The sequence below is a fragment of the Mycobacterium sp. DL592 genome (assembly GCF_011694515.1).
GTDB lineage: Bacteria > Actinomycetota > Actinomycetes > Mycobacteriales > Mycobacteriaceae > Mycobacterium.
This window is the reverse complement of sequence record NZ_CP050192.1, coordinates 94,050-183,439: the sequence shown is the minus strand read 5'-3', so window position 1 is coordinate 183,439 and position 89,390 is coordinate 94,050. Positions and strand designations below refer to the sequence as shown.

The 89,390-nt window shown below is 67.0% G+C and carries 83 protein-coding genes and 4 tRNA genes (1 of these 87 only partly in view); 52 read left to right on the top strand and 35 right to left on the bottom strand.

Features of this window, described 5'->3' with window-relative positions; translation table 11 throughout:
* Positions 1–56: 56 nt before the first annotated feature.
* Entirely contained in the window at positions 57–1,418 is a 1,362-nt protein-coding gene (locus HBE64_RS00830) for a wax ester/triacylglycerol synthase family O-acyltransferase (protein WP_167096877.1), read from the bottom strand.
* A 139-nt stretch (positions 1,419–1,557) separates the two neighbouring features.
* Here HBE64_RS00830 and HBE64_RS00825 point away from each other — a divergent pair, with 139 nt between their 5' ends.
* The gene (locus tag HBE64_RS00825) at positions 1,558–2,088 is read left to right on the top strand and encodes a hypothetical protein (protein ID WP_167096875.1); all 531 of its coding nucleotides are present in this window, start codon (positions 1,558–1,560) and stop codon (positions 2,086–2,088) included.
* Here the strand turns inward: HBE64_RS00825 and HBE64_RS00820 are convergent.
* Positions 2,079–2,354, bottom strand: a complete 276-nt coding sequence (locus tag HBE64_RS00820; RefSeq protein ID WP_167096873.1) for a hypothetical protein — start codon at positions 2,352–2,354, stop codon at positions 2,079–2,081. The two genes, HBE64_RS00825 and HBE64_RS00820, sit on opposite strands and share 10 nt — an antisense overlap.
* 163 nt (positions 2,355–2,517) lie before the next feature.
* On the opposite strand from HBE64_RS00820, the gene HBE64_RS00815 reads away from it, so the two are divergent.
* A complete protein-coding gene (locus tag HBE64_RS00815) occupies positions 2,518–3,471 on the top strand; it encodes a hypothetical protein (protein ID WP_167096871.1) in 954 nt (317 codons plus the stop codon).
* Positions 3,472–4,302: 831 nt separating this feature from the next.
* Here HBE64_RS00815 and HBE64_RS00810 read toward each other — a convergent pair.
* The 5 genes from HBE64_RS00810 to HBE64_RS00790 form a co-directional block, all read right to left on the bottom strand.
* Positions 4,303–4,662, bottom strand: coding sequence for a hypothetical protein (locus HBE64_RS00810; protein ID WP_167096869.1), 360 nt, complete (start codon positions 4,660–4,662; stop codon positions 4,303–4,305).
* Positions 4,659–5,060, bottom strand: coding sequence for a hypothetical protein (locus HBE64_RS00805; protein ID WP_167096867.1), 402 nt, complete (start codon positions 5,058–5,060; stop codon positions 4,659–4,661). The genes HBE64_RS00810 and HBE64_RS00805 overlap by 4 nt, the downstream gene beginning before the upstream one ends.
* Positions 5,061–5,424: 364 nt before the next feature.
* Positions 5,425–5,515 (bottom strand) — tRNA-Ser (locus HBE64_RS00800).
* Between the two features lie 28 nt (positions 5,516–5,543).
* Entirely contained in the window at positions 5,544–6,005 is a 462-nt protein-coding gene (locus tag HBE64_RS00795; RefSeq protein ID WP_167096865.1) for a nucleoside deaminase, read from the bottom strand.
* Positions 6,002–6,520: a tRNA adenosine deaminase-associated protein gene (locus HBE64_RS00790; RefSeq protein ID WP_167096863.1), complete on the bottom strand. Its 519-nt coding sequence runs from the start codon at positions 6,518–6,520 to the stop codon at positions 6,002–6,004. Before HBE64_RS00790 ends, HBE64_RS00795 begins: the two co-directional genes overlap by 4 nt.
* Before the next feature lie 96 nt (positions 6,521–6,616).
* On the opposite strand from HBE64_RS00790, the gene HBE64_RS00785 reads away from it, so the two are divergent.
* Entirely contained in the window at positions 6,617–7,561 is a 945-nt protein-coding gene (locus tag HBE64_RS00785) for a prephenate dehydrogenase (protein ID WP_243841591.1), read from the top strand.
* Here the strand turns inward: HBE64_RS00785 and HBE64_RS00780 are convergent.
* From HBE64_RS00780 to HBE64_RS00760, 5 genes are all read right to left on the bottom strand, one after another.
* On the bottom strand, positions 7,524–8,051 hold the full coding sequence (locus HBE64_RS00780) for a putative glycolipid-binding domain-containing protein (protein WP_243841457.1): 528 nt from the start codon (positions 8,049–8,051) through the stop codon (positions 7,524–7,526). The two genes, HBE64_RS00785 and HBE64_RS00780, sit on opposite strands and share 38 nt — an antisense overlap.
* 71 nt (positions 8,052–8,122) lie before the next feature.
* Positions 8,123–8,911, bottom strand: a complete 789-nt coding sequence (locus tag HBE64_RS00775) for an ABC transporter permease (protein WP_167096857.1) — start codon at positions 8,909–8,911, stop codon at positions 8,123–8,125.
* Positions 8,908–9,552, bottom strand: a complete 645-nt coding sequence (locus HBE64_RS00770) for an ABC transporter permease (RefSeq protein ID WP_167096855.1) — start codon at positions 9,550–9,552, stop codon at positions 8,908–8,910. Before HBE64_RS00770 ends, HBE64_RS00775 begins: the two co-directional genes overlap by 4 nt.
* Before the next feature lie 4 nt (positions 9,553–9,556).
* Entirely contained in the window at positions 9,557–10,648 is a 1,092-nt protein-coding gene (locus tag HBE64_RS00765; RefSeq protein WP_167096853.1) for an ABC transporter ATP-binding protein, read from the bottom strand.
* Positions 10,649–11,602, bottom strand: coding sequence for an ABC transporter substrate-binding protein (locus HBE64_RS00760; protein WP_167096851.1), 954 nt, complete (start codon positions 11,600–11,602; stop codon positions 10,649–10,651).
* Between the two features lie 142 nt (positions 11,603–11,744).
* Here HBE64_RS00760 and HBE64_RS00755 point away from each other — a divergent pair, with 142 nt between their 5' ends.
* Positions 11,745–12,116, top strand: a complete 372-nt coding sequence (locus HBE64_RS00755; protein WP_167096849.1) for a lipopolysaccharide assembly LapA domain-containing protein — start codon at positions 11,745–11,747, stop codon at positions 12,114–12,116.
* A gap of 3 nt (positions 12,117–12,119) precedes the next feature.
* Here the strand turns inward: HBE64_RS00755 and HBE64_RS00750 are convergent, their stop codons facing one another.
* Genes HBE64_RS00750 through HBE64_RS00740 form a run of 3 tightly spaced genes read right to left on the bottom strand, consistent with a single transcriptional unit; the run spans position 12,120 to position 15,093 of the window.
* A complete protein-coding gene (locus tag HBE64_RS00750; protein WP_167096847.1) occupies positions 12,120–13,166 on the bottom strand; it encodes a phosphotransferase family protein in 1,047 nt (348 codons plus the stop codon).
* 23 nt (positions 13,167–13,189) lie between these two features.
* The gene (locus HBE64_RS00745) at positions 13,190–13,795 is read right to left on the bottom strand and encodes a histidine phosphatase family protein (protein ID WP_167096845.1); all 606 of its coding nucleotides are present in this window, start codon (positions 13,793–13,795) and stop codon (positions 13,190–13,192) included.
* Between the two features lie 14 nt (positions 13,796–13,809).
* On the bottom strand, positions 13,810–15,093 hold the full coding sequence (locus HBE64_RS00740) for a wax ester/triacylglycerol synthase domain-containing protein (protein WP_167096843.1): 1,284 nt from the start codon (positions 15,091–15,093) through the stop codon (positions 13,810–13,812).
* A gap of 75 nt (positions 15,094–15,168) precedes the next feature.
* Between HBE64_RS00740 and HBE64_RS00735 the strand changes: the two genes are divergently transcribed.
* The gene (locus HBE64_RS00735) at positions 15,169–16,230 is read left to right on the top strand and encodes a putative zinc-binding metallopeptidase (protein ID WP_167108420.1); all 1,062 of its coding nucleotides are present in this window, start codon (positions 15,169–15,171) and stop codon (positions 16,228–16,230) included.
* Here the strand turns inward: HBE64_RS00735 and HBE64_RS00730 are convergent.
* The gene (locus HBE64_RS00730; RefSeq protein WP_167096841.1) at positions 16,216–17,376 is read right to left on the bottom strand and encodes a CaiB/BaiF CoA-transferase family protein; all 1,161 of its coding nucleotides are present in this window, start codon (positions 17,374–17,376) and stop codon (positions 16,216–16,218) included. The genes HBE64_RS00735 and HBE64_RS00730 overlap by 15 nt on opposite strands.
* 65 nt (positions 17,377–17,441) lie before the next feature.
* Here HBE64_RS00730 and HBE64_RS00725 point away from each other — a divergent pair, with 65 nt between their 5' ends.
* The 5 genes from HBE64_RS00725 to HBE64_RS00705 are packed head-to-tail and all read left to right on the top strand — an operon-like array spanning position 17,442 to position 22,188.
* A complete protein-coding gene (locus HBE64_RS00725) occupies positions 17,442–18,485 on the top strand; it encodes a phosphotransferase family protein (protein WP_167096839.1) in 1,044 nt (347 codons plus the stop codon).
* A 1-nt stretch (position 18,486) separates the two neighbouring features.
* Complete coding sequence (locus tag HBE64_RS00720) at positions 18,487–19,275, top strand: SDR family NAD(P)-dependent oxidoreductase (protein ID WP_167096837.1); 789 nt, start codon at positions 18,487–18,489, stop codon at positions 19,273–19,275.
* A gap of 11 nt (positions 19,276–19,286) precedes the next feature.
* The gene (locus HBE64_RS00715) at positions 19,287–20,594 is read left to right on the top strand and encodes an acyl-CoA dehydrogenase family protein (RefSeq protein WP_167096835.1); all 1,308 of its coding nucleotides are present in this window, start codon (positions 19,287–19,289) and stop codon (positions 20,592–20,594) included.
* A complete protein-coding gene (locus tag HBE64_RS00710) occupies positions 20,591–21,214 on the top strand; it encodes a TetR/AcrR family transcriptional regulator (RefSeq protein ID WP_167096833.1) in 624 nt (207 codons plus the stop codon). The genes HBE64_RS00715 and HBE64_RS00710 overlap by 4 nt, the downstream gene beginning before the upstream one ends.
* Positions 21,214–22,188 (top strand): NADPH:quinone oxidoreductase family protein, encoded by a 975-nt coding sequence (locus tag HBE64_RS00705; protein WP_167096831.1) that lies wholly within the window; start codon positions 21,214–21,216, stop codon positions 22,186–22,188. The genes HBE64_RS00710 and HBE64_RS00705 overlap by 1 nt, the downstream gene beginning before the upstream one ends.
* A 10-nt stretch (positions 22,189–22,198) precedes the next feature.
* Here HBE64_RS00705 and HBE64_RS00700 read toward each other — a convergent pair whose 3' ends face one another.
* The gene (locus HBE64_RS00700) at positions 22,199–24,076 is read right to left on the bottom strand and encodes an alkyl/aryl-sulfatase (RefSeq protein ID WP_167096829.1); all 1,878 of its coding nucleotides are present in this window, start codon (positions 24,074–24,076) and stop codon (positions 22,199–22,201) included.
* A 67-nt stretch (positions 24,077–24,143) separates the two neighbouring features.
* Here HBE64_RS00700 and HBE64_RS00695 point away from each other — a divergent pair, with 67 nt between their 5' ends.
* Both HBE64_RS00695 and HBE64_RS00690 read left to right on the top strand, forming a co-directional pair.
* Entirely contained in the window at positions 24,144–25,442 is a 1,299-nt protein-coding gene (locus HBE64_RS00695) for an APC family permease (RefSeq protein ID WP_167096827.1), read from the top strand.
* Positions 25,443–25,492: 50 nt separating this feature from the next.
* Complete coding sequence (locus HBE64_RS00690) at positions 25,493–27,127, top strand: SulP family inorganic anion transporter (protein WP_167096825.1); 1,635 nt, start codon at positions 25,493–25,495, stop codon at positions 27,125–27,127.
* 1 nt (position 27,128) lies between these two features.
* Here the strand turns inward: HBE64_RS00690 and HBE64_RS00685 are convergent, their stop codons facing one another.
* The 5 genes from HBE64_RS00685 to HBE64_RS00665 are packed head-to-tail and all read right to left on the bottom strand — an operon-like array spanning position 27,129 to position 34,347.
* Positions 27,129–29,024: a glycosyltransferase family 39 protein gene (locus tag HBE64_RS00685; protein ID WP_167096823.1), complete on the bottom strand. Its 1,896-nt coding sequence runs from the start codon at positions 29,022–29,024 to the stop codon at positions 27,129–27,131.
* On the bottom strand, positions 29,021–30,265 hold the full coding sequence (locus HBE64_RS00680; RefSeq protein WP_167096821.1) for a bifunctional glycosyltransferase family 2/GtrA family protein: 1,245 nt from the start codon (positions 30,263–30,265) through the stop codon (positions 29,021–29,023). The genes HBE64_RS00685 and HBE64_RS00680 overlap by 4 nt, the downstream gene beginning before the upstream one ends.
* A gap of 44 nt (positions 30,266–30,309) precedes the next feature.
* The gene (locus tag HBE64_RS00675; protein ID WP_167096819.1) at positions 30,310–32,112 is read right to left on the bottom strand and encodes a glycosyltransferase family 39 protein; all 1,803 of its coding nucleotides are present in this window, start codon (positions 32,110–32,112) and stop codon (positions 30,310–30,312) included.
* 41 nt (positions 32,113–32,153) lie between these two features.
* A complete protein-coding gene (locus HBE64_RS00670; protein ID WP_167096817.1) occupies positions 32,154–33,665 on the bottom strand; it encodes a cell wall metabolism sensor histidine kinase WalK in 1,512 nt (503 codons plus the stop codon).
* Positions 33,643–34,347, bottom strand: a complete 705-nt coding sequence (locus tag HBE64_RS00665) for a response regulator transcription factor (RefSeq protein ID WP_167108417.1) — start codon at positions 34,345–34,347, stop codon at positions 33,643–33,645. Before HBE64_RS00665 ends, HBE64_RS00670 begins: the two co-directional genes overlap by 23 nt.
* A gap of 161 nt (positions 34,348–34,508) precedes the next feature.
* Here HBE64_RS00665 and HBE64_RS00660 point away from each other — a divergent pair, with 161 nt between their 5' ends.
* From HBE64_RS00660 to HBE64_RS00625, 8 genes are all read left to right on the top strand, one after another.
* On the top strand, positions 34,509–34,997 hold the full coding sequence (locus HBE64_RS00660; RefSeq protein ID WP_167096814.1) for a hypothetical protein: 489 nt from the start codon (positions 34,509–34,511) through the stop codon (positions 34,995–34,997).
* 26 nt (positions 34,998–35,023) lie between these two features.
* Complete coding sequence (locus tag HBE64_RS00655; protein WP_167096812.1) at positions 35,024–35,404, top strand: DUF1622 domain-containing protein; 381 nt, start codon at positions 35,024–35,026, stop codon at positions 35,402–35,404.
* Complete coding sequence (locus HBE64_RS00650) at positions 35,401–36,720, top strand: threonine/serine exporter ThrE family protein (protein ID WP_167096810.1); 1,320 nt, start codon at positions 35,401–35,403, stop codon at positions 36,718–36,720. Before HBE64_RS00655 ends, HBE64_RS00650 begins: the two co-directional genes overlap by 4 nt.
* Before the next feature lie 40 nt (positions 36,721–36,760).
* Positions 36,761–37,759, top strand: a complete 999-nt coding sequence (locus HBE64_RS00645) for a phosphotransferase family protein (protein WP_167108414.1) — start codon at positions 36,761–36,763, stop codon at positions 37,757–37,759.
* Positions 37,756–38,934 (top strand): acyl-CoA dehydrogenase family protein, encoded by a 1,179-nt coding sequence (locus tag HBE64_RS00640; protein ID WP_167096808.1) that lies wholly within the window; start codon positions 37,756–37,758, stop codon positions 38,932–38,934. The genes HBE64_RS00645 and HBE64_RS00640 overlap by 4 nt, the downstream gene beginning before the upstream one ends.
* Entirely contained in the window at positions 38,931–39,692 is a 762-nt protein-coding gene (locus HBE64_RS00635; RefSeq protein WP_167096806.1) for an SDR family NAD(P)-dependent oxidoreductase, read from the top strand. Before HBE64_RS00640 ends, HBE64_RS00635 begins: the two co-directional genes overlap by 4 nt.
* A 138-nt stretch (positions 39,693–39,830) precedes the next feature.
* Positions 39,831–40,085: a hypothetical protein gene (locus HBE64_RS00630; protein ID WP_167096804.1), complete on the top strand. Its 255-nt coding sequence runs from the start codon at positions 39,831–39,833 to the stop codon at positions 40,083–40,085.
* Positions 40,086–40,152: 67 nt separating this feature from the next.
* Positions 40,153–40,425 (top strand): hypothetical protein, encoded by a 273-nt coding sequence (locus HBE64_RS00625; protein ID WP_167096802.1) that lies wholly within the window; start codon positions 40,153–40,155, stop codon positions 40,423–40,425.
* A 23-nt stretch (positions 40,426–40,448) separates the two neighbouring features.
* Here the strand turns inward: HBE64_RS00625 and HBE64_RS00620 are convergent.
* Positions 40,449–40,521, bottom strand: a tRNA-Arg gene (locus tag HBE64_RS00620).
* Between the two features lie 43 nt (positions 40,522–40,564).
* Positions 40,565–40,653 (bottom strand) — tRNA-Ser (locus HBE64_RS00615).
* A 117-nt stretch (positions 40,654–40,770) separates the two neighbouring features.
* Here HBE64_RS00615 and hisC point away from each other — a divergent pair.
* The gene (gene hisC, locus HBE64_RS00610; protein WP_167096800.1) at positions 40,771–41,829 is read left to right on the top strand and encodes a histidinol-phosphate transaminase; all 1,059 of its coding nucleotides are present in this window, start codon (positions 40,771–40,773) and stop codon (positions 41,827–41,829) included.
* Here the strand turns inward: hisC and HBE64_RS00605 are convergent.
* Together HBE64_RS00605 and HBE64_RS00600 are read right to left on the bottom strand one after the other, a co-directional pair.
* Positions 41,822–42,406, bottom strand: a complete 585-nt coding sequence (locus HBE64_RS00605) for a TIGR03086 family metal-binding protein (protein ID WP_167096798.1) — start codon at positions 42,404–42,406, stop codon at positions 41,822–41,824. The genes hisC and HBE64_RS00605 overlap by 8 nt on opposite strands.
* Before the next feature lie 41 nt (positions 42,407–42,447).
* Entirely contained in the window at positions 42,448–43,722 is a 1,275-nt protein-coding gene (locus HBE64_RS00600) for a TQXA domain-containing protein (RefSeq protein ID WP_167096796.1), read from the bottom strand.
* A gap of 288 nt (positions 43,723–44,010) precedes the next feature.
* Between HBE64_RS00600 and HBE64_RS00595 the strand changes: the two genes are divergently transcribed.
* Positions 44,011–45,594, top strand: a complete 1,584-nt coding sequence (locus HBE64_RS00595; protein ID WP_167096794.1) for a cytosine permease — start codon at positions 44,011–44,013, stop codon at positions 45,592–45,594.
* Between the two features lie 46 nt (positions 45,595–45,640).
* Entirely contained in the window at positions 45,641–46,945 is a 1,305-nt protein-coding gene (locus HBE64_RS00590) for an NtaA/DmoA family FMN-dependent monooxygenase (protein ID WP_167096792.1), read from the top strand.
* A gap of 72 nt (positions 46,946–47,017) precedes the next feature.
* Here HBE64_RS00590 and katG read toward each other — a convergent pair whose 3' ends face one another.
* Positions 47,018–49,225 carry a catalase/peroxidase HPI gene (gene katG / locus HBE64_RS00585; protein ID WP_167096790.1) on the bottom strand — a complete coding sequence of 736 codons (2,208 nt, stop codon included), beginning with the start codon at positions 49,223–49,225 and terminating at the stop codon, positions 47,018–47,020.
* Between the two features lie 45 nt (positions 49,226–49,270).
* Positions 49,271–49,711 carry a Fur family transcriptional regulator gene (locus tag HBE64_RS00580; protein WP_167096788.1) on the bottom strand — a complete coding sequence of 147 codons (441 nt, stop codon included), beginning with the start codon at positions 49,709–49,711 and terminating at the stop codon, positions 49,271–49,273.
* Positions 49,712–49,983: 272 nt separating this feature from the next.
* On the opposite strand from HBE64_RS00580, the gene HBE64_RS00575 reads away from it, so the two are divergent.
* Genes HBE64_RS00575 through HBE64_RS00560 form a run of 4 tightly spaced genes read left to right on the top strand, consistent with a single transcriptional unit; the run spans position 49,984 to position 52,941 of the window.
* The gene (locus HBE64_RS00575; protein ID WP_243841455.1) at positions 49,984–50,631 is read left to right on the top strand and encodes an amino acid ABC transporter permease; all 648 of its coding nucleotides are present in this window, start codon (positions 49,984–49,986) and stop codon (positions 50,629–50,631) included.
* A complete protein-coding gene (locus tag HBE64_RS00570) occupies positions 50,612–51,301 on the top strand; it encodes an amino acid ABC transporter permease (RefSeq protein WP_167096784.1) in 690 nt (229 codons plus the stop codon). The genes HBE64_RS00575 and HBE64_RS00570 overlap by 20 nt, the downstream gene beginning before the upstream one ends.
* On the top strand, positions 51,294–52,076 hold the full coding sequence (locus tag HBE64_RS00565; RefSeq protein WP_167096782.1) for an amino acid ABC transporter ATP-binding protein: 783 nt from the start codon (positions 51,294–51,296) through the stop codon (positions 52,074–52,076). Before HBE64_RS00570 ends, HBE64_RS00565 begins: the two co-directional genes overlap by 8 nt.
* A gap of 31 nt (positions 52,077–52,107) precedes the next feature.
* Positions 52,108–52,941 (top strand): transporter substrate-binding domain-containing protein, encoded by an 834-nt coding sequence (locus tag HBE64_RS00560; protein WP_167096780.1) that lies wholly within the window; start codon positions 52,108–52,110, stop codon positions 52,939–52,941.
* A 9-nt stretch (positions 52,942–52,950) separates the two neighbouring features.
* Here HBE64_RS00560 and HBE64_RS00555 read toward each other — a convergent pair whose 3' ends face one another.
* Positions 52,951–54,102 carry a glutamate--cysteine ligase gene (locus tag HBE64_RS00555; RefSeq protein ID WP_243841454.1) on the bottom strand — a complete coding sequence of 384 codons (1,152 nt, stop codon included), beginning with the start codon at positions 54,100–54,102 and terminating at the stop codon, positions 52,951–52,953.
* Between the two features lie 162 nt (positions 54,103–54,264).
* Here HBE64_RS00555 and HBE64_RS00550 point away from each other — a divergent pair, with 162 nt between their 5' ends.
* From HBE64_RS00550 to HBE64_RS00510, 9 genes are all read left to right on the top strand, one after another.
* Entirely contained in the window at positions 54,265–55,722 is a 1,458-nt protein-coding gene (locus HBE64_RS00550; protein WP_167096778.1) for an APC family permease, read from the top strand.
* Between the two features lies 1 nt (position 55,723).
* Positions 55,724–57,037 carry a glutamine synthetase family protein gene (locus tag HBE64_RS00545; protein WP_167096777.1) on the top strand — a complete coding sequence of 438 codons (1,314 nt, stop codon included), beginning with the start codon at positions 55,724–55,726 and terminating at the stop codon, positions 57,035–57,037.
* Positions 57,038–57,226: 189 nt separating this feature from the next.
* A complete protein-coding gene (locus tag HBE64_RS00540) occupies positions 57,227–58,189 on the top strand; it encodes a MetQ/NlpA family ABC transporter substrate-binding protein (protein ID WP_208300542.1) in 963 nt (320 codons plus the stop codon).
* 24 nt (positions 58,190–58,213) lie between these two features.
* Positions 58,214–59,242: a methionine ABC transporter ATP-binding protein gene (locus HBE64_RS00535; protein WP_167096775.1), complete on the top strand. Its 1,029-nt coding sequence runs from the start codon at positions 58,214–58,216 to the stop codon at positions 59,240–59,242.
* Positions 59,239–59,901, top strand: coding sequence for a methionine ABC transporter permease (locus HBE64_RS00530; protein WP_167096773.1), 663 nt, complete (start codon positions 59,239–59,241; stop codon positions 59,899–59,901). Before HBE64_RS00535 ends, HBE64_RS00530 begins: the two co-directional genes overlap by 4 nt.
* 15 nt (positions 59,902–59,916) lie before the next feature.
* The gene (locus tag HBE64_RS00525) at positions 59,917–61,059 is read left to right on the top strand and encodes a glutamate--cysteine ligase (protein WP_167096771.1); all 1,143 of its coding nucleotides are present in this window, start codon (positions 59,917–59,919) and stop codon (positions 61,057–61,059) included.
* A gap of 23 nt (positions 61,060–61,082) precedes the next feature.
* Positions 61,083–61,904: a crotonase/enoyl-CoA hydratase family protein gene (locus tag HBE64_RS00520; RefSeq protein WP_167096769.1), complete on the top strand. Its 822-nt coding sequence runs from the start codon at positions 61,083–61,085 to the stop codon at positions 61,902–61,904.
* 84 nt (positions 61,905–61,988) lie between these two features.
* Entirely contained in the window at positions 61,989–62,270 is a 282-nt protein-coding gene (locus HBE64_RS00515) for a hypothetical protein (protein WP_167096767.1), read from the top strand.
* A gap of 95 nt (positions 62,271–62,365) precedes the next feature.
* On the top strand, positions 62,366–62,707 hold the full coding sequence (locus tag HBE64_RS00510; protein ID WP_243841453.1) for a hypothetical protein: 342 nt from the start codon (positions 62,366–62,368) through the stop codon (positions 62,705–62,707).
* A 318-nt stretch (positions 62,708–63,025) separates the two neighbouring features.
* On the opposite strand, the gene HBE64_RS00505 is transcribed toward HBE64_RS00510, so the two are convergent.
* Together HBE64_RS00505 and HBE64_RS00500 are read right to left on the bottom strand one after the other, a co-directional pair.
* Positions 63,026–63,112: transfer RNA gene (locus HBE64_RS00505), tRNA-Ser, on the bottom strand.
* A gap of 47 nt (positions 63,113–63,159) precedes the next feature.
* Complete coding sequence (locus HBE64_RS00500) at positions 63,160–63,672, bottom strand: MarR family winged helix-turn-helix transcriptional regulator (protein ID WP_167096763.1); 513 nt, start codon at positions 63,670–63,672, stop codon at positions 63,160–63,162.
* Positions 63,673–63,753: 81 nt separating this feature from the next.
* On the opposite strand from HBE64_RS00500, the gene HBE64_RS00495 reads away from it, so the two are divergent.
* Positions 63,754–64,737: an NAD(P)H-quinone oxidoreductase gene (locus HBE64_RS00495; protein ID WP_167096761.1), complete on the top strand. Its 984-nt coding sequence runs from the start codon at positions 63,754–63,756 to the stop codon at positions 64,735–64,737.
* Between the two features lie 3 nt (positions 64,738–64,740).
* On the opposite strand, the gene HBE64_RS00490 is transcribed toward HBE64_RS00495, so the two are convergent.
* The gene (locus tag HBE64_RS00490; protein WP_167096759.1) at positions 64,741–65,937 is read right to left on the bottom strand and encodes a cysteine desulfurase-like protein; all 1,197 of its coding nucleotides are present in this window, start codon (positions 65,935–65,937) and stop codon (positions 64,741–64,743) included.
* A 108-nt stretch (positions 65,938–66,045) separates the two neighbouring features.
* Here HBE64_RS00490 and HBE64_RS00485 point away from each other — a divergent pair, with 108 nt between their 5' ends.
* From HBE64_RS00485 to HBE64_RS00465, 5 genes are read left to right on the top strand one after another with little or no spacing between them, the layout of a single operon-like run.
* Positions 66,046–68,022, top strand: a complete 1,977-nt coding sequence (locus tag HBE64_RS00485) for a DUF6541 family protein (protein WP_167096757.1) — start codon at positions 66,046–66,048, stop codon at positions 68,020–68,022.
* 29 nt (positions 68,023–68,051) lie between these two features.
* Positions 68,052–68,567 carry a bacterial proteasome activator family protein gene (locus tag HBE64_RS00480; RefSeq protein ID WP_167096755.1) on the top strand — a complete coding sequence of 172 codons (516 nt, stop codon included), beginning with the start codon at positions 68,052–68,054 and terminating at the stop codon, positions 68,565–68,567.
* Positions 68,568–68,571: 4 nt separating this feature from the next.
* Positions 68,572–69,384, top strand: coding sequence for an ABC transporter ATP-binding protein (locus HBE64_RS00475; RefSeq protein WP_167096753.1), 813 nt, complete (start codon positions 68,572–68,574; stop codon positions 69,382–69,384).
* Positions 69,381–70,274 carry a glycosyltransferase gene (locus HBE64_RS00470; protein WP_167096751.1) on the top strand — a complete coding sequence of 298 codons (894 nt, stop codon included), beginning with the start codon at positions 69,381–69,383 and terminating at the stop codon, positions 70,272–70,274. Before HBE64_RS00475 ends, HBE64_RS00470 begins: the two co-directional genes overlap by 4 nt.
* Positions 70,271–71,101, top strand: a complete 831-nt coding sequence (locus HBE64_RS00465; RefSeq protein WP_167096749.1) for an ABC transporter permease — start codon at positions 70,271–70,273, stop codon at positions 71,099–71,101. Before HBE64_RS00470 ends, HBE64_RS00465 begins: the two co-directional genes overlap by 4 nt.
* Before the next feature lie 203 nt (positions 71,102–71,304).
* On the opposite strand, the gene HBE64_RS00460 is transcribed toward HBE64_RS00465, so the two are convergent.
* Positions 71,305–71,847 (bottom strand): hypothetical protein, encoded by a 543-nt coding sequence (locus HBE64_RS00460; RefSeq protein ID WP_167096747.1) that lies wholly within the window; start codon positions 71,845–71,847, stop codon positions 71,305–71,307.
* A 10-nt stretch (positions 71,848–71,857) separates the two neighbouring features.
* Between HBE64_RS00460 and HBE64_RS24885 the strand changes: the two genes are divergently transcribed.
* The 3 genes from HBE64_RS24885 (at position 71,858) to HBE64_RS00445 (ending at position 77,497) form a co-directional block, all read left to right on the top strand.
* Positions 71,858–74,563 (top strand): PE family protein, encoded by a 2,706-nt coding sequence (locus HBE64_RS24885; protein ID WP_305792201.1) that lies wholly within the window; start codon positions 71,858–71,860, stop codon positions 74,561–74,563.
* Positions 74,564–74,962: 399 nt separating this feature from the next.
* Entirely contained in the window at positions 74,963–76,468 is a 1,506-nt protein-coding gene (locus HBE64_RS00450) for an HNH endonuclease signature motif containing protein (RefSeq protein ID WP_167096745.1), read from the top strand.
* A gap of 81 nt (positions 76,469–76,549) precedes the next feature.
* Positions 76,550–77,497, top strand: a complete 948-nt coding sequence (locus HBE64_RS00445; RefSeq protein ID WP_167096743.1) for a hypothetical protein — start codon at positions 76,550–76,552, stop codon at positions 77,495–77,497.
* Positions 77,498–77,503: 6 nt separating this feature from the next.
* On the opposite strand, the gene HBE64_RS00440 is transcribed toward HBE64_RS00445, so the two are convergent.
* Entirely contained in the window at positions 77,504–77,938 is a 435-nt protein-coding gene (locus HBE64_RS00440) for a pyridoxamine 5'-phosphate oxidase family protein (protein ID WP_167096741.1), read from the bottom strand.
* Between the two features lie 90 nt (positions 77,939–78,028).
* On the opposite strand from HBE64_RS00440, the gene HBE64_RS24515 reads away from it, so the two are divergent.
* Complete coding sequence (locus HBE64_RS24515) at positions 78,029–78,646, top strand: SHOCT domain-containing protein (protein ID WP_243841452.1); 618 nt, start codon at positions 78,029–78,031, stop codon at positions 78,644–78,646.
* A 6-nt stretch (positions 78,647–78,652) separates the two neighbouring features.
* Here HBE64_RS24515 and HBE64_RS00430 read toward each other — a convergent pair whose 3' ends face one another.
* Complete coding sequence (locus HBE64_RS00430) at positions 78,653–79,276, bottom strand: metal-dependent phosphohydrolase (protein WP_167096739.1); 624 nt, start codon at positions 79,274–79,276, stop codon at positions 78,653–78,655.
* 112 nt (positions 79,277–79,388) lie between these two features.
* Between HBE64_RS00430 and HBE64_RS00425 the strand changes: the two genes are divergently transcribed.
* From HBE64_RS00425 to HBE64_RS00400, 6 genes are all read left to right on the top strand, one after another.
* Positions 79,389–79,775 (top strand): GtrA family protein, encoded by a 387-nt coding sequence (locus tag HBE64_RS00425; RefSeq protein ID WP_167096737.1) that lies wholly within the window; start codon positions 79,389–79,391, stop codon positions 79,773–79,775.
* 45 nt (positions 79,776–79,820) lie between these two features.
* Positions 79,821–81,194 (top strand): FAD-binding oxidoreductase, encoded by a 1,374-nt coding sequence (locus HBE64_RS00420; protein WP_167096736.1) that lies wholly within the window; start codon positions 79,821–79,823, stop codon positions 81,192–81,194.
* Positions 81,195–81,977 carry a decaprenylphospho-beta-D-erythro-pentofuranosid-2-ulose 2-reductase gene (locus tag HBE64_RS00415; protein WP_167096734.1) on the top strand — a complete coding sequence of 261 codons (783 nt, stop codon included), beginning with the start codon at positions 81,195–81,197 and terminating at the stop codon, positions 81,975–81,977. It abuts the gene before it with no gap.
* Positions 81,978–81,983: 6 nt separating this feature from the next.
* Complete coding sequence (locus HBE64_RS00410) at positions 81,984–83,825, top strand: galactan 5-O-arabinofuranosyltransferase (protein ID WP_167096732.1); 1,842 nt, start codon at positions 81,984–81,986, stop codon at positions 83,823–83,825.
* Complete coding sequence (locus HBE64_RS00405; RefSeq protein WP_167096730.1) at positions 83,825–87,061, top strand: arabinosyltransferase domain-containing protein; 3,237 nt, start codon at positions 83,825–83,827, stop codon at positions 87,059–87,061. Before HBE64_RS00410 ends, HBE64_RS00405 begins: the two co-directional genes overlap by 1 nt.
* 87 nt (positions 87,062–87,148) lie before the next feature.
* Positions 87,149–89,390: the 5' portion of an arabinosyltransferase domain-containing protein gene (locus tag HBE64_RS00400; RefSeq protein ID WP_167096728.1), read on the top strand. The gene runs 1,016 nt beyond the window's last position; only the first 2,242 of its 3,258 coding nucleotides appear in the window; it begins with the start codon at positions 87,149–87,151; the stop codon falls past the right edge of the window.

The following is an 89,390-nucleotide window of genomic DNA, read 5'->3' as shown; positions in this document are numbered from 1 at the left end:
GCGGCGGCGACCTGAGGGGTCGTCGCCGCCTTCTCGTTTGACTAGAGATGACTCGGCTAAACGCCGTGCGCCCGTTCGAGTCCGGTCAGCGAGTCCTCCAGGTGGCCGAGCAAGCGCTGGAGATGCGGGACGCTGCGGCGGCAGCCGACGAGGCCGAAGTCGAGATTGTCGGCGTTGTTCGACAAGGTGATGTTGAGCGCCTGGCCGTCGAGCGCGATCGACATCGGGTAGTTGCCGTCGAGTTTTGCACCGCGCCAGTACAGCGGCTCGCGCGCGCCGGGCACGTTGGAGATGACGATGTTGAACGGTGGCTGCGCAGCCGATGCCAGCGCCGGCAGCAGGGACAGCGCCAACGGTGCGATGATGAACGCCGACAGGGCCAGTTGCTGCATTCTGGGCAGCTGCGCGAACACTTCTTTGTTGCCGCGTATCGACGCGTGGATGGTGTCGAGCCGGTGCGCCGGATCCTCGACGTCGGTGGCGAGGCTGCACAGGATGGTGCCGACCATGTTGCCGCCGCTGGAGGTGTCGTCCTCGGGGCGCAGGTTCACCGGCACCATGGCAATCAGCGGGCGGTCCGGCAGGGCATTCTGCTCGAGGAGGTAGGCCCGCAGCGCCCCTGCGCACATCGCCAGGACGACGTCGTTGACGGTGACCCCGGCGGCGTCCTTGACCGCGGTGACGCGTTTGAGTGGCCACGACTGTGCCGCGCACCGGCGCGCACCGCCGATCGCAACATTGAACATCGTCTTCGGCGCGCCGAACGGGAGGGTGAGCTGCTGCTCGATCAGCGCCGCCCGGGCCAGTGTGAACACTGAAGGACCCAGGGCCGCAACCGATCCCGCGGCTCTTGCCAGTCCACCCAACCGCGAGGACCGCGGTTGACTCCGGTCGCGCTGGCGCGGACCGATGCTCCACGGCGCGTGCAACTCCGGGTGCAACGGATCCTCCGACAGCGACCGGCGCATCAGCCGCATCGCCGAAACGCCGTCGAGGAGCGCGTGATGCACCTTGGTGTAGACCGCGAAGCGGCCGTCGTTGAGCCCCTCGACGAGGTGCGCCTCCCACAGCGGACGATGCCGGTCGAGCAGCGTGCCGTGTAGCCGCGACGTCAGCTCGAGCAGCTCACGGACACGGCCGGGCGACGGCAGCGCCGAGCGCCGCAGGTGGTATTCGAGGTCGATGTCACGGTCGAACGACCACGCCAGATTAGCGATCCCGCCGAACAGTTCGCCGGGATGTTTACGGAAGGTCGGCTGGACATCCTCGTAGGTCAGCAGCCTCGAGAAGATGTCCCGGATGAAGTCCGGGCCCGCGCCCTCGGGCGGCTCGAACAATTGCAACCCGCCGACGTGCATCGGATGCTCGCGGGACTCGGCCAGCAGGAACATCGAATCGGTCGGTGATATCAGTTCCATTGTTCTCCTCCGAGTCCGGTGCCACCGGTGTGCCCATTACACCGGTTCGCTATTCGGGATCGATCACATTGCTGCCGATACCGCTTTTCGGGCCGAAAGACCCTGTCTGCCCGGGCCGCGACGGCGCACCGTGAGTGCCATGGTGGCCAATCACCGCATGCGGGCAGCGGTGGCTGTGCTCGTCGGGGCGACGCTGGTCGGGGTGGGGCTTGTGGTGATCACGCTCATCGGCACGGCCCGCCACCCCGCCGACACGGCCGAGCCGCGGCCGACGACGCAGACGACGGGTGCGCCGTCGGACCTCGCGGTCGCGATGCGCGCGTGGGAAGCCCGTGCCGGTGACCACTTCAAGGAATCCGCCCGAGCCCTCGAGCAGGTGTCCGAGGCCACCGACCGCAATGACGAAGCGGGTGTCCGCTCCGGTTGCCAACGCCTGCACGACACCAACGCGGTCGGGTTGCAAGCCGATCTGCCCACACCGGATCCCGTGTTGACGGCCGAACTGCAGAGCATGATCGACGACGTCAACACAGCCGCCCACGGGTGCTTGCGGTTCACCGACTCGCGGCTGCCCGACGACGCCGCGACGTATCAGACCTACCTCGCCAAAGCGATCGATCACCTGACGACGGCCAAGGCAATCCTCAACGGGGATCTCGGTCAGCGATGACCGCCGCCACCGCCACCGCTCCCACCACCCCCGCCGTTGAAGCCGGGCTGGGCGACCTCGGCTTCGGTGAGCTGGTCGCTGGTGTCGGGGATGACCGTCGGGGCGCAGTTCATCGAGAAGCTGTCCTCGGTGTCGGTGTCCTGGCATTGCGCCAGGACGTGCGGCGCCTGCGGGGCTGATACGGCGAACGCTGCCGGGGCCAGCGCGATCGCGATGCCCGCGGCAACGTAGATCATGCGTCGGCCGCCCAGTGCAATGTTCGCCATGATCACTACCCCCCTTGTCGATGACGCCAGGGTAGGCCAGCTTCCTGGGAGCGCATTCAACACGAACGTCAATTTCTGCGGAAATGCGGCGAGTGTTGCTGGGCGCGGCGTTAGATTCGCGATGACGCGAGCCAACGGCGGCCCGCGAGCAAAGGGGGGTCAGATGTCCTCAATCACAGCAACCCACAACCGCGTTCGGTATGCAGGCGCGCTCGCCATGGGAGCGGCGGCCGCGCTGACCCTGGCAGTGAGCACTCCGGCACCGGCCAGGGCAGTCGACGCGTGCGTGTCGGCGGGTTCGCTCAATCTGCACACCGGTTCGGCGAGCTGCTCGTCGACGGGTCTGCTCGGGCTGGCGGTGGCGTTCGGGCCGGGAGCCACAGCCAGCAGCGCGGGCATCTTCGGGCTGGCCTTCGCGATCGGCACGGGAGCCAACGCCGTTGCCGGCAGCGGAGCGAACGACATCTTCAGCACCGCGATCGCGGTGGGTGATAGTTCGTCGGCCGGTGCCTTCACCGGTGTCGGCAACCTCGCGCTCGCGCAGAACGGCGGCGAGGCGCTGGCGTCGTTCGGCAACTTCAACATTGCCAGCGCGCGCGGCATCAACGCCACCGCAAACGCCCGCAACGGCAACTTCAACGTCGCCACCGCGATGGGTGACAAGAGCACGGCCTGGGCCGGCGGACAAACCGGAACGGGCAACTTCAACGTGGCGAGCTCCATCGGCGACAACAACTCCGCGTCGGCTGCCGACGGCGACTTCAACCGCTCCACCGCATTCGGTCGCAACAACATCGCCTACGCGGGTACCGGCAATCGCAATCAGTCCACCGCTTTCGGCAAGGGAAACACCGTGACGGTGACCTTCGGCGACGGCAACAACGCGATCGCCCTTGGCAGCACAAACACGGTCAACGTCGGTGGCGGACAAAGCAACCGCGGATTCGTCATCGGCGAGAACAACACCGTCCGGGTTGGCGATCCGACCAACCCCACCGGCACGTCGAACCACAACTCGGCAACAGTGACGGGCGAGAGCAACACGGTGACCGCGGGCCCGGGCAGCCGCAACCGCATCCAGATCTCGGGCACCGGCATCACCGCGCACAAGCCCTGAGCGTCGAGTGTGCGAAACAGAAGCGTGCGGTGGCAATGGACAAGCTTCAGCGCGACCTACAGGAGCACTTCGGTAGTGTTCAGGTGCCGCTGGCCACTATCGAAGAGGAGGCGATTGGAAGCGTGAACGATCAGCTTCGCCGCCTAGGGGCTGCGGCCAAAGAGGCTGAAGTGGGAAAGTCGTTTGGGAGACACGCAAGGGCGCGTGTGGAGGCTGAGAAGCCTCGATGGTCTCGAAACCCAGGATCAGGTCGCTAAGGCCAGGCGGGGTCCAGAGCTGCGGTTGACGTAACAGCAAGCTCAACAAACAGCACTTGGTATCCGATAACCGGTGAACTCGGGTCGGTAGTGCGAGCCGATGGGCAACGGCGATGGCGGCGGCACTATGAGCGTAGGTGCGGGGTTCTCCCTTGCAGCTCTTCCGATTCAGCGCCGACGATTCGGAAGGTCAACTCCCATTCGGGTCTGCGTTCGCCGTTGATCTCAAAGACCAGAGTGTAGGCGCCATGGGGCAATTCCCGTGGCGGGAGAGGTAGAGCGATTGGAGCATCGATTGGCAGACCCCTCGCAGCTGACATCGCTGGCGCTGAAACTAACTCAAACTCAGTACGAACAGATCCTTCGCCGTGAATCGCGGGGACCGGCACTCCCGCGTCGTCAACGAGCAACAGGCGACCTCTGACTGGCTTCTGTGCATATTCCCAGGGCAACTTCAGCATCCCTGCGAGGTATCCCTGCAACCGGTTGGCGTATGACCATCCGCCCCCAGCGATGTACAGCTTCCCCTCGGCCACCTGGGCGAAGTCGCACAGGAGTAGCGACGCTTGGATCATCAGGCGGAGATGAGGTAGTCGATACCTACTCGGCTCACGTTGAACCCGAGGTTTGATTCCTCGTGCGGCACCGGGCCGACGGTGGCTCGGACCACTGCCGACACGCTGGCTGAAGGCAACGGACGACTAAGCCGTGGGGCCAACGATGACCAATTGACGGTGAGGTAGATCAATTCCTTCTCGTAGTCAACCTCGTAGACGGTGGCATTGCCCACAACATCTGATTCCTCTTCGAGCACCACGACCGGCGCTCCTGGCACGAGGTCCTCCACGAAGCCGCCCAACACGTCTTCGAAGCCGCTATACGTACGGTTGTCAGCGACTCGAACATTCGGGTCGATGATGATCTCGATGCTCACGAATCCCACCTTCCCGGTCCAGTCAAATGGCCTGCGAGTTTCTCAGTGTCATGCAAGGACGGCGTGTTGCCAAGGTCTATCGACCAATGTTCCGGCACTTCGCCAGGATATCCGTCCTTTACGAACTTGAAGCCGTCGTCCAGCAGATCCCCTGCCCGCTGACAGAACCAGTACTTGGGATTATTCGCCCGAAGGATCCCACTCACCTCCGCTGCGTCTAGCAAGCGGTCGATCAACGCAGCCTCCTCCTCGCCTTCTCGAAGCTTGTCGGCAAAGACCGAGAGACGAAAATGTCCGTTGTGGCGGTGCGCCTTTTCGGCCTGTGCCAGCATCGCTTCAGGAGCGACGGGACGGAGCCGAACAACCAAGGCGTTTGGGTCGGGTCCGTCGTCGGGCACCGCTCGATGGTAGTGAACCCGACCCATGTCCTCAGCAGCTTGAGTCGCGTATTTGCCCGGCGCCGTCATTCCTGCAGCCGTTCTGAGGCCTTAGTGCCTTCTCGGAATCCAACAGGTGCTCGCTCACCTGGGACCTTGTGCTGTGTCGCCGACTTCCGCTCACCAATTTGCGTCGAACTGAATCGCTCCCTTGGCCGCTCTCTCGTATCTTGGGCTGCCAACCTCCTGGGGCATTGCCACCGTCGCGGTCGACTTCCCGTCGTAGTTGGCCGGCCCAGCAACGAATGTGGGCACAGGATGGGCAAGCCACCGCGCAGGCAAACATAGAAATAGCCCTTCACCTGCGCGAACAGGATCAGGACTATGGCGGTGGCGGAGGGATTTGAACCCTCGGACGGGGGTTACCCGTCACACGCTTTCGAGGCGTGCTCCTTAGGCCGCTCGGACACGCCACCGTCGGCAAGCTTACGGTCCCGGCCCGGGCTAACCCAAATCGCGTTGACGGGCGAAAAAGCCCTCCAGCAGCGCGGCGCACTCGTCGGCCAGCACTCCCCCGCGCACCTGCGGGCGGTGCGTCAGCCGCCGATCACGCACCACGTCCCACAGCGAGCCCACCGCGCCGGTCTTGGGCTCCCACGCCCCGAACACCACGGTGCCCACCCGCGCCATCACCAGCGCGCCCGCGCACATCGTGCACGGTTCCACCGTCACCGCGATCGTGGTGCCTTCCAGCCGCCACCCGTCGCCGTACACCCGGGCAGCGGCCCGCAGCGCCAGGATCTCGGCGTGCGCGGTCGGATCACCCAGTTCTTCGCGGGCATTGGCGGCCCGGGCCAGCTCACGACCGTCGGGGCCGAACACCACCGCACCGATCGGCACGTCATCGGGTCCGGCCGCGCCGGCAGCCGCGATCGCTGCGCGAATCAGCGACTCGTCGGAGCTCACCGATCGAGGCGGTCCAGAACTGCCGCCAACTCGTCGGCGAACCCCATCTCGCGGGCGATCCGGCCCAGCTGTTCGTCGGCGTAGAGGTCGGTCTCGGCGAGAATCACGCCCAGCACCGCCTCGGGCAGGCCGATATCGGCGAGCACCCCGAGATCGCCCTCCTCGAAGGGGTCGGAATCCTCGAGATCTTCGGCGGAAATGTCGGCGTCGAGGGTCTCCAGCGCCTCCGCGGCGATGTCATAGTCCAGTGCGGCGGTGGCGTCCGAGAGCAGCAGCCGGGTGCCCGACGGCGCCGGGCGCACGATCAGGAAGAATTCGTCGTCGATGTCGAGCAGCCCGAACACCGCTCCGGCACTGCGCAATTCACGCAACTCGGTTTCGGCGGCGTTCAAACTCGTCAACACCTTGGCGCTCAGCGGCGAACACCGCCACTTGCCTTCCTCGCGGACCACAGCCACGCCGAAGCCGTCCGGGGTGTCCGCCGACCCCGGTGCTGACGCTCGCTGTGCTCCCATGGCCGCATACGCTAGTCGCTGAGCAGGCCTTTTGACCAGGCAATCGGTAGCGGCCAGGGTCGATGTGCCAACCTGGAAGATGTGACGAAGACTCCCGTGTGCGTGCTCGGGCTGGGCCTGATCGGCGGATCAGTGATGCGCGCGACGGTGGCGGCCGGGCGCGAGACGTTCGGATACAACCGGTCGGTCGAGGGCGCCGACGCGGCCAAGGTGGACGGCTTCGGCGCCACCACCGACCTCACCGAGGCGTTGTCCTGGGCGGCCGAGCGTGAGGCTCTGATCCTCCTGGCCGTGCCGATGCCCGCGCTGTCGCTGATGCTCAGCCACGTCAAGGACGTCGCCCCCGAGTGCCCGCTGACCGATGTCATCAGCGTCAAGGGTGCGGTCCTGGCACAGGTGCGCAAGGCCGGCCTGGTGGACCGCTACGTCGGCGGGCATCCGATGGCAGGCACGGCGCACTCCGGCTGGGCCGCCGGGGACGCCCGGTTGTTCACCGGCGCCCCGTGGGTGTTGTCGGTCGACGAGCACGTCGACGCCGGGGTGTGGGCGCAGGTGATGCACCTGGCGCTGGACTGCGGTGCTGTCGTGGTTCCGGCCAAGTCCGACGAGCACGACGCCGCGGCGGCGAGTATCTCCCACCTGCCGCACCTGCTGGCCGAGGCGCTGGCGATCACCGCAGGCGAAGTGCCGCTGGCTTTCTCGCTGGCGGCCGGTTCTTTCCGGGACGGCACCCGGGTGGCGGCGACCTCGCCGGATTTGGTGCGGGCGATGTGCGAGGCCAACGCCGAGCAGCTGCTGCCCCTTCTCGACCGGGCGCTGGACCTGCTGACCCACACCAGGGCGTCGCTGGCCGACAAGGGCTCGGTGGCCGAACTGGTCGAGGCCGGGCACGCCGCACGCGCCCGCTATGACAGCTTCTCGCGCCCGCAGATCGTCACGACCGCCCTAGGCGGGGAGAACTGGCGCGAGGAACTCGCCGCCGCCGGCCGCGCCGGCGGGGTGATCAGATCCGCTCTGCCAGGCCCGGGTAGTCGAGGATGAACCCGTCGGCGTCGACGGTGATGGTGGTTTCGGCCACCGGCGAATGCAGTTTGATGCCCTCACTGCCGTCCGCCCCGGAACTGCTGTAGCTGATCGACGCCTGGCTGACGGTGAGGTCGGGCAGGTTCACGTAGACCACCGGCAGGGTCACCGAATCGGCCCGGCGGTAGAGGCCGGTGCGCCGGATCGGCAGTGCGTTGAAGAACGGGCTGAAGACGACGTCGACGTCGAGCGCACCCTCGTAGGAGCCGCGCGACTGGCCCTGGTGGTCGGTGATCAGCCACATGTTCTCGTCGTCGCGGGCGATCGACAGCTGGCGGTCGCGCTCGGCCAGTGTGATGCTCAGCGACAGCCGCTTTGTGGCGCCGCTCTCGTCGGTGACCAGGTCATATGAGGCGCTGAACGCGGGATGCGTCCCGGCTGCGGCGGCCACGATGCGGCCGTAGGCCTTGATCCGGTTTCCCGACAACTGGACGCGGGTGGATTCCATCCGCGAAGCGTCGTATGCGCGCCAGGTCAGGGTCGCCGGCCAAGCGCTTTCAGTCGCATCTTTGGCTGCACTCACCCGTCTACCGTAAGCGACGGGTCGCCGCGTTCGTAGCCAGGTCGCCAAGTGCGGCTCTTCTGTGATGTGGGTGCTTTCGAGTCGAAACTGATCTCATCGTCGAGCAGCGGTTGCGGCATCCGGCGGAACCGGCCGGCGCCGGGCACCGAGGACCACACCGCCAGGGCCAGCAACGCGTCGAGCGCCAGCGCCAGCACCGTGACAAGCAGCGCACCGACCAACGCGATGTGGAACTGGCGGATCTTGATGCCGTCGATCAGGTAGCGGCCCAGCCCGCCAAGGCTGGCGTAGGCGGCCACGGTGGCCGTGGCGACCACCTGCAGCGTCGCGGTGCGCAGCCCGCCCAGGATGAGCGGCAGCGCGTTGGGCACCTCGACGCGGGTGAGGACCTGCGTCTCGGTCATCCCCATCGAGCGGGCCGCGTCGACGATTTTCGGATCGACGTTGGCCACCCCGGCGTAGGTGCCTGCCAGCAGCGGCGGGATGCCCAGCAACATCAGCGCGATGGTCGGCGGCAGCAGACCCAGGCCCCAGAGCAGCACGCCGAGCAACAGCACACCCAGGGTCGGCAGGGCTCGCAGCGCGTTGACCCCGGTGACGACCAGGAAGGTGCCGCGCCCGGTGTGCCCGATCAGCAGGCCGATCGGGATGGCGATCAGCGCGGAGACGACGACCGCGATGGCGGTGTACTGCAGGTGTTCCAGGATGCGGGCGCCGATGCCGGACTTACCCTCCCAGTTGGCTGCGGTGAAGATGAAGCTCAGCGCTTGGTTGAGGAAGTTCATGCCGCCGCCTTCGCCCGCGCCCACGGCGTGATGGCCCGCCCGGCCAGCAGGATGAGGACGTCGATGACGATCGCGAGCACGAAGATCGCGATGATCCCGGCGACGATCTGGTCGCTCTTGTCGGCCTGATAGCCCTCGGTGAACCAGGTGCCCAGCCCGCCGATGCCGATCACCGAGCCGACCGAGACCATCGAGATATTGGTTACTGCGACGACTCTGAGTCCGGCGATGAGAACCGGAATCGACAGCGGCAGTTCAACTTTGAGCATCCGGGACAAACCGGTGTAGCCGACGGCGGTGGCGGCGTCGCGCACCTGACCCGGGACCGCATCCAGCGCTTCGGGCACCGCCCGAACCAGCAGCGCGGTGGTGTAGAGGGTGAGCGCGACGATGACGTTGGCCTCGTCGAGGATCCGGGTGGGAATGATCAGCGGCAGCACCACGAACAGTGCCAGCGACGGGATGGTGAAGATGATGCTGGCGGTTACCGTGGTGAGCCGGCGCAGCGCCGTGGTCCGCCACACGAAGGCACCCAGCGGCAACGCGATCAGCAGGCCGAGCACCACCGGGATCAGCGACAGCCGCAGATGGATGACCGTCAGCGCCCAGGCCTTGTCGAGATGGGTGAGCAGATAGTTCATCGGCTCACCCGTCGCCGTCCAGGGCGGCCAGCACATCGGCGGCCTTCACTCCGCCGATCACCTGCCCGTCGCCGTCGACGGCCACCCCGAGCCCGGACGGTGAGGACAGTGCCGCGTCCAGCGCCAGGCGCAGGGTGCCGTCCGGGCCGAACAGCGATCCGCCGGCGATCGTGCTGTCGTACAACGAACTTCCGCCGCGGTGCAGCTGCACCCCGTCGGCGTTGATCCACGCGTATGGCCGGCCGTCATCCCTGGTGACCAGCCGCCAGTCACCGGGTGCCAGCGACAGCGCGTCGATCCCGGCCTCGGTCACCGTGGCGACGTCGTGCAGGGGCAGGCCGGCGGCGGCCTTGAACTGCAGGCCTCGGTAGCCGCGGTCGGCGCCGATGAAGCCGGCCACGAAGTCGTTGGCCGGGTTGGACAGCAGCCGTGCGGGTGCGTCGTACTGCTGCAGCGTGCCGCCGGGCCCGAAGACCGCGACCCGGTCGCCGAGGGTGATCGCCTCGTCGATGTCGTGGGTGACGAAGACGATGGTTTTGCGCAATTCGTCTTGCAGACGCAGGATTTCGACCTGCAACTCGTCGCGCACCACCGGGTCGACCGCCGAGAACGGTTCGTCCATCAGCAGGATCGGGGGGTCGGCGGCCAGTGCCCTGGCCACACCGACACGCTGCTGCTGGCCACCGGAGAGCTGCGCGGGGTAGCGGTCGCCCAGTTTCGGGTCCAGCCCCACCCGCTCAAGCACGTCGTAGGCGGCCTTGCGGGCTTCCCTGCGGGACTGGCCCTTGAGCACCGGGACGGTCGCGACGTTGTCGATGACCCGTTGGTGCGGCATCAGCCCGCCGCTCTGAATGACGTAGCCGATCCCGAGGCGCAGTTTGACCGGGTTCACGCCGGCGATGTCGCGGCCGTCGACACTGATCGTCCCCGACGTCGGCTCGATCATCCGGTTGATCATCCGCATCGAGGTGGTCTTGCCGCAGCCCGACGGGCCGACGAACACGGTCAGCGTTCCGCTCGGCACCTCGAGGGTGAGGTCGTCGACGGCGACGGTTCCGTCGGGGTAGGTCTTGGTGACGTTGGCGAAGGTGATCATCTATTTCCCGATCGGCTTGTCGAACCCGTTGTCGCTGATCCACTTTCGTGCGGCCTGGTCGGGATCGACGCCGGAGTTGCCCGACACCGCGGTGTTGAGTTCGATCAGCCCCGCCGTGGTGAGCTTGGCCGAGACCGCGTCGAGCACCTTCTTCAGTTCCTCGGACTTCTTCTGCGAACTCACCAGGGGAACGACGTTGGCCGCCAGGAAGTTGTTCTTCGGGTCCTCGAGCACGACCAGCTTGTTCTGCGGTATCGCCGGGGAGGTGCTGAAGATGTCGGCCGCGGTGACAGTGCCGTCCAGCAGTGCGCGCACCGTGGCCGGGCCGCCGCCGTCGCTGATGGAGACGAAGTTGTCCGGCTTGATGTCCAGCCCGTACTTGGCCTTCAGACCGGGCAGTCCCTCGGTGCGGCTCTGGAATTCCGACGGCGCACCGAACTTCACCTCGGCTGAATGTGCGGCGAGGTCACCGATGGTCTTGAGGTTCCACTTCTGCGCAGTCTCCGAAGTGACCGCCACGGTGTCGGTGTCATTAGCCGGTGCGGGCGTCAGAATCGACAAGTCCCCCGGCAGAGCCCGGATCAGCGCCAGCTCGACCTGGTCCGGGGTGGTCACGTTGGCCTTGGGATTGAAGTACTGCAGCAGGTTTCCGGTGTACTCGGGCACCAGGTCGATCGAGTGGTCACGCACCGCTGGGACGTAGGTTTCCCGGCTGCCGATACCGAACTGCCTGCCCACGGTGAACCCGTTGGCCTCCAGGGCTTGTGCGTAGATCTCGGCGATGATCTTCGACTCGGGAAAGTCCGCGGAACCCACAACCAACGTCTTGAGATCGCCCGACGCCGAACCGCCGCCGAGCGGGTTCGAACTGCCACAGCCGGCGGCCAGCGGCACGACGAGCGCAACCAGCAGCACCGCCAACCGCATTCGCCTCGATCGACGCGACGCGATCATTGAGCGTCCTTTCCACCCCATCCCTTGACCGACACTAACGACCCCGAGCCGTCGGCGCCCAGATTTGAATCACTGTGGGTGTCAGCCTCTGGTTACCCCGTTGGTGGTTTCTTTCCCGCCTCGAAAGGGCAAAGATGGCGTTATGAGCAGCGAACCCGAGGTATCGCCTACCGATCCGACGCCGCCGGGGCCGGCGGTGCCCCCGCCGCCGCCCGAGCCGGCGAAAGTACCCGCTCAACCGGTATCGGAGGTGGGCTTCACCAGGGCAGCTGCACTGTGGACGTCGCTCATCTTCGGCTTCCTGATCCTTACCGTCCTGCTGATCTTCGTGGCGCAGAACACCGAGTCGGCCAAGTTCGCCTTCCTCGGCTGGCAGTGGACGCTGCCGCTGGGTGTCGCGATCCTGGCGGCGGCCGTCTGCGGGGGTCTGGTCGCGGTGCTGGTCGGTGCAGCCCGGATCTTCCAGCTGCGCCGCGCAGCCAAGAAGAACCTCAAGGCGGCACGGCAGAGCTGACGGCTACAGCGAACGGTCGGCCAGCGCCGCCAGTCCACCACTGATCAGTACGGAAACAGCCTGACCTAGCAAGACGCCGGCCTGGGAGTTCTCGTCGTCGGCGGCCGCCATCCGCCGCCGGAAGTCGATCCCGGCAACGATGATGCCCAACTTGAAGTAGCCCAGGGCCATCTGGAAGTTCCAGTGCGCCAGAGGATTACCCGAGACCACCGAGTACCGGTGAGCGAGTTCTTCCGGTGCCGGCATGGTCGGGGCCGACCACGCCATCTCCTCGCCGAAGATCAGGTTCAGCGCGGGGTCGCGGTGGACGCACATCAGCGCCGCGTCGGACAGCGGGTCGCCGAGCGTCGAGAGCTCCCAATCCAGCACGGCCCGAACAACTGTCGGGTCCTGGTTGTCGAGCATGGTGTTGTCGATCCGGTAGTCACCGTGGACGATCGACGTACGGCTTTGTACCGGAATGGATTCGGCGAGTTGGGTGTGCAACCGCCGCACATCGTCGTCACGCGGGTCATCCGGCAGCCGGACGAGGTCCCACTGGGACCCCCACCGTCGCACCTGGCGCTCGAGGTAGCCGGTGGGTTTGCCGAAGTCGGACAGGCCCACCGCGTCAGGGTCGACCTCGTGCAGGTCGACCAACACCTTGATCAGGCTGTCCACACTCGCGCTGACCACATCGGGTCCCCCGAGCGCCTCGAGCTCGGCGCGGGTGCGCACCACCCGTCCGTCGACGTACTCCACCATCTGAAACGGTGCGCCCAGCACCGAGTCGTCGTCGCGCATCGTCACCGCGGGGGCGACCGGGACCGGGCTGCCGGCCAATGCCGCCACCACCCGGTACTCACGGGCCATGTCGTGCGCCGACGGTGTCAGGCCGTGTAGCGGCGGGCGGCGCAGCACCCACTTGGTGGCGTCGTCGTAGACCAGGAACGTCAGATTGGACCGGCCGCCGGAGAGGAGTTCGCCCCGCAGTTCCCCGCTGCGCGGAATCCCCACCGAGCGCAGATGGGCGTCCAGTGCCGTCAGATCGAGGCCGTCGAGTCCAGTCACACGCTATGTATAACGGATCTGCCTCAACGCTTGTTGCGGGGCAGAAGATCCCAGACGTGCTCGGTGCCGTTGACCGAAGCCACCGTGGCCTGGCCGGTGCGCGCATACAAGATCCTGGTCACCGACACATAGTCGATCGGGAACGACAGCAGCCGGGCTGTGCCGAGCAGTTCGTGCAGCACCACGTTGATCACCCCGCCGTGGCTGAACACCGCCACGGTGTCGTCGTGCTCGCAGCCGGCGACCAGATCGGACACCGCCGCCATCACCCGTGCGGTGAACTCCCCCTCGTCGACGCTGCTGGGCAGGTGACCCGCGGCCATCCGGGCCCACTCCTCGGGACGTTCGGCACGCACCTGCTCGATGGGCACGTAGTGCGACAGGCCCCGGTCGTACTCGGCCAGCCGATCGTCGATGTCGAGGCTCAGGCCGCGGCTTTGCGCCACCGGCTCGGCGGTCTGCATCGCGCGGCGCTGGGGGCTGCTGACCAGCCGGGTCAGCGGAAAGCGGGCCAGCGCGTCGGGTAGTCGACGGGCTTGCTGCCAGCCCTCTTCGGACAGTTCGGGATCAGAACCCTCACCAGCCTCGGTGCGAAACGGCAAGGCGTGCCTGACGAACAGCAACTGCATGGGTGGGGTGGTCCTTAAGGGTCTGTCGCAGAGAGCAATTCAGCATACGATGCCTCGATCGCGTCAGCGAGACGGGCGATGTCGGGCAGCGCGGTGGGGTCGGTGCACAAGCCGATGCCCATCTCACCGGCACAGGAGATCGCGGTGATCCGCAGCGCGTGGTGGGCAGCAGGCTCGGACGAGGAGAACAGGTTCTGCACCCGCCGTCCGGATACGCTCACCGGCTCGCGCGGTCCGGGAACGTTCGATATCGACAGGCTGAACTCGCGTGCGCTGCCGGCCAGCCGTTGTGCGGCCGAGCGGATGTGGCCGATCCGGCCCAGCGCGTGGAACAGGTCGTACATTTCGTCGGCGTCATCGAGGCGCTTACGGCGGCGGGTCTCGGCGCTGATGCGGTCAAGGCGGATCAGCGGATCGGGCTCGTCGATCGGTAGGTCGATGTTGAGAAACGAATCCCGGTTGCCCGCGGCGGCCGCTGACTCGTCGCGGTGGTGCAGGCTCACCGGGATCTGCGCGCGAAGCTGGCGTGCCGTAGACGTGCCGACCCACATCCGCAGCCCACCGGCGATCGTGGCGAGCAGGACGTCGTTGACCGTCGCGGGGTGGGGCCGCGCGGCGCCGATGGTCTTGAACTGTGCCAGCGGGGCGACGACGAAGGCCAGTTCGCGGGCGATGGTGATCGGCCGGTCGAAGGGGGAATGCCCGCCGGGGTGGCCCAGCTCGCGCAGGACGGCGCCGGGCAGCCGCCGCGCTTCGGCCAGCCGGGTCGGCTTGGGTGCCTCACGGAGGCCGGGCTGGGCACCCGCGGCACCGGCTTCAGCTCGGGCATCGAAGAGCAGGGCATCGAGGAAGTGCACCCCGGCGATCCCGTCGGCCATCGCGTGATGGATACGCGCGGCGATCGCCTCCCGGCCGTCGGGCAGCGGGCCGATCACGTCGAAGGTCCACAGCGGCCTGCTGCGGTCGAGGTGTTCGGACATCAGCCCGCCGACGATCCGCCACAGGTCGGCGGTGGAGACGCACTGCGGGTCGCTGCGACGGCGGATGTGCTGGCGGATGTCGAACGCCTCCGCCGGAACCCAGCGCGGGACCGCACCGGAGCTGTCCACCCGATGCGTCGCGCGCGGCTGGGAGTCGAGCCGCGCGGCCACGGCGGCCTGCAGCGTCTCGAGATCGAGGGCACCGGCGCCGGGTTCGAGAATCATCAGCTTGAGGGTGTGCCCGGTGATCGAGGCCGACTCCAGATTGAGGATGCGGCCGTCGTCCTCGGAGAGGCGGTCGGCATCGTCGGGCGGCATCTGCCACAGCGTACGGCTCGGTGCCTGGCCTGAACACCGCTCTTTTAGCAGGGCCCACGTGCAACGATGAGCTCCATGCGCGCCTTTGCCTGCCCGGTGTGCCACAACTTCGTTCTGTTCGAGCGTGATCGCTGCCCGTCGTGTGGCACCGAGGTGGGCCTGCATCTGCCGAGCCGGACGATGGTCGCCCTGACCGACGGTGCCGCGCTCATCGACGGCGTCACGTGGGTGCGCTGCACACAGGCCGAACCGCTGGGGTGTAACTGGCTGGTGCCCGACAGCGTGCCCGCCGGGCAACGGGGCCGCTGCCTGGCGGACTCGTTGATCCGCCGCGAACCCGAATCCGACGACACGATCGCATTGGAGAAGCTGGCGCCCACCACGGTGGCGCTGCGCAGGCTGGTCTACCAACTCGACGATCTCGGACTGCCCATCGAGCCCTGGTGGCGCCGAGACGGCGGCCTGGCGTTCGATCTGCTGTCCAGCTACAGCACCGGCGAGCGCATCACGATCGGGCATGCCGGCGGCGTGATCACCATCGACTTGGTGGAATCCCTTGACGCATACCGGGAATCGCTGCGAGTACGCCTGGGTGAACCGTACCGAACCATGCTCGGCCACTTCCGCCACGAGGTCGGGCATTACTACCAGAGCATTCTCGTCGAGACCGGGTCCGGCGCAGCGCATTACCTGGACCGCTGCCGCGAACTGTTCGGCGACGAGCGCGCCAGCTATACCGACGCCATCAAGCGACACTACGAGTTCGGGGCGCCTGCGGACTGGACCGACTCGTTCATCTCCGAGTACGCGACCATGCACCCGTGGGAAGACTTCGCCGAGTGCTTCGCCCACTATCTGCACATCACCGACACCATCGACACCGCCCGCGAGGGCGGCCTGGTGCTGCACAAGGACCGGGTCAGGTTCGCCTGGCCGCGTGACATCGTCCCGCTGGAGTCCTACGCCGACGCCTCGATCGACCAGCTGCTCTTCGACTGGAAGTGGATCTCACTGTTCTTCAACCGGGTGAATACCGCGATGGGCAAGAACCCGCTGTACCCGTTCGAGATCAGCGAGCCGGTGGCCACCAAGCTGGGTTTCGTGCACACCGTCGTGCGGCAGTCAGCGCTCGCGTAGTTCGGCGAGGATCTCCTCGGTGTGCTCGCCGAGTTGCGGTGCCACTGATCTGGGTGCCCACGGGGTGCCATGGAAGTCGACCGGGGTGGCGATCATCGGGACCGACGAGTCGCCGTCGGGCACGTCGACGAGCCCGCCGCCTGCGTAGAACTGTTCGTCACCGAGGATGTCCTCCATCGAGTTCACCGGCGACCAGAACAGCTCGGGCTCGGCCTCGAAGATCTCCGCCCACTCGTCGAGGGTCTTGGTGGCGAAGATTTCATCGAGGGCGGCGATGAGGGAGCGGGCGTTCTTCGCGCGGTCGCGCGCCGTGCCGAATGTGCTGTCTTCCAACCACTCCGGCCGATTGACCGCGCGGCACAGCGGCGGCCAGTGCCGGTCGGCCTCCAACCCGACGAGCCAGAACCGCCGCCCGTCTGCGGCCAGGTAGTTGTTCATACAGGGGTTGCCCATCGACTCACGCTGACCGATGGAGATCGGCGAGCCGCTCAACAGGAACGTGTTGAGGTCGAAGCTGACGGTGTAGGTGCCCTGGCGGTAGAGCGAGGTGGTGACCAGTTGCCCCGACCCCGACCGCGACCGGGCCACCAGCGCGGCATTGACCGCGGCGGCCAGCGTCATGCCGGTCAGGTGGTCGCCCATGCCGCCGCGCTGGAAGGGCGGGGTGTCACCGGGTCGGGTCAGCAGGCCGGCCACCCCGCCGCGGGCCCAGAACGCGGCGATGTCGTAGGCGGGCCGGTTGGCGTCGGGGCCGGTCTCGCCATAGCCGGTGATCAACCCGTAGACCAGTCCCGGGTTGTGCTGCGCGACCGCCGGATAGTCCAGGCCGAGGCGAAGCAGCGCGTCCGGGCGGACATTGGTGATGAAAACGTCGGCGCGGGTGATCAATTCGTGGGCTATCGCCCGATGATCCTCGGTGGTCAGGTCCAGCACGATGCTGCGCTTGGAGCGGTTGTCCATCTCGAACGGCGGGCTGCTGCCGTCGTCGATGCCCAGCATCCGGCCGAACATCCGGGCGGGGTCACCGGCCGGCGGTTCGATCTTGACCACGTCGGCGCCCCAGTCCGCGAGGATGCCCCCGGCAGCCGGTCCGGCCACCCACACCCCGAGCTCGACAACTCTGATCCCGTCCAAAGGTCCTGGCATTCCCGGAACACTACTGGCGCGACGTCTGGAGAATGCTATTCTCCAGACGGAGATCAAGGAGTGCCATGGCGAGAACCGATAGTCACGAGCACCTGGACAGCACGGCGCTGGGCCGCTGGCTGGATACCCAGGACGCACCGGGGGACGGCGAGGAGCCGGTCGTCGAGATCCTCAAAGGCGGGTCTCAGAACCTGCTCTACCGGGTCAGCCGCGGCGGCCAGCGCATGGTGTTGCGGATGCCCGGACCACGCGCCGACGACCGGCGCCTGGGTGAGCTGCTGCGTGAGATCCGCCTGGAACGTGCGCTCAAAGGCACCGACGTCCCACACGCCGAGCTCGTGGCCTGCGACGAGAGCGGAGTGGTGCTGGGCAAACCGTTCTATCTGATGAAGGAGATCGACGGGTGGAGCCCGATGGACGGTGGGTGGGAGACGCCGTTCGACACCGATCTCGACGCGCGCCGCGGCCTGGCGTTCCAGCTCATCGAGGGGGCCGCCAAGCTCGGCAGGCTCGACTGGAAAGCACAGGGACTGGAGGGCTTCGGCAAGCCCGAGGGGTTCCACGATCGCCAGGTGGATCGCTGGCTGTCGTTCCTGTCGGCCTACCAGGTCCGCGAACTGCCCGGCCTGGACGTGGCCGCCGAGTGGTTACGCGACAACCGGCCCGCCCACTTCACGCCGGGCATCATGCACGGCGACTACCAGTTCGCCAACGTCATGTACGCCCACGGGGCGCCGGCCCGGCTGGCGGCGATCGTCGACTGGGAGATGACCACGATCGGTGACCCGCTACTCGACGTGGCCTGGGCGCTGCTGGGCTACGAGGGAGAGAAGCCGAAGGAGCAGGGCTTCTATCTATCCATGGACGGGATGCCCACCCGCAGTGAACTACTGGCCCACTACGAGACGGTCAGCGGACTCTCGACCGAGAACATCCACTACTACCTGGTGCTGGCGAACTGGAAGCTCGGCATCGTGCTGGAGAAGACCTACGCGGCGGCGGTGTCCGGCGGTAAGGCCGATCCAAAGGTCGTCGAAGCGTTCAAGACGATGGTTCCCGAGTTGATCGCCACCGCGGCCAGACTGGCCCAGTCCGGTAAGGATTCCTGAAATGGGCTATGCCGACGATCTTTTCGACCTGACCGACCGCGTCGTGCTGATCACCGGCGGCAGCCGAGGCCTGGGCCGGGAGATGGCCTTCGCCGCGGCGCGCTGCGGAGCCGACGTGGTCATCGCGAGCCGCAAGTACGACACCTGTGTTGAGACTGCCGCGGAGATCGAGGCCCAAACCGGCCGTACCGCAATGCCGTACGGCGTTCACGTGGGCCGCTGGGATGAGCTCGACGGCTTGGTCGAGGCCGTCTACGACCGGTTCGGCAAGGTCGACGTCCTGGTGAACAACGCCGGCATGTCGCCGACCTACGACAAGCTCACCGACGTCAGCGAGAGACTGTTCGACGCGGTGATGAACCTCAACCTCAAGGGGCCGTTCCGGCTGTCGGCACTCGTCGGCGAGCGGATGGTCGCCGACGGTGGCGGGGCGATCATCAACGTCAGCACGCACGGCTCGCTGCGCCCGCACCCGTCGTTCATCCCCTACGCGGCGTCCAAGGCCGGCCTCAATGCGATGACCGAGGGATTGGCTCAGGCGTTCGGGCCCACGGTGCGGGTCAACACGCTGATGCCCGGACCGTTCCTCACCGACATCAGCAAGGCCTGGGGCTTGAACGATCTCGGCCCGGCGGCCCGGGCCGGTGGCGACCACAACCCCTTCGTCCGGCATGCCCTGCAACGGGCCGGGCAGCCCGACGAAATCATCGGCGCCGCATTGTTTTTGATGTCGGACGCATCCAGCTTCACCACCGGCTCCATCCTGCGCGCCGACGGCGGCATTCCCTAAAGGAGACTGACATGGCCTTCGACTTCTCGGTCGAACCCGAATTCGAAGAGAAACTCGCCTGGATTCGCGAGTTCGTCCGTGAGGAGGTCGAACCCCTCGAGGTGCTCTTCCCCAGCTGCGAGTTCCTCCCGCTGGACGAGGAGCGCCGCCGGGTCGTCGACCCGCTCAAGCAGAAGGTCCGCGACCAGGGGCTGTGGGCGCCGCACCTGGGCCCCGACCTCGGCGGCCAGGGGTTCGGGGCGGTCAAGCTGACGCTGATCAACGAGATCCTCGGCCGGGCGACGTGGTCGTCGATCGTCTTCGGCACGCAGGCACCCGACACCGGCAACGCCGAGATCCTCGCCCGCTTCGGCACCCAGGAACAGAAGGACCGCTACCTCACCGGGTTGCTGTCCGGCGAGATCTTCTCCACGTTCTCGATGACCGAGCCGCAGGGCGGTTCGGATCCGCGGGTCTTCACCACCCGGGCGGTGCGCGACGGTGACCACTGGGTGATCAACGGCCTCAAGTACTGGTCGTCGAATGCGTCGGTGGCATCGTTCTTCATCGTCGTGGCCATCACGGACGCCGACGTTCCGGTCCACAAGGGCGCATCGACGTTCCTGGTCCCCAGCGACACTCCCGGCGTCACCATCGAGGCGACGCATCATCTGGTCGGTTCACACAAGCACGATCCCGGGCACTCGCTGGTGCGATACGACAACGTGCGGGTGCCGGCCTCGGCGATGCTCGGTGAGGAAGGGCAGGGCTTCGGAGTGGCGCAGTCCCGTCTGGCCGGTGGCCGGCTGCACCATGCAATGCGGTCCATCGGGATGGCGCAGCGGGCGATCGACATGATGGCCAGGCGGGCGAAGAGTCGCTTCACCCAGGGCAGCCTGCTCGCCGACAAGCAGCTGGTCCAGGAGTTCGTTGCCGACTCGTATGTCGAGTTGACGCAGTTCCGGCTGCTGGTCCTGTACGCGGCGTGGCTGGTGGACACCCAGGGCGAGCACGCCGCGCGGGAGGCGATCGCCGCGTGCAAGATCCAGACGGCAGCGGTGCTCAAGTCGATCGGGCTGCGGGCGATCCAGGTTCACGGCGGCCTCGGCCTGACCGACCAGATGCCGCTCACCAGCGTGCTGCTCGGTGGCCTGGCGCTCGGCCTGGCCGATGGCCCCACCGAGGCGCACAAGGTGAACCTGGCCCGGATGGTGCTCAAGGGATACGAGGCCGAGGATCCGTTGTGGCCCAGCGAGTTTTTGAGCAACCGCGTCGAGCGCGCCAGGGCGAAGTACGGCCATTTGGTCGATCGCATTCCGGCGCTGCCTGTTTCGCCGTGACCAGCCGCGCCGCGGCCGCCGTGGGGCGCGCCCTCGACGAGCGCCAGCGGGAGGCCACCGAAGAGGTCGAACGCATCCTGGCCGCGGCGGTGCGGGTGATGCAGCGGGTGTCTCCGGAGGCGCCGCGCGTCAGCGACATCGTCGCCGAGGCCGGGGTGTCGAACAAGGCGTTCTACCGCTACTTCGCGGGTAAGGACGACCTGATGCTGGCGGCCATGGAACGCGGTGTGGCGCTGGTGGTCTCATATCTGGAACACCAGATGGCCAAGGAGAAACGCCCCCAGGACAAGGTGGCGCGCTGGATCCGGGGTGCGCTGGCCCAGGTGGTGGACCCCGATCTGACGGCGATGAGCCGCGCGCTCGTCATTCAGTTCCCCGGCTCCGACAAGGGCCGGCTTGCCCAGGAGGAGATCCTGGACACCCTGCGCGCACTACTGATCGAACCGATCAGCCAACTCGGCCGGCGCGATCCCGGGCGTGATGCCGATGCCGTGTTCAACTGCACGATCGGTACGATGCGCCGGTACGTGGAGGCCAGCGGTCAACCGGGCCGCGCCGACATCGACCACCTCGTCCGCTTCTGTCTCGGCGGGCTGGGCGTGACAGAAGGAGAACGCTGATGCGCGCCGTCGTCTGCCGGGAGTACGGCACGCCGGAGGATCTGGTCCTCGACGAATTGCCCGATCTGACACCGGGACCCGGCCAGGTGGTGGTGAAGGTGCGCGCCGCGGCGGTGAACTATCCCGACGTGCTGCTGATCGCCGGTAAGTATCAGATCAAGGTTCCGCCGCCGTTCAGCCCGGGCAGCGAGATGGCCGGTGACGTGTTGGCCGTCGGTGACGGTGTGGACTACAAGCCCGGTGACCGGGTGTCGGCGACGACGTTCGTCGGCGCCTTCGCCGAGCTGGCGGTGCTCGACGCCCGCGGGCTGGCTCCGATCCCCGACGGGGTGGACTACGCCGACGCGGCGGCGTTCGGCGTCACCAACCGCACCGCCTACTACACCCTGCGCACAGTGGCTCCGGTGAAACCCGGCGACTGGGTGGTCGTCCTGGGTGCAGCGGGCGGCGTCGGCTTGGCGGCCCTCGATATCGCAGTGCTGATGGGCGCCAAGGTGATCGCTGCCGCCTCAGGTCCGGAGAAGCTCGACGTGTGCAGGCAGCGCGGGGCGGCGGCATGCATCGACTACGACCGCGAGGACCTCAAGGCGCGGCTCAAGGAGATCACCGGTCCGGCTGGTGCCCAGGTGGTGCTCGATCCGGTGGGCGGTAGGTACTCCGAGCCAGCACTGCGCGGCCTGGGCCGCGGTGGCCGGTTCGTCACGCTCGGCTATGCCGCTGGCGAGATCCCCGCGATCCCGCTGAACCTGGTGATGCTCAAGGGAATCACCTTGCTGGGCATGGAGATTCGCACGTTCGCCGACGACTATCCCGACCAGATCGGGCGCGACGACGCCGAACTCGCCGCGTTGTTCGCCGAAGGCAAGCTGCGGCCCTACATCGGGGCCCGCTTCCCGCTGGACCAGGCCGCGGCCGCGCTGCGCTACGTCGCAGACCGCAAGGCGGTGGGCAAGGTCGTCATCGACGTCTCCTGAGGTGTGGCACCTACGGCGTGATGATGTTGAAACCTGGGTCGGGCCGGTCGAGCGCACCGAGCAGCGCCTGCAGCGTCTGCGGATCGCCGCTTATCTCCAGCCCCGGCGAGGTGAAATCGCCTGCGGCGGCGGCCAGTAACCGCATCTTGGTGGCCAGCGTGACGGTGGTGTCGGCGGTCGAGGGGTCGGCGTCGCTCTTGCGGTAGACCAGCACACCGTTGCGCAGTGCCAGGCGGTAGTTGGTGGCGAGGTCGGTGAACGTGATGTCGATGGCGACGTCGAGATCCCAGGCTCGGGGCCCGTTCACATTGATCGCCAGAGTGTCGAAGATCTGCTGCGGCGTCAGTTGCGCCATCATCGCCTTCGAGTTGGCGCCGACCGGAGTGCCGAAGTTGCCGTCCCGCAACTCGGTCGCCCCGGACAGGAAGAAGTTGCGCCACGTTGCGCACTCGGCGCCGTAGCCCAGCTGCTCGAGGGTGTCGGCGTACAGGTCACGTGCCCCGGCGTGGTTCTGGTCGGTGAAGATGGCGTGGTCGAGAAGTGTTGCTGCCCAGCGGAAATCGCCTGAGTCGAAGGCCGAGCGGGCGATCTCGACGACTCGGTCGACGCCGCCCATCGCTTCGACGTAACGCGGCCCGATGGCCTCCGGCGGATGCGCCCAGAGCCGGCCGGGGTTGCCGTCGAACCAGCCCATGTAGCGCTGGTAGACGGCCTTGACGTTGTGGCTGACCGAACCGTAGTAGCCGTGTGCATGCCATGCCTTGTGCAGCGCGGGCGGCATCTGGAAGGTCTCGGCGATCTCGATGCCGGTGTAACCCTGGTTGAGCTGTCGCAACGTCTGGTCATGTAGGTATGCGTACAGATCGCGTTGCAGCGACAGGAATTCCACGATGTTGTCGTGGCCCCACGTGGGCCAGTGGTGGGAGGCGAAGACGACGTCGGTGCGGTCGGCGAAGCTGTCGATGGCTTCGGTGAGATACCCCGACCAGGCGTGCGGATCGCGAACCAGTGCGCCGCGCAGCGTCAGCAGGTTGTGCAGGTTGTGGGTGGCGTTCTCGGCCATGCACAGCGCACGGAACTGCGGAAAGTAGAAATGCATCTCGGCAGGGGCCTCGGTGCCGGGTGCCATCTGGAACTCGATCTCGACGCCGTCGATGGTGTGTGTCTCACCGGTGACACTGATGTCGATGGTGGGCACGATGATGGCCACCTCACCGGTGGACGTCTGCTGCCCGAGCCCGCAACCGACCTGGCCTTGCGGGCCGCGCTCGAGCAGGGTGCCGTACATGTACGAGGCGCGCCGCGCCATCGCGGTGCCGGCGTAGACGTTCTCCTGCACGGCGTGCTCGACGAAGCCCTCCGGGGCGATCACCGCGACCTTGCCGGCGTCGACGTCGGCCTGGGTCGTCACACCGAGCACGCCGCCGAAGTGGTCGACATGGCTGTGGGTATAGATGACCGCCACCACGGGGCGATCGCCGCGGTGGGCGCGGTAGAGCGCCAGCGCCGCGGCCGCGGTCTCGGTCGAGATCAACGGGTCGATGACGATGACGCCGGTGTCACCCTCGATGAAGCTGATGTTCGACAGGTCCAGACCACGGACCTGGTAGATACCTTCGACCACCTCGTAGAGGCCCTGCTTGGCCGCCAGGATGGACTGCCGCCACAGGCTGGGATGCACCGATGTCGGCGCGTCACCGCCGAGGAAGTCGTAGACGTCGTTGTCCCACACCACCCGGCCGTCGGCGGCGGTGACCACGCACGGCTGCAGTGCGGCGAGGAAGCCGCGGTCGGCGTCGTCAAAGTCGGCGGTGTCCTCGAACGGAAGGGACTGCAGATGCTCGGCGTGGGCGGCTTCGATGGCGGCTGCGGGCGGTTTGTGCTCCATGGCTCGAATCCTTCCAGAAGACAGGGTCCCGATAGTCGACCAGATCGGCGGCGGGTAGACATGCACGATGGCCAAAGCATCGATCACTGTCGCCGGGGCAACGGCGATCGGTGTCGGCGGCATGATGGGCGCCGGCCTGTACACACTGCTCGGCCTGGCCTCCACCACAGCGGGAGTCTGGCTGCCGGTCGCCTTCCTCATCGGTGGAGTGGTGTCGGTCTTCAGCGTGTACTCCTACGCCAAGCTCGGCGCGGTCTATCCCAGCCGCGGCGGCGCCGCACAGTTCCTGATCCGCTGTTTCGGCGACGGCATCGTCGCGGGTGGGCTCAACGTCTTCCAGTTCCTCGGCTGGATCATCGCGATGGCCCTCTACGCATCGGGATTCGCCGGCTACCTGCTGGCGCTGTTGCCCTGGCATACGCCGGACTGGGCGGGCAAGGCGGTCGGGATCGGGCTCATCGCCGCCGTCGTCGCGGTGAACCTGGTGGGCAACAAGCTCGTCGCACGTTCCGAAATCGTGGTCGTCGGCGTGGAGCTCGTCATCCTCGTCGTGTTCGTCGCCTTCGCCGCGGCGAAAGCGGATCCGGCCCGTTTCAGCCACAACACCGACCACTCGTTCATCGGGGTGCTGTTCGCCGCAGGCCTGCTCTACGTCACCTACGAGGGCTTCGGAGTGGTCACCAACTCCGCCGGAGACATGCGCGACCCGGCTCGCGAACTGCCGCGTGCGATGTTCACTGCGCTGGCCATCGTGGTCGCGGTCTACGTGGTGGTGGGCTCGCTGGTGGTGATGACGATGACGCTGCCCGCGATGGATGCCAGCCAGGGACACGTCCTGTCCGAGGCGGCGCGCGGGGTGCTCGGCCGAGCCGGTTTCATCGTCATCGGGCTTGCCGCGCTGTTGGCCACGGCGTCCGGTGTGAACGCCACCATGTTCGGTGATGCCAACCTCGCCTTCACGGTGGCGAAGACCGGTGAGATGCCGAGCAGTTTCGCTCGCGGGGTGTGGCACGGCGGCACCGCCGGTTTGTTCACCGCCGCGGGGTTGACCGCTCTGTTCGTGTTGTTCTTCCCGCTGGCCGCCGTCGGCCAGATGGCCAGCCTGGCGTTCCTGATCGTGTATGGCACGGTCAGCCTGGGACATCTGCGAGTGTGGCGACAGACCGGCGCCAAACCGGCATTGCTCGTCACCGCCGTGCTGCTCAATCTGGCGTTGTTCGTCCTTCTGCTCGCTTATACGGTCCGCACCGGACCGGCCAGCACCTGGATCACGTTGCTGGGCGTGCTGGCGGTCAGCTTCGCCTTCGAATACGTCTACCGACGGCGCACCGGCCGCCGGCTTCGGGTGGAACCGAGCGCCACATAGGTCGGCCAATTGCCGCGCGTCGGCTGCCCGGGTAGCTCATGATTGCGCCGATGAACGTGCTGCCCGGCCTCACCAGAGGCAACGTCGGAACCGAGGTTCTGGCCGGTGTCACGCTGCTGGCGATCGCGTTACCGCTCAACATCGGATACGCCCAGATCGCCGGGCTGCCGCCGACCGCCGGGCTCTACGCGCTGGTGCTGCCGTCGGTGGCCTTCGCCCTGCTGGCATCCTCACGCCATCTGGTCGCCGCTCCCGACGCCGCGGCGGCCGCACTGGTGGGCTCGGCGCTGACGGGGCTGGCGCCCGCAGGCAGCGGGCAGTACGCGGCGATGGCGGCCGCGCAGGCGATCGTCGGCGGGCTGTTGTTCCTCACCTGCGCGGTGTTCCGGCTGGGGTTCCTGGCGGACTTCTTGTCCAAACCGATCCTCATCGGATTCGTCGGCGGGTTGGCCACCGACATCCTGCTCAGCCAGATCGCCAAGATCATGGGGATCAAGGTGCCGAGCGGGGCGGAGTTCTTCGAACGCCTGGTGCAACTGGTCACCAAGCTCGGCACCGTGCACTGGTGGTCGCTGGCGCTGGGGACCGCTGCCGTCGCGGTGCTGGTGCCGGCCCGGCGGCGCTGGCCTGCGGTGCCGTGGGCGCTGATCGTGCTGGTGCTTGCCACTGTCGCCTCGACGCTGCTGCATCTGCCCGCCAAGGGCGTGTCGGTACTGGGCTCGGTGCCGTCCGGCCCACCGGTGCTCGCAGTTCCGCATCTGTCGTTCTCGCAATGGATCTCGGTGATTCTGCCCGCGATCGCGATCACCACCGTGACGGTCGGTGAGGGGCTGCTGCTGGCCCGTTCCTATGCCGACAAGTACGGCTATCGCACGTCGCCGGACCGCGACCTACTGGCCTTCGGTGCGGCCAACGTCGCCTCCGGATTGTCCTCAGGTTTCACCGTCGGATCGTCGACGTCGCGGGCTGCGGCCATGGATCAGGCCGGATCCCGCACGCAACTTCCGCTGCTGGTGATGGCCGGCGGAGCGTTGGCAATGTTGCTGTTCGGCGCCGGGCTCCTCGCCGACATTCCGTCGCCCGCAATCGGCGCTATTGTCGGGGTGTCGGTGGCCAAGCTGATCGGAATCCGCGAGTTCCGCCACCTGTGGGAGCTGTCGCAGTTCGAATTCCTCATCGGCGCAACATGTTTCCTTGGTGTGCTGCTCATCGGGCCGCTGGCAGGTATCGTCCTGGCCTTCCTCCTGTCGTTGATCAACTTGCTGCGCAAGGCTGCTCGCCCCGCCGTCGACGTGCTGCAGGGCTCCGATGATCCGCACGTGTCGCTCACCGTCGGCCACGACGACATCGGCGAAACCGTGCCGGGCTTGGTCGCGATGCGCTTCGCCGCGCCGATCTTCTTCGGTAACGCCCAGACTCTGAGTGCGGCGATCCGCCGCGCGGTCAAGGCCGCACCCCATCCGGTGAAGGCGTTCATCCTCGACATGGAGGGGGTGACCGACGTCGACGTCACCGGCGCGGAGGCGTTGGCCAAGGAACTGCAGTGGCTGCAGGGCCGATCGATCACCTTCGCCTACTCGCGGGTGCGTCCCGAACTGGCCGCCAATCTCGACCGCATGCATCTGCTGGACGGGCATCAGGTGTTCGACACCAACCGCGCCGCGGTGGCTGCGCTGCGACCGTAAGTCAGGCAGTCAGGTCGTAGACCTCGGTGCCGCCGATGTCTTGGGCGGTGTAATGCTCTTGCACCCACTGCGTGATCGCCGCACCAGTGCCCGAATGTTGCCCCGGTCCGCCGTGCCCGCCGGACCCGTCGACGATGAAGTACTGGACTTGCCCGGCACTGACGTAGGACTGGAACTGCTCGAGTGTGGGTGAGTTGTCCCCGCCGCTGAAGCCTCCGATCGACATCACCGAGGCACCGGTGGCCAGCTCGAGGCTGCCTGCGGTGTGCGAACCCACTGTCGCTGCAGCCCAACGCTTTTCGGACTTCTCCACCAGGGACTTCAGTTCGGAGTTGGCCGAGGGCGCAACGCCACCCCCTTGGCCACCGGGCCCACCTGGTCCACCCGGGCCGAAGGAGGTGCCTGCGCGGCTGGGACCCGAGACGGGGATGCCACCGCCGTGATTGTTCAGCACGGTCTCCACGGTGTAGGCGGAGGTGCCCGCGAGGCCGGCGAGCAGCCCCGCCGCGGCGAGGACGACAGCCCAGCGGCCGAGTCGGTTCGCACCGGCGGCCAGCACCGCGGCCACCGCGATGGCGCCCGCCAGGACCACCCATCGCAGCCAGGGCAGCCAGTCCGGCGTGCGGTCGAGCAGGACGAAGTTCCACATCCCGGTCGCTGCGACCATCACGGCCAGAGTCCAACGGGGGACGGCGAATTGCCTACCGCACCAGAGCTCTCGGACGCTGATACCGATCACCGCGGCCACCGCGGGGGCAAGTGCGATCGTGTAATAGGGATGCATGATCCCCTTCATGAAGCTGAACACCAGCGCGGTGACCACCAGCCACCCACCCCACAGCAGCAGCGCAGCTCGGGTGTGATCGGTGCGTGGTGCGCGGCGCGTGAACCACAGCCCGGCCAGAAGGCCGATCAGGGCAGCGGGCAGCAGCCAGGAGATCTCGGTTCCCATGGACTCGCCGAACATCCGGCCGATCCCGGTCGAGCCGCCGAACATCGCCGAACCACCCATCGGGCCGGGACCCTCCGACGGACCGCCCCCCGAGCCGCCCGGGTTACCGTCACCGCCGAACACCCGGCCCAGACCGTTGTAGCCGAGCGCCAGCTGCAGCAGGCTGTTGTCGGTCGACCCGCCGATGTAGGGCCGAGAGTCTTTGGGCCACAAGCTCACCAGCGCCAGATACCAGCCGGCCGAGACGATCATCGCGACCAGTCCGACCAGCAGCACCCGCAGTCGGTGCCACACACTTCCGGGCAGTGCGACGAGCACCACGAGAGCCAGCGCCGGTGTGATCAGCAGTGCCTGCAGTAGCTTGGTGAGGAACGCGAAACCGACGGCGACACCAGCCAGCGCCACCCACCTGCCGGGGTTGCCCTCCAGGCTGCGGATGAGGCAGTAACCGGCGGCCACCAGCAGCAGCACTAGCAGCGCGTCGGGATTGTTGTAACGGAACATCAACGCGGCCACCGGAGTCAGCGCCAGCACTGCACCGGCGAGGAGCCCCGCCCCGTAACCGCTGACCCGGCGCACCGCGCCATAGACCAGGGCCACCGATCCCACGCCCATCAGCGCCTGGGGCACCAGCATCGACAGCGTGCCGAACCCGAAGATCCGGCCGGACAGTGCCATCACCGACAGCGCGGCGGGCGGCTTGTCGACGGTGATCGCATTGCCGGCGTCGATCGAGCCGAACAGCAGTGCTTTCCAGCTCTGCGTACCGGCCTGAACTGCGGCGGCGTAGTACTCGTTGGCCCAGCCGGCGGCGCTCAGACCCCACAGGTACAGCACGGCGGTCACGCCCAGCAGCGACCACAACGCGGGACGCGCCCACCGTGGCCGGGCCGGTGATGTCGGCTCGGCATCCGGCGACACAGTCATCTCGTCGAGGACGATCATCGCAGGTCTCCCTTGGCCACACCGGTGCGACGCGGGTGAAACACCCAGCCGCGCAACAGAACAAATCGAACCACAGTCGCAACCAGGTTGGCCGCGACCAGCACCGCGAGCTCGAGCGCCCGCGGGGGTTCGCTCAGACTGTGCAGCACGGCCAGCGCGCCGCTGGTCAACGCCAGGCCGATACCGAACACCAGGAGACCCTCGAACTGGTGGCGACCGACGCCGGCGCGTCCGCGCACCCCGAACGTGAAGCGACGGTTGGCGGCCGTGTTCGCCACCGCGGTCACCAGCAGCGCGACGAGGTTGGCACCCTGCGCACCGATCGGGCGCAGCGCGACGAACAGCGCAAGATAGGCCACGGTCGACAAGATTCCGATCGCGGCGAAACGCACACTCTGGTTCAGCAGCGACCGCTTTTCACCCGCGCAGTTGCCGAACTGCGCCGCGATGGCGTGCACCGGGATCTCCCCGGTGCCGAATGCTTTGACCAAGCGAGCGATTCCCCTCAGGTCGGCGATGGCGGTGGCGACGATGTCGACACGGCTGTCGGGGTCGTCGATCCAGTCGACGGGAACTTCGTGGATGCGGAAACCACTGCGTTCGGCGAGCACCAGCAGTTCGGTGTCGAAGAACCAGCCGGTGTCCTCGACATGCGGCAGAAGCTCCGCCGCGACGTCGGCGCGGATCGCCTTGAAGCCGCACTGGGCATCGGAGAACTTCGCCGACAGAGTTGAGCGCAGGATGAAGTTGTAGCAGCGCGAGATGATCTCCCGCTTGGCACCGCGAACCACCCGGGAGCCGCGACTGAGCCGGGTGCCGATCGCGAGGTCGGAGTGTCCGGACACCAGCGGCGCCACCAACGGCGCAACGGCCGCGAGATCGGTGGACAGATCGACGTCCATATAGGCCAGCACCGGGGCATCCGAGGACGACCACACCGCGTGTAACGCCCGGCCGCGACCTTTCTGCTCCAGACGCACACACCGCACCTGCGGCAGTTCGGCGGCCAACCCGGTGGCGATACTCCAGGTGTCGTCGGTGCTCGCGTTGTCGGCGATCGTGATCCGGAAGGTGAACGGAAGGTCTTCGCGCAGATAGCGGTGCAGCCGGTGGATCGAGTCGGCCAGGACGACCTGCTCGTTGTACACCGGGACGACGACATCGAGTACCGGGGCGCCGTTGTCCGCGGCGATCAGTGCCGCGTTGCGCCGCCGCATCTCGGGAAGATCGGTGATGGTCATGACTCCATCATCGAGGACCGCATTGGGCCGGACGTTGGTCCACGCTATGACCCTGCTGTGAGCGTTTGCGTGAGGTCGTAGACGTTGACGCCCTCGATATTTCGCGAGACGAACCTCTCACTCACCCAGTCTCGGATGCGCTCGGCGGCGTCACTGCCCGACCGGGTGCCGGGAAACGGGCCGGGCCAGGACTTGTCGATGAACCAGTGGATCCGGTTCGTTCGGACGTAGTCCTGGAACTGTTGCAGCGTCGGCGCCGGGTCGGTGCCGTTGAATCCGCCGACAGCCATCACCGGCACACCGGCACCCAGCTGGTACCCGGCGGCATTGCTCGATCCGACAACGGCTGCGGCCCAGGTGTATTGGACCGCGTCAGACCGCAGCGCCGCAACAAGACCGGGGCCGGGCTCAGGGGCGCCGAACAACCCCGGCATGCTCCCGGCCCGGCCGTCGGAGGGCCCGACCGACGGGATGGCGCCAGTTCGCGGGGAAGCGGCCGTCGCCACCGACACCGCGGCCGGCCCGGCCAGGGCCACGACGACAGCCAGGATCGCCACGGCGCGTTCGACCGCTCTCGGCAGGCGTGCGACCACCGTCAGCAGGGCCGTCGCCGCGATGCCGCCCGTGAGTATGCCCATCCGCAGCCAGGGCAGCCAGTGTGAATAGTTCTGCAGCAGAACGTAACTGAGTGCCACGGTGATGCCGGACATCCCCGCCAGCGCGACAGCCGCCCGTAGGTCGGCCCGCCGCTGCCACAGTAGTCGGCCGCCGATCGACACCACCGCCGCGACAGCGGGTGCCAGCGCGACGGTGTAGTAGGGGTGCAGGATGCCGTTGGCGAAGCTGAACACCATCGCGGTGACGACCAGCCAGCCACCCCACATCAGCAGCGCAGCGCGGGTCCGGTCGGTTCTCGGCCCGCGTCTGGTGATCCACAGGCCGGCAACCAGTGCCACCACGGCGGCGGGCAACAACCAGGCGATGTGGGGGCCCATCTCGGCGCCGAAGAGTCGCGCCCAGCCCACGTCGAAGTTCAGGTTGCCCAAACCACCGGTCTCATTACCGGTCAGCCGCCCGAAGCCGTTGTACCCCAGCGCCAGTTCGACGACGGAGTTGTGTTGAGAGCCGCCGATGTAGGGCCGCGCCGTCACGGGCCACACCGTGACCAGCACCAGGTACCAACCGCTGGTGACGACCACCGCCACGGCGGCGGCCACCACCCGCCACACCCGCGTGCGCAGCGGCAGATCGGCGGCGATCACGAAGACCACCGCCAGCGCGGGAAGGACAAGGAAGGCCTGCAGCATCTTGGCCAGGAACCCGATGCCGACGGCGGCCCCGGCGAGCGGCAGCCACCACGCGGCAGCGTCGCGGTCCAGCGCGCGTTGCGTGGCGTAGGCGGCGACCACCAGTGCCAGCACCAGCAGCGCATCCGGATTGTTGAATCGGAACATCAGGGCAGCCGCCGGGGTGGCGGCCAGGATCGCACCGGCAAGCAGGCCGGCCCGCGGCCCCGCGACTCTGCGCACTGCGGCGTAGAGCACCGCGACAGCAGCGACACCGCACACCGCCTGCGGCACCAGGATGCTCCACGAACTCAGGCCGAACAACCGGACGGAAAGCCCCGTCACCCACAGCGCTGCCGGCGTCTTGTCGACGGTGATGGCATTGGCGGGGTCACTCGACCCGAACAGCCACGCCGTCCAGTTCATCGAACCCGCCTGGGCGGCAGCCGAATAGAAGGCATTCGCCCATCCGCTGGCGCCGAGGTTCCACAGATACAGCGCGGCGGTCACACCGAGCAGGGCGGCCAGCGCGGCACGGTTGCGGGCAGCGGTGGTCACCATGCCATGTTGCCGAATCACCTTGTCCTGGAACTGAGTACGGGCTATGCCCCTGCTGTGCAGGGCAGCCGCACGGTGAATTCGGTGCTGCCCGGCACACTCTGCAGACCGATGCTGCCGCCGTGGGCACGCACCACCGCCGAGGCGATCGCCAGGCCCAGGCCCGTCGAACCGCCCTTGCGTGAGCGTGAGGTGTCGCCGCGGGCGAACCGTTCGAAGACCTCCGACTGCAGCTCGGCCGGGATACCCGGCCCGTTGTCGACCACCCGCAGCACGGCCGCACCCGGTTCGGTGTCGAGCGAAAGCGTCACCGACGTTCCCGGCGGGGTGTGGGTGCGGGCGTTGGCCAGCAGGTTGGCCACCACCTGATGCAGGCGTGCGTCGTCACCGACCACGTAGAGCGGATCCGGTGGCAGGTCCAGCTGCCAGCGATGCTCGGGGCCCGCGACATGGGCGTCACTGACGACATCAGCCGAAAGTCGCGCCAGGTCAACCGGTTCGCGTTCCAGTGGCCGGCCGGAGTCGAGCCGCGCCAGCAGCAGCAGATCCTCGACCAGGTGCGTCATCCGCACCGCTTCGGACTCCACCCGCCCCATGGCGTGCGCGACGTCCTCGGGCATCTGATCGCGTTTGCGTTGCGCCAGTTCGGTATAGCCGCGGATGGCGGCCAGCGGGGTGCGCAGCTCGTGGCTGGCGTCGGCGACGAACTGCCGGACCCGGCTCTCGCTGGCCTGTCGTGTGGACAGGGCCGAGGAGATGTGGTCGAGCATCCGGTTGATGGCCAGGCCGAGGCGTCCCACCTCGGTGTGCGGGTTGGCGTCCGGGACCGGAACACGAACGGGTAGTTCGACTTCCCCTCGGTCCAGCGGCAGGTTGGCGACTTCGCCAGCGGCAGCCGCCACCCGGTTGAGCGGTGTCAGCGCGCGGCGGATGATGAGGATGCCCGCGGTGGTGGCGATGATCATGGCCGCCGCCGTCACCACGCCGAAGATCAACGCCACCCGCAGCAGCGTCCCGTCGACGTTGCGCATGCTGAGCCCGATCACCAGGGTGTCACCGGTCATCCTGCTGCGCGCGGCGATCACCCGGTAGTGGCCAAGCCCGTCGAGGTCGCGGGTGACGGAGTGCCGCTCACCGACCGCATCGGCAAGCTGCTGTTGAGCTTTGGGCGACAGGGCGGCGCGCACACCGCCGACGGTCAGCACCCCGGCGTCGGTGGTGACGCCGTCGCGTACGACCGCGGCGGTCAGGCCGATCGGCTGGCCGGGTGCGTCGAGGAACATCGGGCCGGGGCCAGGTTGGGGGTAGACGGGTCGGTCCTCACGCCACGGACCCAGACCGGGCGGCGGCGGTGGCGGCAGCGGCTCGCCGTACATCATGGCGCCCCGGTGGGCGGTCTCGCGCAGCTGCGCGTCGACCTCGCCGACGAGGTACTGATACAACGCCACGATGGTGACGGCGCCGATGCCGAGGCAGACCGCCGCCAGCAGCATCACCTGACCTATGAGCAGCCGTGCGCTCAGCGACCAGGTGCTAGCACGCAGGTTTGAGGACATAGCCTGCACCGCGAAGCGTATGGATCATCGGTTCGCGGCCGTTGTCGATCTTCTTCCGCAGATACGAGATGTAGAGCTCGACGATGTTGGACCTGCCGCCGAAGTCGTAACTCCACACCCGGTCGAGGATCTGCGCCTTCGACAGCACGCGCTTGGGATTGCGCATGAGGAAACGCAGCAGTTCGAACTCGGTGGATGTCAACGCGATCGGCGAACCGGCGCGGGTCACCTCGTGGCTGTCCTCGTCGAGCACGAGGTCGCCGACCACGATCTGGGCGCCGCTGTCCTCGGTGGTCACCCCGGTGCGCCGCAGCAGGGCGCGCAGCCGCAGCACGACCTCCTCGATGGAGAACGGCTTGGTGACGTAGTCGTCTCCGCCGGCGGTCAGCCCGGCGATCCGGTCTTCGACGGCGTCCTTGGCGGTGAGCAGCAGAACCGGCAGGTGCGGGCTCTGCTCACGCAGCCTGCGGAGCACCTCGAGGCCGCTCATGTCGGGCAGCATGATGTCGAGCACGACGGCGTCGGGGCGGGTGCCGCGCGCCGCGGAGATCGCCGACGCGCCGTCGGCCGCCGTCGTGATGTTCCAGCCCTCGTAGCGAAGGGCCATCGACACCATTTCGGCCAGCACTGCTTCGTCGTCGACGACCAGCACATTGATCGGGTTGCCGTCGGCCCGCCGCATCACCACACGTTCGGCCGCAGAAGAGGTCATAACTCCAGTATCGGACGCGCCATGAGCTGACCCTATGCCATTCCTATGCGTCGGCTGTGAAAGCAGGGCCACACAGAACACGCCGATTACCGGCACAGCCGCCTCCCATCTTCACCGCACAACGTGGAGCCATGACTGTTGAAGAGCACGAAGTGTGGGGGGCTGCGCCCACCCGGCCGCCGGCCTGGTCGACGCGGACAACGGTGACCGCGGTCGCCATCGCGGCCGCACTGGCGGTCGGCGGCGGGCTCGTCGTGCATGCGGCCGGCGGCTCGTCCGGCGGCGGACCCGGACGGATGGGCCCGCCGGCCGGCTGGGAGGCGGGCGGTCCCGGCGGCCAGGGATTCCCCGGCGACAACAGCCGGACGCTGCACAGCGTGTCGGTCGTCTCCGACGGCAAGGGCGGATACCTCACCGACGTGACCCAGACCGGCACCGTCTCTTCGGTCACTGATACCGCGATCACGGTGCGCAGCGCGGACGGTTACTCCCAGACCTTCCGGATCGACGCCACGACCCGTCAGCCGCGCCAGCCGGTGCACAGCGGTGACGAGGTCACCGTGCGGGCCACCGAAGCCAACGGCACAGCCGGCGCAACCGCGGTATTACCGGCTCGATAGCGCCCGACGTTCCTACAATTCCTTCGGTGAGCTTCTACGAGGTCATCGAGACAGTCGGCAAGACGATCGACGGGGTCGGGGTCGCCGTGATCGCTGTCGGCGCGCTGATCTCGGCCGCCGGGGTGGTCCCCCGGCTCAAGACCGGCGCCGCCTACCGGGTGTTCCGCGAGCAGCTCGGCCGCAGCATCCTGCTGGGCCTGGAGTTCCTCGTCGCCGCCGACATCATCCGCACGGTGGCGGTCACCCCCGACGCCCGCAGCGTCGCGGTGCTCGGCGGCATCGTCTTGATCCGGACGTTCTTGAGCTTCTCGTTGCAGCTCGAAGTCACCGGGTACTGGCCGTGGCAGAAATCCCGCCTGGAGCAGGACGCCGCAGCAGCCGCATCCGCAGCCGCATCGAAGCGATGAGCAAGCAGTCGCGGCAAGCCCGCCGGAAGCGGATCTTCGACGCAATCCGTAAGACTCCCCCCGAACCGTTGGCGCCGCCGGACACCCACGACCAGACCGACGTCGCGGAGATGCTGCGGGCTATCGGCATCGCACTGGTGGAGGTGGAGCAGCCGACCTCCCTGGTCGAGGGCCGCCTGCTGCAGATCGCCGCGCAGTACACCAGCGAACCGGTGCGGGTGGTGGTGCTGCCGACGATGCTGATGATCCAGGTGGGCACCGTTGGTTACCAGGTGGACGGCTCGACACATTCGTCACTACAGCTGGACATGGCGGGGCGCATCGACGACATCGCCAGCCTGGCCGCCGTCGGGGCCATCACCCCCGCCGATGCGATCGCGGCCATCGAGGCCGCGCGCACCCTGAAGCCCCGGTTCGGACCGATTGCCACGACGATCGGATATGCCGTCACCACAGTCGGATTCGGCATGGTGATCAACCCGACCTGGGCGTCGCTTCCCGGTTATCTGTTCCTCGGACTGGTGGTGGGTGCCATCGTCCAGTTCGGCCGGCCGTTCCCGGGGCTGAACCCGATCCTGCCGACGCTGTCGGCGACCATCGTCACGATCCTGGCGACCTGGTTCGTCGCGGACACCGCCAACGACGGGCTGCTCCGGGTCATCGCCCCGGCGTTGGTGGCGACGCTACCCGGAATGGCCTTGACGATCGGTGCGATGGAACTTGCTGCCTCCCAGATCATTTCGGGGGCAAGTCGGCTGGTCTACGGAATGGCGCAGTTGGCGCTGCTGGTCTTCGGCGTGGCCCTCGGCGTGCAGGTCGCCGGCCAGGTGTACCCGCAGAGCCCGTCGACCCAGATGGGAGCCTGGTCGCTCTACGTCGCAATCGTGGTGGTTGGAGTCGGTCTCTACGTGTATCTGTCGGCACCCAGGGGGTCGCTGTTGTGGCTTATCGCCGCGATCGCGGTGGCCCTGGTGGGGCAGGAGTTGGCCGGCAAGGTCATGTCCGCAGCCCACTCGGGATTCATCGGCGCCATTCTGGTGGTGCCGTTCGCCATGCTGGCCGCACGGATCAAGACCGCGCCACCAGCCATCGTGATGATGCTCGCGGCGTTCTGGTCGTTGGTGCCGGGCGCGCTGAGCTTCGAATCGGTGAGCCAGGCGGCCTCCGGCGGCAATATCGGGGTGTCCAGTCTGGGCTCCACCGGGGCCGCGATCCTGTCCATCGCCCTGGGGACCGTGGTCGGGTGGAGCGTGTTCCACACCATCGACAGCCGGTTGCCGTGGCCGAAAGGGTTGGACCAACCAACCGTACGGTAGGTTCACCGGGGTGGACGACCTGACCGCAGTAGCCGACTGGATGTCGGAGCACGGCCTCGGCGACGGGCCGATCGAGAACGTCACCGAGATCATCGGCGGCACCCAGAACGTCATGTTGCGATTCCGCCGGTCGGGCCGCGAGTACGTCTTCCGCCGCGGGCCCCGCCACCTGCGACCGATCAGCAACAAGGTGATCCTGCGGGAGACCCGGGTGCTGAGCGCATTGGCCGACAGCGACGTGCCTCACCCGCACCTGATCGCGGTCTGCGAGGACACCTCAGTGCTCGGCGACGCGGTGTTCTACCTCATGGAGCCCGTCGACGGATTCAACGCAGGCGCGGGCCTGCCCGCACTGCACGCCGGCGACGCCGAAATCCGGCACGAGATGGGACTGTCGATGGCTGAGGCGGTCGCCAAGCTCGGCGCGGTGGACCACGTCGCGGTGGGTCTGGCGGACTTCGGTAAAGCCGACGGATTCCTGGAACGCCAAGTGCCACGCTGGCTTTCCGAGCTCGAGTCCTACAGCGGCTTCGACAACTACACCGGGCCGGACATCGGCGACGTCGATTCCGTGGCCACCTGGTTGCAACAGAACCAGCCCGCGCAGTGGAAGCCGGGAATCATGCACGGCGACTATCACGCCGCCAATGTGATGTTCTCCCCCACCAGACCCGACGTTGTCGCGATCGTCGACTGGGAGATGTGCACCATCGGCGACCCGTTGCTGGACCTGGGCTGGATGCTGGCGACGTGGTTTGCCCCCGGCCGGGACTCGGTGCTCACCAACGTGCTGATGGACGCCGGCGATCTGGCGACTCCCGACGAACTGATCGAGCGATACGCTCAGAACACCAGCCGGGACCTGTCCGGCATCCATTGGTACACGGTGCTGGCATGTTTCAAACTCGGCATAATCCTTGAAGGTTCGAACGCGCGGGCGGCAGCAGGCTTGGCGCCCAAGGAAATTGGCGACCGCCTGCACATCGCGACCGTGCGACTGTTCGAGCGGGCACTGGCAATCATGGAGGGACAACGATGATCGACTTCGAGATTCCGGCCGACGTGGCCGCACTGCGAGACGAGGTGCGCGCCTTCGTCATCGACAAGATCGTGCCCTTCGAACGTGACCCCAGGCTTACCCGGCACGGGCCCAACGAGGAGTTGCGCACCGAACTGGTGAAACTGGCGCGCGAGGCGGGGCTGCTGACATTCCAGGCGCCGCGCCGCTTCGGCGGCCGGGAGCCGTCGCATCGCGACCAGGCGGTGCTGTTCGAGGCCGCCGGCTGGTCGACCCTGGGACCGGTGGCGCTGAACTGCGCGGCACCCGACGAGGGCAACATGTTCGTGCTGTCCAAGATCGCCAATGACGAGCAGGTGGATAAGTTCCTGCTGCCGGTCATCGACGGTCGCCAGCGTTCGGTGTTCGCGATGACCGAGCCCGGCGGTGCCGGTTCGGATCCGGGTCAGCTGGCCACCGAGGCGGTCTTCGACGGAACGGATTACGTGATCAACGGGCGCAAGTGGCTGATCACCGGCGCCAACGGCGCGCGGACGTGGATCATCATGGCCCGCGTCGCGCCGAACCCGCACGGTGCCGACGGGCCCACCCTGTTCCTGTGTGACGGGCAGACCCCCGGCATCGAACTCGAGCGGGTCATGGACACGATGGACCGCAACTATGTCGAAGGACATGGCGTGGTGCAGTTCAACAACCTGCGCCTGCCCGCCTCGGCGGTCCTCGGCGAGGTCGGGCAGGCCCTGCGCTATGCCCAGCTGCGGTTGACCCCAGCCCGGTTGACGCACTGTATGCGCTGGCTCGGCGCGGCGACGCGTGCCCACTCGATCGCGATCGACCATGCCCGTACCCGCACCGCCTTCGGCAAGCCACTCGGCGAGCACCAGGGTGTGGGTTTCATGCTCGCCGACAACGAGATCGCGCTGCAGCAGTGCCGGCTGGCGATCTGGTGGGCGTGCTGGGCGCTGGACACCGGGGCCAAGGGCCGCCACGAGAGCTCGATGGTGAAAGCCTATGTGTCCGAAGAACTTTTCAAGGTCGCCGACCGCTGCGTGCAGGTGCTCGGCGGGATGGGAATCTCCGACGAGACCCCCGTCGGGATGATCTTCTCCGACATGCGTGCCTTCCGGCTCTACGACGGCCCCACCGAGGTACACAAGTATGCGATCGCCCGCCAGGTGCTGAGGAACCCCCAATGAGCGTTCTGAACCTGTTCGGCCTCGACGACAAGGTCGTCATCGTCACCGGCGCCTCCTCCGGGCTCGGGGTGTCGTTCGCCCAGGCCTTCGCGCAGGCCGGCGCACATCTGGTGCTCGGTGCACGACGGCTCGACCAGATGGCTCAGACCGCGGCCCTGGTCGAGGATGCCGGGCGCAAGGTCTACACCCGAAAGACCGACGTCGCCGATTCCGATCAGTGTCAGCAGCTCGTCGATTCGGCCGTCGAAGAGTTCGGCCGTGTCGACGTACTCATCAACAACGCAGGCGTCGGCACGGCCGTGCCCGCCACCCGGGAAGCCCCCGAGGATTTCCGCAGAGTGGTCGACGTCAACCTCAACGGTTCGTACTGGATGGCGCAGGCGTGCGGACGGGTGATGCAGCCCGGCAGCTCGATCGTGAACATCTCCAGCATTCTGGGCATCACCACCGCAGGCCTGCCGCAGGCTGCGTATGCCGCGTCGAAGGCCGGGGTCATCGGCCTGACCCGCGACCTGGCGCAGCAATGGGGACCGCGCAAGGGAATTCGGGTCAACGCGCTGGCTCCCGGCTTCTTCAAGAGCGAGATGACCGACGAGTACAAGCCAGGCTACCTGGACAGCCAGATGCCGCGAATCCTGTTGGGACGCATCGGCGATCCGGCCGAGCTGGCGGCCACGGCGGTGTGGCTGGCATCGCCGGCCGCCGGTTACGTCACCGGACAGACGATCGTGGTCGACGGGGGTTTGACAGTCACGTAAGTGATTGTCACGCAACGATGAAGCCCGGCACCGATCGGGCACCTCTCAGGTCTTTCACGGCGGTTGGCTATACCCGCCACAGAGAAATCTGGCACCCTGGGTGGGTTAGGTGCGCGCGAGCCGAGGAGGTGTAGTCCGGTGTGGATTGCGCTGTACCTCGCAGTGGCGATCGTCGCCGCGGCCGTCACCTGGCATGCGAGCCACCGCTTCCAATCCCTTGACGCGCCCAGTGAGGCGGTCCGGGCAGCTGCCGCCCTCGTGGCGGGCGCGCTGTGGCCCGTCGTCGTGGTGGGTGTCCTGCAGCTGCAGGCGCTGCGCTACGTCGCCCGCAGGCTGCGGACGCGGCGCGTCCAGGCGGCCGAACCGACGATCCCGGCGCAGAACCGCTCCTAGTTCACCTGAAAGCTGCCGCAGATAGGTTTTGTCGGCCACCATTGTTCCTATGGTCTGTGTACGAACTGTGGGTCTGGCACTCGTGGCGGCGGCCGGAATCCTGCTGGCCCCGGCGGCGACGGCAGCAGCTGACGACTCCGGCAGCACCCTGCAGTGGCCCGACCCCAACGAGCCGTACTACTGGGATGCCAATGAGAACGCCCAGGGCACTGGGCCGGCTCCCCTGCCCACCGACGACCTGTACTGGAAAAAGGGCGAGAACGCTGGCGGCACCGGGAACGTGCCGCAGCCGAACGTCCCGCAGTACACCGACATGGGTGAGAACGCCGGAGCGTACTGACGCGGTCCGGCCCAGCAGCTGAGTGCGCCCGAAGGGATTCGAACCCCTAACCTTCTGATCCGTAGTCAGATGCTCTATCCGTTGAGCTACGGGCGCCTTACATCTTCAGTTGTGTTCGTGGCTGACGAGTCAGCCGCGGCGGAGGCGAGAGGATTTGAACCTCCGGTCCCCTTTAAGGGGGACAACTCATTAGCAGTGAGTCCCATTCGGCCGCTCTGGCACGCCTCCTGAACCTACTCAGCGTACCGGAGCCCTACTGCTGCCCCGGAACCGCCGATGGATGAGAGTACACAGCCGAGATAACCGATGGCAAAGCGGTTCCGCCGGGCCCCTAGACTTGGGCACGTGACCGCTCGTCTGCGCCCCGAACTGGCTGATATTCCGGCCTACACCCCGGGCAAGACTGTGCCGGGCGCGATCAAGCTGGCCAGCAACGAGACCGTGCACGGCCCGCTGCCCAGCGTCCGGGAGGCCATCGCGGCGGCCGCCGAGACCATCAACCGCTACCCCGACAACGGCTACATCGAACTCAAGGAACAACTGGCCAAGCATGTCGATGTCGCGCCCGAGAACATCGCGGTCGGCTGCGGTTCGGTGAGCCTGTGCCAGCAGCTCATCCAGATCACCTCCAGCGTCGGCGACGAGGTGATTTTCGGCTGGCGCAGCTTCGAGATCTACCCGCTCCAGGTGCGGGTCGCCGGCGCCACGCCGGTCCAGATCCCGCTGCGGGATCACACCTTCGACCTGGACGCCATGCTGGCCGCGATCACCGACCGCACCCGGCTGATCTTCGTCTGCAACCCGAACAACCCCACCTCGACGGTCGTCGACCCTGACGAGCTGGCCCGGTTCGTCGCCGCGGTGCCGTCGGACATCCTCGTCGTCATCGACGAGGCTTATGTCGAGTACATCCGCGACGGCCTGGTCCCCGACAGCGTGGGGCTGGCCCGCACCTACCCGAATGTGGTTGTGCTAAGGACCTTTTCCAAGGCCTACGGCCTGGCCGGGCTTCGGGTGGGCTACGCGGTCGGCGATCCGGACGTGATCACCGCACTGGGCAAGGTCTACGTGCCGTTCACTGCCACCACGGTGTCGCAGGCCGCGGCGATCGCGTCGGTGCACGCCGCCGACGAGTTGATGGCCCGCACCGACGCCGTCGTCGCCGAGCGCCGCCGGGTCACCGCGGCGCTGTCCGATCTGGGCTACACGTTCCCGCCCACCCAGGCGAACTTCGTGTGGCTGCCACTGGCCGAGCACACACTGGATTTCGTCGAGCAGGCCGCCAACGCGCGCGTGTTGGTCCGCCCCTACGGCACCGACGGCGTCCGGGTGACCATCGGGGCGCCCGAGGAGAACGACACCTTCCTGGCCTTCGCCGCCGACTGGATCAAGACCGTCAGCTGACCGGCACCCGGCCGGTGAACGCGACTAGCCGGTCCAGCGCCGACGCGTCCGCCGGGACCTCGACGGGGTCGTCGAAGCCGGCACGCGCCCGGCCCTCCGGGGTGACGACGCGCTGCACCAGGCCCGAGACGTAGTCCACCAGCGTGTCCGGCGCCTTCACCGGCTTACCGGTCGCCGCCGCGTAATCCCAAGCGTGGACCAGGAATTCGAGCGAGAGAATGCCTGCCATGTAGGCGGCGGGCGCCTCACCCGGGCCGAACGGCACCGTCCCCTCCAGTCCGCGCCGGTGCCAGGCGTCCAGCGCGGGACGGGCGGCCGCGATGATCTGACGCTCCACGGAGTCGTCGGTGTTGCGGTCGGGGATCTCGGCCCCGGCGGCCTGGCCGAGCAACGTGATGGAGTTCAAGACGTGGTCGGTGAGACCGGCGACATCGAATTTGCGGCACGGGGTCTGTTTGGACAGGTCGTCGGTGGCGATGCCGTGCACCGCCTGTTGGAGCACTGTCAGCGTCGCCTCGGCGCTGGCCAGCTCGTCGGTCGGTGCAGCTTCGGGTCCTGCGGTGAATTCGTAACCCATGGCACCACGGTACGACCGCCCGCCGACAGCGTCAGCCAGCGTTACAGAGCGGTTGCGACCGCTGCGGCCCACTCGACGTCGAACTCGACCACCAGCTGGGCGGGGACGGCCAGGGCCAGGGGCGTGTAGCCACCGGCCACCTCGTCACGGGCGACGCCCGTGATCACCCGGCCACCGAATCCGCCCGCCCGGCCGGGCACCTCGATGGTCAGGGTCGCACCCGATGATCCGGGGAGCACCCTCAGATAGAACTCGGCGCCGGGATCCAGCGGCTCGGTGATCTCCAGTCCGTCGGCGTCGACCACGGTGTGACCGTCGGACACCCTGATCGCAGCGGCGTCGGTGGCGGCCAGCCGGAACGGGCCCACCACCGAACCGTCGACGCCGGCGGAGGACGCCAGCAGCGACGGGGTCACCGTCTGCCGTGCCGCCGACCGGGCCCCGGCGAGCAGGTAGTCGTAGAGATGGACGACGGGCTCGGCGTTGCGGTAGGTCCGCGAGCCGTGGAGGTCGAAGCTCAACTCGCTGACGGTGGCGTCCCCGTCGATGAGCAGCCGGTAGTGGCGGAATCCCTGGCCGCCGCGGTGGGTGCGGTTGTCCGAGATCGTGCTGCCGACGCCGAGCGTCTTGCTGACCGGGCCCACTCCTTCGGTCACCTGCAGGTGTGAGGTCGGCACGTCCTCCCAGACCACCGCATCTGCCGACTTCTGAAGTCTCAGCACCGCGCCGGTGCTCGACGAGACGACCGCGTGGTAGCCGGACAGCTGCCGCTCGCCGTCGAACTCGACGTGCACCGAGTCACTGGTGTGCAGAACGTGAGCCGGGACGTTGAGCGGACGGTCGTCGAGTTCGAGTCCGTTGGTCAGCCGCCAGATGGCGGCTTGGGTGCCGGCGATGGCCTCGTGCTCGGCGATGTTGCGGGTGCCGAGCGGGTAGCCGGCGGCGCGCAGCCGGCGGCTGATCGCACTGGTGGACAGCGTCGGGAAGGAGTTACGCAGAATCCAGTCGACCTCGGCCTCGTGGGCGCGGGCTCGCAGGTGCGGCACTGCCGACCAGGTATCGGCGCGGTAGCGCGACGGTCGGCTCGGTGAGACACCGGCGAAGTCCAGGGAGTATGCCTCGATGTTCGGGTTGAGCCGGATCAGGTCCGTGCGCGCCGAGGTGCCGTCGGTGAACACGATGGTGTCCACGGTGTGCGAGTACGTGCCCGGGCGGTACCGGGTCATCCGCGACAGGTCGACGGACGGCGTCGGGCTCACCCGGCGCCGGGCGGCGACCGGCGCGACAGCGTGGACTGGGACAGCGAAGGTAGTCATCGGGTTGATCTCTCTGGATACGTCGACAGCGCAGATCAACGCGCCTAAAGGCGGCGGGCTGAGCGCAGGGATTTACGGCGTCAGAAGAATCAACAACAACAACAGAAGTGCACGTCAAGGCAGCGCGTGGAGACAAAGCGCAGCGGAGCGTGCTGTTGCATGCTCCATACCATACGCGATGTCGGGCAGGAGTCACATGGGGGTTCGCATCACGATGACATCCAAATCTGTGCAGCAGCATCATCGGCAGACCATGATTGGACCGTCCATTAGTCGGGAGGAACCACAATGACGTCAGCCCAGAACGAGTCCCAGGCGCTTGGCGCGCTTGCCGCGCGGCAACTCGCGAACGCCACCAAGACGGTCCCGCAGTTGGAGACCATCACTCCACGGTTCGCACCCGCGCCGTCCACGCGACCACTGGACGTCGAAACCCGTTCGATCGACTGGATTCCGGATGACGAAAGGCACGGCTCGGCCTGGCGGGTGACGCCGCTGTTCTTCATCGGCAACTGGAGCTTTTTCTCCGTCGCACTCGGGTTCACCGGTCCGTCGCTGGGCCTCTCGCTGTGGTGGTCCATCCTGGCCGCCACGCTCGGAGTCCTCTTCGGCACGTTCTTCATGGCGTTCCACGCCACCCAGGGACCCCAGCTCGGGCTTCCACAGATCATCCAGTCCCGCGCGCAGTTCGGGTTCCGCGGCGTCATCGTGGCCGTGATCATGTCGCTGGCCTGCTATCTCGGCTTCGGTGTCGTGAACACGATCCTCACCGTTCAGGGACTCGGTGGCGTGTTCGGCTGGTCGCCGATCGTGGTCGGCCTGCTGATCAACGTGGTGGCCGCGGTGCTGGCGATCTGGGGCCACGACCAGTTGCACCGCGCCTGCCGGATCGTCTTCTACGCGACCCTGCCGTTCTTCGTGGTCTTCAGCGGGGCAATCCTGTTCGGCCACGCCGGAGGTACACCCGAACCGGCCGAAAGCCACTTCGTCCTCACCGCATTCCTCACCCAGTTCTCGGTGGCGGCGGCGTACAACATCGCATTCGCCCCGGTGGTGTCGGACTTCACCCGCTACCTTCCGGCGACGACCAGGCCGCGCACCCTGGTCGCCAGCGTTTATCTGGGCGCGGGAGTGTCGCTGATCTGGCTGATCGCCATCGGCGCGTGGTTGGCGGCCCACTACGGCGCCAGCGACGCCCTTGTCGCGCTGCGTGATTCAGGAGACCACGTGGTGCACGGCTTCGGCCCGCTGCTGGCGCTTCTTTCGGCGGCCACCCTGGTTCTCGGCCTGGGCACCGGTGCCTACAGCGTCGCACTGCAGTTCCTCACCGGAGTCGACCTGTTCAAACGTGTCGCCCCGACCCGCGGACTGCGCGTCGCGGCGACCGTCGGCGGCATCGTCGTCTGGTCCGCGATCGCGTTACCCTTCGGCACCGACGTGATCCACGCTGCCAGCAACGCGCTGTCGCTGATGCTGTATCTGCTGGTTCCGTGGACGGCGGTCAACCTAGTCGACTACTTCTTCGTGCGGCGCGGCCACTATGTGATCGCAGATCTGTTCACCCCCAACGGAATATACGGTGCGTGGGCCTGGCGGGGCATCGTCGCCTACCTGGCCGGATTCGCCGCAATGATTCCGTTTGCCCTGTTGCCGTTCTACACCGGCCCCGCCGCGGAAGCCATCGGGGGTCTTGACATCTCCTACGTGCCAGGCCTGCTGGTCGCCGGCGGCCTTTACTACGCGCTGACTCGAAACCTCGACCTCTCAGGCGAATTCGAGGCCGCCCGGGTCAGCAATCAGGCGCTGGCCGAGCACAGCGCGCCGCAACCCGGCGAGCACCAGCCACCGCTGGATCGCGGGCTGCTCGCCTGAGAATCCCAACCACGTCCACAGCACAACTGATCGGGGCTTTACCACAATGAGTGACAACCGCTTTCACCTCGGCTGGTTTCTGAACTTCGTCGTCGACGCATGGAACGAGCCATGGGGTTCCGGGGGAAACCCCTGGAACGGTGACTTCTACGTCGACTTGGCCCGCGCGTTCGAGCGAGCCAAGTTCGACTACATGATTCTCGAAGACAAGCTTATGGTCTCCGACGCATACGGCGGCACTTTCGAGACCGACCTCAAGCACGCGTTGTTCTCACCCAAGCATGACCCTGCTCCGCTGGTTCCGCTTCTGGCGCAGGCGACATCGCACCTGGGGATCGTGGTGACACTGTCCACCAGCTTCTATCCGCCGTTCCTGTTGGCGCGGCTGTGCTCGACCCTCGACCACATCACCGGTGGCCGGCTTGGCTGGAACATCGTCACCTCCGCCGAGGATCGTGCGGCTCAGAACTTCGGCCTGGACAAGCTCTACGCCCACGACCTGCGCTACGAGATGGCCGACGAATACGTCGACCTCGTCACCCAATTGTGGGAGTCGTGGGAACCCGACGCGGTCGTCTTGGATCGAGAGACCGGCACGTACGCCGACCACACGAAAGTCCACACGATCGACTTCGAGGGCAAGTACTACAAGAGTCGGGGGCCACTGAACACCGTTCCCTCGCCACAGCGTCGGCCGGTTTTCAGTCAGGCCGGGGGCTCGCCGAAGGGCCGTGACTTCGCGGCGAAGTACGCCGACACCGTGATCGCCGCAGCCACCGGTATCGCGGGGATGAAGGAGTACCGCGACGATATCCGCGAACGGCTGGTCGCACACGGCCGCAAACCCGACGATGCCAAAGTGCTGTTCCTGGTGACCCCGATCCTCGGCGACACCGACGAGGAGGCACACGCCAAGGCACGCCGGCTCAGCGAGGATCCGCACTACATCGAGCAGTCGCTGGGCATTCTCTCGGCGGTCACCGAGATCGACTTCTCGAAGTTCGATCTGGACCAGCCACTCCCCGACGACATCGCCACCAACGGTGAGCGGGGCTCGTTGGAGAAGTTCGTCCAGCGTGGCAGCGGAAAGACGTTGCGGCAGTTGGTTCTCGACGGTCCACTGGACGCGGTGGATCTGATCGGTACTCCCGATACGGTTGCCGCGACCATGGGCGAGATCATGGAAGAGGTGGGCGGGGACGGCTTCCTGTTCATCTCACCCGGTATGCGCGTAAATCGCAGGTACGTCACCGAGATCACCGACGGGCTGGTCCCGGCGCTCCAACGTCGAGGACTGGTGCGCACGCACTACGCGCACCAACACTTCCGCGACAACCTGCTGGAGTTCTGAGCGGTAGATCACGCCCGCCGACAAGCGACACCCCGCGACCCTGTGGTCCGCGGGGTGTCGTTTGTTCGGTGACTATTTGACGTCGAACCGGTCGTTGTCGACCACCTTGACCCAGGCGGCGACAAAGTCCTCGACGAACTTGGCCTGGCCGTCCGATTGGGCGTAGACCTCGACCAGCGCACGCAGCACCGAATGTGAGCCAAAGACAAGGTCATTGGCCGTCGCCGTCCACTTCAGCGCACCCGAGGCCCGGTCGTAACCCTCGTAAACGTTCTCGCTGGTTTCCGACGCCTTCCACTCGGTCCCGATGTCGAGAAGGTTCACGAAGAAGTCGGTGCTCAACACGCCCGGCCGGTCGGTGAAGACACCATGGGCGCTTCCGCCGTAGTTGGCGCCGAGGGCACGCAGCCCGCCGACGAGCACGGTCAACTCGGGCGCGGTCACTCCCAGGAGGTAGGCGCGCTCGAGCAACAGTTTCTCGAGCGGGACCTTCTCGCCGGACCGGACGTAGTTGCGGAATCCGTCGGCCCGCGGTTCGAGGAATCCGAACGACTCGACATCGGTGTTCTCCTGAGTCGCGTCGGTGCGACCCGGGGTGAACGGGACGGTGACGTCATATCCGGCGTCCTTGGCCGCCTTCTCAACTGCCGCCGAACCGGCCAATACGATGACGTCTGCCAGTGAGACCTTCCTACCGCCTGACGCGGAGGCGTTGAAGTCCTGTTGGATCTGTTCGAGGACCGGCAGCACCTTGGCCAGCTCGGACGGCTCGTTCACCTCCCAGCTGCGTTGCGGCTCAAGGCGAATCCGCGCCCCGTTAGCACCGCCTCGTTTGTCGGTCCGGCGGAAGCTTCCCGCCGAAGACCACGTCGTGCGCACTAACTCCGGAACCGACAGACCCGAAGCCAGGATCGTTGCCTTCAGTGCCGCGACGTCCGCTTCGTCGACCAGTTCGTGATCGACGGCCGGAACCGGGTCCTGCCACAGCTGCGGCTCGGGCACCCACGGCCCCAGATAGCGCGAGATCGGCCCGAGGTCGCGGTGCAACAACTTGTACCAAGCCTTGGCGAACGTGTCAGCCAGTTCCTCGGGGTGCTCCAGCCAACGGCTGGTGATCTCGCGGTAGATCGGGTCCTCACGCAGGGCCACGTCCGTCACCAGCAGGGTTGGGGTGCGGGTTGGCCCGCCGAAGGGATCGGGAATGGTCCCCGCCCCGGCACCGTCCTTCGTAGTGAACTGCCAGGCACCTGCCGGACTCTTCGTCAGCTCCCACTCGTAGCCGTAGAGGTTCTCCAGGAAGCCGTTGCCCCACTTGGTGGGAGTGGAAGTCCACACCACCTCCAGACCACTGGTGACGGTGTCAGCCCCCTTGCCCGAGCCGTACGAACTCTTCCAGCCGAGGCCTTGCTGTTCGATGGGTGCAGCTTCCGGCTCAGGCCCCACCAGATCGCCGCTGCCGGCGCCGTGGGTCTTGCCGAAGCTGTGGCCACCGACAATCAAGGCGGCGGTCTCCTCGTCGTTCATCGCCATCCGGCCGAACGTCTCGCGAATGTCCTTGGCCGCGGCCAGCGGATCCGGCTTACCCTCGGGCCCTTCGGGATTGACGTAGATCAAACCCAGGTGCGTAGCCCCGTAGGGCTGAGCAAGTTCACGCTCGCCGGAGAATCGCTTGTCCGTACCGAGCCAGGTGTCCTCCTCGCCGAACAGGATCTCCTCGGGCTCCCAGATGTCCGGGCGACCGAAGCCGAACCCAAACGTCTTGAATCCGAACGAATCCAGCGCCACGTTGCCGGCGAAGACCAGCAGGTCGGCCCAGGAGATCTTGTTGCCGTACTTCTGCTTGATCGGCCACAGCAGCCGGCGAGCCTTGTCCAGGTTCGCGTTGTCCGGCCAGCTGTTCAGCGGCGCGAACCGCTGGGCGCCCTGCCCGCCACCGCCGCGGCCGTCGAACGTGCGGTACGTTCCGGCGGCATGCCAGCTCAACCGGATGAACAGACCGCCGTAGTGGCCGTAGTCGGCAGGCCACCAGTCCTGGGAGGTGGTCAGCACCGAGATCAGGTCGGCCTTGAGCGCCTCGACATCGAGTTTCGCGAACTCCTCAGCGTAGTCGAAGTCCGCACCGAGAGGATTGGCCTCGGGTGACTGCGGGTGGAGCTTGGAGACATCGATCTGCTCCGGCCACCAATCCTGGTTGGACAAGGGGCCGTGCGCCTTTGGTGTCGGCGCCGCGATGACCGGGTTTTCGCTTTCACTGGTGCTGGCGGTGGTATCAGATGACATGGCTGTTCCTTCCGGGGGTTACTCGGGCTGTGGTCACGGCTGTGATCACGAGACTGCTGACTGGCAGTTGGGGCAAGTGCCCCAATAGATGACCTCGGCCTCGTCGAGCACGAAACCGTCCAGGATCAGGCCGTCGTCCGACGGAGTGAGGCATGGCGCTTCGCCAGTCGCACAATCGATGTCACCGATCACGCCGCAGCTCCGGCACACCACGTGGTGGTGGTTGTCTGCGACCCTGGTCTCGTAGCGGGCGACTGAACCCGACGGCTGTATTCGCCGCACCAGCCCTGAGGTCGTCAACGCGTGCAACACGTCGTACACCGCCTGGCGCGACACGTCGGGAAGGTTCTCGCGCACTGCGCCGAAGATGGTCTCGGTGTCTGCGTGGGGGTGGCCGTGCACCGCCTCGAGCACGGCGACTCGTTGACGGGTCACGCGTAGATCCGCCGTCCGCAACCGTTGCGCGAAATTCGCCTTCGAGGGCACCGCACAACTACACCGACTTATCTGGAGCCGATCAAGACTTTCCAGAACCCCTGCGCATAAGTGCAATTCGCCTCGACTTTGGGATCGCGGCCACCAGTGCGTGTCCGGACGAGGGCATTGACGTACTCGTAAACACAGTTGTGCGCTGACTTCAAGCCTATGGCTCAACCCTGTCGCATTGGTGTTCCATGGTTCGCATCCTGGCTAGAGTCCAGGCTTCTCAGTGGTACATCCGTGGCTGGGCGAAAACGGGGGTTGCGGTGGATTGGTCGGTGATCCAACACGCCCTTCCACTTTTCGGCAACGCCTTCGTGACCACACTGTGGCTGTCAGCCGTCGGCATCGCACTGGCAGCCGTCATCGGTGTCGCTGTCGCCTTGGTCCGCTACTTCGACATCCCGGTGGTCAGCCGGATCGCAGCCGCCTACGAGGAGCTGTTCCGCAATACTCCGCTTCTCATCCAGCTGTTCTTCCTCTACTACTCGCTGCCGACACTGGGCGTGAAGCTCTCTGCCGAGGCGTGCGCGATCGTGGGGCTCGGACTTCTCGGTGGTGCTTACATGGCCGGCGCCTTCCGCGGGGGGTTCGGCGGCGTGCCTCGAATCCAGACCGAGTCTGCCCGCGCGCTGGGCCTGTCACGTCCGCAGAGCGCTCGCTACGTGATACTCCCCCAAGGTCTCACGCTGAGCATCGCCCCGTTTGCGGCGAACGCGATCTTCCTCGTCAAGGAAACCTCGGTGTTCACCGCGATCGCCGTGCCGGAACTCACCAACGAAGCACGTGACCTGATCGGCATGTACTACCACACCGACGAGTACCTCCTGATGCTCGTCATCGGCTACGCGATCATCCTGATCCCACTCTCGATCGGATTCACCCTGCTCGAAAGGAGGGTGCGCAGTGGAGCTTTCGGGAATTAACGTCCTATTCGAAGGAGACAATTTCAGTCGCCTCATGGGCGGGCTGTGGGTCTCGGTGCGTATCGCGGCGCTGGCACTGGTGGTCGGCATCCCCGTCGGCGTCGTCCTCGGCGCCCTCAGGACGTTACCCAGCCGGCTGATCGAGGTCGTGCTGAGGCTGTACTTGGAGTTCTTCCGGATCGTGCCCACGCTGGTGTTGCTGTTTCTCGCGTACTACATCCTGCCCCGTGAGCTGGGCTTCAGGATCGACGGTCAGACGGTCGCGGTGGTCGCCTTCGCTCTGTGGATCGCCGCCGAGATGAGCGATGTCGTACGCGGTGCCTTGATCTCGGTGCCGGTGGCGCAACTGGAGGGAGCCCGCGCCCTCGGGCTCAATCGCCTGAACCAACTGCGCTACGTGCAGCTGCCGCAGTCGCTGAACCTGATGCTGCCCGCCACGATCAACCTCGCCACCCGGGTGATCAAGACGACGTCACTGCTCTTGCTGATCAGCGTCATCGACTTGATCAGCGTCGGCCAGCAGATCATGGAAACCAATCGGCAGCAATACCCCGACGGGGCTTTCTGGGTGTACAGCTTCATCTTCGTGCTGTATTTCCTGGCCTGCTACCCGTTGGCCGCCGTGGCGAATCGTCTGGAATCCCGCGCAAAGGAGCGAATCCATGGCTGAGCCCCTCGTGTCCGTACGCGACCTGACCAAGTCCTACGGCGACAAAGCAGTGTTGCGCGGCATCAGCTTCGACGTGCCGCCGGGCAGCGTGCAAGTCCTGCTGGGTACCTCGGGCAGCGGAAAGTCGACGGTCATCCGCTGCCTCAACGGATTGGAGACATTCCAGTCCGGCACCATCGTGTTCGACGGCAAGCCGGTCGAGCAGAAGGAACGGGCCTGGCAGCAGTTGCGGACCCGGATCGGAATGGTCTTCCAGAGCTACGACCTGTTCCCGAACCTCACCGTCATCGAGAACGTCAGTCTGGCTCCGTTGAAGGTCCAGGGCCGCGACCGCGATGAGGTCGCCGAGCAGGCCGCTGACCTGCTCGCCCAGGTCGGCTTGGCCGACTACCACGACACGTATCCGCGCCAACTCTCCGGTGGCCAGAAGCAGCGGGTGGCGATCGTGCGGGCGCTCGCGATGAACCCCGATCTGATGCTCTTCGACGAGGTCACCGCCTCGCTCGATCCGGAAATGGTGCGCGGCGTACTGGAGATCCTGCTCGGACTCGCACGGGGGAGCATGACGATGATCATCGTCACCCACGAGATGGAGTTCGCCCGTCGAGTCGCCGACACGGTCCTCTTCCTGGACGGCGGAAAGATCCTGGAGGCGACCCCCGGCGCGGAATTCTTCGCCGAACCGCGTAGCGAACGCGCGCGTCACTTCCTCGACAGCATGGCTCCGCTGCCCGACGACGACGATCCCGAGCTGGGTGCCCAGCCCACACCATGACCACCAGAACCCGTCAACAACAGGAGAATCCATGAGAAATCACCTTCGCCGGTGGCTGCTGTTCGCAGTCGTCGCCGCTCTGGCCGCGGTCGTCGCCGCGTGCTCCGGCGGGTCCAAGAACGTGGGTCCCACGGTCGAGGACATCAAGGCAGCGGGCAAGATTCGCATCGCCACCTTCGGAGACCTGCCGCCCTACGGCTACGTCAAGAACAACGGCACCAGATCCGGGTTCGACATCGCACTGGGCAACCGGATCGCCAAGGACCTCGGTGTCACGCCGGAATGGATCCAGGTCAACGCCGATAGCCGAGTCGACGCGCTCAAGTCGGACAAGGTTGATCTGGTGCTGGCCAATTTCACGGTGACCGACGAACGCAAGCAGGTTGTCGACTTCGCCAACCCGTACATGAAGGTCTCCATCGGAGTCGCGTCCCCGGATGATGCGCTGATCACCGATCCGGCTCAGCTCAACGGAAAGCAACTCGCGGTCACCAAGGGCACCACCGCGGAGAATTACTTCACCCAGAACTTCCCCGATGTGAAGCTGGTGAAGTTCGACTCGAAGACGCAGCAGTTCCAGGCCTTCAAGGATCGCCGGGTCGCAGCGCTGGCCGACGACAACTCCTACCTGTTCGCCTGGGCCAAAGACAACCCGGGGTTCAGCGTCGGTATCAAGGAACTCGGGCCGCAGTCCTTCATCGCACCTGCGGTGAAGAAGGGCGACAGCAACCTGCTCGACTGGGTCAACAACGAGATCACCAACCTCGTCAACACCGGCTTCCTCGACGAGGCCTACAACGTGGAACTCAAGCCGTTCTTCACCGGCGACATCAAGCCGCAGGACATCCTGATCGCGAAGAGCTGACCCGCGACATCACGCTGAACTGGCCGGCACGGTCGTCGCGGGCGTCACAGCGCCTTCGACGGCCGGCACGGTCAGATCGGCGATGAGATCACGCAGCCCGCCACCGGCGCGCAGCTTACGCCGTTGGCGCACAGCACCATTGCCTTCGCTGAGGCTTCGCTGGACTGACTTCCTGACGTTGGTGAGTTCGCCGAGTTCCTCCAGGGCGGGTGTCACCCACTCCACGAGCGACTCCAGGACCGATGCCGCCGAGGTGATTCGGCCCTGCGGCACGTCGTAGGCCTGACCGGTGAGGCCTTGATGTGCCGACTTCCACTTCGCTGCCCTCAGGACCCCGGTGCCCACCTGAGGTGCTGTACGACCTTCCTGCAGGTGGCCCAGCGCCGTGATTGCCAACGCCCTGATGAGAGTGGCAAGGGTGACCGTCTCGTCGACCGTGGCCGGTACGTCACTGATCCGGATCTCGACCGTGGGAAGGTGACTCGAGGGCCGGATGTCCCAGTAGAGCATCCGCTCGTCGAGCACCGCTCCGGTCTCGTGCAGCACGGCGGCGAGCTCGTTGAAATGCTCCACCGAGCGGAAGTAGGGCGGCGGCCCCGACACCGGCCAGCCTGTCTGCAGCACAGCGCGCCAGCTCGCATAGCCGGTGTCGAAACCTCCGTAGACCGCCGAGTTGGCGGTCAGCGCGAGCAGTGCGGGCAACCAGAGCCTGATGAAATTGCTTACCTGAAGCCCTGTTTCACGGTCCGGCATTCCGACGTGGACATGGCACCCGCAGATCACCTGTCCGAAGGTGAGGCTGCCGAAAGACTCGGTGATCCACTCGAAGCGGTCGCTGTCGGTGAGCGTGAAGGGAGGCTTCCCGACCGGCGGCGCCCCGGCAGGCAGCAGCCGCGCGCCCAGACTCGCCGCGGCCCTGGCGGCCAGGGTTCGCGCCTGGGTGAGTTCCTCTCGCAACTCGGCCGCGGAGGTGTGCACCGAGGTGTCGATCTCGACCTGGCAGTTGGCGAACTCGGTGGACAGCCTCAACCCGAGCGCACCGGCCGCCTTGACGACAGCCAAGTTATGCCCGGCGGGCTGCCCCGTGTCGGCGTCGACCAACAGGAACTCTTCTTCGACCCCGAACGTCGTATTCGACGGGGGCTGCACTGATCGACTCACCCGCCTGTCTTACGCCGCCGCGGCGAAGCGGGCGCGGCATGCAATCGCGCTGATCAGAAGTATCCAGCCCGGCAGCGCACGGGTTTACCCTTCGGCAGGCGCGAAGACGGACCCCTCGTGGTTTTTCCTGTCTTCGAAGTAGATCGAACTCGAGGGGACATCATGTCGAATCAGATTGACGAATCGGGCGTGGCTTCGGCACCCGAAGCCGCGACGGGCGAACGCCAGCATCGCAAGCTGCGCGGCACGCTGGGCGTGTGGGGCATCGTGTTCGTGGTGGTGGCAGCCGCCTCACCGTTGGGTGTGATCGGTGGCCCGGTTCCGCTGGGCATCGGAATCGGCAACGGCACCGGGTTCCCCGCGATCTTCGTCGTCAGCACCGTGATCATCCTGCTGTTCGCGGTCGGATTCACCGCACTGACGCCGTACGTGCCGGACGCCGGCGCCTTCTACTCCTACATCGGCAAGGGCCTTGGGCGGGTCACCGGCTTCGGCTTCGCGTTCGTCGCACTGATCTCGTACCTCACCCTCGAGATCGCGGTCTACGGCCTGATCGGCCAGGGTGCCCAGGCGCTGTTCGCGTCTTACGGACTTCCCCAGATTCACTGGGGCATTTGGGCTTTCATTGCGTTCGCGATCGTCACCCTGTTGGGCCACTTCAACATCGACCTGTCCCGTAACGTGCTCGGCGTCCTGCTGATCGGCGAAGTCGCCATCGTGCTCGCCCTCGACGCCGCCGTCATCTTCAGCGGTGGCCACGAGGGACTGTCAACCGGTATCATCACGCCGTCTGAAATCGTTTCGGGCGCTCCGGGTCTCGCACTGCTCTTCGCGATCTTGAGCTTCATCGGTTTCGAAGCGACCGCCGTGTTCCGCGACGAGGCCCGCGACCCGTTGCGCACCATCCCCCGCGCCACCTACCTGGCCGTGATCCTCATCGGCGTCTTCTACACGGTCTCGACGTGGGCCCTGATCAGCGCCTGGGGTGACAGCCGGGTGGTCGAGGCGGCGATCAACGCTCCCTCGGATCTGCTGCCGACCGCCACCAAGGAGTACCTCGGCACTGCCGGCTTGCACATCGTGCAGGTGCTGTTCGTCACCAGCCTGTTCGCCTGCATCCTGTCGTTCCACAACATCGTCGCCCGCTACGTGTTCACGCTGTCCAACCGGAAGGTCTTCCCCGACCGGCTCGGCGATGCGCACGCAAAGCACGGTTCGCCGCACCTGGCTTCGGGCGCGGACGCGATCATCGTGGCGGTGGCCCTGCTGATCGGCATTCTGTTCAAGCTCGACCCGGTGACGCAGTTCTACACCTGGCTCGCAGGTATCTCGACGGTCGGTGTGACCACGCTGCTGATCGCGACAACCGTCGCCGTACTGGCCTTCTTCGCGCGCCGAAAGAAGGCGGGCCAGCTCGAGATCTCCACGTGGCGAGCCTTCCTCGCTCCCGGCCTTGGCCTGGTCGGCCTGCTGATCGCGTTCGGGCTGATCCTGCAGAACCTGCCTGCCCTCGTCGGCAACTCGACGCCGATCGCCATCGGTGTGGGCGCCCTGCTGGTCGCATTCTTCGCCATCGGCGCCGGCATTGCGGCCCGGCGACCGCAGGTCACGCTGGAATGACATGACAACCGCGGGTGAGCAGTACCTGACCGAGGCCATCGCGAACGGCGACATCGACGAAGTCGAGGTCGCCTGGACCGACCAACTCGGCCACGCGGCGGGCAAACGTGTACCGGCCGGCGAGCTCCACGAGCACATCCGCAACGGAGGTATCGCGTTCAGCAGCGGCCAGCTGACGTGGAACGTTGCCGCCGAGGTTCAGGAGAATCTGCACTTCGCATCCTGGGACACCGGATTCCGGGACATCTACGCCGTTCCCGACCTGTCGACGGCACGCCCCTTGCCGTGGCGGGAACGGGTGGCACACGTGGTCGCAGACATCCACGACCACGACGGGACGCCACTGGGATGGCACCCGAGAACCATCCTGCGCACCGCCATCAACCGGCTCGCCGACGTTGGTATCGACGCCTTCGCGGGCGTGGAACTCGAGTTCTACCTCCTCGACGACGACGGGCACCCCTACCAGACCCGGCTGGAGTCCTACTCGCTGGAGAACGCCAATCGTTACGGCGCACTTCTCGAGGACCTCACCACATCGCTGCGCGCGTTCACGCGCCTGGAGGCCGTGGAGACAGAGTTTGGACCCGGCCAGATCGAAGCCAACCTGCGCTATACCGACGCTCTGACCGCAGCAGACGACGCCGCCCGGTTGAAGTACGCCGTCAAAGAGGTGGCACAGCGCCACGGACGTACGGCGACCTTCATGGCGAAGCCCCTCGTCGGGCAGTCCGGAAGCTCGTCACACGTGCATTTCTCGCTCAAGCGGGACGGCCGCCCGTTGTTCGCGCCCGTCGATGGCAAGGAATCCCCGGAGGCGCGCCACGTCATCGCCCGCCTCTTGCGACACCTTCCCGCGATCTCGTTGTTCGGCGGGCATACGGTCAACGCCTACAAGCGAATCGAGCCAGGGTCCTGGGCACCGTCAACTGTGACCTGGAGTGGCGACAACCGGTCGGCCGCCGTTCGTTCACTGGTGCTCGGGCCGGAGTCTTCTCGGCTCGAAGTTCGCACCGCTTCGGCCGAAGCAAACCCCTACTGGCTCATCGCCGCACTCCTGAGCGCAGCCACAGCCGGCCTGGAGGCCGCTGAGGAGCCGCCGGCGCCGGCAAGCGGTAACGCCTACCTGGTCGGTGATCCGCTACCGGCCGACTTGCCCGCCGCCATCGCCGCCGCCCGTGACGACGTCGAACTGGCGAAGCTGCTCGGACCGGTCAATGTCGAAGACTTCGCCAGGCTGGCCGAGAGCGAATGGCGGGCCTACTCCTCCTACATCACGGACTTTGAGATCCAGCGTTACCTGCACACGTCCTGACCCGGCCGTCCACCGGGCACTTCGGCGCAGCCTGCGTCTAACTGGTGTGACCACGGCTGATCCGCTGATTAACCGGCTCACCAGGGTGCACGCTATTGACCAGTCTGTGAAAATTCAGCGGCGCTACTCGCGGCACACACCGACGGAGTAGCCGGACTTCAGTATGGGCCGGAGGATCGGGGCAGTGTGGTGAGCAACCCGGAGGAAATATCGGGCGAGGATCAAGCCGATCCGCGTTGGCTGCCGCCCAAGCCCAAGCGTGACCGCAGCCTGCTGATCGCCGGCGCCGTGGTGGCCGTTGGACTGGTCATCGGCCTGGTGTTCTCACTGTTCGGCGGCTCGAATCCGATCTTCGGGAAAGACGATTCCAACGTGGTCAGCATCGGCACCACCGAGGGCAGTGCGGACTACTGGCCGATACTGCAACGCCTCGCTGCCGAGCAGGGAATCACCATCCGGGTGGTGAACTTCGCGGACTATTCACAGCCGAATCCCGCTCTGGCACAGGGACAGACCGACCTCAACCTGTTTCAGCACCTGCAGTTCCTCGCCAGCTACAACGTCTCGGCGAACCAGAACCTCACCCCGATCGGGTCCACAGTCGTCGTCCCGCTGGGTCTCTACTCGCGCCGATACTCCTCCGTCGAGCAGATCCCGAACGGCGCCGACGTGGCGATTCCCAACGACCCGACCAATCAGGCCAGGGCCCTGCTGGTGCTCCAGCAGGCCGGACTGGTGAAGCTTCGCGACGGTGGAAGCACTGTGTCCACCCCGGCCGACGTGCTCCCCGCCGGCACCCGCGTGCGGGTGGTTCCAATCAGCGCACAGCAGACCGTCACCTCACTGCCGTCGGTCGCCGCCGCGGTGATCAACAACGGCTTTGCCATGGACGCCAACATCGACCCGTCGTCAGCGATCTACAACGACGATCCGAACAGTCCCGCCGCCGAGCCGTACATCAACGCCTTCGTCTCCCGTGAGCAGGACAAGGACAACCCGACGTATCAGGAGATCGTGAAGCTCTATCACGACCCCAAGGTGACCAAGGCAGTCGTCGACGCGTCTCGCGGCACCGCGGTGATCGTCGACAAACCCGCAGCCGACCTTCAACACCTCACTGACGAGCTCGAAGCCCAGATCCGGCAGAAGTGACCGGTCCAGCAGCAAGGAGAGCAGATGGCTCCGATCGTTGAGTTCGTCAACGTCACCAAGACATACCCGGTCGAGGGCTCGAAAGAGACCTTCAACGCCGTGGAGTCGATCAGCCTGACCATCGAGTCCGGGAGCATCTACGCCATCATCGGCGGCTCCGGCGCCGGCAAGAGCACCCTGGTGCGATTGATCAACGCACTGGAGCGTCCCACCTCCGGTCAGGTGATCGTCGAGGGGACCGACATCACGACGCTGACCGCCAAGCAGACCAGAGAGCTGCGCACCCGCATCGGCATGGTCTTCCAGCAGTTCAACCTGCTGAACTCGCGCACGGTCTACGGCAACATCGCGTTCGCGCTCGAATCCGCCGGGGTGCCCAAGGAATCCCACCGCGATCGCATCGCCGAGCTGTTGCACTTCGTCGGGCTGGCCGAAAAAGCCTGGGCCTTCCCGCGACAGCTGTCCGGCGGTCAGAAGCAACGCGTCGGGATCGCCCGCGCACTGGCTGCCAACCCCAAGATCCTGCTGGCCGACGAGGCGACATCGGCCCTTGACCCACAGACCACCAACGACGTGCTGCGGCTACTCCAGCGGGTCAATGCCGACTTCGGGATCACCGTCATCGTGATCACCCACGAGATGGACGTCGTCCGCAAGATCGCCGACCGGGTCGCGGTTCTGGACCGCGGCGAACTGGTCGAAGAGGGTGATGTCTACACCATCTTCTCCGAGCCTCAGGCAGAACTCACGACGGCCATCGTCTCGAACTCCCTGCACGACAAACCATCTCCCACCGACGCGGCCGAGTTGTCCGCGCGCTATCCAGGCAAGCTGGTAGCCGTCAGCGTGGCCGACCAGGACCGGGTCGGTGCGATCCTGGCCGACGCCGTGCGGTCCACCGACGTCGGCTTCGAGTTCGTCTACGGCGGTATCTCCGCGTTGCAGGGCAGGTCCGTGGGCAACATAACGCTCGCGCTGACCGGGTCGGACTCCGCAGTCGAGCAGGTCGTCACGGAGCTTCGTTCACACACCACCGTGCAGGAGTTGGGATGAACATCAACTGGGACGTGCTCAAGCCGATCTTCTGGCAGTCCCTCTGGGAGACCCTCCAGATGGTCATCACCACCCTGGTCCTGGGTGGCTTCCTCGGCCTGATCCTCGGGGTGTTGCTCTACACCACCCGCAAGGGCGGGGTTCTCGAGAACAAGTGGATCTACAACCTGCTCAACGTCATCGTCAACTTCGTGCGCCCGATCCCGTTCATCATCTTCATCGTCGCCATCGGTCCGCTGACGCTATCGGTCGTCGGCACGACGATCGGCACCCGTGCGGCAATCTTCGCCCTGATCATCGCGGCGACCTTCGGTATCTCCCGGATCGTCGAACAGAACCTGGTCTCGATCGACCCGGGAGTCGTCGAGGCCGCACAGGCCATGGGCGCCAGCCCATTTCGCATCATCACCCGCGTCCTTCTACCTGAGGCACTGGGGCCGCTGATCCTCGGCTACACCTTCGTGTTCATCTCGGTCGTCGATATGACGGCAGTCGCCGGGTCGGTGGGCGGCGGAGGCCTGGGTAACTTCGCGATCGTCTATGGGTATCAGAGGTTCAACTGGTGGGTCACCTGGATCGCGGTGCTGACGATCATCCTGCTCGTGCAGTTCGCGCAGTTCTTCGGTAACTGGCTGTCCAACAAGGCACTCCGTCGTTGATCAGGCACCGCTGAGGTGGGTATCGAGTTCACAGCCGCGGAACGCTCCCGGATCGGCCTCGAGTGGGAGATCGCCTGCGTGGACCGGCGCAGTGGGGAACTCGCTCCGGCGGCTCCGGAGATACTGGCCAAAACCGGCCCGGCGGAAGGATTTCCACATGTCACCGGTGAGCTACTCACCAACACCGTCGAGCTGGTGACCGCACCCCATCATGTGGTGACTCATGCCGTCGACGAACTGAGCCGGCTGGTGCACACCGTCATCGACATCGCCGAACCCCTTGGGGTAGAGCTGATCTCCTCTGGTACCCACCCATTCAGCCAGTGGTTCGCACAACAGGTGACACCGGGCAACCCTCGCTACGAGGTCCTCATCGACCGGACACAGTGGTGGGGGCGCCAGATGATGATCTGGGGTGTCCACATTCACGTCGGCATCGAGAAGCGGGCCAAGGTACTGCCGATCGTCAACGGACTGCTGAACTACCTGCCGCACTTTCAGGCGCTGTCCGCGTCGAGCCCGTTCTGGGCCGGCGAGATCACCGGGTATGCCTCCAATCGAGCCCTGATGTTCCAACAGCTGCCGACCGCCGGGCTGACACCGCAGTTCAGCGACTGGGAGTCCTACGAGAAACTGGTCGCCGACCTGCTGCACATCGGGGTCATCGAGGGTTGCGGCGATCTGCGCTGGGACATTCGGCCCTCCCCCAAGTGGGGCACCGTGGAGCTGCGCGTCTTCGACGGAATCTCCACCGCCTACGAGATCGGTGCGATAGCGGCCCTCACCCAGGCCCTGGTCGAACACTTCTCCCGGGAGTTGGACGCGGGCCGGGAGATCCCGGTGTTCCCGGCATGGTTCCACCGGGAGAACAAGTGGCGCGCGGCGCGCTACGGCATCGAGTCGATCGTCGTGGTCAGTCCAGCCGGTGACGAACGGCTCGTTACCGAGGATCTGCTGGAGCTGATCGGCACCTTGAGCCCGATCGCCGAGGAACTGGGCAGTCTCGAGGAACTGCACCGACTGACCACCATCATCGACCGCGGACCCAGCTACCTTCGGCAGCTGCGGGTGGCCGAAGCGAGCTTCGGCAGTCTCAAGGCGGTCGTCGGTGCACTTGCCGCAGAACTGCGCGACAACACCCTGACCACGCTGCGCTGAAGTCCGCGTCGTAGCCTCGTGGCATGAGTGAGCCGTACGAATCGCTGGCCATCGAGGTCAAGGACAACGTCGCCCAGGTCACGCTGCTCGGACCGGGCAAGGGCAACGCCATGGGCCCCGCCTTCTGGGCCGAGATGCCTGCCGTCTTCGCCGACCTGGACGCCGACCCCGAGGTCCGCGCGATCGTGCTGACCGGCTCGGGCCGCAACTTCAGCTACGGCCTGGACCTCATGGCGATGGGCGGCATGCTGCCGTCGGCGGGCGGCGATCCGTCGGCTCGGCCGCGCGCCGAGTTCCACAAGAAGCTCAAGGGCATGCAGCAGTCGATCACCGCGGTGGCCGACTGCCGCACCCCCACCATCGCCTCGATCCACGGCTGGTGCATCGGCGGCGGCGTGGACCTCATCAGTGCGGTCGACGTTCGCTATGCCAGCGCTGATGCGAAGTTCTCGGTGCGCGAGGTCAAGCTGTCGATCGTCGCCGACGTGGGCAGCCTGGCGCGGCTGCCGTACATCCTCAACGACGGACACCTGCGCGAACTCGCCCTGACCGGCAAGGACATCGACGCCGTCCGTGCCGAGAAGATCGGCTTGGTCAACGACGTCTACCCGGACCCCGAGGCCACGCTGGCCGCGGCGCACGCGACCGCCGCGGAGATCGCCGCGAACTCACCGCTGGTGGTGCACGGCATCAAGGACGTGCTCGACGAGCAGCGCACTGCTGACGTCGCCGCCAGCCTGCGCTACGTCGCGGCGTGGAACTCGGCGTTCCTGCCGTCGAAGGACCTGGGCGAGGGCATCAAGGCAATGTTCGAGAAGCGCAAGCCGGAGTTCACCGGCGAATAACGTCGGATGGACTAACGTCATGCTCTCAACAAGGTCACAGCTACGACGCAGCATTTGAACAAGTGGCCAGACCAGACTTGACGCATGAAGGACAATAAGCAGTCTGCCGCTATCGGCTTGGCCCGGCTCAGGCCGTTCGCTCTACTCGCGGGCGCGGCCGCGATTGTCGGAATGGGCGCTTTCGCCTTCTCCCAGCCAGATATCCCGGTCGGGGGCGGACCGATACCGCAAGCCGGATCCGGTAGCGCGCCAGTCAACACCAGCTATACGCAACCGGCGGCGCCGGGCATGCAGATGGGTGGCACCGCGACTGAGACGACGCCGGACTCGGTGCTGCCGACCACAAAGGCGGTACCGGCGCATTGAACGTACGACTCGTTTCCGGCGTCGGCCTGGCAGTCGCGGCCTCGGTGGGCGTGACACTGTGGGGCAGCTGGATTGCAAACGCAAGCTCACCAAATGTGATCGGGCAGAAGTATTCTGATGCCCAGTCGGCGCTGAGTAGCGCCGGCTACACGGCCGTGGTCGCGGTTACCCAAGGCGATCGTGTCGACCGCGCTGACTGCATCGTGGCCAATCAGCATGACCACAATGCGCAGCCACCCGCCAACAGCAGCGGCTCGGTGACCAAGCAGACGTTGCTCACACTCAACTGCTACGCCCCGGTCGCGACCTACAAGGATCCGGGTCCTTCGCTCGCGAGCCCCGAAGGCCGCGCGGCGGCGGCGTCCGCTGCGGCTGCGGCCGCGTCATCGTCGGCTGCGGCGGCGGCAGACAGCGGCAGTGGCGGCAGCGGCGGCTGATCAGACGTAAAGTCCGGGACCGGATGAATTGTGTCCGGGCGTTGTCCCACAGCCGGGTCACCGCCGCGTAGCGCTGTCCCCAGGTTTCGGTGAGGTCGCCCGACGCTGACCTGACCACGGTCAATTTGACGAAGTTGTCGGTCCCGGCACCCGCCGGATCATGCTCCGCAGAGCCGAGGTGCTCAGTTTTCTCCTCGTTGAGCGCCCTCAACGAGCACCGTCTTGGTCAGCTACCTGAGCAAGTCCTCGGGCAGCGCGATCAGAGTGTCCTGCCGGAACATCGATTAAATCAACGGCATGTCTCGAGACATCACACAGCGGTGGCGGAGGGATTTGAACCCCCGGACGGTGTTAGCCGTCTCTCGCTTTCAAGGCGAGTGCATTAGGCCGCTCTGCCACGCCACCGCGAACAAGCGTAGCGGTGTGCGTTTCCGACGCGGCCGTCGGCCGAGCTAGACCCGGCCGATTTTCGCAGAGGAGCCGCCGGTCTTCAGCGAGGCGCTGATCCTCCGGCAGTTCTCCCCCATCGCCGACATCTGCGGGCGCGACAGCGGCCCGAGGAAGTTCTCCCGTACGCCACGCGAGTACGTGAGCATTGCTTCCTCGACCACCTCCCGACCGCGATCGGTGATGCTCGCCAAGACACCGCGCCCGTCGTCAGGACTCGCGTCCCGACGCACCAGCCCGGCCGTCTCCAGACGCCGAATCTGACGCGTCACCCGACTCGGCAACGACATGAGTTGATCGGCGAGATCCCCCATCCGCGCCGATCCGGTCTCGGAGTTGTCCAAGATCTCCAACAAACGGACATCCACCAGCGTCAGCTTGTGTTTGTCCACCAAGCCACGATTCAACGTTCCGTAGAGTCGCAGCGCCGCGTCTAGAAAATTTTGCCAAGATCGTTGCTCGGCAATATCTAGCCCCGGCATTTCAGATGCAGTCCGCCCCGCAATTATCCCTCCCATAGCGCAATCGTAAGCGACGCTACCGAGTTCGAGGCCAAAAGCCTCGGTTCCGGCTAAACGTACCGGTAGTACGTTTAGGGCATGTACGCCATCGTCGCCGAGTCCTCCGAAAACCTGCTCTGGCGGGAAGTTCCCGATGTGTCACCGGAACACGGTGAGGTACTCGTGGAGGTCAGCTCGGCAGGAGTGAATCGGGCCGATCTTCTGCAGGCCGCCGGCAACTATCCGCCGCCGCCGGGCGCAAGCCCGATTCTGGGACTTGAAGTCTCTGGCGTGATCGCCGCCGTCGGCGGCGGCGTCTCGGATTGGAGCGTGGGACAAGAGGTTTGCGCTTTGCTGGCAGGCGGCGGCTATGCAGAATACGTGGCGGTGCCCGCCGGCCAGCTGATGCCGTTGCCCTCCGGCGTGAGCCTGCACGACGCCGCCGCGCTACCGGAGGTGGCGTGCACGGTGTGGTCGAACGTCGTCACCGCCGCGGCGCTGCAGCCGGACGAGGTGTTGCTGGTACACGGCGGCGCCAGCGGCATCGGCACTCACGCCATCCAGGTCGCGCATGCACTAGGCGCCAGGGTGGCCGCGACAGCGGGCTCCGCGGACAAACTCGAACTCTGCCGCGAATTCGGTGCCGACACCGTGATTTCTTACCGCGACGAAGATTTCGTCGCTCGAATCCGCGAAGCCACCGGCGGCGCGGGTGCCGACGTCATCCTCGACATCATGGGCGCGGCGTACCTCGACCGGAATCTCGACGCGCTGGCGCCCGACGGCCGGTTGGTCATCATCGGTATGCAGGGCGGCGTCAAAGCGGACCTCAACATCGGCAAGCTGATGACCAAGCGGCTGCGTGTGATCGGAACGACGCTGCGCGCCCGCCCGGTCGGGGGCGCTCACGGCAAGAGCGCGATCGTCGCGCAGGTGGTGGACGCGGTGTGGCCGATGGTCGCCGACGGCCGGGTCCGTCCAGTCATCGGCGGGCGCTACCCGATCACCGACGCCGCCCACGCGCACCGCGCGCTGGCCAGTGGACAGACCTACGGAAAGGTACTGCTCACCGTCAGCGAATGAGACTCAGCCCAGCGACGCCAGCGCGCGGACCAGCTGGTCGACCTCACCCAGGGTCGAGTAGTGCGCCAGCCCGATGGTGACCGCACCGCCGATGTCGTTGACGCCGATCAGGTCGAGCACACGCGAACTGGCGTTGCAGATGGCCAGGATCCCGTTGTCGGCCAGCCGCTGGACCACCCGTTCGGCGGGCACGCCAGTGACCGCGAAACTCACCACCGGAATGTGAACCTCGGGGTGGCCGATGACCATCACCAGCGGCAGCGACCGCAGCGAGGTCATCAGATAATCGAACAGCTGGCTGAGGTAGCTGTTCGCCGATTGCATTGATACGCCGAGTCTTTCGCGTCGGCTACCCCGAGCCGACTCATCGAGCCCGGCGAGGTATTCCACACTGGCGACCACACCGGCCAACATGCCGTACTGGTGGCCACCGAGCTCCAGGCGAGCCGGGCCGCTGGCGTACGGGTTCATCGACACCGAACCAAAGGAGTCGATCAACGATGGGTTGCGGAACACCAGCGCGCCGATCGGCGGGCCGCCCCAGGCCGGCGCGTTGAGCGCCACCACGTCGGCCTCGACCTCATTGATGTCCAGCAGCTGATAGGGCGCGGCCGCCGAATGGTCCACGACGACCAGCCCGCCGACGTCGTGCACGAGCTTGCTCACCGCTCCGACGTCGGTCATCGTGCCCAGCGTCGAGGACGCCGACGTCAGGGCCACCAACCGGGTGGGCGGGGTGATCAGGTTCTCCCACTGCCAGGTGGGCAGCTCGCCGGTCTCGATGTCGACCTCGGCCCACTTGACCTTCGCGCCGTATCGGTTGGCCGCACGCAGCCACGGCGCGATGTTCGCCTCGTCGTCGAGCCGGCTGACCACCACTTCGTAGCCGATTCCGGCGCGCGACGACGACGCATCGGCCAGCGACGTCAGAAGGATCGAGCGGTCGGCACCGAGCACCACCCCGCCCGGGTCGCCGTTGACGAGGTCTGCGACGGCCTGGCGGGCCGCCTCGAGGACCGCGACGCTGCGCCGCGAGGACGGGTGCGGGCTGGCGAGGTTGGTCGCCGAACCGCGAAACGCCGTCGACACCGTCGTCGACACCGATTCGGGGATCAGCATCCCGGCTTGGGCATCGAAGCGCATCCATCCGTCGCCCAGCGCGGGGTGCAGACCTCGCACCCGGGCAACGTCATATGGCATGCAGCCCACCTTAAAGCGTCAGTGATTTCGCTACCGAGACAGCGATGGCGCCTCCGGCCCCGCCAGCGGCGCTGAAGCCAGGATCACCTGGGCAGCCATACTAGTCCAGTGAGCTTCGGGTTCGGAGTCCTGATCGCGGTCCTGTTGCTGACCCTGCCAGGCGCTGTGGTGGCGATGGCGGGGCGGCTGAGCTGGCCTGTCGCCGTCGCCGTCGGCCCCGCGCTGACATACGGCGTTGTGAGCCTGGCCATCATCCCGTTCGGGGCGGTCGGCATTCCATGGAACGCGCTGACCGCGCTGGCCGCTCTGATCGTTGTGACAGCAATCGTCCTGAGTTTGCGGATTCTGCTCACCCGGTTACGCAATCTGGACAGCGCGCGGCCCGCGGTCTCGATGGGCCCGGCCCTGCTGGCGGGAGCCGGGGTGGTTCTCGGCGCCCTCGTGATCGGTTTCGCAGCCTGGAAGGGCACGCCGCACTGGCAATCGATCCCCAGCAACTGGGATTCGGTGTGGCACGCCAACACCATCCGCTGGATTCTCGACACCGGCCAGGCCTCCCCGACGCACATGGGTGAACTACGCAACGTCGAGACCCACGCCGCGCTCTACTACCCGTCGGCCTTCCACGCCCTCGGCGCGGTGCTCGCCCAACTGACCGGTGCGGCCCCGACCACCGCGTACACGCTGAGTGCGCTGGCGGCCGCGGTCTGGCTCTTTCCACTGAGCGCGGCGCTGCTGACCTGGCAGGTGCTGCGCCCCCGCATCAGCGAGTGGCGGGCAGCGGGGGCGGCTGCCACGGCGGCGGCGCTGTCGGCGTCGTTCACCTCGGTGCCCTATGTCGAGTTCGACACCGCGTCGATGCCGAACATGGCGGCCTACGGCATCGCGGTGCCGGCGTTTGTGCTGATCACGTCATCGCTGCGCTATCCGGGCCGCATCCCGCTGGCGGTACTGGCCCTGATCGGGGTGTTCTCGGTGCACATCACCGGCGGGGTGGTGGTGGTCACGTTCGTCGCGGCGTGGTGGCTGCTCGACGCGTTCTGGCATCCCCTGTTGGGCAGAACCCGTGATTTCGTGACGCTGCTCACCATCGCGGTGGCGACGCTCGCCGTGCTGCTGCCCCAGTTCCTCGGGGTGCTGCAGCAGGCCGAGATCATCACCGGGCACGCCTTCCTCACCCACGAAGGCCGCAAGAAGGCGCTGTTCGACGCGATCGTCCAGCACACCCGCCACCTCAACGACTTCCCGATCCAGAACATCCTCATCGGACTGGCCGCCGTGGGTTTCTTCCTGCTGCTGATCAGGCGGGTCTGGTGGCCGGCCGCGGTGTGGGCCCTGCTGGTCGTGTCGATCGTGCATTCCTCGGCCCCGTTCGGCGGGCCCATCGGCGTGCTCGCAGGCAAGTACAGCGACCTGTTCTACAGCGACCCGCGCCGGCTGTCGGCGGTGGTGACGATGCTGCTGGCGCCGATGGCCGGGATCGCGCTGTGGTCCCTGGCGGTGCTGGCGGTGGCCGGAGCGCGACGGCTGATCCGGCGGCGAGGCGCGCCCGACCCGGACCGCGGGGTGTGGATCGGTGCGACGGCAGCGCTGCTGATCGGCGTGGTCGTCGCGGTGAGCTGGCACTACTTCCCCCGGCACCGGTATCTGATGGGCGAGAAGTACGACCAGGTGATGATCGACAACAAGGACCTCGCGGCGATGGCGTACCTGGCCACCCTGCCCGGCGCGCGGGACACGTTGATCGGCAATGCCAACACGGACGGCACGGCCTGGATGTATGCGGTGGCGGGCCTGCACCCGCTGTGGACGCACTACGACTACCCCGTGCAGCAGGGTCCGGGGTATCACCGATTCATCTTCTGGGCGTACGCCGATGACGCCGACCACGATCCGCGCATCGCCGAGGCGGTGAAGGCGCTGAACATCCGCTATGTGCTGACCGGCAGCCGGATAGTCCGCGGGTTCGTAATGCCCGACGGGCTAGTGTCACTAGACAAGTCCGCGTCGTGGGCGAAGATCTACGACAACGGCGAGGCCCGCATCTACGAGTGGCGCGGGTCCGCGCCGGCGGACAGCCGATGAAACTACAGAGCAGAGGAAATGCTCAGCGCATGACAGCCAATACCGACGACGACAACATCGAAATCATCAGCAGCCCGGAGGCAGTCCCGGGCGGCGAGGACGACGATCAGCGTTCGATCACCGAACTGGTGGAGCAGCCGGCCAAGGTGATGCGGATCGGCACGATGATCAAGCAACTGCTCGAAGAGGTCCGGGCAGCTCCGCTGGACGACGCGAGCCGCACCCGACTGCGCGAGATCCACGCCACCTCCATCCGCGAGCTCGAGGACGGCCTGGCACCGGAGCTGCGCGAGGAGTTGGAGCGCCTGGCGCTGCCGTTCTCCGAAGAGACGGTGCCCTCGGATGCCGAGCTGCGCATCGCGCAGGCGCAGCTGGTCGGCTGGCTCGAGGGACTGTTCCACGGGATCCAGACCGCGCTGTTCGCCCAGCAGATGGCTGCGCGCGCTCAGCTGGAGCACATGCGCCAGGGCGCTTTGCCGCCCGGCATCGGACAGCCGGGAGTCCCCGGCGGCCCCGGCGGTCACGGGACCGGGCAGTACCTGTAACGCAGTGTCCGCAGCCGATCCCTACATCGAGACCCGCGAGGCCTGGGTCGAGTTCCCGATCTTCGATGCCAAGACGAGATCGCTGAAGAAGGCGTTTCTCGGCAAGGCCGGCGGCGCCATCGGGCGCAACACCGACAACGTCGTCGTCATCGAGGCGTTGCGCGACATCACGCTGACGTTGAAGATGGGCGACCGGGTCGGGCTCGTCGGCCACAACGGCGCCGGCAAGTCCACGCTGTTGCGGCTGCTGTCCGGGATCTACGAACCAACCCGTGGTTCGGCGACCGTACGAGGCCGTGTCGCACCGGTTTTCGACCTCGGCGTCGGGATGGATCCGGAGATCTCCGGCTACGAGAACATCATCATCCGCGGGCTTTTCCTCGGACAGACCCGCAAGCAGATGGCCGCCAAGGTCGACGAGATCGCGGAGTTCACCGAACTGGGCGAGTACCTGTCGATGCCGCTGCGGACCTACTCGACGGGTATGCGGGTTCGGCTGGCGATGGGCGTGGTCACCAGCATCGACCCGGAGATCCTGTTGCTCGACGAGGGCATCGGCGCGGTGGACGCCGACTTCCTCAAGAAGGCTCAGTCGCGGCTGCAGAGTCTGGTCGAGCGGTCCGGAATCCTGGTCTTCGCAAGCCATTCCAACGAGTTCCTGGCGCGGCTGTGCAAGACGGCGATGTGGATCGACCACGGCACCGTCCGGATGAGCGGCGAGATCGAGGACGTGGTGCGCGCCTACGAAGGCGAGGACGCCGCGCGGCACGTGCGCGAGGTGCTCGAGGAACACAAGTCGGATTGGTCGCAGGCGTGACGGATCTGGTGTGCGCGGTCGTCGTCACCCACCGCCGCCCGGACGAACTCGCCAAGTCGCTCGACGTGCTGAGCACCCAGAGCCGGATGGTGGACCACCTGATCGTGGTCGACAACGACTTCGATGACCGGGTGCGTGACCTGGTGGCCGGCCAGCCGGTGCCGACGACCTATCTGGGGTCGCGCCGAAACCTCGGCGGCGCAGGAGGATTCGCGCTGGGCATGCTGCACGCGCTGACGTTGGGCGCGGACTGGGTGTGGCTGGCCGACGACGACGGCCGGCCCAAGGACACCGACGTGCTGGCCACGCTGCTGGCCTGTGCGGCGAAGCACGGCCTGGCCGAGGTGTCACCCATGGTGTGCGACCTCGCCGACCCCGAGCGGTTCGCGTTCCCCGTCCGCCAGGGTCTGAAATGGCTTCGCCGTCCACACGAGCTGGGCAGCGGAGATCTCCTGAGAGGCTATGCCTCACTGTTCAACGGCGCCCTGTTCCGCGCCGAAACCCTTACCGCCGTTGGTGTTCCGGACCTCCGATTGTTCGTGCGCGGCGACGAGGTCGAGCTGCACCGCCGGCTGGTGCGCAGTGGGCTTCCGTTCGGCACCTGCCTGAACGCGGTGTACCTGCACCCGTACGGCACCGACGAGTTCAAGCCGATCCTCGGCGGCCGCATGCACACGCAGTACCCCGACGATCCCACCAAGCGCTTCTTCACCTACCGCAACCGCGGTTATCTACTGGCGCAGCCGGGTCTGCGCAAGCTGCTGCCGCAGGAGTGGCTGCGCTTCGGCTGGTACTTCCTGGTGACCCGCCGCGATCCGGCCGGACTGCGCGAGTGGATTCGATTGCGGCGCATGGGCCGCAAGGAGAGGTTCGGGAGGCCTTCAGCGTGACCTTCACCGACGCCGCCACACAGTCGAGGACCTTCACCCGGGCCTGGGGTGACCTGATCGACGGCTTTCGTAAGCGGGAGCTCTGGCTGCACCTGGGCTGGCAGGACATCAAGCAGAAGTACCGTCGCTCGGTGTTGGGCCCGTTCTGGATCACCATCGCCACCGGAACCACCGCCGTCGCGATGGGCGCACTGTATTCCCAGCTCTTCCATCTGCCGCTGGCCGAGCACCTGCCCTACGTCACGCTCGGCCTGATCATCTGGAACATGATCAACGCGGCGATCCTCGAGGGCGCCGACGTGTTCATCGCGAACGAGGGCTTGATCAAGCAGCTGCCCACCCCGTTGAGCGTGCACGTGTACCGGCTGGTGTGGCGGCAGATGATCCTGTTCGGGCACAACATCGTCATCTACGTCGTCATCGCGATGATCTTCCCCAAACCGTGGTCGTGGGCCGACTTGTCGGTGATCCCCGCGCTGTTGTTGATCATGCTGAACTGCGTGTGGGTGTCGTTCTGCTTCGGCATCCTGGCCACCCGCTACCGCGATATCGGCCCGCTGCTGTTCTCGATCGTGCAGTTGCTGTTCTTCATGACGCCGATCATCTGGAACGCCGGGACGTTGGAGCAGCAGGGCGCCGGCAAGTGGGCCAAGATCATCGAGCTGAACCCGCTGCTGCACTACCTCGACATTGTGCGTGCCCCGCTGTTGGGCGCCCATCAGGAATTGCGGCATTGGATCGTGGTGCTGGCGCTGACGGCACTGGGCTGGCTGTTGGCAGCGTTCGCGCTGCGGCAGTATCGGGCGCGGGTTCCGTACTGGGTGTAGCCCTGTTCTAGCCCGGTAACGCACCCACGGCAGAGGTTTTCAGCGAGGCTCTTAAATTCCCTTGTCGCCCAACCAGGCGGCTGGTGAAAAACGCTTTTAGTGGACGACCGCCCTGTGGGACGAATACGGGAATTCCGGTGTCAGTAACTTACTTTTCTTTTCAATTTTCTGCGTTCGCTCCGACAATGCGTATTAGCTTTTGCTCAGTACAGCGCGGACGTCGGGGTTTTGCGCTGGTTCAGAGAGGTCACCGGCATGCGCGCAGTAACTCCTTCACAGCAAGTCGATCGTCGAAAGTCTCTGCCTCGCAGTTCGAGTCGCCTTCCATACGTGACCGATTGTTCGGGGCGCATGCTGACGCCCGCGGCGTATGCAGCGGGAAATGGCCGTTTTGTCGGGCGAATTGGCGCGTTGGCGGTGGGGTTGGGGATTGGTGCGGCGGTGATGTCGATGGCGTCGGTCGCGGCGGCGGACACGACCGGGTCGGCCGGTTCGCCGGGTGCGGGCGGCGGTGCGTCAAAAGCCAGTGCCGCCAGGAAGGACTCCCCGAAGAGCTCGCCGTCGACGAGTTCGGCGCGTGTGTCGTCGTCGGGGAATTCGAAACGAACCCCGGTCACGGTTGGGCGGACGAACAGGAGCGGGGATGCGGCCGGACCAGTTCGACCGGCAGAGGTGGTTTCGAGAGCCAGTGCTGTTGTGCCGTCGGTGAATTCGATAGGCCAGGAAGGCCCGTTGGGGGATTTCATTCGGATCTTCGTGGGTGATGGCACGCAGAGCCACCCGAATGCGGGGCTGTTGGTCGGTAACGGATTCAGTTTTGACGCGGTGACGTGCGTGGGATCGGTGGCCTGCGCCGGTGGCCGGGCGGGGTTGTTGATCGGTAACGGCGGCGCCGGATTCAACGGCGGCAACGGTGGGTCGGCGGGCTTGTTCGGCGATGGTGGTGCCGGTGGCGCAGGGGTCAATGGTGGCGCGGGTGGCCACGGCGGCATAGGCGGGTTGTTCAGCGGGAATGGCGGTAAAGGTGGCGCTGGCGGCGCCGCGGTCGATGTTGGCGCTACCGGTGGGCATGGCGGGGCGGGCGGCAATACCGGGTTGTTGTCGGTGCGAGGTACCGGTGGTGCCGGTGGTGCCGGCGGGTCCGGCGCCACGACGGGCCGCGGCGGCTCCGGGGGTGCGGGTGGTGGGGCGGGATTGTTGTCGTCGGGCAGCTCCGGTGGCGCCGGCGGCGACGGGGGTGATGGCGGCACTGGCGGCAATGCGGGCGACGGTGGCCACGGGGGGTGGCTGATCGGTTCCGGTGGCGCAGGCGGCGCCGGCGGGGATTCCAGCGGGTTCAGCAAGGACGGTGGTGCTGGTGGCGCCGGTGGTAGCGCGGGCTGGCTGTCGGTCTCGGGTGACGGCGGCGACGGTGGCAACGGCGGCAACGGCGGCAACGGCGGCAACGGTGTCCAAGGGGTCAACGGGGCGTCGGCCGGTCAAGCGGGCAGTATCGGCGGCACCGGCGGCAACGGCGGGAACGGCGGCAAGGGAGGTGCCGGCGGCAACACGGGCCTGCTGTCGTTTGGGGACCACAAGGGCAACGGCGGCAACGGCGGCACCGGCGGCAAGGCAGGTACCGGTGGCGTCGGCGGCGCCGGCGCCGACGGTGACGCGACCGTCCTCCAGGGAGGCGACGGCGGAACCGGTGGCTATGCCGGTAGAGCGGGCACCGGTGGGGTTGGTGGTGCAGCAGGTTTGGGTTGGGGCAGCGGGGGCCATTCCGGCACCGCCGGTGCTTTTGGCGCAGCGGGCAGTGGTGGTGACGGTGGTTCCGGCGGCAGCGGAAGCGCCCGGGGCGGCACCGGCGGAACAGGAGGCACGGGCGGCAACGGATTCGCTGCTGGTTATGCAGGTGGCGCCGGCGGTACGGGCGGCCAAGGCGGTTCGTCACCCACAGGTATCGGCGGTGCCGGCGGGAAGGGCGGTGCCGCCGGCTATCCCGGTGTCGGCTTCACCGCACCTGCCGGTGGCAACGGTGGCAACGGCGGATCCGGTGGTACCCAAGGCGGCGCCGGTGGAGCCGGTGCGACCGGAGCCAACGGGAATGCTTCAGCCGGCGGTGCGGGTGGCACGGGCGGCCAGGGCGGCTCGTCATTGACTGGTATCGGTGGCACAGGTGGGGTGGGCGGCAACGGCGGTAATAGCGATGTCGGCTTCGCCGGTTCCAACGGCGGAACCGGTGGCGCGGGTGGCTCCGGCGGCACCCAAGGCGGTACGGGGGGAACCGGAGGAGCAGCAGGCAACGGCAACGGCGCTGCGGCCGGCATCGGAGGCACTGGCGGGCAAGGTGGTTCATCTGACACCGGCATCGGAGGCACTGGCGGGACAGGCGGCGCCGCTGGCTATCCCGGTGTCGGCTTCACCGCGTCTGCCGGAGGCAACGGTGGCAGCGGTGGCTCCGGCGGCACCCAAGGCGGCGCCGGTGGAGCCGGCGCCACCGGCGGCAATGGCAACGCTTCAGCCGGCGGTGCCGGTGGCACGGGCGGCCAAGGCGGCGCCTCGCCGACCGGTGTCGGCGGCGCGGGTGGCGCCGGCGGCAACGGCGGTAACAGCGATGTCGGCTTCACCGGTTCCAATGGTGGAACCGGTGGCACTGGTGGTTCCGGCGGCACCCGAGGCGGCGCCGGAGGCGCCGGAGGAGCGTCCGGCAACGGTACCGACGCTGCGGCCGGTGTCGGTGGAGCGGGCGGCCAGGGTGGCTCATCTGAGAACGGGATCGGTGGCACTGGCGGCGCCGGCGGTCACAGTGGTTGGGGCGCAGCTGGTTTCAGCGCACCTGCCGGTGGCATTGGCGGCACTGGCGGTTCCGGCGGCAGCCAGGGCGGCGACGGTGGAGCAGGCGGCACCGGAGGCAACAGCGATCTCTCTGCTGGCGGTACCGGCGGCACGGGCGGCCAAGGCGGCGCCTCGCCCACCGGTGTCGGTGGAGCCGGCGGCGCGGGCGGCGCAGGCGGGATCGGCATCCCGGGTAACGCGGGTCAAGTGGGATACGCGGGAGGCGCGGGTGGCGGCGGCGGTGCTGGCGGTAGCGGTTCCACCGGTGGCGTAGGTGGTACCGGTGGACGAGGTGCCCAAGGCGGTCAAGGTGGCTACAACGACGTCCTCGGCGCTCAAGGCGGTGTTGGTGGTTCGGGCGGCCTCGGCGGCGCGGGCGGCGCCGGCAGTTCCAGCGCAGGAGCCGGCGGCACAGGTGGCGAAGGCGGTCGCGGTGGCACAGGCGGCGACAGCAACCCGTCGACAGGAACCGGCGGCCCCGGGGGCACCGGCGGCTCAGGTGGCAGCGGAGGAACCGGAGGTGCCACCGGCGGCTCAGGTGGCAGCGGAGGAACCGGAGGTAATGGCGGGTGGGGTGGCAGCGGGTTCCACCCCGGATCGACAGGTGACCCGGGCAGTACCGGCGCCGACGGCGCACCGGGATAGCCAGCAACGCGCACCCACAAAAGCGCGTCACGCCGATCGACTCCGGTGACGTCGAGCTGGCGATCCCTCGAGACTTGGGACGGCACGTTCTCACCGTCGTTGGCGTCCAAAGGATTTGTCGCCTAAGAACTTCGCACCGTTTCCACCGGTGGCCACCGACGTGGCGTTCGACGAGGTAGCCCGACGGTTTCGGTGTCCTTCCGTATTTTTCGCGGGACTTCAGGGAGATCCCGCACTCGGCGCAGAACGTCGAGACCGCCCCGCGAGGCGCGTCATCGGGGCACTGTGAGATCCACAGCCTCGGGCCGAAAGTGTCACCACCAAGACCACCGGATCTGTCACCGATGTCCTGAGACACCACAACCGAAACTTGTCGCCGGGTTGAGTATACTCGAACACATGTTCGATTCTGGTCTCGTTTCCGCTGATGACGGCGCTGTGGTCGCCGCTATCGAGGAGTGGGCCGTTAGTGAGGCGAAGGCCGCCGCGCGCCGGATCGCCGCCGTCGGCGAGCTGGTGCGACGACGCTGCGGGGATGATGCCCGGGACCGCTGGGCCTGCGATTCCTGGGATGCCGCCGCCGCGGAGGTTTCGGCCGCGTTGGGCATCCCGCATGGCCGTGCCTCGGGCGAGATGCACCTGAGTCAGGCGATGCGGTATCGCCTGCCCCGGGTCGGCGCACTGTTCATGGCGGGCCGGCTGAGCTATCAGGTATGCCGCGCCATCGGATGGCGCACCATGCTCGTCGAAGACGACGAGGCACTGGCTCTTATCGACGCGGCCCTCGCCGAAGCCGCGGTGCTCTGGGGTCCGATGTCGGAGTACAAGCTGGGGCAAGCCATCGACGTGTGGATCGACCGGTACGACCCGGGAGCGTTGCGACGGACCCGGGCGACGGCACGCAGTCGCGACGTGGAACTCGGCTCCCGGGACGAGGAGGCGGGCACGACCTCGCTGAGGGGGCGACTGTACTCGACAGACGCGGCGCTGTTGGATCGCCGGCTCACCCAGATGGCGCACGGTGTCTGCGACGACGACCCACGAACGATCGCCCAGCGCCGGGCCGATGCCCTCGGGGCGCTGGCGGCCGGTTCGGACAGACTGGCCTGCACCTGCGGCTCGCCCGAATGCCCCTCGGGTGCCGAAGACGGCCGCGGGTCCAGCATCGTGATCCACGTCCTGACCGAGGCGGAAGTGCTTGCCGGTGAACCGGATTCGGCGATATCGGGTGAGTCCGAGAGGCTCCAGGTCACACGGGACACCCCGCTCTCCGAGCTGTGTGCGCCGCGCCCCGAACCAAAGCCGACCGCCGAGCCGGTGACATCGGTGCTCACCGGACGCGGCGGGATCGTGCCGCCTGCTCTGCTCGCGCAGATGATTCGCTCGGGTGCCAAGGTGCGCTTCCTGCGTCAGCCCGGCGACGTGCCGGAGCCGGGCTATCGGCCGTCGGCCGCGTTGGACGAGTTCGTTCGCATGCGCGATCTGACCTGCCGATTCCCGAATTGCGATGTGCCAGCTGAGTTCTGCGACATCGACCATACGGTGCCATGGCCACTCGGCCCGACACATGCGTCGAACCTGTCGTGCAAATGCCGAAAACACCACCTGCTCAAGACATTCTGGGAGGGGTGGTCCGACAAGCAGTTGCCGGACGGCACGCTCATCTGGACATCACCGGTGGGCAAGCGCTACGTCACCCATCCCGGCAGCCGATTGCTGATCCCGCAGTGGAACACCACGACCGCGGCGCTACCCGAACCATCGGGTGACCCGCCGCGCGCGACGGGCCTGATGATGCCGACCCGACGACGAACCCGGGCTGCCCAGCGCGCCTTGAACATCAGGCGTGAGCGTGCGCTGAATGATGCTCTGGTCGCCGACCGAAACGCGCCGGCGCCCTTCTAGAACCGTCTGGGCCAAATCCTCAAACTCTGAGCTGACGCGCGCGTAAATTACCCCGGGGGGCGCACGAAGTAAGGAGATGGTATGCGTCTACGCAGCGCAGGTAAGGCTAAGTTTTCCGGGACAATTCTGGCCTGCGCAGCTGCCGCAGGCACGCTCGCGACTGCCGGGCTGGGGTCAGCGCCCGCAGCGAACGCGAGTTGCGCGTCGTTCTTCGGCATCGGCAACAGCGCCGATTGCAGCAGCACCATCACCACTATCGCGATAGCGCTCGGCAACGGTGCAACCGCCCACGCAGGCGGGCTGTTCGGCGCTGCCTTCGCGATCGGCACGGGTGCGCAGGCCTACATCGCCACTGGCCCATTCCTGGGCGGCGGCGGCTACTTCAACACCGCGATCTCCGTGGGCACCAACAGCTATGCGCAGACAGCGGGGCTGTTCTCCATCGCAGTGGCCAGCGGCGACAACACCGGTGCCAACGCCGGCCTGGGCAGCAGCCCATTCACCGGCACCACCCAGATCGGCAACATCACCCTGGCGTTGCGGGGCCCCGGCCGTCCGCTCGCCGTCAGTCAGGCCGACGGCATCGGCAATATCGCGGTCGTGCTGGGACAAGACCAGACCGCCCAGGCCAGGGGCGTGGGCAACACCGCATTCAGTTTCTTCGGAACCGGCAGCGACGCTGAAGCATTCGGCGCTCTGAACAATGCCACCAACCTGTTCACCGACCACACCTCGACGGCCAGTTACGACGCCTCACCGCCAAATGCCGCCTTCGCCAGCCTCGCATTCACGATCTTGGGCAAAACCAACACGGTGGCGGCGGGCCCGGGCCCATTCGCCGTGGCGGGCTCGATCCTGCAGACCGGGGCCACCGTGACCAAGGTCGGGCCGGGCTTCCACATCAACGATGTCGTCGTCGGCGGGGCTGCGGCTCAACACAAGGCCACCAAGGCGGCATCGACTACCGCGGCGTCGGCGCCCACCGGACCCAAGGCGGCCGCCGCGTCGGCACGCCACGCGAAGAACTAGCCGGGCTCAGCCCGGGTAGGACCCGTGGTCGGGCTCGGGCCCGAACTGGAAGCGCCGGCCGGAAACCTCCGACGGCGTCACGCGGACGAAGCGCAGCTTCTCGGTGGCCACCCACGGCAGAAGTTGCGCCCGTTCGGCTTCGTGAACGTCGTCGGCGGCCGTCAACACCTGAGCCGTGCCGCGGACGATCACGCTCCAGCCCTCGCTGACGGTGTGATCGTCGACCTCGAAGAGCACCTTGTCGTTCATCACAGTGCTGAACAACTTCGTGCCCTCCGCGGTCCGGAACAGCAGCGTGCCGTTCTGGGTGACGAAGTTGACCGGGAAGATCTCCAGCTGATCGCCGATGTGGGTGACCAGCCGACCCAGCGCAACGCTGTTCAGCAGATCCCAACTCTCGTCAGCGCTGAGTACCGTAATCGGACCCTGTTCGACTGTCATGGCCAGATTTTGCCCCGGCAATGAGCGGCTCGCATAGGGTCGAACGGCCTTTCAGCAGCGCCGGGAGTGGTGGCGGGTTACGCTCGGCGGGTGTTCGGGTTCGGCCGTGATCTGGCAAAGGTCGGAGTGCGTGCCTACGCAGATGTTCTGGCCGCCGACCAGTCGTCGATGTCGGTCACCATCGGCAATCCAAATATCCTGGGCAACACCGAGATTCGCTGGAAGCTCCACCTACGGGTACTCCCGGAATCCGAGCCTCCGTTCGAGGCCACCATCCATGCGTTGTTGCCACAACTGAACCGGCCGAGCCCGGGCACTCGGGTAGTTGTCTTGTACGACTCCAAGGACCACGGCAGAGTCGAACTCGCGCAGCCCGCTTCGGCGGCCGATGCGGCGATCGACGCGATCAACTGCGCGCGGCCCGATCTGGCCGGCGCCCAAGTCATGGGCATGCCGATGAGTGACATGATCCGCTCGGCGATCGCCGACCCCAACGGGTTTCGCGCCCAGATGATGCAGCGTGGCGCCGAGATGCAGCAGCAGGCCATGGCGGCCATGCAGGCGGCGGCACAGCAGGCGCAGCCCGCTCAACCCGCACCGGCGGACCCCGTCGACCGGCTCGAGCGACTCGCGGCACTCAAGGATCGCGGGCTGATCACCGACGAAGAGTTCGAGCAGCAGAAGCGCAGGATTCTCGGCGAAGTCTGACCGCACTCAATCGGTGAGCGTCGCCAACTCGGCCCGCAGGTTGTGCTGCGCCAGTGGCTCCCAGTGCCGCCGGGCGTGCTCGGTGCGGAAAACTCCCGGCCCCCCGAGCAGATTCGCCAGCACCTGCAGCCGCCCCTTGCGGAACACCTCGTCTGAGACATGGCGGTACTCCGCACGAATAGCTGCGGTGTTGGCCACATACCGCTCGCGGGGAACGGCCAGCGACGCCAGATCCGCATCGGAGAGCACCTCCCCGTTGTGATCGCCCGGGGCCGGATCGTGGCTGACGGTCATCCGGATCAACCGCGCCACTTCGTCGACGAGCTGCGGTTCCACGCCCAGTCCGGACAGGTCTCCCTCGGCCCGGCGGGCGCTGAGTTCCTCGTCGTCGGGGCGGCCCGCATACACCGAGTCGTGGTACCAGGCGGCCAGCCGGACGGCATCGGCATCGTCGGCGAGGGCGGCAAGCTCCTCGACGTGACCGAGGATGTCGCGCAGGTGCTCGACTGAGTGGTAGCGGCGGTGCGGCTCGGACCAGGCAGCCAGCAGCTCACTCCCGACCGTCGCCGTGTCGGGGTTCGCGGTGTGCCGGGCGAGCAACGCCGCCCACATCTCGAGCAGATCCTGCACACCTCTATGGTGCACAGGCCACGGCGCTGACGCTCAGCGGCCCGGGGTAACTAAGCTTCAGCGCGTGTCCGAGACAACCCCGGCAGCGCCGCTGAGCCTACGAACGCAGGTCATGCGGTTCGTTGTCACCGGCGGCCTGTCGGCGATCGTCGACTTCGGGCTCTATGTGCTGCTGTACAAGACCGCGGGCGTCCAGGTGGACCTAGCCAAAGCGCTGAGCTTCGTCGTCGGGACCATCACCGCCTACCTGATCAACCGGCGCTGGACGTTCCAGGCCCCGCCGAGCCGGTCGCGGTTCCTGGCGGTCATGGCGCTCTACGCGCTGACCTTCGCCGTCCAGGTCGGGCTGAACCACCTCACCCTGCATCTTCTCGACTATCGGACCTGGGCCATACCGGCGGCGTTCGTCATCGCACAGGGAACCGCGACCGTGATCAACTTCATCGTTCAGCGGGTCTGGATCTTCCCGGCGGGCAGGAGCGCAGCGACCGGGGAATGATCCGGCTGCGGTGACCGCAGGGCCCCGCACGGTACCCTCGTCACGATGTCCACAACCACGACAACCCGACGCCTGAGCGGCTGGGGACGCACCGCGCCCACCGTCGCCGAGGTGTTGTCGACGCCGGACCCCGAGGTGATCGTCAAGGCCGTGGCGCGCGCCGCCGACGACAATCAGCGCGGGGTGATCGCCCGCGGTCTCGGCCGCTCCTACGGTGACAACGCCCAGAACGGTGGCGGTCTCGTCATCGACATGAGCGCGCTGGACCGCATCCACTCCATCGACTCCGACACCCGCCTAGTCGACGTCGACGCGGGCGTGAATCTCGACCAGCTGATGAAGGCCGCCCTGCCATTCGGGCTGTGGGTGCCGGTGCTGCCGGGCACCCGCCAGGTCACCGTCGGCGGTGCGATCGGATGCGACATCCACGGCAAGAACCACCACAGCGCCGGCAGCTTCGGCAACCACGTGCGATCGATGGAGCTGCTGACCGCTGACGGGCAGGTCCGCACCATCACGCCCGACGGCGAAGACGCCGACGTGTTCTGGGCGACCGTGGGCGGCAACGGACTGACCGGCATCATCCTGCGGGCCACGATCGAGATGACCCCCACTGAGACGGCCTACTTCGTCGCCGACGGCGACGTCACCCACACTCTGGACGAGACCATCGCCTTCCACAGCGACGGCAGCGAATCCAACTACACCTACTCCAGCGCATGGTTCGACGCGATCAGCGCTCCGCCGAAGCTGGGCCGCGCCGCGATCTCCCGCGGCTCACTGGCCCGGCTGGACCAGCTTCCCAAGAAGCTGCAGAAGAATCCGCTGAAGTTCGATGCGCCACAACTACTTACGCTGCCCGACGTCTTTCCCAACGGGCTGGCCAACAAGTACACCTTCGGCCCCATCGGCGAGCTGTGGTACCGAAAGTCGGGTACCTACCGCGGCAAGGTCCAGAACCTGACGCAGTTCTACCACCCCCTGGACATGTTCGGAGAGTGGAACCGCGCCTACGGGCCGTCCGGCTTCCTGCAGTACCAGTTCGTGGTGCCGACCGAGGCCGTCGAGGAGTTCAAGGCGATCATCGTCGACATCCAGCGCTCCGGGCATTACTCATTCCTCAATGTGTTCAAGCTCTTCGGGCCGGGAAACCAAGCCCCGCTGAGCTTTCCGATCCCCGGCTGGAACGTCTGCGTGGATTTCCCCATCAAGGCCGGGCTCAGTGACTTCGTCGACGAGCTGGACAGCCGCGTGCTGCAGTTCGGCGGGCGGCTCTACACAGCCAAGGATTCCCGCACCACAGCGGACACGTTCCACGCCATGTATCCGCGCATCGACGAGTGGATTGCCGTGCGCCGCAGGGTGGATCCCGACGGTGTGTTCATGTCCGATATGGCCCGACGCTTGGAGCTCTCCTAAATGGTCTTCGACGCCACCGGCAATCCGCAAACCATCCTGTTGTTGGGCGGAACCTCCGAGATCGGCCTGGCCATCGTCGCGCGCTATCTGCGCAACGCCAAGGCACGGGTGATCCTGGCCGACCTGCCTAACGCCCCCAAGCGCGACGCTGCAATCGCCCAACTGGAGGCTGCGGGCGCGAAGTCGGTGGAATACCTCGACTTCGACGCCCTGGACACCGCCAGCCACCCCGGTGTCATCGAAAAAGCTTGGGCGCAAGGTGATGTCGACGTCGCTATCGTGGCGTTCGGCATCCTCGGCGATGCCGAGGAGCTGTGGCAGAACCAGGCCAAGGCAGTCTTGAGCGCCCAGATCAACTACACCGCAGCGGTTTCGGTGGGTGTGCTTATCAGTGAGAAGATGCGCGCCCAGGGTTACGGGCAGATCATCGCCATGAGCTCGGTGGCCGGCGAACGCGTGCGCCGCAACAACTTCGTCTACGGCTCCACCAAGGCCGGCCTCGACGGCTTCTACCTTGGCCTCGGAGAAGCTCTGCGCGAGTTCGGAGTTCACGTTCTGGTGATCCGCCCCGGCCAGGTGCGCACCACCACCACGCTGGAACACTGGAAGGCCACCGGCGCCAAGGAGGCGCCCTTCACCGTCAACGCCGAGGACGTCGCCGAACTGGCCGTGACGTCGGCAGCCAAGGGCAAAGACCTGGTGTGGGCCCCCGGCCAGGTGCGGGTGCTGATGTCGGTGCTGCGGCACATTCCGCGCCCGATCTTCCGCAAGCTGCCGATCTAGCCCCCCATGCGCAGCGTCTTGGCCACGGCCGGCCAGATGGTCGCGGGAGCCTTTGTCGCCGTAGTCGTTTCAGCCGTCTCGCTGTACGCGATCGCCACCGTCGAATGGCCCGCGTTCCCGTCGTCGAACCAGCTGCACGCCCTGACCACGGTCGGCCAGGTCGGCTGCCTTGTCCTGCTGCTCGGCACCGGACTCGTGTGGCGTAGGGGCTATCAGTGGCTGGCCCGCATCGCCGCGGGGGTGTTCCTGTCGGCGTTCACCGTGGTGACCCTCGGCATGCCGCTGGGCGCCACCAAGCTCTACCTGTTCGGCATCTCGGTGGACCAGCAGTTCCGCACTGAATACCTGACGAGGCTCACCGAGAGCCCCGCACTGCACGACATGACCTACTCCGGCCTGCCGCCCTTCTACCCACCGGGCTGGTTCTGGCTGGGCGGACGCGCCGCCGCACTCACCGGCACACCGGCCTGGGAGATATTCAAACCCTGGGCCATCACCTCGATCGCCATCGCAGTAGTGCTGGCAATGGTGTTGTGGTCGAGGCTGATTCGATTCGAGTACGCCCTAGTGGTCACCACCGCCACCGCGGCCGTCATGCTCGCCTACGGTTCGCAGGAACCGTACGCGGCAATGATCACCGTGCTGATCCCGCCGGTCTTGGTGCTGGCCTGGTCGGGACTACGGGGCTCGGCAAGACACGGCGGCTGGGCCGCTGTCGTCGGCGTCGGCGTCTTCCTCGGCGTCGCCGCCACCTTCTACACCCTGCTGCTCGGCTACACGGCGTTCACCGTCGTCGTGATGGCGGTGCTGGTCGCGATCAGCCGCCGCAGCGCCGAACCGCTCCTGCGAGTGCTGGTGGCGGGTGCGATCGCCGCAGGCATCGCGCTGATCACCTGGCTGCCGTTCCTGCTGCGGGCCACCAAGGGCCCGATGAGTGACACCGGCAGCGCCCAGCACTACCTGCCCGCCGACGGCGCGGTGCTGACCTTCCCGATGCTGCAGTTCTCACTGCTGGGTGCGCTGTGCATGCTCGGCACGCTGTGGCTGGTCTGGCGGGCTCGCACCGCAACTCGCGCAGCGGCGCTGGGTATCGGGGTGTTGTCGCTCTACGCGTGGTCGCTGCTGTCGATGCTGACCACCCTGGTCGGCACCACGCTGCTGTCCTTCCGGCTGCAGCCCACCCTGACCGTCCTGCTGTCCGCGGCAGGCGCGTTCGGCTTCATCGAGGTCGCCTTGGTGATCGCCACCCGGACCAACCGCAAGGTCATCCCGGTGGCCGCCGCGATCGGGCTGATCGGGGCGATCGGCTTCAGCCAGGACATCCCCGACGTCCTGCGACCCGACCTGACCGTCGCCTACACCGACACCGACGGCAACGGCCAGCGCGGTGACCGCAGGCCGCCCGGCGCCGAGAAGTACTACGACCAGATCGACGGCGCCATCCAGCAGATCACCGGCAGGCCCCGCGAGGACACCGTGGTGATGACCGCCGACTACAGCTTCCTGTCCTACTACCCCTACTACGGGTTCCAGGGGCTGACCTCGCACTACGCCAACCCGCTCGCCGAGTTCGACAAGCGGGCGGCGGCCATCGAATCGTGGGCTGAGCTCAAGAACACCGACCAGTTCATCAAGGCCCTCGACGCGCTGCCCTGGAAAGCGCCGACGGTGTTCCTGATGCGCCGCGGAGCTAACGACACCTACACCCTGCGACTGGCCCAGGACGTCTACCCCAACCAGCCCAACGTGCGCCGCTACGCCGTCGAACTCAACGCCGACCTCTTCAAGGGACCGCAGTTCACCGTCAAGGACATCGGACCGTTCATCCTGGCCATCAGGAATCCGTAGTGACGGGCTCGCCGGCCCGGCAATTACCATCTAGCTCCGTGGAGCAGACGCGGGCGAACTATCGGACCGCGCGTCTCGTCGCCGTCGTCGCCGGCCTGCTGGGTGCCGCACTGGCGATCATGACGCCGTTACTGCCCGTCAAACAGACCACCGCGGAACTCAACTGGCCGCAGAACGGCGTCCTGGACAGCGTCACCGCGCCGCTCATCAGCTACGTCGCCACCGACCTGAAAATCGAGGTGCCCTGCCAGGTGGCCGCCGGGCTCGAGCCCACCGGCCGGACCGTACTGCTGTCCACCGTCCCCAAGCAGGCCCCCAAAGCCGTCGACCGCGGCCTGCTGATCCAGCGCGCCAACGACAACCTGGTGGTCGTCGTCCGCAACACCCCCGTCGTCGTGGCCCCGCTGTCCCAGGTGCTCAGCCCGGCCTGCCAGAAGGTGACGTTCACCGCCCACGCCGACAAGGTCACCGCCGAGTTCGTCGGCCTCACCAAGGGCCCCGACAGCGACGACCCCGGGGCGCCACTCAGAGGTGAGCGCGGCGGCTACGACTTCCGGCCCCAGATCGTCGGGGTCTTCACCGACCTGTCCGGTCCGGCGCCGCCCGGCCTGAGTCTGTCGGCCACCGTCGACACCCGCTATAGCAGCGCGCCTTCCGCGCTGAAGCTGGCGGCGATGGTCCTGGGCGTACTGCTGACCATCGTCGCGCTGGTGGCGCTGCACGTCATGGACACCGCCGACGGGATGCGGCACCGCCGCTTCCTGCCGCCGCGGTGGTGGTCACTTGGCGCACTCGACGGGGTCGTCATCGCGGTCCTGGTGTGGTGGCACTTCGTGGGAGCCAACACGTCCGACGACGGCTACATCCTCACCATGGCCCGGGTTTCCGAGCACGCCGGCTACATGGCCAACTACTACCGCTGGTTCGGCACCCCGGAAGCCCCGTTCGGCTGGTACTACGACCTGCTGGCGCTATGGGCGCACGTGTCGACGGCCAGCATCTGGATGCGGCTGCCCACCCTGATGATGGCGCTGGCCTGCTGGTGGATCATCAGCCGCGAGGTCATCCCCCGGCTCGGCCATGCGGTGAAGACCACGCGGGCCGCGGCGTGGACGGCGGCGGGGATGTTCCTGGCGTTCTGGCTGCCGCTGAACAACGGCCTGCGCCCCGAACCGATCATCGCCATCGGCATCCTGCTGACCTGGATCTGCGTGGAGCGCGGCGTCGCCACCAGCCGCCTGCTGCCCGTCGCCTTCGCCTGCATCGTCGGCGCGCTGACCCTGTTCTCCGGCCCGACCGGTATCGCCTCGATCGGTGCGCTGCTGGTGGCCATCGGGCCGCTGCGCACGATCCTGCACCGCCGGTCCCGCCAGTTCGGACTGCTGCCCCTGCTGGCGCCCATCCTGGCCGCCGCGACGGTGACGATCATCCTGATCTTCCGGGATCAGACCCTGGTCGGCGAGGTCCAGGCCAACATGCTCAAATCCGCAGTCGGGCCGAGCCTGAGCTGGTTCGACGAGCACATCCGCTACGAGCGTCTGTTCATGGCCAGCCCCGACGGCTCGGTCGCGCGGCGGTTCGCCGTCCTGGCCCTGTTGATCGCCCTGGCGGTCTCGGTGGCGATGATCCTGCGCCGCGGCCACATCCCGGGCACCGCCGCGGGACCGAGCCGGCGCATCATCGGCATCACGATCATCTCGTTCCTGGCGATGATGTTCACCCCGACCAAATGGACGCACCACTTCGGGGTGTTCGCCGGTCTGGCCGGCTCACTCGGTGCGCTAGCCGCCGTCGCGGTGACCGCGCACGTGCTCCGATCTCGGCGCAACCGAACCATGTTCGCCGCCCTGGTGTTGTTCGTGACAGCGCTGTCGTTCGCCAGCGTCAACGGCTGGTGGTACGTCTCCAACTTCGGCGTTCCGTGGTCCAACCAGTTCCCCGAATGGCACTTCGGTTTCACCACGTTCCTGCTCGGGCTGACCGTGCTGACCCTGCTGCTGGCCGCGTGGTTCCACTTCTCCGGCCGCCACAACGGCAGCACCGGCCGGCGGCGATGGTGGTCGGGGATCGTCGGTTCACCGTTGGCGGGCGTGGCCTGGCTGCTGGTGATCTTCGAGGTGCTGTCGCTGACGCTCGGGATGACCGAGCAGTGGCCGGCGTGGTCGGTGGGCCGCTCGAATCTGCAGGCGCTGACCGGCAAGACGTGCGGTCTGGCCGACGACGTCATGGTCGAACTCGACCCCAACGCCGGGACGCTCATCCCGATCGGCGTCCCGATCGGCGAGGGACTGGGCTCGACCGCCGAAGGCTTCACCCCCGGCGGCGTTCCCGCCGACGTCTCCGCCGATCCGGTGCTGGAACCGCCCGGCGGCGGCAGCCTCGCCGAGAACGACGGAGTGGCCACCAGCAGTGAGGCCGGCACCGAGGGCGGCACGACCGCGGCCGCCGGCGTCAACGGCTCACGCGCCCGGCTGCCCTACGGGCTCGACCCGAACCGCACCCCGGTGCTGGGCAGCTGGCGCTCGGGCATCCAGCAGCCCGCCAGGCTGCGCTCCGCGTGGTACCGGCTGCCCGACGACTGGCGCTCGTCCCCGCTGCTGGTGGTCTCCGCGGCCGGCCGCTTCGACCAGGACGAGGTCCAGGTGCAGTGGGCCACCGACGAGGGCGCTGCCGCCAACAAGCCCGGCGGTGGCCTGGGCTTCGCCGACATCGGCGCCGCACCGGCGTGGCGCAACCTGCGCGCCCCGCTGGCCGCGATCCCGCGCAACGCCACTCAGATCCGCATCGTCGCCTCCGACGACGACCTGGCCCCGCAGCATTGGATCGCGCTGACCCCGCCGCGCATCCCCAAGCTCCGCACCCTGCAGCAGGTCGTCGGCTCTCAGGATCCCGTTCTGCTGGACTGGCTGGTCGGTCTGGCGTTCCCGTGCCAGCGGCCGTTCGGCCACCAGAACGGCGTCATCGAGCCGCCGAAGTGGCGGATCCTGCCGGATCGGTTCGGCGCCGAGGCCAACTCGCCGGTGATGGACAACATCGGCGGTGGTCCGCTGGGCATCAGCGAGCTGCTCTACCGCGCGGTCACCGTGCCGACCTACCTCAAAGACGACTGGTTTAGGGACTGGGGCGCGCTGCAGCGGCTCAACGCGTTCTACCCCAACGCCCAGCCGGCCCGCCTGGACCTCGGCACCGCCACCCGCAGCGGCTTCTGGAGCCCGGCTCCGCTGCGGCCGACGTAGTCCTCAGGGCTGCAATCCAGTCTCAAATCGGTGCGCCCCCGCAGGCCTTCCGAAGGCGCTAAGCCTCGTCGCCTAACATCGAGCCTCGTGCCTAGCGACAGCGACGCTTCTCTCCGGATCGCGAAGCTCGTCGCCGTCGTCGCCGGCATTCTCGGCATCGTGCTCTGCGGCCTGACGCCGCTGCTGCCGGTCACCCAGACCACCGCTGCTATCCAGTGGCCGCAGGGGGACCGGGTCGGTGACATCACCGCGCCCCTGGTGTCCGGGGCCCCGCGGTCGATGGACGTGTCGATCCCCTGCCAGGCCATCGCGACCCTGCCCGCCGAGGGCGGCCTGGTGTTCTCCACGATCCCGCCCGCCGGTATAGACGCCAGCCGCAACGGCCTGTTCGTCCGGGCCAACGCCGACACCGTCGTCGTCGCATTCCGCGACACGGTGGCCGCCGTGGCGCCGCGCTCCGCGGTGGCGACACCGGCCTGCAGCACGTTGCACCTGTGGGCGGGCCCGGGCGGCACGGGCGCCGATTTCGTCGGGATCCCCGGTGCGACGGGCCGGCTGTCACCGGAGAAGAAGCCCCAGATCGCCGGGATCTTCACCGACCTGAAGGTGCCGCCGCAGCCCGGGCTGTCGGCGCGGGTCGACATCGACACCCGGTTCATCACCAACCCCACCTCACTGAAGCTCGCCGTGATGGCCCTGGGCATCGCCTGCGTGGTCGCATCGCTGGTTGCGCTCGCGGTGCTCGACGCGCAGTCAGGCCGGCGAGTCGCCGGGGCGTGGCGGCGGTTCTGGCGGGTCGGGTGGGCCACCTGGCTGGCCGACGCCGCGGTGCTCGGCACCCTGCTGCTGTGGCACGTCATCGGCGCCATCTCCTCCGACGACGGCTACAACCTGACCATCGCGCGGGTCTCCGGCGAGGCCGGCTACACCGCCAATTACTTCCGGTTCTTCGGCGCCACTGAAGCCCCGTTCGACTGGTACCAGTCGGTGCTGGCCCACCTCGCGTCGGTCAGCACCGCCGGGGTGTGGATGCGGCTGCCCGCCACCCTGGCGGGCATCGCCACCTGGCTGATCCTGAGCCGCTGCGTACTGCCCCGCCTCGGCAGGCGGCTCTCCCTCGACCGGGCCGCAGTGTGGACGGCGGGCGCGGTGTTCCTGGCCGCCTGGCTGCCCTTCAACAACGGCCTGCGGCCCGAGCCGCTGATCGCCTTCGGCGCGCTGGCCGCCTGGATTCTGATCGAGAACGCCATCGCCACCCGCAGGCTGCTGCCTGCGGCCATCGCCATCGTCATCGTGGTGTTCAGTGTGACGCTCGCGCCCCAGGGGCTGATCGCCACCGCGCCGCTACTGGTGGGCTCCCGCGCAATCTGGCAAGTCATCAGCAGCCGCCGCGCCGCCACCGGACTGCTCGCACCGCTGGCCGCCGTGGCCGCCGCGCTGTCGACCATCTTCGTGGTGGTGTTCCGCGACCAGACGCTGGCCACCGTCGCCGAATCCGCCCGGATCAAATACGTCGTCGGCCCCACGATCGCCTGGTACCAGGACTTCCTGCGCTACTACTTCCTGACCGTCGAAGACAACGTGGAAAGCTCGCTGACCCGTCGCTTCGCCGTGCTGACGATGCTGCTGTGCCTGTTCGGCCTGCTGGCCGTGCTGCTGCGGCGCGGCCGGGTGCCCGGGGTGGCCAACGGGCCGGTGTGGCGCCTGGTCGGCAGCACCGCGATCGGTCTGCTGCTGCTGACGTTCACCCCCACCAAATGGGCGGTGCAGTTCGGCGCGTTCGCCGGACTGGCCGGCGCGCTGGGCGGGGTCGCCGCGTTCGCCTTCGCCAGGGTCGGCCTGCACAGCCGACGCAACCTCGCGCTGTGGGTGACCGCACTGCTGTTCGTGCTGGCCTGGGCGACCTCGGGAATCAACGGCTGGTTCTACGTCGGCAACTACGGGGTGCCGTGGTTCGACCGACAGCCCGTTATCGCCCACCAGCCGGTGACGAGCATGTTCCTCGGCCTGGCCATCGTCACCGGCCTGCTGGCGGGGTGGCTGCACTTCCGGATGGACTACGCCGGGCACACCGAGGTCAAGAACACCCGCCGCAACCGGGTTTTGGCGTCCACCCCGCTGCTGGTGTTCGCGGTCATCATGGTGCTGCTCGAGGTCGGCTCGATGACCAAGGCGTTCGTGCAGCGCTACCCGGTGTACACCACCGCCAAGGCCAACGTGTCGGCACTGAGCTCTGGCCTGTCGAACAGCAGCTGCGCCATGGCCGACGACGTCCTCGTCGAGCCGGATCCGAATGCCGGTATGTTGCAACCGGTTCCGGGCCAGAAAT

Excerpts from the sequence above, each read along its gene's own strand:
- HBE64_RS00515 (WP_167096767.1), top strand. The coding sequence starts at position 61,989 with ATGAAGGACAATAAGCAGTCTGCCGCTATCGGCTTGGCCCGGCTCAGG.
- HBE64_RS00825 (WP_167096875.1), top strand. The coding sequence starts at position 1,558 with ATGGTGGCCAATCACCGCATGCGGGCAGCGGTGGCTGTGCTCGTCGGG.
- HBE64_RS00715 (WP_167096835.1), top strand. The coding sequence starts at position 19,287 with ATGGCCTTCGACTTCTCGGTCGAACCCGAATTCGAAGAGAAACTCGCC.
- HBE64_RS00490 (WP_167096759.1), bottom strand. The coding sequence starts at position 65,937 with ATGCCATATGACGTTGCCCGGGTGCGAGGTCTGCACCCCGCGCTGGGC.
- HBE64_RS00830 (WP_167096877.1), bottom strand. The coding sequence starts at position 1,418 with ATGGAACTGATATCACCGACCGATTCGATGTTCCTGCTGGCCGAGTCC.
- HBE64_RS00560 (WP_167096780.1), top strand. The coding sequence starts at position 52,108 with ATGAGAAATCACCTTCGCCGGTGGCTGCTGTTCGCAGTCGTCGCCGCT.
- HBE64_RS00420 (WP_167096736.1), top strand. The coding sequence starts at position 79,821 with ATGTCCACAACCACGACAACCCGACGCCTGAGCGGCTGGGGACGCACC.
- HBE64_RS00660 (WP_167096814.1), top strand. The coding sequence starts at position 34,509 with ATGACTGTTGAAGAGCACGAAGTGTGGGGGGCTGCGCCCACCCGGCCG.
- HBE64_RS00690 (WP_167096825.1), top strand. The coding sequence starts at position 25,493 with ATGAACGTGCTGCCCGGCCTCACCAGAGGCAACGTCGGAACCGAGGTT.
- HBE64_RS00495 (WP_167096761.1), top strand. The coding sequence starts at position 63,754 with ATGTACGCCATCGTCGCCGAGTCCTCCGAAAACCTGCTCTGGCGGGAA.
- HBE64_RS00550 (WP_167096778.1), top strand. The coding sequence starts at position 54,265 with ATGTCGAATCAGATTGACGAATCGGGCGTGGCTTCGGCACCCGAAGCC.
- HBE64_RS00605 (WP_167096798.1), bottom strand. The coding sequence starts at position 42,406 with ATGGGTTACGAATTCACCGCAGGACCCGAAGCTGCACCGACCGACGAG.
- HBE64_RS00680 (WP_167096821.1), bottom strand. The coding sequence starts at position 30,265 with ATGACCATCACCGATCTTCCCGAGATGCGGCGGCGCAACGCGGCACTG.
- HBE64_RS00635 (WP_167096806.1), top strand. The coding sequence starts at position 38,931 with ATGAGCGTTCTGAACCTGTTCGGCCTCGACGACAAGGTCGTCATCGTC.
- HBE64_RS00730 (WP_167096841.1), bottom strand. The coding sequence starts at position 17,376 with ATGCCAGGACCTTTGGACGGGATCAGAGTTGTCGAGCTCGGGGTGTGG.
- HBE64_RS00450 (WP_167096745.1), top strand. The coding sequence starts at position 74,963 with ATGTTCGATTCTGGTCTCGTTTCCGCTGATGACGGCGCTGTGGTCGCC.
- HBE64_RS00590 (WP_167096792.1), top strand. The coding sequence starts at position 45,641 with ATGAGTGACAACCGCTTTCACCTCGGCTGGTTTCTGAACTTCGTCGTC.
- HBE64_RS00815 (WP_167096871.1), top strand. The coding sequence starts at position 2,518 with ATGTCCTCAATCACAGCAACCCACAACCGCGTTCGGTATGCAGGCGCG.
- HBE64_RS00545 (WP_167096777.1), top strand. The coding sequence starts at position 55,724 with ATGACAACCGCGGGTGAGCAGTACCTGACCGAGGCCATCGCGAACGGC.
- HBE64_RS00425 (WP_167096737.1), top strand. The coding sequence starts at position 79,389 with ATGCGGTTCGTTGTCACCGGCGGCCTGTCGGCGATCGTCGACTTCGGG.
- HBE64_RS00415 (WP_167096734.1), top strand. The coding sequence starts at position 81,195 with ATGGTCTTCGACGCCACCGGCAATCCGCAAACCATCCTGTTGTTGGGC.
- HBE64_RS00675 (WP_167096819.1), bottom strand. The coding sequence starts at position 32,112 with ATGGTGACCACCGCTGCCCGCAACCGTGCCGCGCTGGCCGCCCTGCTC.
- HBE64_RS00645 (WP_167108414.1), top strand. The coding sequence starts at position 36,761 with ATGTCGGAGCACGGCCTCGGCGACGGGCCGATCGAGAACGTCACCGAG.
- HBE64_RS00670 (WP_167096817.1), bottom strand. The coding sequence starts at position 33,665 with ATGTCCTCAAACCTGCGTGCTAGCACCTGGTCGCTGAGCGCACGGCTG.
- HBE64_RS00705 (WP_167096831.1), top strand. The coding sequence starts at position 21,214 with ATGCGCGCCGTCGTCTGCCGGGAGTACGGCACGCCGGAGGATCTGGTC.
- HBE64_RS00530 (WP_167096773.1), top strand. The coding sequence starts at position 59,239 with ATGAACATCAACTGGGACGTGCTCAAGCCGATCTTCTGGCAGTCCCTC.
- HBE64_RS00460 (WP_167096747.1), bottom strand. The coding sequence starts at position 71,847 with ATGAAATCCCCCAACGGGCCTTCCTGGCCTATCGAATTCACCGACGGC.
- HBE64_RS00765 (WP_167096853.1), bottom strand. The coding sequence starts at position 10,648 with ATGATCACCTTCGCCAACGTCACCAAGACCTACCCCGACGGAACCGTC.
- HBE64_RS00700 (WP_167096829.1), bottom strand. The coding sequence starts at position 24,076 with ATGGAGCACAAACCGCCCGCAGCCGCCATCGAAGCCGCCCACGCCGAG.
- HBE64_RS00760 (WP_167096851.1), bottom strand. The coding sequence starts at position 11,602 with ATGATCGCGTCGCGTCGATCGAGGCGAATGCGGTTGGCGGTGCTGCTG.
- HBE64_RS00440 (WP_167096741.1), bottom strand. The coding sequence starts at position 77,938 with ATGACAGTCGAACAGGGTCCGATTACGGTACTCAGCGCTGACGAGAGT.
- HBE64_RS00595 (WP_167096794.1), top strand. The coding sequence starts at position 44,011 with ATGACGTCAGCCCAGAACGAGTCCCAGGCGCTTGGCGCGCTTGCCGCG.
- HBE64_RS00695 (WP_167096827.1), top strand. The coding sequence starts at position 24,144 with ATGGCCAAAGCATCGATCACTGTCGCCGGGGCAACGGCGATCGGTGTC.
- HBE64_RS00740 (WP_167096843.1), bottom strand. The coding sequence starts at position 15,093 with ATGCCGCCCGACGATGCCGACCGCCTCTCCGAGGACGACGGCCGCATC.
- HBE64_RS00755 (WP_167096849.1), top strand. The coding sequence starts at position 11,745 with ATGAGCAGCGAACCCGAGGTATCGCCTACCGATCCGACGCCGCCGGGG.
- HBE64_RS00650 (WP_167096810.1), top strand. The coding sequence starts at position 35,401 with ATGAGCAAGCAGTCGCGGCAAGCCCGCCGGAAGCGGATCTTCGACGCA.
- HBE64_RS00770 (WP_167096855.1), bottom strand. The coding sequence starts at position 9,552 with ATGAACTATCTGCTCACCCATCTCGACAAGGCCTGGGCGCTGACGGTC.
- HBE64_RS00445 (WP_167096743.1), top strand. The coding sequence starts at position 76,550 with ATGCGTCTACGCAGCGCAGGTAAGGCTAAGTTTTCCGGGACAATTCTG.
- HBE64_RS00640 (WP_167096808.1), top strand. The coding sequence starts at position 37,756 with ATGATCGACTTCGAGATTCCGGCCGACGTGGCCGCACTGCGAGACGAG.
- HBE64_RS00600 (WP_167096796.1), bottom strand. The coding sequence starts at position 43,722 with ATGACTACCTTCGCTGTCCCAGTCCACGCTGTCGCGCCGGTCGCCGCC.
- HBE64_RS00720 (WP_167096837.1), top strand. The coding sequence starts at position 18,487 with ATGGGCTATGCCGACGATCTTTTCGACCTGACCGACCGCGTCGTGCTG.
- HBE64_RS00745 (WP_167096845.1), bottom strand. The coding sequence starts at position 13,795 with ATGCAGTTGCTGTTCGTCAGGCACGCCTTGCCGTTTCGCACCGAGGCT.
- HBE64_RS00725 (WP_167096839.1), top strand. The coding sequence starts at position 17,442 with ATGGCGAGAACCGATAGTCACGAGCACCTGGACAGCACGGCGCTGGGC.
- HBE64_RS00535 (WP_167096775.1), top strand. The coding sequence starts at position 58,214 with ATGGCTCCGATCGTTGAGTTCGTCAACGTCACCAAGACATACCCGGTC.
- katG (WP_167096790.1), bottom strand. The coding sequence starts at position 49,225 with ATGTCATCTGATACCACCGCCAGCACCAGTGAAAGCGAAAACCCGGTC.
- HBE64_RS00520 (WP_167096769.1), top strand. The coding sequence starts at position 61,083 with ATGAGTGAGCCGTACGAATCGCTGGCCATCGAGGTCAAGGACAACGTC.
- HBE64_RS00790 (WP_167096863.1), bottom strand. The coding sequence starts at position 6,520 with ATGGGAGCACAGCGAGCGTCAGCACCGGGGTCGGCGGACACCCCGGAC.
- HBE64_RS00665 (WP_167108417.1), bottom strand. The coding sequence starts at position 34,347 with ATGCGGCGGGCCGACGGCAACCCGATCAATGTGCTGGTCGTCGACGAC.
- HBE64_RS00500 (WP_167096763.1), bottom strand. The coding sequence starts at position 63,672 with ATGGGAGGGATAATTGCGGGGCGGACTGCATCTGAAATGCCGGGGCTA.
- HBE64_RS00565 (WP_167096782.1), top strand. The coding sequence starts at position 51,294 with ATGGCTGAGCCCCTCGTGTCCGTACGCGACCTGACCAAGTCCTACGGC.
- HBE64_RS00685 (WP_167096823.1), bottom strand. The coding sequence starts at position 29,024 with ATGATCGTCCTCGACGAGATGACTGTGTCGCCGGATGCCGAGCCGACA.
- HBE64_RS00480 (WP_167096755.1), top strand. The coding sequence starts at position 68,052 with ATGACAGCCAATACCGACGACGACAACATCGAAATCATCAGCAGCCCG.
- HBE64_RS00410 (WP_167096732.1), top strand. The coding sequence starts at position 81,984 with ATGCGCAGCGTCTTGGCCACGGCCGGCCAGATGGTCGCGGGAGCCTTT.
- HBE64_RS00820 (WP_167096873.1), bottom strand. The coding sequence starts at position 2,354 with ATGGCGAACATTGCACTGGGCGGCCGACGCATGATCTACGTTGCCGCG.
- HBE64_RS00775 (WP_167096857.1), bottom strand. The coding sequence starts at position 8,911 with ATGAACTTCCTCAACCAAGCGCTGAGCTTCATCTTCACCGCAGCCAAC.
- HBE64_RS00780 (WP_243841457.1), bottom strand. The coding sequence starts at position 8,051 with ATGGAATCCACCCGCGTCCAGTTGTCGGGAAACCGGATCAAGGCCTAC.
- HBE64_RS00735 (WP_167108420.1), top strand. The coding sequence starts at position 15,169 with ATGCGCGCCTTTGCCTGCCCGGTGTGCCACAACTTCGTTCTGTTCGAG.